This window comes from Candidatus Brachybacter algidus (assembly GCF_016707225.1).
GTDB lineage: Bacteria > Bacteroidota > Bacteroidia > Chitinophagales > Saprospiraceae > Parvibacillus > Parvibacillus algidus.
The window spans coordinates 230,687-346,029 of the sequence record NZ_JADJID010000003.1 but is presented as its reverse complement, the minus strand read 5'-3'; the positions used below and the strand labels follow the sequence as shown (position 1 = coordinate 346,029).

Annotated in this window: 91 protein-coding genes, 4 tRNA genes and 4 pseudogenes (2 of these 99 running past the window's edge); 62 read left to right on the top strand and 37 right to left on the bottom strand. The window is 36.4% G+C overall.

Going from position 1 to position 115,343, the window contains the following annotated elements:
- The 9 genes from IPI15_RS11330 to corA all read left to right on the top strand — a co-directional run.
- Window positions 1-492, top strand: partial view of a PliI family lysozyme inhibitor of I-type lysozyme gene (locus IPI15_RS11330; RefSeq protein WP_287420396.1) — the 3' portion only. 153 nt of this gene lie to the left of the window's left edge; 492 of the gene's 645 nt are visible here — the last part of the coding sequence; the start codon falls outside the window, past its left edge; the stop codon is at window positions 490-492.
- Window positions 482-1,744: a M16 family metallopeptidase gene (locus tag IPI15_RS11325; RefSeq protein ID WP_287420394.1), complete on the top strand. Its 1,263-nt coding sequence runs from the start codon at window positions 482-484 to the stop codon at window positions 1,742-1,744. The genes IPI15_RS11330 and IPI15_RS11325 overlap by 11 nt, the downstream gene beginning before the upstream one ends.
- 81 nt (window positions 1,745-1,825) lie before the next feature.
- On the top strand, window positions 1,826-2,410 hold the full coding sequence (locus tag IPI15_RS11320) for an adenylate kinase (RefSeq protein WP_287404047.1): 585 nt from the start codon (window positions 1,826-1,828) through the stop codon (window positions 2,408-2,410).
- 89 nt (window positions 2,411-2,499) lie between these two features.
- Window positions 2,500-3,384: an ATP-grasp domain-containing protein gene (locus IPI15_RS11315; RefSeq protein WP_287420392.1), complete on the top strand. Its 885-nt coding sequence runs from the start codon at window positions 2,500-2,502 to the stop codon at window positions 3,382-3,384.
- A gap of 11 nt (window positions 3,385-3,395) precedes the next feature.
- On the top strand, window positions 3,396-4,340 hold the full coding sequence (locus IPI15_RS11310; protein ID WP_287404051.1) for a succinylglutamate desuccinylase/aspartoacylase family protein: 945 nt from the start codon (window positions 3,396-3,398) through the stop codon (window positions 4,338-4,340).
- A 212-nt stretch (window positions 4,341-4,552) separates the two neighbouring features.
- Window positions 4,553-5,752 (top strand): D-alanyl-D-alanine carboxypeptidase/D-alanyl-D-alanine endopeptidase, encoded by a 1,200-nt coding sequence (gene dacB, locus IPI15_RS11305; protein WP_287420390.1) that lies wholly within the window; start codon window positions 4,553-4,555, stop codon window positions 5,750-5,752.
- Window positions 5,695-6,012: a D-alanyl-D-alanine carboxypeptidase gene (locus IPI15_RS11300; protein ID WP_287420388.1), complete on the top strand. Its 318-nt coding sequence runs from the start codon at window positions 5,695-5,697 to the stop codon at window positions 6,010-6,012. Before dacB ends, IPI15_RS11300 begins: the two co-directional genes overlap by 58 nt.
- Before the next feature lie 63 nt (window positions 6,013-6,075).
- Window positions 6,076-7,053 (top strand): mechanosensitive ion channel family protein, encoded by a 978-nt coding sequence (locus IPI15_RS11295; RefSeq protein WP_287420387.1) that lies wholly within the window; start codon window positions 6,076-6,078, stop codon window positions 7,051-7,053.
- Window positions 7,054-7,055: 2 nt separating this feature from the next.
- Complete coding sequence (gene corA / locus IPI15_RS11290; protein ID WP_287420386.1) at window positions 7,056-8,141, top strand: magnesium/cobalt transporter CorA; 1,086 nt, start codon at window positions 7,056-7,058, stop codon at window positions 8,139-8,141.
- Between the two features lies 1 nt (window position 8,142).
- Here the strand turns inward: corA and IPI15_RS11285 are convergent, their stop codons facing one another.
- Window positions 8,143-9,012: a zinc-dependent peptidase gene (locus IPI15_RS11285; protein ID WP_287420384.1), complete on the bottom strand. Its 870-nt coding sequence runs from the start codon at window positions 9,010-9,012 to the stop codon at window positions 8,143-8,145.
- A 386-nt stretch (window positions 9,013-9,398) separates the two neighbouring features.
- Here IPI15_RS11285 and IPI15_RS11280 point away from each other — a divergent pair.
- Window positions 9,399-9,471, top strand: a tRNA-Phe gene (locus IPI15_RS11280).
- A 223-nt stretch (window positions 9,472-9,694) separates the two neighbouring features.
- Here the strand turns inward: IPI15_RS11280 and IPI15_RS11275 are convergent.
- Complete coding sequence (locus IPI15_RS11275; RefSeq protein ID WP_287420382.1) at window positions 9,695-10,396, bottom strand: hypothetical protein; 702 nt, start codon at window positions 10,394-10,396, stop codon at window positions 9,695-9,697.
- A 139-nt stretch (window positions 10,397-10,535) separates the two neighbouring features.
- Between IPI15_RS11275 and IPI15_RS11270 the strand changes: the two genes are divergently transcribed.
- From IPI15_RS11270 to IPI15_RS11245, 6 genes are all read left to right on the top strand, one after another.
- Window positions 10,536-11,474, top strand: coding sequence for an NAD(P)-dependent oxidoreductase (locus IPI15_RS11270; protein WP_287420380.1), 939 nt, complete (start codon window positions 10,536-10,538; stop codon window positions 11,472-11,474).
- A 172-nt stretch (window positions 11,475-11,646) separates the two neighbouring features.
- A complete protein-coding gene (locus IPI15_RS11265; protein WP_287420378.1) occupies window positions 11,647-15,309 on the top strand; it encodes a TonB-dependent receptor in 3,663 nt (1,220 codons plus the stop codon).
- Between the two features lie 80 nt (window positions 15,310-15,389).
- Window positions 15,390-19,466, top strand: a complete 4,077-nt coding sequence (locus tag IPI15_RS11260; RefSeq protein WP_287420375.1) for a hypothetical protein — start codon at window positions 15,390-15,392, stop codon at window positions 19,464-19,466.
- A gap of 107 nt (window positions 19,467-19,573) precedes the next feature.
- Window positions 19,574-20,617, top strand: a complete 1,044-nt coding sequence (locus IPI15_RS11255) for a PorV/PorQ family protein (RefSeq protein WP_287404072.1) — start codon at window positions 19,574-19,576, stop codon at window positions 20,615-20,617.
- Between the two features lie 101 nt (window positions 20,618-20,718).
- Complete coding sequence (greA, locus tag IPI15_RS11250) at window positions 20,719-21,192, top strand: transcription elongation factor GreA (protein ID WP_287404073.1); 474 nt, start codon at window positions 20,719-20,721, stop codon at window positions 21,190-21,192.
- Between the two features lie 6 nt (window positions 21,193-21,198).
- Window positions 21,199-21,594: an HIT family protein gene (locus tag IPI15_RS11245; RefSeq protein WP_287404075.1), complete on the top strand. Its 396-nt coding sequence runs from the start codon at window positions 21,199-21,201 to the stop codon at window positions 21,592-21,594.
- A gap of 6 nt (window positions 21,595-21,600) precedes the next feature.
- Here IPI15_RS11245 and ruvC read toward each other — a convergent pair whose 3' ends face one another.
- Window positions 21,601-22,158: a crossover junction endodeoxyribonuclease RuvC gene (ruvC, locus tag IPI15_RS11240; protein WP_287404077.1), complete on the bottom strand. Its 558-nt coding sequence runs from the start codon at window positions 22,156-22,158 to the stop codon at window positions 21,601-21,603.
- Window positions 22,159-22,231: 73 nt separating this feature from the next.
- Window positions 22,232-22,972: a 3-deoxy-manno-octulosonate cytidylyltransferase gene (gene kdsB, locus IPI15_RS11235; protein ID WP_287404078.1), complete on the bottom strand. Its 741-nt coding sequence runs from the start codon at window positions 22,970-22,972 to the stop codon at window positions 22,232-22,234.
- A 165-nt stretch (window positions 22,973-23,137) separates the two neighbouring features.
- Between kdsB and IPI15_RS11230 the strand changes: the two genes are divergently transcribed.
- Together IPI15_RS11230 and uvrA are read left to right on the top strand one after the other, a co-directional pair.
- Window positions 23,138-24,100: a D-2-hydroxyacid dehydrogenase gene (locus IPI15_RS11230; RefSeq protein ID WP_287404080.1), complete on the top strand. Its 963-nt coding sequence runs from the start codon at window positions 23,138-23,140 to the stop codon at window positions 24,098-24,100.
- A 61-nt stretch (window positions 24,101-24,161) separates the two neighbouring features.
- Window positions 24,162-27,041, top strand: coding sequence for an excinuclease ABC subunit UvrA (uvrA, locus tag IPI15_RS11225; protein ID WP_287404082.1), 2,880 nt, complete (start codon window positions 24,162-24,164; stop codon window positions 27,039-27,041).
- A gap of 6 nt (window positions 27,042-27,047) precedes the next feature.
- Here the strand turns inward: uvrA and IPI15_RS11220 are convergent, their stop codons facing one another.
- Window positions 27,048-27,500, bottom strand: a complete 453-nt coding sequence (locus tag IPI15_RS11220) for a hypothetical protein (protein WP_287404084.1) — start codon at window positions 27,498-27,500, stop codon at window positions 27,048-27,050.
- A 252-nt stretch (window positions 27,501-27,752) separates the two neighbouring features.
- Between IPI15_RS11220 and IPI15_RS11215 the strand changes: the two genes are divergently transcribed.
- The 5 genes from IPI15_RS11215 (at window position 27,753) to IPI15_RS11195 (ending at window position 36,792) form a co-directional block, all read left to right on the top strand.
- The gene (locus tag IPI15_RS11215; protein ID WP_287420374.1) at window positions 27,753-29,888 is read left to right on the top strand and encodes a PKD-like domain-containing protein; all 2,136 of its coding nucleotides are present in this window, start codon (window positions 27,753-27,755) and stop codon (window positions 29,886-29,888) included.
- A complete protein-coding gene (locus tag IPI15_RS11210) occupies window positions 29,861-31,105 on the top strand; it encodes a hypothetical protein (protein WP_287420373.1) in 1,245 nt (414 codons plus the stop codon). Before IPI15_RS11215 ends, IPI15_RS11210 begins: the two co-directional genes overlap by 28 nt.
- Entirely contained in the window at window positions 31,075-32,103 is a 1,029-nt protein-coding gene (locus tag IPI15_RS11205; protein WP_287420371.1) for a T9SS type B sorting domain-containing protein, read from the top strand. The genes IPI15_RS11210 and IPI15_RS11205 overlap by 31 nt, the downstream gene beginning before the upstream one ends.
- 373 nt (window positions 32,104-32,476) lie before the next feature.
- Window positions 32,477-36,121 carry a PKD-like domain-containing protein gene (locus tag IPI15_RS11200; protein WP_287420369.1) on the top strand — a complete coding sequence of 1,215 codons (3,645 nt, stop codon included), beginning with the start codon at window positions 32,477-32,479 and terminating at the stop codon, window positions 36,119-36,121.
- Entirely contained in the window at window positions 36,118-36,792 is a 675-nt protein-coding gene (locus tag IPI15_RS11195; protein ID WP_287420368.1) for a T9SS type B sorting domain-containing protein, read from the top strand. Before IPI15_RS11200 ends, IPI15_RS11195 begins: the two co-directional genes overlap by 4 nt.
- 284 nt (window positions 36,793-37,076) lie before the next feature.
- Here the strand turns inward: IPI15_RS11195 and IPI15_RS11190 are convergent, their stop codons facing one another.
- Both IPI15_RS11190 and IPI15_RS11185 read right to left on the bottom strand, forming a co-directional pair.
- Window positions 37,077-37,781, bottom strand: coding sequence for a rhomboid family intramembrane serine protease (locus IPI15_RS11190; RefSeq protein WP_287404090.1), 705 nt, complete (start codon window positions 37,779-37,781; stop codon window positions 37,077-37,079).
- An 84-nt stretch (window positions 37,782-37,865) separates the two neighbouring features.
- Window positions 37,866-38,972, bottom strand: a complete 1,107-nt coding sequence (locus IPI15_RS11185; protein ID WP_287420367.1) for a DUF8457 domain-containing protein — start codon at window positions 38,970-38,972, stop codon at window positions 37,866-37,868.
- A 115-nt stretch (window positions 38,973-39,087) separates the two neighbouring features.
- On the opposite strand from IPI15_RS11185, the gene IPI15_RS11180 reads away from it, so the two are divergent.
- From IPI15_RS11180 to IPI15_RS11165, 4 genes are all read left to right on the top strand, one after another.
- Window positions 39,088-39,684 (top strand): thymidine kinase, encoded by a 597-nt coding sequence (locus IPI15_RS11180; RefSeq protein ID WP_287404094.1) that lies wholly within the window; start codon window positions 39,088-39,090, stop codon window positions 39,682-39,684.
- 18 nt (window positions 39,685-39,702) lie between these two features.
- Entirely contained in the window at window positions 39,703-40,179 is a 477-nt protein-coding gene (locus IPI15_RS11175; RefSeq protein WP_287404095.1) for an SRPBCC domain-containing protein, read from the top strand.
- A 151-nt stretch (window positions 40,180-40,330) separates the two neighbouring features.
- Window positions 40,331-40,404, top strand: a tRNA-Arg gene (locus IPI15_RS11170).
- A 517-nt stretch (window positions 40,405-40,921) separates the two neighbouring features.
- Window positions 40,922-44,578, top strand: a complete 3,657-nt coding sequence (locus IPI15_RS11165; protein ID WP_287420365.1) for an Ig-like domain-containing protein — start codon at window positions 40,922-40,924, stop codon at window positions 44,576-44,578.
- 61 nt (window positions 44,579-44,639) lie between these two features.
- On the opposite strand, the pseudogene IPI15_RS19850 reads toward IPI15_RS11165, so the two are convergent.
- A pseudogene (locus IPI15_RS19850) lies at window positions 44,640-44,938 on the bottom strand (DciA family protein).
- A complete protein-coding gene (recF, locus tag IPI15_RS11160) occupies window positions 44,928-46,043 on the bottom strand; it encodes a DNA replication/repair protein RecF (RefSeq protein ID WP_287404102.1) in 1,116 nt (371 codons plus the stop codon). The pseudogene IPI15_RS19850 and the gene recF overlap by 11 nt, the downstream one beginning before the upstream one ends.
- Before the next feature lie 725 nt (window positions 46,044-46,768).
- Here recF and pdhA point away from each other — a divergent pair.
- From pdhA to IPI15_RS11145, 3 genes are read left to right on the top strand one after another with little or no spacing between them, the layout of a single operon-like run.
- The gene (gene pdhA / locus IPI15_RS11155; protein ID WP_287420363.1) at window positions 46,769-47,782 is read left to right on the top strand and encodes a pyruvate dehydrogenase (acetyl-transferring) E1 component subunit alpha; all 1,014 of its coding nucleotides are present in this window, start codon (window positions 46,769-46,771) and stop codon (window positions 47,780-47,782) included.
- 58 nt (window positions 47,783-47,840) lie between these two features.
- A complete protein-coding gene (locus IPI15_RS11150; protein WP_287420361.1) occupies window positions 47,841-49,265 on the top strand; it encodes an MBOAT family O-acyltransferase in 1,425 nt (474 codons plus the stop codon).
- A complete protein-coding gene (locus tag IPI15_RS11145; RefSeq protein WP_287420359.1) occupies window positions 49,265-50,377 on the top strand; it encodes an alginate O-acetyltransferase AlgX-related protein in 1,113 nt (370 codons plus the stop codon). Before IPI15_RS11150 ends, IPI15_RS11145 begins: the two co-directional genes overlap by 1 nt.
- A gap of 170 nt (window positions 50,378-50,547) precedes the next feature.
- On the opposite strand, the gene IPI15_RS11140 is transcribed toward IPI15_RS11145, so the two are convergent.
- Complete coding sequence (locus IPI15_RS11140; protein ID WP_287420357.1) at window positions 50,548-51,351, bottom strand: ABC transporter ATP-binding protein; 804 nt, start codon at window positions 51,349-51,351, stop codon at window positions 50,548-50,550.
- A gap of 85 nt (window positions 51,352-51,436) precedes the next feature.
- On the opposite strand from IPI15_RS11140, the gene IPI15_RS11135 reads away from it, so the two are divergent.
- Window positions 51,437-51,937 carry a hypothetical protein gene (locus IPI15_RS11135; RefSeq protein ID WP_287404116.1) on the top strand — a complete coding sequence of 167 codons (501 nt, stop codon included), beginning with the start codon at window positions 51,437-51,439 and terminating at the stop codon, window positions 51,935-51,937.
- Between the two features lie 3 nt (window positions 51,938-51,940).
- Here IPI15_RS11135 and IPI15_RS11130 read toward each other — a convergent pair whose 3' ends face one another.
- Window positions 51,941-52,822 (bottom strand): hypothetical protein, encoded by an 882-nt coding sequence (locus tag IPI15_RS11130; protein ID WP_287404118.1) that lies wholly within the window; start codon window positions 52,820-52,822, stop codon window positions 51,941-51,943.
- Window positions 52,823-52,903: 81 nt separating this feature from the next.
- Here IPI15_RS11130 and IPI15_RS11125 point away from each other — a divergent pair, with 81 nt between their 5' ends.
- The gene (locus IPI15_RS11125; protein WP_287420355.1) at window positions 52,904-54,007 is read left to right on the top strand and encodes a lysylphosphatidylglycerol synthase transmembrane domain-containing protein; all 1,104 of its coding nucleotides are present in this window, start codon (window positions 52,904-52,906) and stop codon (window positions 54,005-54,007) included.
- Window positions 54,008-54,236: 229 nt separating this feature from the next.
- Here the strand turns inward: IPI15_RS11125 and IPI15_RS11120 are convergent, their stop codons facing one another.
- The 4 genes from IPI15_RS11120 to guaB form a co-directional block, all read right to left on the bottom strand.
- Window positions 54,237-54,608: a T9SS type A sorting domain-containing protein gene (locus IPI15_RS11120; protein WP_287420353.1), complete on the bottom strand. Its 372-nt coding sequence runs from the start codon at window positions 54,606-54,608 to the stop codon at window positions 54,237-54,239.
- A 132-nt stretch (window positions 54,609-54,740) separates the two neighbouring features.
- Complete coding sequence (gene thrS / locus IPI15_RS11115; protein ID WP_287420351.1) at window positions 54,741-56,666, bottom strand: threonine--tRNA ligase; 1,926 nt, start codon at window positions 56,664-56,666, stop codon at window positions 54,741-54,743.
- An 85-nt stretch (window positions 56,667-56,751) separates the two neighbouring features.
- Window positions 56,752-57,570 carry a YncE family protein gene (locus tag IPI15_RS11110; RefSeq protein WP_287420349.1) on the bottom strand — a complete coding sequence of 273 codons (819 nt, stop codon included), beginning with the start codon at window positions 57,568-57,570 and terminating at the stop codon, window positions 56,752-56,754.
- A 743-nt stretch (window positions 57,571-58,313) separates the two neighbouring features.
- Window positions 58,314-59,795: an IMP dehydrogenase gene (gene guaB / locus IPI15_RS11105; protein ID WP_287404130.1), complete on the bottom strand. Its 1,482-nt coding sequence runs from the start codon at window positions 59,793-59,795 to the stop codon at window positions 58,314-58,316.
- A gap of 230 nt (window positions 59,796-60,025) precedes the next feature.
- On the opposite strand from guaB, the gene IPI15_RS11100 reads away from it, so the two are divergent.
- Window positions 60,026-60,469 (top strand): nucleoside deaminase, encoded by a 444-nt coding sequence (locus tag IPI15_RS11100; RefSeq protein ID WP_287404132.1) that lies wholly within the window; start codon window positions 60,026-60,028, stop codon window positions 60,467-60,469.
- Window positions 60,470-60,609: 140 nt separating this feature from the next.
- A complete protein-coding gene (locus IPI15_RS11095) occupies window positions 60,610-61,173 on the top strand; it encodes a hypothetical protein (protein WP_287420347.1) in 564 nt (187 codons plus the stop codon).
- A gap of 1,092 nt (window positions 61,174-62,265) precedes the next feature.
- Here IPI15_RS11095 and IPI15_RS11090 read toward each other — a convergent pair.
- From IPI15_RS11090 to IPI15_RS11045, 10 genes are all read right to left on the bottom strand, one after another.
- Window positions 62,266-62,952, bottom strand: coding sequence for a protein-L-isoaspartate(D-aspartate) O-methyltransferase (locus tag IPI15_RS11090; RefSeq protein WP_287420346.1), 687 nt, complete (start codon window positions 62,950-62,952; stop codon window positions 62,266-62,268).
- A gap of 86 nt (window positions 62,953-63,038) precedes the next feature.
- The gene (locus IPI15_RS11085; RefSeq protein ID WP_287404138.1) at window positions 63,039-63,620 is read right to left on the bottom strand and encodes a sigma-70 family RNA polymerase sigma factor; all 582 of its coding nucleotides are present in this window, start codon (window positions 63,618-63,620) and stop codon (window positions 63,039-63,041) included.
- 291 nt (window positions 63,621-63,911) lie between these two features.
- A complete protein-coding gene (locus IPI15_RS11080; protein ID WP_287420344.1) occupies window positions 63,912-64,886 on the bottom strand; it encodes a polyprenyl synthetase family protein in 975 nt (324 codons plus the stop codon).
- 65 nt (window positions 64,887-64,951) lie between these two features.
- On the bottom strand, window positions 64,952-65,779 hold the full coding sequence (locus IPI15_RS11075) for a hypothetical protein (protein ID WP_287404142.1): 828 nt from the start codon (window positions 65,777-65,779) through the stop codon (window positions 64,952-64,954).
- Window positions 65,780-65,797: 18 nt separating this feature from the next.
- Window positions 65,798-66,244, bottom strand: coding sequence for an META domain-containing protein (locus IPI15_RS11070; protein ID WP_287404143.1), 447 nt, complete (start codon window positions 66,242-66,244; stop codon window positions 65,798-65,800).
- Window positions 66,245-66,380: 136 nt separating this feature from the next.
- Window positions 66,381-66,818 carry an META domain-containing protein gene (locus tag IPI15_RS11065; RefSeq protein ID WP_287420342.1) on the bottom strand — a complete coding sequence of 146 codons (438 nt, stop codon included), beginning with the start codon at window positions 66,816-66,818 and terminating at the stop codon, window positions 66,381-66,383.
- On the bottom strand, window positions 66,815-67,447 hold the full coding sequence (locus tag IPI15_RS11060; RefSeq protein ID WP_287420340.1) for an HAD family hydrolase: 633 nt from the start codon (window positions 67,445-67,447) through the stop codon (window positions 66,815-66,817). Before IPI15_RS11060 ends, IPI15_RS11065 begins: the two co-directional genes overlap by 4 nt.
- A 53-nt stretch (window positions 67,448-67,500) precedes the next feature.
- Window positions 67,501-67,575 (bottom strand) — tRNA-Ile (locus tag IPI15_RS11055).
- A 123-nt stretch (window positions 67,576-67,698) separates the two neighbouring features.
- On the bottom strand, window positions 67,699-68,472 hold the full coding sequence (locus IPI15_RS11050) for a (Fe-S)-binding protein (protein ID WP_287404149.1): 774 nt from the start codon (window positions 68,470-68,472) through the stop codon (window positions 67,699-67,701).
- 18 nt (window positions 68,473-68,490) lie between these two features.
- Window positions 68,491-69,825 (bottom strand): 4Fe-4S dicluster domain-containing protein, encoded by a 1,335-nt coding sequence (locus tag IPI15_RS11045; protein WP_287420338.1) that lies wholly within the window; start codon window positions 69,823-69,825, stop codon window positions 68,491-68,493.
- Window positions 69,826-69,948: 123 nt separating this feature from the next.
- On the opposite strand from IPI15_RS11045, the gene IPI15_RS11040 reads away from it, so the two are divergent.
- Complete coding sequence (locus IPI15_RS11040) at window positions 69,949-70,452, top strand: phosphoribosyltransferase family protein (RefSeq protein ID WP_287404153.1); 504 nt, start codon at window positions 69,949-69,951, stop codon at window positions 70,450-70,452.
- 3 nt (window positions 70,453-70,455) lie between these two features.
- Window positions 70,456-71,064, top strand: a complete 609-nt coding sequence (locus tag IPI15_RS11035; RefSeq protein WP_287420336.1) for a class I SAM-dependent methyltransferase — start codon at window positions 70,456-70,458, stop codon at window positions 71,062-71,064.
- Window positions 71,065-71,693: 629 nt separating this feature from the next.
- On the opposite strand, the gene IPI15_RS11030 is transcribed toward IPI15_RS11035, so the two are convergent.
- Genes IPI15_RS11030 through IPI15_RS11020 form a run of 3 tightly spaced genes read right to left on the bottom strand, consistent with a single transcriptional unit; the run spans window position 71,694 to window position 75,390 of the window.
- On the bottom strand, window positions 71,694-72,869 hold the full coding sequence (locus IPI15_RS11030; protein ID WP_287420334.1) for a DUF4407 domain-containing protein: 1,176 nt from the start codon (window positions 72,867-72,869) through the stop codon (window positions 71,694-71,696).
- A 9-nt stretch (window positions 72,870-72,878) separates the two neighbouring features.
- Window positions 72,879-75,023 (bottom strand): PspC domain-containing protein, encoded by a 2,145-nt coding sequence (locus IPI15_RS11025; RefSeq protein WP_287420332.1) that lies wholly within the window; start codon window positions 75,021-75,023, stop codon window positions 72,879-72,881.
- Window positions 75,016-75,390: a PadR family transcriptional regulator gene (locus IPI15_RS11020; RefSeq protein ID WP_287404161.1), complete on the bottom strand. Its 375-nt coding sequence runs from the start codon at window positions 75,388-75,390 to the stop codon at window positions 75,016-75,018. The genes IPI15_RS11025 and IPI15_RS11020 overlap by 8 nt, the downstream gene beginning before the upstream one ends.
- 1,005 nt (window positions 75,391-76,395) lie before the next feature.
- On the opposite strand from IPI15_RS11020, the gene IPI15_RS11015 reads away from it, so the two are divergent.
- From IPI15_RS11015 to IPI15_RS10910, 21 genes and pseudogenes are all read left to right on the top strand, one after another.
- Complete coding sequence (locus IPI15_RS11015; RefSeq protein WP_287404163.1) at window positions 76,396-76,638, top strand: YtxH domain-containing protein; 243 nt, start codon at window positions 76,396-76,398, stop codon at window positions 76,636-76,638.
- Between the two features lie 152 nt (window positions 76,639-76,790).
- Window positions 76,791-77,162, top strand: a complete 372-nt coding sequence (locus IPI15_RS11010) for a hypothetical protein (protein ID WP_287420330.1) — start codon at window positions 76,791-76,793, stop codon at window positions 77,160-77,162.
- A gap of 21 nt (window positions 77,163-77,183) precedes the next feature.
- A complete protein-coding gene (locus tag IPI15_RS11005) occupies window positions 77,184-78,254 on the top strand; it encodes a hypothetical protein (protein WP_287420328.1) in 1,071 nt (356 codons plus the stop codon).
- Between the two features lie 113 nt (window positions 78,255-78,367).
- Window positions 78,368-79,660, top strand: coding sequence for an aspartate kinase (locus tag IPI15_RS11000; protein ID WP_287420326.1), 1,293 nt, complete (start codon window positions 78,368-78,370; stop codon window positions 79,658-79,660).
- A 5-nt stretch (window positions 79,661-79,665) separates the two neighbouring features.
- A tRNA-Ala gene (locus tag IPI15_RS10995) sits at window positions 79,666-79,739 on the top strand.
- Between the two features lie 454 nt (window positions 79,740-80,193).
- Complete coding sequence (locus tag IPI15_RS10990) at window positions 80,194-80,607, top strand: hypothetical protein (RefSeq protein WP_287404172.1); 414 nt, start codon at window positions 80,194-80,196, stop codon at window positions 80,605-80,607.
- Between the two features lie 75 nt (window positions 80,608-80,682).
- Window positions 80,683-81,591, top strand: a complete 909-nt coding sequence (locus IPI15_RS10985) for a DUF3347 domain-containing protein (protein WP_287420324.1) — start codon at window positions 80,683-80,685, stop codon at window positions 81,589-81,591.
- Window positions 81,592-81,611: 20 nt separating this feature from the next.
- Complete coding sequence (locus IPI15_RS10980; RefSeq protein ID WP_287420322.1) at window positions 81,612-82,571, top strand: MbnP family protein; 960 nt, start codon at window positions 81,612-81,614, stop codon at window positions 82,569-82,571.
- A 122-nt stretch (window positions 82,572-82,693) separates the two neighbouring features.
- Window positions 82,694-83,794, top strand: a complete 1,101-nt coding sequence (locus IPI15_RS10975; RefSeq protein ID WP_287420320.1) for a cytochrome-c peroxidase — start codon at window positions 82,694-82,696, stop codon at window positions 83,792-83,794.
- A 14-nt stretch (window positions 83,795-83,808) separates the two neighbouring features.
- Complete coding sequence (locus IPI15_RS10970) at window positions 83,809-86,319, top strand: heavy metal translocating P-type ATPase (protein WP_287420318.1); 2,511 nt, start codon at window positions 83,809-83,811, stop codon at window positions 86,317-86,319.
- A gap of 3 nt (window positions 86,320-86,322) precedes the next feature.
- Window positions 86,323-88,581: a multicopper oxidase domain-containing protein gene (locus tag IPI15_RS10965; RefSeq protein ID WP_287404185.1), complete on the top strand. Its 2,259-nt coding sequence runs from the start codon at window positions 86,323-86,325 to the stop codon at window positions 88,579-88,581.
- A 97-nt stretch (window positions 88,582-88,678) separates the two neighbouring features.
- Window positions 88,679-89,023, top strand: a complete 345-nt coding sequence (locus tag IPI15_RS10960; protein WP_287420316.1) for a hypothetical protein — start codon at window positions 88,679-88,681, stop codon at window positions 89,021-89,023.
- 48 nt (window positions 89,024-89,071) lie between these two features.
- Window positions 89,072-90,121, top strand: a complete 1,050-nt coding sequence (locus tag IPI15_RS10955) for a T9SS type A sorting domain-containing protein (RefSeq protein WP_287420315.1) — start codon at window positions 89,072-89,074, stop codon at window positions 90,119-90,121.
- A gap of 144 nt (window positions 90,122-90,265) precedes the next feature.
- The gene (locus IPI15_RS10950) at window positions 90,266-90,598 is read left to right on the top strand and encodes a DUF6660 family protein (protein ID WP_287404191.1); all 333 of its coding nucleotides are present in this window, start codon (window positions 90,266-90,268) and stop codon (window positions 90,596-90,598) included.
- Window positions 90,599-90,816: 218 nt separating this feature from the next.
- A pseudogene (locus IPI15_RS19845) lies at window positions 90,817-95,165 on the top strand (CusA/CzcA family heavy metal efflux RND transporter).
- An 8-nt stretch (window positions 95,166-95,173) separates the two neighbouring features.
- Window positions 95,174-96,487, top strand: coding sequence for an efflux RND transporter periplasmic adaptor subunit (locus tag IPI15_RS10935; RefSeq protein WP_287404218.1), 1,314 nt, complete (start codon window positions 95,174-95,176; stop codon window positions 96,485-96,487).
- Window positions 96,488-96,531: 44 nt separating this feature from the next.
- Window positions 96,532-96,885, top strand: coding sequence for a heavy metal-binding domain-containing protein (locus IPI15_RS10930; RefSeq protein ID WP_287404221.1), 354 nt, complete (start codon window positions 96,532-96,534; stop codon window positions 96,883-96,885).
- 43 nt (window positions 96,886-96,928) lie between these two features.
- Window positions 96,929-97,294: a heavy-metal-associated domain-containing protein gene (locus IPI15_RS10925; RefSeq protein ID WP_287404223.1), complete on the top strand. Its 366-nt coding sequence runs from the start codon at window positions 96,929-96,931 to the stop codon at window positions 97,292-97,294.
- Between the two features lie 3 nt (window positions 97,295-97,297).
- Window positions 97,298-97,747 (top strand): annotated as a pseudogene (locus IPI15_RS19840) (class I SAM-dependent methyltransferase); the annotation flags it as partial.
- A 168-nt stretch (window positions 97,748-97,915) separates the two neighbouring features.
- Window positions 97,916-99,965, top strand: a pseudogene (locus IPI15_RS10915) (heavy metal translocating P-type ATPase).
- A 22-nt stretch (window positions 99,966-99,987) separates the two neighbouring features.
- The gene (locus tag IPI15_RS10910; RefSeq protein WP_287404231.1) at window positions 99,988-100,551 is read left to right on the top strand and encodes a hypothetical protein; all 564 of its coding nucleotides are present in this window, start codon (window positions 99,988-99,990) and stop codon (window positions 100,549-100,551) included.
- A gap of 131 nt (window positions 100,552-100,682) precedes the next feature.
- Here IPI15_RS10910 and IPI15_RS10905 read toward each other — a convergent pair whose 3' ends face one another.
- Window positions 100,683-101,102, bottom strand: a complete 420-nt coding sequence (locus IPI15_RS10905) for a hypothetical protein (protein WP_287404233.1) — start codon at window positions 101,100-101,102, stop codon at window positions 100,683-100,685.
- A gap of 151 nt (window positions 101,103-101,253) precedes the next feature.
- On the opposite strand from IPI15_RS10905, the gene IPI15_RS10900 reads away from it, so the two are divergent.
- The gene (locus IPI15_RS10900) at window positions 101,254-101,802 is read left to right on the top strand and encodes a hypothetical protein (protein WP_287420308.1); all 549 of its coding nucleotides are present in this window, start codon (window positions 101,254-101,256) and stop codon (window positions 101,800-101,802) included.
- 210 nt (window positions 101,803-102,012) lie between these two features.
- Here the strand turns inward: IPI15_RS10900 and IPI15_RS10895 are convergent, their stop codons facing one another.
- Window positions 102,013-102,807 carry a S1 family serine peptidase gene (locus IPI15_RS10895; protein ID WP_287404236.1) on the bottom strand — a complete coding sequence of 265 codons (795 nt, stop codon included), beginning with the start codon at window positions 102,805-102,807 and terminating at the stop codon, window positions 102,013-102,015.
- 176 nt (window positions 102,808-102,983) lie between these two features.
- Here IPI15_RS10895 and IPI15_RS10890 point away from each other — a divergent pair, with 176 nt between their 5' ends.
- The 3 genes from IPI15_RS10890 (at window position 102,984) to IPI15_RS10880 (ending at window position 105,817) form a co-directional block, all read left to right on the top strand.
- Window positions 102,984-103,991: a hypothetical protein gene (locus tag IPI15_RS10890; protein ID WP_287404238.1), complete on the top strand. Its 1,008-nt coding sequence runs from the start codon at window positions 102,984-102,986 to the stop codon at window positions 103,989-103,991.
- A gap of 263 nt (window positions 103,992-104,254) precedes the next feature.
- Entirely contained in the window at window positions 104,255-105,406 is a 1,152-nt protein-coding gene (locus tag IPI15_RS10885; protein ID WP_287404239.1) for an FG-GAP repeat protein, read from the top strand.
- A 165-nt stretch (window positions 105,407-105,571) separates the two neighbouring features.
- Window positions 105,572-105,817, top strand: coding sequence for a KTSC domain-containing protein (locus tag IPI15_RS10880; RefSeq protein WP_287420306.1), 246 nt, complete (start codon window positions 105,572-105,574; stop codon window positions 105,815-105,817).
- 133 nt (window positions 105,818-105,950) lie between these two features.
- Here the strand turns inward: IPI15_RS10880 and IPI15_RS10875 are convergent, their stop codons facing one another.
- Window positions 105,951-106,235: a hypothetical protein gene (locus IPI15_RS10875; protein WP_287404242.1), complete on the bottom strand. Its 285-nt coding sequence runs from the start codon at window positions 106,233-106,235 to the stop codon at window positions 105,951-105,953.
- Between the two features lie 110 nt (window positions 106,236-106,345).
- Window positions 106,346-107,035 (bottom strand): hypothetical protein, encoded by a 690-nt coding sequence (locus IPI15_RS10870; protein WP_287404244.1) that lies wholly within the window; start codon window positions 107,033-107,035, stop codon window positions 106,346-106,348.
- Between the two features lie 637 nt (window positions 107,036-107,672).
- Between IPI15_RS10870 and IPI15_RS10865 the strand changes: the two genes are divergently transcribed.
- A complete protein-coding gene (locus IPI15_RS10865) occupies window positions 107,673-110,666 on the top strand; it encodes a type ISP restriction/modification enzyme (protein ID WP_287420304.1) in 2,994 nt (997 codons plus the stop codon).
- Between the two features lie 19 nt (window positions 110,667-110,685).
- Here IPI15_RS10865 and IPI15_RS10860 read toward each other — a convergent pair whose 3' ends face one another.
- The gene (locus IPI15_RS10860) at window positions 110,686-111,573 is read right to left on the bottom strand and encodes an RES domain-containing protein (RefSeq protein WP_287420302.1); all 888 of its coding nucleotides are present in this window, start codon (window positions 111,571-111,573) and stop codon (window positions 110,686-110,688) included.
- A gap of 61 nt (window positions 111,574-111,634) precedes the next feature.
- Window positions 111,635-111,805 (bottom strand): hypothetical protein, encoded by a 171-nt coding sequence (locus IPI15_RS10855; RefSeq protein ID WP_287420300.1) that lies wholly within the window; start codon window positions 111,803-111,805, stop codon window positions 111,635-111,637.
- A gap of 56 nt (window positions 111,806-111,861) precedes the next feature.
- Window positions 111,862-113,610 (bottom strand): DUF6371 domain-containing protein, encoded by a 1,749-nt coding sequence (locus IPI15_RS10850; protein ID WP_287420298.1) that lies wholly within the window; start codon window positions 113,608-113,610, stop codon window positions 111,862-111,864.
- A gap of 56 nt (window positions 113,611-113,666) precedes the next feature.
- A complete protein-coding gene (locus IPI15_RS10845; RefSeq protein WP_287420296.1) occupies window positions 113,667-115,343 on the bottom strand; it encodes a DNA primase family protein in 1,677 nt (558 codons plus the stop codon).
- Window positions 115,340-115,343 carry the end of a helix-turn-helix domain-containing protein gene (locus IPI15_RS10840; RefSeq protein ID WP_287420294.1) on the bottom strand. It continues 353 nt past the right edge of the window, so the window shows 4 of its 357 coding nt (coding positions 354-357); its start codon lies beyond the right edge, outside the window; it ends in the stop codon at window positions 115,340-115,342. Before IPI15_RS10840 ends, IPI15_RS10845 begins: the two co-directional genes overlap by 4 nt.

Here is a 115,343-nt window from a genome sequence, read left to right as displayed (position 1 = left end):
TTTAAGAAAAATCTGAGCACTAAAGATATGAATATAAGTATCACCTCCAAAGGCGCCAATGATTTGAAGCATTTGGAACTTGCCGTCAAGAAAAATGCTTCTGATAAGTCTTATAGTAAGGCCATTCAGTATGATGGCACGATACTGGATGCAGTGACAGCAGATCTTAATAGCGATGGAAAAGATGAGGTGTATGTGTTTAATCAGTCAGCAGGCAGCGGTTCATATGGAATGCTAATTGCCTATCAGTATAATGGCAGTAAGTTAGATTCAATTAGCATGGATGAACTATCTGAAGAACTCTCCCAGAAATATTTGGGGCATGATAGCTTTGCAATAGAAAAAAAACACCTTTACCGTTTTTTTCCGCTATACAATGAAATGGATCCTAATTGCTGTCCCACCGGAGGCAGAATGAAGTTAAAATATGACCTTGTAAAAAAGCCTACAGGCTTAAAGCTGATCCTAAATTCCTTCATAAATGAACAATAACAAACCCCGCATATATTCCCCTTCGGCATTTATCATCCCAGAATATAGGATGATCCAACTGTCTAATGGACTGAAAGTATACATATTTAAAGGTGGCGAAAGTGACACTTTGAAGATTGAGTGGTGCTTCAAGGCAGGGAGAAGTACTGAGTCAAAGCAGCTCGTTAGTAAATCATGTAATAGCCTTATCAAAGAAGGAAGCAAATACAGTAGCGGATATGAAATATCAGAGTATTTTGATTATTACGGTTCGGCCTTGACCCATAATGCTGGAGTGGATTATAATAGTTATTCTTTTTATTGTCTCGGAAAGTATTTTGACCCGCTTTTGGAAAAATTTCTTGAAGTGATGCTTTATCCTTCTTTTCCGGAGGATGAGTTAATTACAATCCAGACTAATAGCATATCCAGATTAAAACAAGACATGGATGATGCAGATTTTAATTCTTACAGGATATTAACAGAGAAAATATTTGGTTCTAATCATCCATATGGTTACAATAGTACTGAACAGAATATTAGATCAGTGGGTACTCCAGATATTTTATCCCATTGGCAATTGAACTACCAGACCACTGACTCTTTTATTATTGTAGCAGGAAATGTCACTAATATTATATTGCAAAAGATAGAAGATAATTTTGGTCATATTGGATTAAAAAAAACACCAACCCGCACTGATCTAAAAGATATCGAACGGGATATGCGACCGATAAAATCTTTTAAACTAGAAAAAACACAGTCTTCAGTTAAAATAGGTATTGATTGTGTGTCGAGGCAGCATGATGATTTTGATGGAATGTTTGTATTTAATACAGTTTTGGGGGGCTACTTTAATTCAAGATTAAACAACGTGATCCGCGAAGCAAAAGGACTGACATACAACATATTCAGCACTCATGACACTTATTTGTATGGTGGTTTATTTTATATTAGTGCAGATACTTCTCAGGATCAAGTCATTAAGATGAATACAGAGATTTATACTCAGATTGATAAATTATTAGATAAACCTATCCCAAAAGCGGAATTAGAAAGAGTCAGAGGTTACCTTTTAGGCACATTGATGACTTCTTTTGATGGAGTGTATAACTGTGTGGAAACATTAAGATCTTGTCTTGTAGAGGGCGTAGACTTTGCATCTGTTCAACAGCTAATAAATAAAATCGCCACAATCGAAACGACTGAAGTTATGGAAACCGGTAGAAGAAATCTTAGCATAGATAATCTAATCGAAGTAGTGATTGGTTAAATAAATTCAATATTTTAAACCAAGAATATTTTGAATCTCTAAAGTATTTCCTATTTTCGTCGTTTATTTCAATAAAATTTAATGATAAATTTAATACTTTTTGGTCCTCCCGGGTCTGGAAAAGGTACTCAGGCAACCAAGCTTGCAGATAAGTATAAGTTGGTCCACATATCGACTGGTGACCTCTTTAGGTATGAACTGAGCAATCAAACTCCCTTAGGAATATTGGCAAAAAGTTACATGGATAAAGGTAATTTAGTGCCTGATGAAGTGACCATAAATATGCTGAAGTCAAAAATGGACAGGCATCCTGAAGCAAATGGCTTCATATTTGATGGCTTCCCAAGAACGATTCCTCAATCTGAAGCCTTGTTGAATTTATTGAGAGAAAACAATACTTCCTTGACTGCAATGATAGCACTTGAAGTGGACGAGAATGAAATAGTGAATAGGATAAAGTCCAGAAGCCAAACTTCGGGTCGTGCTGACGATAATGATGAATCTATCATCAGAAAGCGTTTTGAAGTATATAATGCTGAAACTCAACCTGTTTTTCAATATTTCGAAAAACTAGGTCTGGCCTCAGCCATCAAAGGGGTAGGGGATATTGAAGATATTTTTGCAGCCCTAATCTTAAAAATAGATAGAGCCCTCGATCGGTTTTAATACCCTACCTAAAATTAGGATCAAAAATAATATTCAGTTTCCTTTGCTATTGAACAAATAATCCTCATTTTGCGCTTGAATAGTACGAAATGAATGTAATAATTTTATCCAGAAATATAGGCCTTTACTCTACTCAGAGACTTATTCTTGAGTGTCGTAAAAAGGGCCATAGTGTGCAAGTTATTGATCCTCTGACTTGTAATCTCATTATTGACAATGATGCATCTCACATTATTGATAATTCGGGTCAAAAATTAATAGCCGATTGGGTGCTTCCGCGCATAGGCTCCACTGCTACTAATTTTGGAGCAGCAGTCATTAGACAATTTGAATTACAAGGTGTTTCTGTTATTACATCTTCTCAGGCATTATTGGATGCAAGAGACAAATTAGTTGCACTTCAATTGTTGGCGAAAGCTAAAATTGCAATTCCCAAGACTTTATTAACAAGTCCTATGGAAGTTGATGGGGTATTAATCAAAAAGGAATTTGAATTTCCTGCCATTGTTAAATTGCTTGACAGTACACATGGATTAGGTGTCATTCTTTCTGAATCGGCCCAAAATGGAATCGCAATATCAGAAGCATTCCAAAGGCTACACCATAAATTTATTATCCAAAAATTTATCAAAGAATCTGCAGGTCAGGATATTAGAGCATTTGTGGTTAATGGTGAGGTAATCGCCAGCATGTTGAGATGTGCTCCGGAAGGTGAATATAGGAGTAACATGCATAGAGGCGCTTCTGCTACTATCATAGACCTTACCGTTGAAGAAACTGAAACAGTTTTGAAATCTGCTGAAGCCGTTGGTTTAAAAGTTGCCGGCGTCGATATCATGAGAAGCAATGATGGTCCATTAATCTTGGAGGTCAACGCAAGTCCCGGACTTGAAGGAATAGAAGGAGTGACGAAAGTCAATGTGGCTGGTGCTATTATTGCCTATGGTGATAGCCTTGTGAGGGCAAAAAAGTAAAATGATGAACGTTGAATGAGGTATTTAATATTAATGGAACACTAATAGCTCCAGGCGTCAATGCTGTAGTTCGAATTCCTGTAGGAAGGCTACCTTCAGGCAATCAGATTACTATAAGTGTCAATGTATTCAGATCTTTAAAGCCAGGCCCTATACTTTTTTTGTCAGGCGGGATTCATGGTGATGAGATCAACGGTATTGAAATCATTCGTCAGGCATTAGACATGAAGTTGTTCGACAACCTTCATTGCGGGTCCGTCATAGCTATACCTCTTGTGAATGTTTTTGGATTTATCAATTTTTCAAGAGATTTAAGTGAAGGAAAAGATGTAAACAGAAGTTTTCCTGGTTCTCTCAATGGAAGCATGGCTTCAAGAGTAGCTAGAATAATTACCAGGCATATTTTACCACTCATCACCCTAGGAATTGATTTTCATACAGGAGGTCAGTCCAGGTTTAACTATCCTCAAGTAAGGTTTACTAATAGACAACCATCCAGTAAGTTACTCGCTCAGGTATTCAATGCTCCATTCACCATAGTCAAACCTACTATTTTAAGGTCATTGCGAAGGATGTCACTGGATATGGGCATTCCTATTATCGTTTACGAAGGGGGTGAAGCTCTTAGGATTGATGGGTTTGTGATACAACAAGCACTGCGCGGCATCAAAAGGGTGTTGACACATCTTGAAATGAATAATTATACGATCGAAGAACAGGATAGTGTTCTATTAACAAAAACAATTTGGGTTAGGTCTAATACACCTGGCCTTTTCTATCCTTCTGTCAATAATGGTAGCCAGATAGTTAAAGGTGAATTGTTGGGCTGGATCCACGATCCTTTTGGTCAGTCAAACTATGCCATAACTTCTAAAGTAAATGGATATGTGTTTTGCATAAATAATAAGCCGGTAGTCTATCCTGGAGATGCATTGTTCAATGTAGGAATGGTTTAATTTACACTTTCCTTACTTCAATGAACAGAAAATATTGGATGGATTAATTACATTTGCCGAAGAACACAGAGATTATTTAATGATATATTATTAGAATTCTAACCTAACCGGAATTTCTGAATTTATTTCATTCTTTGTAAACAATAGTTATTTCCCAAATTATTTATTGTTGATATTTTTTTTAATTTTTATTAGCATCACAATTTTCAATTATGATATTAATTAGAGTGGTCCACACTTTTTGGATAATTTTTTTTCTGACACCGGTCATACTTGCAGCTCAAGATTTAAATGATGCTATAATTAAGCTAGGTGGAGATCCTTCTTTAAAGAATGGTGCTATGAGTTTCACTATTTTTGACAGAAAGACAGAACAACTTATAGCCACCCACAATCCAAATGTATCATTAATACCAGCATCTTCGCTCAAAATACTTACTTGCGCTTACGGACTTAAGACTTTAGGAAAAAATTTTAAATTTAAAACGACAATTGAAACTACTGGAGAGATTGACAAAAATGGTGTTTTACATGGTGACCTGATCCTTAAAGGCTATGGTGATCCAACCCTAGGTTCAGACTTATCTAATGATTCGGGAGAATTGGATAAAGTTTTGAAAATCTTTGCAACCGAAGTGAAATCAGCGGGCATAAAGTCTATCGAGGGCCGAATCTATGGCGATGGTTCATACCTTTCAGATGAAGGGATTTATAATTCATGGTTGTGGGGTGACATTGGAAATTATTATGCTGCTGGTGTGTATGGGCTAAATATCTATGATAATCTCTTTAGATTAAAATTTAAACAATCAAAACAAGGAACTTATCCAAAAGTCATTGGAACATATCCCAATATACCAGGCCTCCAATTTGCAAGTCAAGTGTTATGTGCAGGCGCTAACACCGGCGACAATGCCTATATATTTGGTGGTCCTTTACAATATAACCGTCAGGTCAAAGGCACCATTCCTGCAGGAAACGGTATATTTGAAATAAAAGGCTCAATGCCTGATCCACCGCTTATGGCAGCATTATTACTAAAAGATGCACTGACAGAGGCAGGCATTACCTCCAATGGCGTTGGTGGGTCTTTAAAAGATGTTCAGCCTGTCGGCAAGCGAAAGGTATTGTATACTCATTCATCAAAGAGTCTTGACTTAATTGTTAATGAGACCATATTAAAAAGTATAAACATAAATGCAGAAGGAATCTTGAGATATTGCAAATCTATGGACAAAGTCGCAAGCACTACAGATGATGCAGTAAAAACTTTTGGTGCCTTTTTGCAAAAACCACCGAAGGGCAAACAGGTTTTTTTGTTTGTGACGGATCAGGGCTTTCTACCTCCAATAGTTTGCCGAGTTATGGTTTTGCTAAAGTGCTACTTCAGTTATTTAAAGACCCTTCCATAGCCGATGTAATTACTGATGCACTTCCAGTCGCAGGCATGACGGGCACGCTGAAAAATTACCTTAAAGGTTCAAAGGCTGCCGGACACATTAAAGCAAAGACTGGATCAATGGATAAAGTAAGAAGTTTTTCTGGGATCATCACGGGAGATTCTGGTAAAGAATACGTTTTTTCTCTAATTATAAATAATTATAATTGCTCATCGGCTCAGATCAAAGCAAAGATAGAATCCTTTTTTAATGACGTTTATCTTGCTATATAAACAATTATTTGGGATCGCTTCGATCATTTCCTTAACTTTGACGGAGTTTAAAATAATATCTTAATGCTGGAAAGATCTGACCTAAAACAACTACTTATATTCGTTTTAATAATAGCTGTTACCATAATAATTGCTCATTTTGCAAGTATTCTAATTAACAGAAGAGTTGCTAAGAAGAACAATGTGCTTCTCCAAGACCCTACCAGACTTAAATTTTTTGCTCATGTTAGTACAGCAATAATTTATATTATTGGATTTAGCTCCGCTATAGGCCGAATCAATTTTTTAGAACCTGTGGCTACCTCACTTTTAGCTGGAGCAGGTTTAATTACAGTAGCAGTTAGTTTTGCTTCTCAAAATGCTCTCAGTAATATTATTAGTGGCTTATTCATTGTACTTTTCAAGCCATTTGGTGTCAACGACCGATTGAAGATTAGGGATAATATAATAGGTGTAGTTGAAGACATTACCTTAAGACACACCATTCTAAGAGATGGAGAGAACAAAAGGATTATAATTCCGAACGCTCTTATGAATAATGAGGTAGTGGTCAACTTTGATTTTATCGAAGAGAATATTAAAAAATCTGTAGATATCCTTTTGCACCACGATTCAAACATTAGGAATGCCAAGATGCTGATTAGAGATATTATCACTCAGCATCCTAAATTTATCAAAAGAAGAGGCAGTGATATAAATTTAAGTCCGGAACAAGCCGTCCCAATCAATATTACTAATGTAGGTGAAAAGGGAATCAACATGCAGCTGATAATCACCGGGAGGAATATATTGGAATCAAATGAGATCGCTTTTGCTTTGTTGGAAAGGCTAATTTGTGAGATGCCTGCTGTTGATGCTTATTTTGTGCGTCAGGATTCTGTTGTTAAGGCTGTAAATAATACAGAACAAAAGTCAGAAATGGGGCAAGATGAGAAAATAGATACATTTGAGAATTTGTCAGATTCTATTGACAATGAAGTAAATTCAATCAATGTTGCCGGTGAATCTGGCACGGGTCAAAGCATTCAAAACACTGATTAATTATGAAGAATAGACCAAAACAAGCTACTCAATATGAACAAGGAAGAATTTATAAAAAGCCGGGTCTTCCACCAGGCACCCTTGTTTTTACCGGTAAGAGAAAGGTTCAGCAAACAATGCTGCATATTACAAAATTTGATGATGACGATGTAAAAAGAGAATTAATCACCAATGGTGATGTGTCGCGAATCCATCACGGCAGCAGAATGACATGGATCGACGTGATAGGGATTCATGATGTGTCGGTAATCGAACAAATTGGACTCAAATATGGGATTAGTAATCTACTACTTGAGGATATTCTCGACGTTGACCAAGTGCCTAAATATATGGATTTAGATAATGGAAACTTCCTTTCATTCCAGTCGTTTTCTTATGATAAAACAAGTCAGAATATCATTAAGGAGCAAATATCTATTTTCTTTACAGAAACTGTTATTATTTCATTTCAGGAAAATATCAACGACACTTTTCAACCTATTCACGAAAGAGTGGATAATTCAAAAAGTCGCTTTAGGTCCAGAATGCCAGATTATATGGCATATGCATTAATTGACCTAATCGTTGACAAGTACAATGAAGCTACTCAATATTTTGAAGATAAAATTGAGGAATTAGAATATAAAATAGAAACAAATCCTGATAAAGCGCTGAAACAAGATATCTTTAAATTCAGAAGAGAGTTTATCAATTTTCTTAAGACCATTACACCTATTCAGGAAGCGATCATAAAATTCAAATCTTCCACTTCAGAATCCATTAAACTTGAGACCAAAATATATCTTGCCGATCTTCTCGATCATGCGCAACATGTCAGCAGTCTGGCCGATACATACAATGAAATGATATACGCTTTATATGATCTTTTCCATGCCGAGCTAAACTATAGAGCCAATGGCGTTATAAAGACACTAACAGTTATTTCTACTATTTTTATACCACTCACTTTTATTGTTGGAGTCTATGGAATGAACTTTAATCAAATGCCTGAACTTCGCTGGAAGTATGGTTATCCTGCTGTTTGGATATTTATGGTTTTATTTACATTTGCCACCTTGATATATTTTAAATATCGAAAATGGACATAATTTATTCTTCTTCTACGTCTCCTCGGAGTAGCGGATTCAAAGGCAGATGATAAGTGTTGAAAATTGTCTGGAATGACTGATAAAGTTCCGGATATATATTGCCAAAATAGTTGCCATAAGTGAAATAGTGATGGACGGCTACTGCGAAAGGATCTACATCAGGTAGTCCTATCACACCCATGATTTCTCTGTGGCCATAACTCGCTACATCATACAGATTATACCAGAAATTTTCATTTACTTCAGGAAAAATAATGTCTTTTGAGCAAATCTTCATGATCCTGGCGTATTCATAAAGAACAATGTTGAAATATTTTTCAGGTTCCTTGAAGGAAGGCATCATATGTTTAAGAGAAAAAAGTGCGATGCCATCCATTTCAAATATCTCACTCGCATGATATCTGTCAGGTTGTTCAGGGCTAAGAAACGGATTTGGATAGACAGCTATTCTGTCGAAAGGTTCCAATAGAAAATCCTTTTGCTGCAATGTTAATCTGACAGGTTGAAAAGCGACTAATGCTTTGAGATCATATGGCATTTCTTCTTGCATGCCCATGTACAGCCATTCTTTTGCTTCAATATATAATACAACCCTTTGATCGAAGATCTTTTTCTTTTCTGGATTTAGATTACGATAGTATTCACTGTTCTTTTCAAAAATGGTTTTTATCTTTTCATCCAGATTCAGGGGAAATCTTTTATACCACCACCAGTCAAGTTGAGGTGCTAAGAGATAACCAGCTGCTGCTATTATGAGGGGAATAACCAGATAAGGTGACACAAAATTGCCATCGTGATAGTTATATTCAAATAAAACAATACCGAGACCAATAATGAAGGCCAATATATATGCAAATCCTGAAAATTTCATTCAATTCTTTTTAAAATCGATGAGCAAAGCTAATTAAACTAAATAATTATGGTTAACAATGTTATAACATTGGTAAATGAATCAGTTTCAAAATAACGATTTGAAAAGATCTTGGAGTATAATAAGCTAAAATAGTAAAGGGAGAATACGCTAAGTAACCCCCCCTCCTCTTTCCCCTTCCCCCCCTCCCTTTTTTTTTTTTCTTTTCCGTCGCGACCCCTTGAGGATTTTAAACTTGTAAACCAGACACGAACCTTCTACAAACAAATATTTGTAGATAAGTCATTGATAATAAACATCATTGCTAGCTTTTGATGATTTCCAACGAAAATTAATTACTCTTTTCTTTGCAAATTATAAGTAAGTGCTATATTTGCACCCGCTTAGGTACCTTAGCTCAGTCGGTAGAGCAATGGACTGAAAATCCATGTGTCCCTGGTTCGATTCCTGGAGGTACCACAAAATTTTCTAAAACTTTGTATTGAAAAATGCAAGGTTTTTTTTATTAAACTCAAGTCTTGGGCTTGATTTTAATCTAATATTTTATTACTTTGTCGGACTCATCCATCGGAGTTTCATTCTAACTTCTAATTTCTAATTTCTAATTTCTAATTTCCAACTTCTACCTTAACCTCCATGGTAACAATGTTTTTACAAGAACTTATTTGCTGCCAAACTTAAGTTATTTAACCAGATTGATTTTATAGGTCTTTGTAAAAAACTCATTTCGAAAGTAGAAATTCATATTTTCATTCACCGCATCTTGATTGAAGGTTCTTACCAAATAAAGGTCTACAGGTCCTGCCTCCAACATGGTAAGATTTTCAGGCTTAAGCAGAAGCCTGTTGTCAGTGGTTGGACCTTGAATAGTAGAACTGCTTGATTTTGAGCCCTTTCCGATGATCATTATAATTATAGTTTCATCTGCGCTAAGCGGCTTTCCTGCATATTCTATGGTCGTTCCTTTGCTTAAAGAGATCTCTTTTTCGGTCTTAACGCTATCTATACCTGGCAATTTGGTAGCTTGAGTAATGATTTTCCCTTGAGGATTAGCTATATTTATAGTATAATCCGAATTGTAAGGCAGATTTGTTTGTAGAGAATAGTTTTTGTTACCACTTGGCGCTACCAATTGTTTCATATCTTTTCCTCCTATGGTGATATTATAATTAGTAGTATCAGTTTCCCCAACTGCAAGAGAATCAGCAAAACTAACTTTGCAAAGACTTTTAAATTGATTCCCATCACTAAGATATCTGATATAGAAATCTACATTGCGTGGGTATTGAATTTCAGCTTCCTTTTTCTTACATCCAATCAACAAGGTCATGCACACTGCAATAAGAGCTATACTTGTTTGAATATTATTATTTCTGGTTGACATATTTTCTGATATTAAATTTGGATTGCTTTTATTTACTTGCGTACATTTATACTTGCCTCAAGAACTCGTGCAAAGCTAATATTTGAACTGAATATTGAAAATAAATCTTTCCTTTACATTATCAAAATAACATAATATTATGAAGGTACTGATTACTGATAACTGTCATGAAGATCTGGTAATTGGATTAAGTTCGCATGGTAATGAAGTGGACTACTTGCCGCATCTTTCACTAGATGAAATTGACGCAATAATAGCAGCTTATGATGGCATAATTATTAATACGCGGGTGAAGATGGATAAAGCGAGAATAGATCTTGGCCAATGTTTATCTTTCATTGGAAGGATGGGCTCGGGCCTGGACATTATTGATTTGCCTCACGCTGCACTCAAGGGAATCAAAGTGATAAGTTCACCTGAAGGAAATGCACAGGCAGTTGCAGAGCACAGCTTAGCCATGTTGTTGACTTTACTAAATAAATTGCCATTAGGTGAATCCCAGGTTAAGAATTTTGAATGGGATAGGGAAGGGGCCAGAGGTCGTGAATTATCCGGCAAAACGATCGGTATAATAGGCTATGGACATACGGGCCCTGCCTTGGCTCAGGTATTGTCTGGATTTAGGGTAAATATTAAAGTATATGATAAATATAAAGAAATCTCAGACAGTGTAAATTGCGCTGCAACCATTGTTCAATCTACTTTTGAAGATATTATTGCTCACTGTGATGTTATAAGTTTTAATATTCCGTTAACAGATGAAACAGCGTTATTGATCGACGAATCGTTACTAAGAAGAATTAAACCTGGAGCTATCTTAATTAATGCCTCAAGAGGAGGAATTGTAAAGCTTGATGATGTTTGGAATGCAATAGAGGATGGGCGATTAGGAGGCTGTTGCCTTGATGTATTCCCAAATGAAAAACCACAAACTTACAATAGTAAGGAAGCTGAAGTGATAAATAAAATGGCGAAACATCCGGCAGTAATTTTAACACCTCATGTAGCTGGTTGGACAATAGAGTCAAAACAAAAGATTGCGCAAATTTTGGTCGATAAAATTGTAAGTAATATTTAGTCTATTAACATTGCGTTAATACTTGATTATCAAAGATTTTCAAGATTTGCAAAAGGAAGATTATATGTCACATGACCATTATAACGAAATATAAATTTCATTTGGTATAATATATATCTTAAAATTTTGCTACTATTGCAACTCTTAAAACATAATTTGAAAAAAACTTGATATGAGCAGAATTATTTTACTTTTTGCTTTTCTTTTTAGTGTCATTGCTGTGAGTGAGGCCCAAACAAGCCTTAGCGGAAAAATCCTGGATAAAGAATCCGGTGAAGTTGTTATTGGTGCTACAGTCAGACTTTTAAAAGATAACGTTGAAACTGATGGTACCATTACAGATGCTTATGGTATCTTTTTCTTTAGTAATGTTACTCCGGGTATTTATAATGTCAACATTACCTATACCGGATATGCATCGAGCACCCTAAGTGGAGTTCAGGTGAATAATGGTAAAGCCAACAAAATGAGCAATATTCAAATCTCAGGCGAATCAACTCTTTTGGACGAAGCTGTTATCTATGCATACAAAAACCCTTTGATCGAGCAAGATAATACCACTCAGGGTACTACTATTACCTCAGAGCAAATAGCGAAAGCTCCTGTAAAAAGTATCGCAGGACTTGCGGCAGCTTCTGGAGGTGTATCAAGTGCAAATGGTGGTGATATTTCAATAAGAGGATCCAGAACAGCTTCCACCAACTATTATATTGATGGAATCCGGGTGAATGGTGGTTACTTACCTCCAAGTGAGATCGAGCAATTGCAGATTATCACGGGTGGACTTGAATCACAATATGGTGATGTTACTGGCGGTATCATTGTGGCGACAACAAAAGGCCCAAGTGGTAAATTTAATTTATATGTAGACGGAGAAACATCCAAATTTCTGGATGTGTACGAAAGATCTGAAATCAACGTATCTACTTCCGGTCCGATATTAAAAGATAAAAACAATAAATCAATCATAGGTTTCCGCTTAGGTGGTCGTTTTTTAAATAATAAAGATGACAATGCTCCTTTCGATCCGGTCGCTTACATGAATGAAGATCAAATCAAATTTTTAGAGGCAAATCCTGTTAGAGATATTGGAGTAGGAGGTAAATATTCTGCTGGAGAATTTGATTTGTCAAAAAACACTTCATTGTCTAAGTTTTCTAAAAATGAACAAAGAAGAGACATTGACTTGAATGGAAAATTAGATTTTAGAATTTCAAGTGCCATAGACGTTCAGTTAGGTGTTGGTTATTCAGATATTGAAAATCACTTTGCTCCATCTAGCAATGAACAAAATTATAATTATACTAGCAGACAATGGGCTTTTGCTAATTATTTAAATAATCCAATCGAAAGTACTAATAGACTTCGTGGTAATATAAGATTAAGGCACAAGCTTTCAGATGCTAAATCGGGCAATAAAGGTCTTTTGCAAAATGTTGCATACGTATTTATAGCAGGTTATGAAAAGGAAAAAAAGGGACGTAATGATCTTCGTCATGGAGATAACTTTTTTGATTATGGCTATATCGGTAAATTCAATTCCAAATTGTCTGATCCAATTTTAGGAGACTTTGTTGATCCAACTACAGGAGAACAAGTATCACAAAAATTCAGATTGGAAGAAGCGTTTCTTGGTACAATTACTAATGGTACTCAAAATCCAGCCCTTGCTAACTATAATAATGCATTGACTGAAGCCGATATCTTGTCAGAAAATTTTGTCACAACCAATGGTCAGTTTTCTGAATCAACCTTGTTCAACGAGATCTTTGGTTTATACAATAATGTCGGTAGAACATATAACACATTCAGAAAAGATGAAAAAGATACCTACACAGGTAGACTGGATATCAACTTTGATATTGTACCTGGAGGATTAGATAAAGGACGCCATTCTGTAAATTTAGGCTTTCTTTATGAGCAAAATACACAAAGAAGATATGATTTTAAACCAAGAAATATATGGACACTTGCCGACAACCTTTCAAATAATCATTTGAAAGAGCTTGACTACAATAGTCCTAAAGATTCGATTATTATCGATGGTCAGATATTTCAAACATACAATTACAAAGTATCTGAACTAACAGGTAATAAATTTTACAAATCAGTTAGAGAGCGCCTAGGCATTCCTTTGAATGAGCCATTATTTATCAATAATCTTACACCTGATCAATTATCTTTAGATATGTTTGCACCAGGCGAACTCGTGAATGCAGGTTTAGTCTCTTTTTATGGTTACGATTACTTAGGTAACAAAGTCAACAACGCAAGCTTTAACGATTTTTTCACAAAGACAACCGGATCAGAAGCTGGAGTAAGATCTATGTTGATCGCACCTTTCAAACCTATTTATCAATCATTCTATCTTCAGGACAAATTCCAGGCGAGGGATGTTATCTTCAGATTAGGTTTGAGGATAGAAAGATATGATGCAAATACTAAAGTATTAAAAGATCCTTATAGCTTATATGAGATTTCTTCAGCTCAAGAATATTATGACCAGGTTGGTAAATCAAGACCTGACAATATTGATCCAAATGCATATGTATACCTAAACACTGCGGGAAATGACGCTTCAGGTGTAAAAGCATTCAGGGTAGGAGATACCTGGTACAATTCTCAAGGAGTACAGACGCTGAATCCTGATGATATTTTTCAACAAGGTATTGTGAATCCAAGATACAAATTGGAGCCAAATGAAGTAAATAAACCAGATATTCAATTGGCTACTTATGATCCTAATCGTTCTTTCAAGGATTATGATCCTCAAGTGAGTTTCTCTCCACGTATCGCAATATCATTCCCAATATCAGAAGATGCAAACTTCTTTGGTCACTATGATGTATTGGTAGAAAGACCTACTAATAACTATGCTTCAGGATTGAATTATTTATTGTGGGAAACACAAACAGAATTTAATAATCCTGATCTTAAGCCATCTAAAAACATTGATTATGAAATCGGCTTCCAGCAGAAATTATCAAATTCTTCGGCGCTGAAACTTTCAATATACTATAAAGAAATTCGCGATCAGATTCAAAATGCCTTGATCAATTATACGAATAACGTTTCAGGTTCATTATTGAGTTTCCGAAACATTGACTTTAGTACAGTCAAAGGATTGCAATTACAATATGACCTTAGAAGAACTAGCAATTTAACGCTTCAAGCCAACTATACTTTACAGTTTGCAGATGGTACGGGTTCAGATCCTCAAACGCAAAGAAGTATCGCCAGAAATGGTCAGATTCGAGTATTGAGTCCGCTTGATTTCGACGAAAGACATGCAATTAAATTCACACTGGATTACAGATTTGATGAAGGTAAGTTATACAATGGTCCAGAATGGTTTGGACTTGATTTCTTCTCAAATACAGGAATAAACATTATTACGACAGCAGTATCAGGTAGACCATATACTAAGGCTGCTACTCCTACTGAAAGAGGTGGTTCAGGAACAATAGGCACATACAATGGACAAAGATATCCATGGAATTTCAATGCCGATCTTAGAATCGACAAGTCATTTACACTGAATAAGGATAGCAAAGACCATCCTCTTGCATTTAACATTTATCTAAGGATTACAAATGTGTTGAATACAAGAAATATTTTTGGCCTGTACAAAGCATCAGGTTCAGAATTTGATGATGGATTCTTGCCAACTACTCTTGGACAAAACTTATATTCTGCTATTGAATCAAACGAAATTGGCACAGGCTTTGGAAGAACATCTCAAGATTATGTTAACGCATACAATTGGTTAATGTATAATCCTGACTTTTTCAACGGTCCTAGAAGAATCTATCTTGGTGCCAGCTTTAATTTTTAATCATTAATTTCATTCTTAAAGATTTTATTAACCTAATTTTCGATAAAATCAATTTGACCTTAAATTTTAAAATAATACAAATGAAAAATAATATTCTTTTGTTCGTATTTCTTATGTTAACCTTCATTACAGCAGATGTAAATGCTTACCGACCTTACAAGTCAGGTACTCAACCTGGCAACAAGGAAACATTGGAATTGCGAGAGTTGTGCGCTCCTGCAACTGCCAAGATAGAGTTGAATGTTAACAACGTTAGAGCACTCTTACTTAATGGTGGTGACGTATGGTGGGATCGTGAAGATGGAAGGTATATAGTGCCTAATGTCACTTCTAAACCTGTTTCTTCCATTTTCGCAGCAGCTGTTTGGGTAGCTGGATTTAATGGGGGATCATTAAAGGGTGCCGGTAGAATGTATGGTTATGATAATAAGCATGACTGGTTTCCTGGCCCATTAAATGACAATAATGGACAAATTACAATTCAGGAATGTTCTAACTGGGATAGATTCTTTGAGGTTAGAGGCGATGAAATCGATCGTCATATTGCTTTATTCAATGCAGCAGTTTTAAATGGTACAGAATATACTGAAGATCAAATTCCTCTAAACGTAAGAGGTTGGCCGGCTAGAGGTAATCCTTATTTCAAAAGAATATTTAATTGGAATCTTCCAAGCACTACAGCAGCTCTTGCACCATTCTACGATTATGATGGTGATGGAGAATATGATCCGGCACTAGGTGATTTTCCTATCATAGAAGTTCGTGGTGTAGGTGGAGCTTGTGAGCCAACACTAGAAAATCCTGTACCTCCAACTTATGCAGATCAAATGTTTTTCTGGATATATAATGATAATGGTAATGCTCACTCAGATTTTGGTGGTCAACCTATTAATATGGAAGTGCAGGTGCAGGCTTATGCATTTAAAACGACAGATCAGTTGAATGATATGACATTCATGCGATATAAACTTGTCAATAGAGCTCCTACTGTAACTGAAGATTGTATCTTCGGATGGTGGGTAGATTCAGATCTTGGCTGTCCTGATGATGACTTGATCGGTTGTGATTCTTCCAGAAGTTTAGTTTATTATTATAACGTAGATGGTACTGATGGTAATTCAGGTCCTGATATGACATTGTGTAATGCAGGCGGTGGTTCTGTTAATACTTATGGTAGAAAAGTTCCAATTATTGGTATCGATTATTTTGAAGGACCTACCATCGATTCGACTACAACTTCAGGTAAAGATACTTTGTACGATATAGGAATGACTTCATTTACTTATTTCAACAGAGAAAGTGCTGAAGCAGGAACTACTGACCCGGGTACCCTTAGGGAATTATATAATTATATGGATGCTAAATGGAAAGATGGTACTCCATTTACATATGGTGGGTCTGGCTATAAGTCTGGAGGAGCTATTACAAGATATCCATTCGCTGATGACCCGGACAATGTAAACGGTTGGTCTATGAAAACCGTTCCGTCTCTTCCTGGGATAGATAGAAGAAGTGTACAGTCTACAGGACCGATCACTCTTGAATCTAACAAGACTAATTACATGGTTGTAGGAGTTCCATGGGTTCCGGATCAAGATTATACTGGTCCTAACAACGCTCCTTCATTGAAGGATCTTAGAGCGGCGGATGATATCTGCCAAGGTTTATTCGACAATTGTTTTAAGATTTTCGACGGTCCTGACGCTCCTGAGGTCGATGTGATTGAACTAAATCAAAAGATTATAATTGCGTTGAGCAATGATTCGACAAAGTCTAACAACTTTAATTTGGATTATGCAGGATTTAATCCTGGTATATCTCCAAATAAAGATGCTGAAGGACTTTTTAGATTCCAAGGTTATCAGATCTATCAATTGAGTAGAAATGACGTTTCATTATCAGAATTGGATGATGTCTCTAAGGCGAGACTTGTAGCACAGGTCGATCTTAAAGATACGGTGACTACTTTATATAACTGGACAGCTATTGACAACCCATCACATATACATACGGCACCTGACGGTGATGATCATTTCATTTGGACACCTACCGTTAAAGTAATAGGTGAAAACAAAGGTTTGAGAAATACATTCGAGGTTACTCAGGATCTTTTTGCTTCAGGCGATCAGAAACTATTGAACCATAAAAAATACTATTATACTGCAGTTGCTTATGCTTATAACAACTTCCAAAAAGTTACACAGGATGGTGAAGGTCAAAAGATAACTTTCGCTAGAGGTAGAAGAAACAGTAAGATATATACCGGTATTCCAAGACCAGTAGTTGATAGAGTTCTTAACTCTGACTATGGAGATGGAGCACTTATCACACGTTTGGATGGTGAGGGAAGCTATAGTTCTTTTCTTGAATTGGCTGATGGAGAAAGAGATAGATTATTTAACTTGAGTTTCACTGATGGACCAAATGCTGATAGAACTATTAAGTACAAGGAAGAAGGTGGACCAGTAGCTGTTAAAGTATACAATCCCGTAGATGTAATAGATGGTAAATTATTCCTTGCATTTACTGATGATAATGGAAACGATAATGTTTTAAATGAAAAAACTGCAGTATGGTCTCTTACAGATGTAAATGGCGATACACTGGTAAAAAATGAAAATTTTGACTTGTTTAATGAGCGCCTTATTGCTGATTATGGAATGTCTATATTCTTCTACAACAATGAACCTGGAGAAGATAAAGATGATATAAATGGTTATGTTGGTCAAAAGGGAGAATATAAGACTGCTGGTGCCACACCTTGGGTTACATTCCTTCAGGATGGACAAGATGGCTTCAGTCCTAACCTAAACGTTTCACTACTCATTTCTGAAGTATTGGATTGGATTAACTACATCATCAAAACTGATGGTAAGCCGAATGAAGATCCTAAGAATGTATACGAGAAATTAAGCTTCTGGCCAGCTGTTCTTGCTTTGAGAGATGGAGAGGATGCAGGTTTAAATCAATTCTTTACTCCAGTACCGGCTTCTACTAACATTAAATCTACTGTATTAAAGGTCAATGATCTTTCACAGTTAAATAATGTGGATATTGTATTTACCTCTGATAGATCCAAATGGTCTAAATGTATTGTTGTTGAATCTTCTAATAGCAAATATGCATTAGCCGGATTTGATTCTGAAGGCAAAGCATCAGGCTTTAGCTTAAGAAAAGGTAGGTCAATTACAAAAGAAGTTGACGCTAATGGTGATCCTGTGTTAAATGCAAATCCGGATTCAACCGGTATGTCTTGGTTCCCGGGGTATTCCATTGATGTTGAAACTGGCGTTAGATTGAATATATTCTTTGGTGAAAACTCTAGTTATGATCCACAGATCTTTAGTACATTGTTTGAAGCAGAAGGGTTAAATCCTAAGAGCGGGAGAGATATGATATGGAACCCAAGTGGAAAACTGTTGATCAATGCGAATAACAATTTATTGTCACCAGAGAATTTCTTCGGAGGAGGACAACATTATATTTATGTTACTAAGACGAAATACAATGAATGTGCTACGTTCCTCAACAACCTTAAGAATCCAAGTGATGTAAATAAGGCCAGAGTTTTATCTCAGGTAACTTATATTGCAATGCCTTTGACTAACGGTATGTTGAGCTATAAGGATGGTCTAATCCCGGAAGAATTTACCTTTAAAGCAAGGGTTAATAATGATTACAAAGTTTCATCTATTCCTGAAGGCAGGACTGGATTGAATAATGGAATGCCTAGTTATGAGATTAATATTTCAGGTAAGGCTTTTGGCCAAAGAGATAATGCTCTAGTCAATCATGCACTGGACAGTATATCTGTAGTGCCGAATCCTTACTATGCTTACTCAGGTTACGAAACCAACGAGATCAGCAACATTGTAAAGATCACGAATCTTCCTGCAAAATGTTTGGTAACTATTTATTCACTTGATGGTAAATTTATCAGACAATTCAACAGAAATGAAGTAAGAGAAGAGAAGAAAGGAGTTGGAAGGGGTGTAGTCTATGCTCAGGTCGTTCCGGACATCGAATGGGACTTAAAAAATGCAAATGGAATCACTGTGGGAAGTGGTATTTACCTTATTCACGTTAAATCTGATGAAGGTGAAAGAGTTATAAAATGGGTAGGTGCTATTAGACAGCTCGAAATCTCAGGATTCTAAAAATACAATATTAAGCGTCAGGAAATTAAAAGCCTGACGCTTTATCAAAAACTATTAATTTGCTTTTATTTTTTAAAAGTGATTGGAAAATATCAAAAGAAATTAACGTGAAAAAATACTTTACATTTTTAATGTTTTGCGGATTCATTGCCTCTTCAATGGCAGGTAATCCTGATAGACAAGGATCAGCAGGCGCAGGGGAATTGCTTATGAATCCATGGGCTAGAAGTGCGGGCTTACACACTATCAATACTGCAGGTGTGACAGGAATTGAGGCTACCAGACTCAATATCGCAGGAATGGCTAGGATCAATAGCCTGGAAATATCATATGGACACGCTCAATATCTAGTAGGAACAGATATTTCAATGAATACATTAGGTCTTGCCAAAAAAATTGGTAAAAACGGTGTATTTGGGTTGGACTTCATGTTAGTAAATGTTGGTGATATTAAAGTGACTACAGTTGCCTATCCTGAAGGAACAGGTGCTACTTTCACACCTACATTTGCAAATATTGGTATATCTTATGCTACTGTATTTGAAAATAAAGTATCTGTGGGTGCTGCAGTTCGTCTTGTGATGGAATCATTCGGTGGTATATCTGCCAGAGGAGTTGCCATCGATGCTGGTGTTCAGTATGTTAATGGACCAAAAGATAATTTCAAATTAGGTTTGTCCCTCAGAAATCTTGGAACTCCAATGAAATTCAGAGGAGAAGGTTTCACAGTAACGAAACCATCTGAAACAGGTGCAAATACTAACTTGGCTTACGATCAGAGATCCGCAAATTTTGAATTGCCGGTAGCTTTGAATATAGGTACATCTTACGATTTTTATGTCGGTGATGATATCAGAGTATCTCCAATGGTTAACTTTACATCAAACTCTTTTAGCAGAGATCAACTTGGTTTCGGCGTTGAATTGGGTATATTGGATAATATGCTTCAAGTAAGAGGTGCTTATAAAGCTGAATTACAAAAAACAACAGCTATTGTTAAGGAAGATGTTTATTCTGGTTTGGCATTGGGCGCTTCAGCGAATCTTGTGTTCAATAAAGAGAAAAAATCTAAGATCGGTTTTGACTATGCTTATAGAACTACAAATGTATTCTCAGGTACACACAACTTTGGTGTCCGAATAGATTTGTAGCCTTAAACTTTATTGCCCAATAAATGTTTAACAATATTCTAATCAGATAAAACTAAACACTTCCATATGGGAGTGTTTAGTTTTTTTATTAAAATCAATATATGTCAAATTACAACTATTTAACTCAAGAAGGATTGGATAAGCTTAATGCTGAATTGGAAGATTTTAAAACCAATGGTCGTCAGGAAGCTGCTAAGGCAATAGCTGAGGCAAGAGATAAAGGTGATTTGTCTGAAAATGCAGAATATGATGCAGCCAAAAATGCTCAAGGCATGCTGGAATTGCGGATTAATGAGCTTGAGAAAGTATTGTCTAATGCCAGACTTATTGATGCTTCACAATTAGATATCACAAAAGTGACCATTCTTTCAGTTGTAGAGTTAGAAAACATCAAAACAAAAAAGATATTTAAATATACTATTGTGTCGGAGGCTGAAGCAGACCTTAAAGCCGGAAAAATAAGTGGTAGCTCACCAATTGGTAAAGGTTTATTGGGTAAAAAAGAAGGTGAGGTGGCAGTTATAACTACCCCAGCCGGAGCACTAGAATTCAAAATTTTGAAATTATCACATTAATAAGGTATGTCTTCAATTTTTGCTAAAATAATCAATGGAGAAATTCCTTCTCATAAAGTTTATGAAGATGAGAATTTTCTTGCATTTTTAGATATACGCCCGATGGTTAAAGGGCACACACTTGTGATACCCAAGAAGGAGGTAGATTACCTATTTGATATGAATCCTGAAGAGTATACTTCCTTACTTCTCGCTGCTCAGAAAGTAGCTAAAGGAATTAAAAAAAGCGTGCCTTGTACTAAAGTAGGTATGACTGTCATTGGTCTTGAAGTTCCGCACGCACATGTGCATCTTATGCCGATAAATAATGTTGCTGATATGAGTTTTAAAAATCCGGTAGTTGAAATGACACAATCTGAAATGAACCAATTAGCCCAATTGATCAATAAAAACATAGAGTAATCTTTATTACAATTTAACTTTTCCCGGATTTTCTTTTATAAAATCAGCCCAGCCTTTAGATTTGCTTGTTCCTGACAATGTATCTCGACAAAAAGCATGACACAGCGCTACAGATAAGGCATCGGTAGCATCAAGAGAAGCATCAGACAAGTCTATCCCAAATTGTTTTTCGATCATTCTTGCTACTTGTTCCTTTGAAGCATTTCCATTCCCTGCTACAGATTGTTTTATCTTTCTTGGAGAATACTCAGCAGTAGTCAATCCGAAATACATGGCAGCTGATATAGCTACTCCTTGTGCTCTGCCTAGTTTAAGCATGGATTGGATGTTTTTACCAAAAAAAGGAGCTTCAATTGCAAATTCATTGGCATTAAATTTTTGGGTCAGCAATTCAATTTTCATAAAAATCTGATGCAGTTTCTCGTGCGGGTTTGTTATGTGTTTAAGGTTTAAAGTACCATATTCCAGTAGCTCAGGCAAGGGTTTATTAAATCTCACCAAAGCGAAACCCATTTTAATAGTACCCGGGTCGATACCAAGAATTATAGGATTGGATTTAATCATGAATCTTTTGTTTTACCTGAATATATCCGCAAGGTAAGATAATATTATAAATTTGTTTAATCTATCATTTGTTTTAGTAGACCCCGCTTTCATACAACTCCAATGCTTTTTCCAGATCTTCTGGTGTATCAATACTTATTCCCTGGGAAGGCGTTTCGGCCATTTTAATTTTCATGCCGTGCTCAAGATATTTAATGCATTCTATCATTTCTGAGGCATCAAGTGGTGTATCCGGCAGTGAAGATGCTTTGAGCAATGCTTCTTTTCTAAAACCATAGATACCAATGTGTTTGTAACATTTGTATTCAACATTCAAATTTCTTCTAAACGGAATCGGACTTCTTGAAAAATACATTGCTTCTCCAAAAATATTAGTAATTACTTTAACCACATTTGGATTGTTGATCATTTCCTCCTCTCTGATAAGCATCATTGGTGAAACAATATCGGTGGTTTTCTGGTGGTCATTTACAAAGAGGTCTAACAGCTTCGTCATGATTTCTTTGTGCACAAAAGGCTCATCTCCCTGTATATTAAAGAAAATATCATAATCGAGATTTTTTGCGATTTCAGCGATCCTTGAAGTACCATTCTCATGTGGTATACTACTCATATAAGCAGTCCCACCATTTGAGATAATTTCATTATAAATTATTTCACTATCACAGACTACTGCGACATGATCGAAGAGCTCTGTTGCTTTCATGTTTTCATAAACCCTTCTTATGATTGTTTTATTTCCAATCTCTTTCATGAGTTTTCCTGGAAACCTTGTAGAATCATATCGTGCAGGAATGAGTGCTGCTATTTTCATGAGTTTAATTTTTGCTCAAAATTAAACTTTTTTGAGTATAATCGATTTACTTCATTGAGATCTCAGTAAGTTTCACTTGCTGACTTAGTAAACATTATAATGTTTAGGCGGACATGTAATGGAATAGAAACTTTGTTTAACTTTGCGCCCAAATAAAAAAAAGAAATGATAAAGATTCTCGCGAACGATGGCATTGAGGCCGATGGTAAAATGTTATTGGAGGAAGCTGAGTATGTAGTAGAGACGAATAAGGTGGCTCAGGCAGATCTAATGAAGGTATTACCGCAATATGATGTCATAATCGTAAGAAGTGCCACACAGGTGCGAAAAGAATTGATTGACGCTTGCCCAAACCTGAAAGTGATAGCTAGAGGTGGAGTAGGTATGGATAATATAGATGTTGACTACGCTCGCAGCAAAGGCATTGCAGTGATCAACACCCCTGCAGCTTCTACCCGTTCAGTTGCTGAGTTGGCTATGTCTCACATATATGCCTTGTCAAGAAATATACACAGATCAAAAAAGGAAATGTCAACTGCTGATGCAGACTTTAAAGGATTGAAATCAGGATATTCTAAAGGTACAGAACTTGCAGGTAAAACACTTGGCATAATTGGTTTCGGAAGAATCGGACAAGAAGTAGCTAAACTAGCTATGGGTTCAAATATGAGAATTCTCCCTTATGACCCTTATGTCGAAGAGACAGAATTGAAGTTCAATATTTTTGGCAATGACAATCTTAATCTTGCAGTTAAAGTTAATACTGTGGATAAAGAATATGTAATTAAAAACAGTGATTTTATCACTTTGCATTTACCATTTGCTGATGGTAAACCAATCATTGGTGCTGAAGAAATAGCCAAAATGAAAAATGGTGTGGTGCTTATCAACACTGCAAGAGGTGGTGCTATTAATGAAGATGCGCTTATGGAAGGTCTGGCATCAGGAAAAATCTATGGAGCAGGATTGGACGTTTTTGACAACGAACCTCATCCTCGAAGAGATATCCTGGATCATCCGATGATCTCTTTGACACCACACATCGGGGGTTCAACTAAGGAAGCTCAGATGAAAATAGGCATTGAGTTGGCTGATAGCATCATTACTTATCTTGAAGCTAATCCATAGATCGAGTTAAAGACTAGTCAAAGTTTTTTTAATTTATTAAAAAATTATTATCAATATATTAATGTCGAATACATCCAAACAAAATCAGGTATTACTTGAAGAACAGGATGATTCGTTCTCTAACTCAATTGTCGTCATTGATGCTCATGAGCACAATCTAAAACATATTGATGTAAACATTCCTAGGGATAAGTTGGTAGTCATCACAGGTATCAGCGGCAGCGGAAAGTCCAGTCTTGCTTTTGATACTATTTTTGCTGAAGGTCAGAGACGTTATATCGAAACCTTTGATAATTATACCAGGATGATGATTGGCGGAATGGAACGTCCTGCTGTGGAAAAAATCAGCGGACTATCTCCGGTGATCTCTATTGAACAAAAGACTACAGGCTGGAATCCACGATCTACGCTAGGCACTGTGACAGAAGTCTATGACTTATTGAGACTTTTCTTTGCAAGAGCTTCTGAAGCTTATTCTTATATCAGTGGTAAAAAAATGGTCAAGTTTTCTGAGGAAGAGATCTTGGGTGCTATCACCGGTGATTTGGATGGAGCATCTATCATGATCTTAGCACCGATAGTAAAAGGCCGTAAAGGCCATTACAAAGAATTACTTGATCAGGTAAGAAAACAAGGATATACGAAGGTCAGGATTGATGGTGAGATAACTCCACTTTCTGTAGGCCTGCAGGTAGATAGGTATAAAGTTCATGATATTGAATTGGTCATAGATAAACTATCTGTTATTGAATCCAATCTCACCAGACTAATTACTTCTTTGCAGTTAGCCTTGAAGATGGGTGAAGGGCTTATTTATATATTTAATAACAACACGGAAGAAATAAGGCTCTTTAGTAAGCATCTCGCTGATCCTGAAAACAAATTGGCTTACGAAGAACCGAATCCCAATACCTTTTCTTTCAATTCTCCATATGGGGCTTGTGCTAGATGCAGTGGGCTAGGGGAATTATTTGAAGTGGATATTCAAAAAGTAATACCTGATTTTGCCAAGTCGATTAATGATGGTGGCATCGTTGCCCTGGGACTTCCTCGGGAGACAAATTATTACAATCAGGTACGTGAAATAGCCAAAGATTATAAATTTACCTTTGCCACTCCAATCGATAAAGTTCCAATGGCTGCATTAGATCAAATTCTCTATGGTTCTAATGGCAAAGATTGGGAGGGAAACAAGCCATATTCTTACAATGAATATACTTATGACCTGAAGACTACGGGGTTGATCAGAATCATAGAACTGTGTTACTCAGATTCCTCTTCAGAAAAGATAAGACAATGGGCAGAAGAATTTATGTCATTAGAAGTCTGTCCTGATTGCAAAGGAGATCGTCTGAAAATAGAATCCCTTCACTACAAAATTGCAGGTAAAAATATCGCTGAAATCAATAAAATGCCATTGGCTGCATTGAACGATTGGTTTCTTACTTTAAATGATAAACTTGACGAAAGACAGCAAAGCATCGGCAAAGATATTTTAAAAGAGATCAGCATGAGGGTGCATTTTTTAAACCATGTTGGCCTAGATTATTTGACTCTTGATAGAAGTGCAAGAACACTTTCCGGAGGTGAATCACAGCGTGCCAGACTCGCTAATCAAATAGGTACACAACTTTCTGGAGTGCTGTACATTTTGGACGAACCAAGTATTGGTTTACATCAGCGTGATAATAACAGGCTCATCAAGGCACTCAAAGAACTGGTGGAAATAGGAAATACGGTGCTTGTTGTCGAACATGACAAAGATATAATGTTGGCTTCCGATTACATCATTGACATTGGCCCAGGTGCAGGTATTCATGGTGGAAAAGTAACAGGATTCGGGACACCTGAAGAATTTTTAAAATTAAAAAATACAACTGCTCAATATCTCGCCGGCGAAATTAGTGTTACAATACCTAAAGAAAGAAGGAAGGGTTCAGGGAAAACCCTGAAATTGTTGGGCGCAACCGGGCATAATCTGTTGAACGTCGACTTATCTCTTCCATTAGGTATGATGATCATGGTGACAGGCGTGTCAGGCAGCGGAAAATCTTCACTTATTACTGAAACATTATATCCAATACTCAGGAAACACTTTTACAACAGTCTATCTAAACCTCTACCTTTTAAAGCAATAGAAGGGCTAGAATATTTGGACAAAGTAATTGAAATAGATCAGGCTCCGATAGGTAGGTCGCCCAGGTCTAATCCAGTCACATATATCAACGTGTTTTCAGAGATCAGAAATATTTATGCGGCTTTGCCTGAGTCTAAGATTAGAGGGTATAAAATCGGGAGATTTTCTTTCAATGTAGCAGGGGGAAGGTGTCCGATATGTGAGGGTGGTGGTATGAAAGTAATTGAAATGAACTTTTTACCCGATGTGATGGTGGAATGTGAAGGGTGTAAAGGTAAACGTTACAATAAGGAGACGCTTGAGATTCTCTATAAAGGGAAGTCTATAGGAGATGTGCTTCAAATGACTGTAAATGAAGGAGTTGAATTTTTTCAACCTATTCCAAAGATATATAGAAAGCTGAAAACACTTCAGGATGTAGGATTGGGTTACATTGCACTAGGTCAGCAATCTACCACGCTAAGTGGGGGAGAGGCTCAAAGAGTAAAACTTGCCGAAGAGCTTTCAAAAAAGGATACCGGCAATACGATGTACATATTGGATGAGCCAACTACTGGCCTTCATTTCAGCGATATACAACAGTTGCTGGTTGTTTTACAATCACTTGTTGACAAAGGTAATACTGTCCTAATTATCGAGCACAATATGGATATGATAAAATCAGCGGATTATGTCATCGATATCGGACCTGAAGGAGGTTCCGGAGGAGGCAAAATCGTAGCAGAAGGACGTCCGGAAGAAATAATAAAAAATTCTAAAAGCTTGACGGGTCATTTTTTAAAGATGGAATTAAATCCTTCTTAATGCATATTATTTTTTTCGATCTTCCCAACTATCAATTTTCCAGTTGTCTACAGTTTTCCTTTCTGGTCGTTCTTCTAAAGAAAGATCTTCATATTCAATGAATTCATTAGAAATTGATGCCTGAGTCCCAGTATTTTGATCTTTCTGGAGGTTTTCAATTTTTTTGGAAATAAGTATTTTGAACATCATTCCAACCAATGTAAAAGGTAAAAATAACAGAGATACGATTCCATTAAGGATTCCAACCAATGGGCTTAACTTGATGTTCGTCCCAATTTTTTTGAAGTAACTAAAGAGCAATTCTTTCTTCATGATCAGAATGGCGATCAATAATAATGGCGTGGCATACAAAAAGATTATGTAAAATATCTTCGCTACTGAAAATAGAAAATAGCCAAATACCAAAAGGATTATTATTCCAATGAGTGATGAGAAGTTAAATGAAATTGATTTGTTCATTGCTAAATATTTGTAATTTTTAAACAAAATAATTTGCAAAATGATTTTTTGAGCAATGGAATTTTCGATGAAATTACAAAATTAACTGTCCAAGCCTTGGTTTGATTTAACAACCAATCAGAATAATCTATTGAGAAATTATTATAGTGCGTTTTAAAATTGCAGCGTTTTGAGGTTTTTTAGCATAAATCATAGATAAAAGGGTATAATTGTTATCTTTGAACCAACTATAATCAATGTAATTTTTATTTCATGTCTAACATTTACAGCAAATTCGTTCTTTTTTCTTTATTATGTTTTTCTACTCAAATATCTTATAGTCAATGTAATCCTGCTCTTACTATTGAACCTGCTTTTAATTGTTTTACAGCAGCTAGTTCAGCAATAAATGGATCTGGTACAGGATTTGTTTGCGATCTAAATAATTTTTGTATCAGTACAGGTGCAGTCCCGCAACTAGATCCACCAATACCATTTTGTAGCACAAATTCTGTTCTGAATAATCCTATTTGGTTTTCTTTTATTGCAGATGCATCCGGCGTATTGGATGTAGAAGTGATCACAGCAGGTTGCACCGGAGGAATTCAATGGGCACTATATGATCAATGCGGAAATTATTTTAATACAATAGCATGCCAAAGTTTTCCTGTTTTACCAGCCAACACTCCATTTAACATATTTGTTAACGGTACTATACCTGGGGCGACTTATTATTTGGTGATCGATGGAGCCAATGGAGCAACTTGCAATTATGAGTTTCATGTTAATGATGGAATTAGTCCAATTTTTGTAGGAGATGCAATTGGGACGACATTAACAGGTAACACAATGATTTGTGGAGGATCTACAGTTAACTATTCATTCCCCGGTATACAATTTGGTACAGATTATCATTGGACATTACCTGACGGATCTACAATTGATTCCGAAGGTCCAAATACATCTATTTCTTTCCCTGAAGGAATGACTCCCGGACCTTACCAACTTTGTGTTACAGCATCTAATGATTGTGACCCTAATGATGATGCTGTTCCTGTTTGTTGGGACATAACAATACTTGAAGAACCGAAATACAATGTTTTTGGTGAAGTATGTCAAGGTGATACATACAATTTTCGAGGTGGAAATTATCCTCCCGGAAGTTATACATTTAATTATCAAGGTCCGAATGGAACTAGTTGTGATACAACTTATAATCTTGTTATAGTGCCACTGCCTAATACCAATGGTCCTGACCAACAGGTATATAAATGTGAAGATGATTTCTTTGCGTTTGTAGATGGGGTGCCTTTTCAATCGGGACCTGCAGCTAATATTGTGACATATGTAAATTCCAGAGGGTGCGACAGTCTTGTAAATTTTTATATAAATGATGTGCAATTGTCAGGAACGGTCCAGGCCAACCCAGCGTCATTACCTTGCGGCGGCACAGCAACTTCGACTCTCAGTTTGGCACCTGGATTTGTATTTCCTCCGGATGCGTATGGAATTAAGTGGTATAATGCATTAGATGTTGAAATTGGCATGGGAAGTAGTGTCGTAATTTCGAATCCCGGGTACTACTATGCAATTGTTACAACCTTTATGAATAATACTTCTAACCCCCTGGTTGAGCCACAGCAGATAATTTGTACGGAATATTTTCCTGTGACGATAACGGCGGAGAATTCTACGTTGGTTATGCCGGTTACGACAGGGCCGACGACTTTGTGTGCCGGGGAGAATTACACATTTGACGTGACGAATATACAGACAGGAGTATTGTCTTACACATGGAATCATGTAGATGGTACAGTGATGGGAGTAGGAAATGGATCGACGATCAACTTAAATTATGCGACAGCGGGCAATTACCAGATATGTGTGAATGCAGTAGATGGTTGTGGTCCTGGGCCTGAGACTTGTTTCCCGATCCAGGTGGTACCATCACCTACGGTAAGTTTGGCAGCTTCTTATGCTGTATGTGCGAAGGAGGATAGTTTAACAGCCACACTTGGTGGCATTCCTAATCTGACGGATCCATTGCTTCAGTATATATGGATAGCTACTGCCGGTCCTGATATCGCAGGAGTGGTATTCACACCGGCGAATGATCCAAATACAGTGGTGACAGTGGTTCAGCCGGGCACCTATACCTTCCAGTTTGGTGCTGATTACAATGGTCAGGGCTGCGGAGAGAGTAAGACAATAGATGTTAAATTTGAGGAAGCGTTGGTGCTTACTCCTAAGAATATACAGGCTTGCAACGATTTATTGCAGCCTTTGCCGAGCATGGTAGATCTGGATACATTGGTCAGCGGAAATATTGCTTATACAGGTACCTGGAAACTGGTAAGCGGACCTGGCACCCCTGGGGGACGTTGCCGATACAGGACTTTACGGGCATGACCAATACGGGCGTGTATGTGTATGAATATACCCCTAATCAGGCAGGGGTATGTGTAGTGACACCGGTGCAGGTACAGATCGATCTACAGAACTGTATTTGTCCACCATTGAGTATATCACCGAATGCGGGGACGACGTGTAATGATGTAGGCACGATAAATTTAAATAATACGATCCAGGGTGCTACGGGAGCGGGTACATGGACAGTGACAAATAAACCTGTAGGATCCACAGTAGTGATAGCAGGAGGGATTGCTAATTTTAGTTCACAGCCGGCGGGCACCTATGATTTTACTTATACATTGACAAATAGTATGGCAGGATGTCCAATGACAGCGGTAACGACGGTGACGATCATGTCGGCACCTGTAGCTACCTTGAAGACAGTTGAACAGGCATGTAACAGTAATTTTTCACCTGATTATGTGAATGAAGTAGATTTTGATACGTTGGTGGTAAGCGGCGTGACAGGAGGAGTGTGGACATATACAGGTCCGGGCGGCGATCCAGGAAGTGCATCATTTAGTCCAAAGGACTTTAATGGAGCTACTCCGGGTACGTATGAATATACATATACGATAATGGGTGATCCAAGTTGCCAGGCGGTATCGTATACGATAGATATTATAGTAGAGGACTGTAAATGTCCTTCAGTGGCGATCTCACCGGAGGAGTCATTTTGTAATACAATACCTACGATCAATTTGAATGATTATAAGGTAACGACGAAGCCTGGATCATGGTTTATCGAGAGTGGGCCGGTGGGTAGCACGGCGACGATAACGGGAGGCAATATGTTTGTAGGCACGGGGAGTCCTTATGGTCAGTACGTGTTATATTATAAGTTGGATGCAGCAGTGCCGATCGGATGTTTTGATACAGCTCAGTTGATATTGACACTGGATAGTACGGCCTTTGCCGGAGCAAATGATGTATATGACAGGTGTGCTGATTTTGGGAGCAGTGTGGATCTGGATACGGTACTAAGTCAGCAGCAGCTGGGCGGTACGTGGTTGTATACAGGCGGGCCGAATATCGGATCTGCGTTCAATGCGACGACAGGAGTACTGGATTTTAATAGTTTAGCGGAAGGGACAGGATATACGTTTAATTATACAGTAGCGAGTGCATTAGGACTATGTCCTGCGACGACTTCTACACTTACGCTGGCGAAGAATGCGCTTCCGTGGCAGATGCGGGCACTGATGGCTACATAGATTGTGTGATTGAGACGGTGAGTATAGGAGGTCCCAATACGAGCACAGGAGCGGGAATCAATTACAGTTGGACGAATACGACGAACTCAACAGCTGCGGGTAATACAGCGACGGTGAGCGGTATCGTAGATGCAGGCATCTATGAGCTTGAGGTGACCAATACACTTACGGGTTGTGTGGAGACAGATGTGGTAGAGGTCAAGAAGGACAATGCAGCGATAGTTGGGATCGGATATGAAGTGGACAGCATCAGTTGTTATAACAAAGCGGATGGTCAGGTGAGGATATTGGGTATAAATGGGGGCACTCCTTCGTTTGAGTATTCGATAGACGGAGGCAGTTATGGACCTACGGTAAATTTCACAGATCTAGGACCGGGTAATCATACTATTGAGGTACTGGATGATAACGGCTGTCATTATGCACAGACAATACTGATAGAGAATCCGAAGGAGGTTAAGGTAGAGTTGGGGACAAATAAGGTTATAGCTGAAGGAGATATAGTGACAATTAGTCCTGATATCTCGATAAATATCAAAGATGCAAACATAGTATGGAGTTCAAATCCGGAGGGTACGAGTTGCAATGACTGTCCACAGTTGACGGTAGAGCCGACGATCACGACAGTATATAATGTAGTGGTGACGAATGAAAACGGATGTGTCGCAGAGGACTCTATCGAGATCAGAGTGAAGAGTGTGATCCGGGTATTTATACCGACGGCTATCAGTCCGAACAATGATGGAATAAATGATGTATTTTATATACAGACGGATCGAAACGTAACACGGATCAATAAGTTGGTGATATTTAATAGATGGGGTGATGTACAGTTTTCGATAGAGGATACGCCACCGGATGACCCTGCCTATGGCTGGAACGGAAGATTTGGCGAACAGAAGACGAACACGCCGGCGGTCTTTGTTTACCTAGCAGTAGTCACGCTACGCGATGGTCGACAGCTTACATATAAAGGAGATATTACTGTGGTGAGGTAGAAGGGAAGAAATTGAAAATTGAAAATGGAGAATTAAAAATGAGGCGGAGCATGTGTGTGATGGCTGTTAGCTAATGGCTAATGGCTGATGGCTCATGGCATTGTTGTGGAAACGGGGTTAGTTGTTCAAAATTAGGACTTATAAAATGTTAGAATTATATCAGAGAAGGAACTCTATTTGTAATGTTGGACTTACTGACTACTGACTACTGACTACTGACTACTGATATTTCTAAGCTATCAGAATATTGTGTGGTGTTTATGTGGAAATTTAAACATTTTATTCACTAAAATTGCTTTAGGGCAAATCATTGTCCAAGATTATCGAGGAATTATTATCTTTGCCTTAATAGTCAATATTAATTAACACTTCCATGCTAAGATTTTTCTGCACAGTTTCAACAGTCATTTTTTTTAATTTTATTACTAATCAGCTTTTTTCTCAAACTCCATGTAACCTTGACTTAAACATAGTTCCCGGGCAAGGATGTAGTGTTGCTCCTTTTGTTTGTGATATGGATGGGTACTGTGCAGATATGCAGCCGGGCTCTTGGGGCGGTGACGCATCATTTTGTGGTGGTGGATTTACATTACAAAATCCAAATTGGTTTGCATTTGTTGCGAATAATAGTATCATAGACATTGATATATATTTATCAGGATGTGTAGGTGGAAATGGAACTGCCCAATGGGCCATTTATAATAGTTGTAACAACTTAAACGGCGCTTTACTTTGCAATGGTAATGGAGTTGGAAGTGGCGGTATTATTAATATATTATATAATAATGCTGTTCCAGGTACTATTTATTATATTGTGTTAGATGGTAGTTCAGGCGCCACCTGCCACTACGAAGTGACAGTTAACTCAGGGATCGGGACCACATTGGTTTCCCCTCCAGTAAATACTAATTTAAATGGCCTCACTGAAGTATGTGTAGGAGCGTCGATCAATTATAATTTTCTTGGCTTCCCATTCGCTACAGATTATGAATGGGATTTACCTACCGGTGCTACTATAAATACAGATGGCCCTATGGTAACAGTTAACTATTCAGCTGTTGCTCCGGGTGATTATCAGATTTGTGTGACAGGTACCAATGAATGTGATGATATCGGACAAAATATGTGTTGGCCTGTCACCGTATCTGCTAAACCTAATCTTAGCTTTACAGGTGAGACATGTCAGACTTCAACTTATAAATTCAGAGGAAGTAACTATCCTGTAGGTACATACAACCTAATTTCCAACGGCCCCACAGGAACGAGCTGCGACACCGCTATTACGTTGGTAGTCAGTCCTATTCCGGACACATACGGCCCTAATCAAAATGTATTTGTTTGCCCGGGAGATTTGTATGCTTTTATTGATAATGTTCCCTATTCTCCTGGCCCTCAGGCCAATATTGTTCATTATACCAACGCTAGAGGGTGCGACAGTCTTGTAAATTTTTACATTAACGAAGTTCAGGTATCAGGAACAATACAGGCCAATCCAGCCTCATTGCCTTGCGGTGGCACAGCTACCTCTACACTTTCTCTTAGCCCAGCTTGGGTATTTCCTAATATTTTATCATATGGGATAAAATGGTATAATGCACTTGATATAGAAATTGGTACAGGCCCTAATCATGTAATTTCGAATCCAGGGTACTATTATGCTATAGTCACTACCGTAATGGAGAATCCTGCCAATGTCACGCCACAGCAGATAATTTGTACGGAATATTTTCCTGTGACGATAACTGCTGAGAATTCTACGTTGGTTATGCCGGTTACGACAGGACCGACGACTTTGTGTGCCGGAGAGAATTATACATTTGACGTGACGAATATACAGACAGGAGTATTGTCTTACACATGGAATCATGTAGATGGTACAGTGATGGGAGTAGGTAATGGATCGACGATCAACTTAAATTATGCGACAGCGGGCAATTACCAGATATGTGTGAATGCAGTAGATGGTTGTGGTCCTGGGCCTGAGACTTGTTTCCCGATCCAGGTGGTACCATCACCTACGGTAAGTTTGGCAGCTTCTTATGCTGTATGTGCGAAGGAGGATAGTTTAACAGCCACACTTGGTGGCATTCCTAATCTGACGGATCCATTGCTTCAGTATATATGGATAGCTACTGCCGGTCCTGATATCGCAGGAGTGGTATTCACACCGGCGAATGATCCAAATACAGTGGTGACAGTGGTTCAGCCGGGCACCTATACCTTCCAGTTTGGTGCTGATTACAATGGTCAGGGCTGCGGAGAGAGTAAGACAATAGATGTTAAATTTGAGGAAGCGTTGGTGCTTACTCCTAAGAATATACAGGCTTGCAACGATTTATTGCAGCCTTTGCCGAGCATGGTAGATCTGGATACATTGGTCAGCGGAAATATTGCTTATACAGGTACCTGGACACTGGTAAGCGGACCTGGCACCCCTGGGGGGACGTTGCCGATACAGGACTTTACGGGCATGACCAATACGGGCGTGTATGTGTATGAATATACCCCTAATCAGGCAGGGGTATGTGTAGTGACACCGGTGCAGGTACAGATCGATCTACAGAACTGTATTTGTCCACCATTGAGTATATCACCGAATGCGGGGACGACGTGTAATGATGTAGGCACGATAAATTTAAATAATACGATCCAGGGTGCTACGGGAGCGGGTACATGGACAGTGACAAATAAACCTGTAGGATCCACAGTAGTGATAGCAGGAGGGATTGCTAATTTTAGTTCACAGCCGGCGGGCACCTATGATTTTACTTATACATTGACAAATAGTATGGCAGGATGTCCAATGACAGCGGTAACGACGGTGACGATCATGTCGGCACCTGTAGCTACCTTGAAGACAGTTGAACAGGCATGTAACAGTAATTTTTCACCTGATTATGTGAATGAAGTAGATTTTGATACGTTGGTGGTAAGCGGCGTGACAGGAGGAGTGTGGACATATACAGGTCCGGGCGGCGATCCAGGAAGTGCATCATTTAGTCCAAAGGACTTTAATGGAGCTACTCCGGGTACGTATGAATATACATATACGATAATGGGTGATCCAAGTTGCCAGGCGGTATCGTATACGATAGATATTATAGTAGAGGACTGTAAATGTCCTTCAGTGGCGATCTCACCGGAGGAGTCATTTTGTAATACAATACCTACGATCAATTTGAATGATTATAAGGTAACGACGAAGCCTGGATCATGGTTTATCGAGAGTGGGCCGGTGGGTAGCACGGCGACGATAACGGGAGGCAATATGTTTGTAGGCACGGGGAGTCCTTATGGTCAGTACGTGTTATATTATAAGTTGGATGCAGCAGTGCCGATCGGATGTTTTGATACAGCTCAGTTGATATTGACACTGGATAGTACGGCCTTTGCCGGAGCAAATGATGTATATGACAGGTGTGCTGATTTTGGGAGCAGTGTGGATCTGGATACGGTACTAAGTCAGCAGCAGCTGGGCGGTACGTGGTTGTATACAGGCGGGCCGAATATCGGATCTGCGTTCAATGCGACGACAGGAGTACTGGATTTTAATAGTTTACCGGAAGGGACAGGATATACGTTTAATTATACAGTAGCGAGTGCATTAGGACTATGTCCTGCGACGACTTCTACACTTACGCTGGCGAAGAATGCGCTTCCGGTGGCAGATGCGGGGACGGATGGTTACATAGATTGTGTGATTGAGACGGTGAGTATAGGAGGTCCCAATACGAGCACAGGAGCGGGAATCAATTACAGTTGGACGAATACGACGAACTCAACAGCTGCGGGTAATACAGCGACGGTGAGCGGTATCGTAGATGCAGGCATCTATGAGCTTGAGGTGACCAATACACTTACGGGTTGTGTGGAGACAGATGTGGTAGAGGTCAAGAAGGACAATGCAGCGATAGTTGGGATCGGATATGAAGTGGACAGCATCAGTTGTTATAACAAAGCGGATGGTCAGGTGAGGATATTGGGTATAAATGGGGCACTCCTTCGTTTGAGTATTTGATAGACGGAGGCAGTTATGGACCTACGGTAAATTTCACAGATCTAGGACCGGGTAATCATACTATTGAGGTACTGGATGATAACGGCTGTCATTATGCACAGACAATACTGATAGAGAATCCGAAGGAGGTTAAGGTAGAGTTGGGGACAAATAAGGTTATAGCTGAAGGAGATATAGTGACAATTAGTCCTGATATCTCGATAAATATCAAAGATGCAAACATAGTATGGAGTTCAAATCCGGAGGGTACGAGTTGCAATGACTGTCCACAGTTGACGGTAGAGCCGACGATCACGACAGTATATAATGTAGTGGTGACGAATGAAAACGGATGTGTCGCAGAGGACTCTATCGAGATCAGAGTGAAGAGTGTGATCCGGGTATTTATACCGACGGCTATCAGTCCGAACAATGATGGAATAAATGATGTATTTTATATACAGACGGATCGAAACGTAACACGGATCAATAAGTTGGTGATATTTAATAGATGGGGTGATGTACAGTTTTCGATAGAGGATACGCCACCGGATGACCCTGCCTATGGCTGGAACGGAAGATTTGGCGAACAGAAGACGAACACGCCGGCGGTCTTTGTTTACCTAGCAGTAGTCACGCTACGCGATGGTCGACAGCTTACATATAAAGGAGATATTACTGTGGTGAGGTAGAAGGGAAGAAATTGAAAATTGAAAATGGAGAATTAAAAATGAGGCGGAGCATGTGTGTGATGGCTGTTAGCTAATGGCTAATGGCTGATGGCTCATGGCATTGTTGTGGAAACGAGGTTAGTTGTTCAAAATTAGGACTATAAAATGTTGTAATTATATAAGAGAAGGAACTCTATTTGTAATGTTGGACTTACTGATTACTGATTACTGATTACTGATTACTGATTACTGACCATTGACCACTGACGACTGATTACTGACCACTGACTACTGACCTCTGATTATCACTGCTCAAATTTTGATTGCTCATCTAAATATCTTTGCCATTTTGTTTTGTCAAAAGTTTCTGGATGAAAATAATCCGACCTAATTTCATCCTTTGGATAAATCAACGGTGTTAGTTTGGATTTGTGATCGGCGAGTATTGTTTTTCTGAACATCCATGCTACAGTAATGCCAACGAGTGCTCCCAGCAAATGACTTTCCCATGATATATTTTTTTCAAGGATCTCAGGCGAAGGAACGATGCCCGCAAACATTCCACTATAGACCACTAATACAAGTAATGAAAGTATGATAGATGTTATATTCCTCACAAACAGACCTGCCCAAAAAATGAATGAAATTAGCGCGTAAACTACACCACTTGCTCCTATGTGATACACTTCCCTGCTGAACAGCCACACCATGATTCCAGTTAATAGATAATTCAAAAGGAAAATTGGCCAAAACTGCCTGCTATAAAAAAAATGGATTAGAAATACAGAGAAGATTAATGGCGGAAGATTGGAAAATAAATGATTTAAACTCCCATGAACCATAGGGCTGAATATTATACCCTTTAATCCACTTGTATGACGTGCCAATATTCCAAAATATGAAAAGTCTACATTTAAAACAAACTCTATAGAAAACACTATACAGGGTATTAAGCCTACAAGAAGTGCAAATTTAATACTTGATAAAATATCCGCTTTGTCCTTTTCCAAAATCCAAATTTTGAATCAAAACAAAATCTTTATCTTAAAAGTTTTATATAAGGTGATTGTAAGTAAAATAATTCCATCAAACAGTTACTTTACAAATAATCTCTTGGTCTGAACAATGAAATCGCTAGCTTTCTTAAACTTAGAGATATCATTCCAACTATACTTATGAACTACATTGTTGATTAAATAATTTTTCACCTCCTCAAAAGAAGTGAATTTGTTGATCATCTCAATTGTTTCATTAAATGCATTGAAGTCATCACCGAAAAGGTCTTTAATGACAAGCATCTTTTCGTTTAATCCCCAAGCTTTATTGATATTGTCCAAAGGGCTCAACCCAAGAAAATCTACCAAACCAGTAGGACTTTTGTCTTTGAATAATGACTCTATTGCATCACTGGGATTATGACTGCTTTGATTATTAGGGGTGTATAAAGGTTTATGCTGTTCTGTTTCGATCTGAGAAAGCATGTTGCCCTTACTTCCGTATTTTGAATCATCCTTAATGTTCGGTAGTTCTAAAATAACTTCAGGTTTTATTATGGGAGTATCTTCGATAACCTCAATATTCTTTTCAACAATATAATCATTCGTCAGGTGGATGGCGATCTCTTCCTTTTCAGCCTGGGGTATTACAGTATTTATTTCAGGAGCTTCTACAATTTCTTGCTCAGGTTCTTTAATTTTCTCCACAATTTTATGAGGTTCCTCCTCCTCAATCTTATGCACTTCCTCTTCTTCGATTATTGGAGTTACAACTTCTTGGACCTGAGGTTTTTCTATTTCCTCTGTTCGATATGTGATTTCTTCTTTTTCCGGAGTATCAATTATTTCAGGTGTTGAAATTTCTTGAGAGACCTCTTTAGACGAAGAATCTGATGGAAATCCCTCTAATACCTCTTCTTCAGTAATCTTCTCGGGGTCATTCTCCAAAATTACATCTTCAGCATTGTCTACTACAAGGTTTTCATTTGTAATCAAAGGCTGGCTATCTGGTAATGTATAAGTTATTGATTTCCTAATTTTATTGCCTTCGATTTCTAATTGTACAGGAATAGATTTTACTGAACTATAGAATATACGGATATAACCCAATAAAGTGTCTACATCAATGTCATGAGGATTAACACTTAGAGCCTCAAAGGACTCGTTTATTTTATCTAAATATTCTTGAGACTTTTTTTTGTTCATAGAATGTTTAATTTTATGTCTTTATTCAACGTAATGTATTTGCAATATGGTATGCTCACCCTTGAAAGCAAAAATACATTAAATAAAATAATTATATAATAAATTACTATTTAATATGTTTTTAGAACCTCATTATAAAGGTCAGAGAAGTGGTTGGGTAGAAGTGATATGTGGTTCAATGTTCTCCGGAAAAACCGAGGAGTTAATTAGGAGGCTTAAGCGCGCTCAATATGCTTATCAAAGTGTAATGGTTTTTAAACCTGCAAAAGATATCAGATACGACCAAAATAATGTGGTGAGTCATGACTCCAATGTCATTCTTTCCACACCTGTCAATTCAGCAGAGGATATACTATTATTAAGTGATGATTATTCAGTCATAGGCATTGATGAAGCACAATTTTTTGACATGGATCTAATAGATGTCTGTCAGCAACTTGCTTTCCGCGGTAAAAGGGTTATCATAGCAGGTCTCGATATGGATTTTGCAGGATTACCATTTGGACCTATGCCTCAACTATTGGCAGTGGCTGAATATATCACCAAGGTTCATGCTATTTGCGTGCATTGCGGCAACCTTGCTACCCATTCTTATAGACTCTCGGAAGATAATGCCCAAGTGCTTTTAGGTGCAAAAGATCTATACGAACCTCGCTGCAGAGTATGTTATCAGGATGGTAACTTAATAGATTTTAACAGACCAAATTTATAAATAATAACAGACTAAGATATGGACGAAAAACTATTCATCGAAAATGAGATTGACATTAATGCTCCAAAGGAAAAAGTATGGAATGCGTTAACTAATCCTGTCGAAACAAAGAAATATATGTTTGGCTGCGAGGTTATTTCCGACTTGACTGTAGGTAGTTCTATGACATGGCAAGGAGTGTTAGAAGGAGTTACAATGGTTTTCGTAAAAGGCAATGTCACAGAAGTAGATCCCGGTAATATGTTGGCATATTCCACTTTTGACCCTAACTCTGATGTTCCTGACATTCCCGAAAACTATCTTATTGTAAAATATATATTGACAGAGGTAGAAGGAATTACAAACCTAAAAGTTAGCCAGGGCGATTATTCCAAAGTTGCTGACGGTCAGGCCAGATACAGCCATGCTGAGGATGGGGGAGGTTGGATGGGACTTCTGATCTCCATCAAAGAATTGGTTGAAACGGGATCATTGTCCCCAGTTGAGGGTGAGTGATGTGTGATCAGGTGATGTTTGATCAGGTAATGGGTGATAAAGTGTACCCAATCAATTACAGATCAATGATTATTTGCCGATTACCCATTACCGATTACCCATTACCCATTTTAATATTTAAAAAAATAGTATACATTTGCATTTTTAAATCGGCTTCGTAGTTCAACTGGATAGAATATCAGATTTCGGCTCTGAGGGTTGGGGGTTCGAATCCTCCCGAGGTCACAATAAAAAAGGCTCATTAGACATTTCTAATGGGCTTTTTTTTGTTGTTTACCCAAATTCCTTGTCATATGTTAAGAAAATAGCCTATTATCTTTTTAATTAGATTTAATATATTTAAATATATTTTACTGTTATTGATTTTTCGTCTAATTAAATTAATAATTGTATAAATTATTGTTAATGATTTTTGTGGTTTATTAGATAATCTATAAATATATACGATTTGGTAAAATAAAGACTAATTGTTAAATTTGTTTTTGTACCCTACTAATACTAAACAAGTTTTATTAATTTTTAATTATTTTAATTCCTCTTATGTAATAAAATATTTATTTTGTAAAGTGATATTATTAACTATCAATTGAAGAATAGATAACTTAAAACGTTAATTATTGACATACAAGTATTAAATAGGATTTGTACGTAGCAAATATTATGCATTTGATCATAAATTTTATTCTATGATTAAAATGTAAATTATATGTTAATTTATTTACTAACAATTTAATACTTTATTATGCAATTAAAAATCTACAAAAATCTATTTAATTCATTATTTATCAGAAAAGTGGCCTTGCCATCACTGAAAAATACATGTATTAATCTTTCAGCAATAATAATATTGCTGTTTATTTCTCCCACGATTCAATATGGACAGGCAAGTGCCTTGGTCGACAATACGCTGACTCCCATGACTACTGATAATTTGCCTGGGGTAGTGGCTACTTCGTCTACTGTTGGAATTTTTGATGAGTTTAGTCCCAAAGACAATGTCACTGATGTCAGCCTCACCAATTCGGCCAATTTTTCCGCTCTAAGCGGAAATGCATGGATTGACGTAAAGGATGATAATGCGACAGGTGGTAATTTTTTTCCTGCCGGTTCTTATGCTGGAGTTGTGATAGAGAATGATGCATTACTTGCATTGTTTGGAAGTTTTACTGTTGAAACATATATTACCGGTACTGGTACTGCTCAGGAAAGCATTGGCAGTGCCTCCCTCATAAGTACAGGCTTGCTTTCCGGACAATCGCAAGTAGGGTTTATTACTACGAAGAATTTTGATCGAATTAGGTTTCATTATACGGCACTTGTAGCCCCTGATATTGATGTTTTCTATTTTCTTGTTCAAAAATTTGGGTCTGGTGCTGCTTTGAATTGCAATGCGATTACTTCGTTGAATAATCCATCTTTTCCATCTGCCATAAACGATAATCATACAGGTACTACAGGAGTTTCTTTATCTCAAATTGTTAATCCATACAACGTAATAAGTCCAAGTACCTCAGACGCGGCAGTTCTTACACCCGGAATTTTGGGTGTTTTAACGACAACCAGCTTAGCAGTTCAAAGTCAGATAGGTGATTATTCCGGTATTAAGCTTGCAGGATTTGAATTCGAAAACACTTCATTATTAGGCGCTAATTTGCTGCAATACATAACTATTAATACCTATTTAGATGGCACTAATACTCCTGTCCAGACTGCAACAGGAGATAATTTACTATTGTCAGCTGCATTATTGCAGGGATCAGGTAGGCAAAAAGTTTCATTATTAACTACTTTACCTTTCGATGAGATTCAAATACAATTTAGCATACCCGCAGGTGTAGATCTTCAAACTACGAGCATATACAACGCTTTTATAGAAAATTTCTGCGCAAGAACCTTACCATTTACATGCAATACTCTAACCTCACTGGTTGCTGCAGACAATCCTATATATATTAACAATGAAAATACAGCTATAGGCGGTACAGTTTGTACAGTTTGTAAATTCTTTGATTTTGATAATGTAATGGATGGTAATTTGGCCACATATGCTACGCTTGATTTGACAGCAGCTGTTGGAAGTATAGCTTCACTCAGTGTACGAAATGCATTAGAGGATTATCCTGCGAATACATTTGCCGGATACGATATTGAAATCAATGAATTATTAGGTGTAAATGTTGCAACAGGTATAGATCTTAATTTTTATAACGAAGGATCGCTAGTCCATACAGCTTCTAATCCATATTTACTAGCTGGAGTAGGTACAGATCTCTCAACTGGCAGAATTCGAAATAAAGTCGGTGTGATCTGCCCGGTTGCATTCGATGAAGTTCAGATATCTTTTGAAAATGTCGTTGGAGTTAGCTTAGGAGAAGTAAGGATCTATGATCTTTTTGTTCAAACTAATTGTGCTAAAGATATGGATTGCGGAACGACATATAGCCTGACAGCACCTGACTTTCCACTATTTATTGATTTTGAAAAAACAGGAGTTACAGGAGCTGCATGCGTCGTATGTGAAGTCGAAAATCCATGGAATCTAATAGATGATGACCTAACCAATTATTCACGCATCAACACTGTCGCGGGTGCACTTGCAGAATCGGGCATTGCTATCCTTGATCCGGTTGATACCTATTATCCAGGTACAAGAGTAGGATTTACTGTCAGAAATATTGGCTTTCCTTTGGCAGCTGATGTTTTACCATATGTCACCATCCAAACTTTTAATAATGGTGTATTAAGAGAATCTAAGAACGCTGGTACTCTTTTAGATCTTACTGCAATTGTGCTTCTTATAAACCCACCACCAGGAGGATTTTACAACATTGGATTTGAAGCTACTTTGCCATTTGATGAGGTAAAAATTATTTATGGAGGGTTAGCAGTAGTCAATTCTTTTATTGAAATCTACGGTGCATTTATTGATAATTCTAATGCAGATTTTATTGGAGGTGCCAATCCTACAATATGTTTTAAAACCAATCCGGATTTTAATGTTGGAACTGTCAATCTAACTATCAATGGTGATGTATCTACAAATGACATTATTGATGATTCACCTGGTGAATATTCAAATCCTGTAGAAGGTAGTAGCAACCCCTTAGGAGGTGTTTTAATGCTGAATTCAGATGGGAGCTATACTTTTACTTCACCAAATCCAGGTGTTTACATTTATACAATTACCGTATGTGGTGCTGGAGAGACTACAAATTGCAGAACTGAACAGTTAACCATTACAATAAAGGATGAGTTGCCTAGTTCGAATCCGCCAACTGCCAATACAGATATTGCTACTGTAACTGGTGATGATACCAACCCAGGTACTGTAATAATTCCCGTTTTGAATAATGATGAAATAGGAAATGTCGGAGGTACTTTAGGTGATCCTACTATAATAAATCAACCTGATCATGGAACTGTCGTGGTCAATATGGATGGGACTATTTCATATATTCCTGACGATGGATACTACGGTGTGGATGTATTTACTTATGAAGTGTGTGAATCACCTGGTGGGTTATGTACCGAGGCTACTGTTGTAGTTACAGTGTTGCCAACAGATATGGGCAATACTACTGCAGCTGCTGATGATTTTGTTGAAACTCCATATGGTATTTCAACTTCAGGCAATGTTTCATCAAATGATACAGATCCTGAAGGTAATTCCCATAGCGTAAATCCACAGAACGTAACACTTCCGGAAGGTATTTTTATTTTGATGGCCGATGGTAGTTATACCTTTGAACCTGCATCTGGATTTTTTGGGTCTGTGGATGTAGTTTATGTTACATGTGATAATGGAACGCCTTCAGCTTGTGTGTCGGCTACATTGCATATACTTGTACTAGAAGCAATTCCTCTTCCAACGGTCTTAGTATCTTTTGATGCCAAATTGATAAATTGTAAAACACAATTAAATTGGAAGACATTAGCTGAGGACAATCTCAAAAACTATGAGTTGGAAATGAGTACTGATGGGATTAATTATGATTTGTTAACTACTGTCGAAGCCAAAGGAGTCAATGGCAAAGGTAGCAACTACAGCTATTCATATACTGCCAAAAACGGTACAACATACTATAGACTTAAATCTGTAGATTTGAATAGCAGTTATGCATTCAGTAATGTTGCCAAAGTAACTAAAGACTGTGGTAAAGTATCCGTTAATGTATATCCTAATCCTTCAAGTGAAATGATATCTATAGATATTAACAACTTTGCAGATAACGATATGATGATGGGTGTATTGTACAATCTCTCTGGTGCAGAGGTGTCTAGATATTACTTGAATAATGCTAATACACAGATCAGGGTATCTGATTTTACTAGCGGTGTTTATTACTTAAAAGTATCAGGCAAGGAATTAAATGATACAATTGAAGTCGTGATTAAATAGCGCTTAGTCTTATCAATAAATAAAAAGGCACTTTCGGTATTCCCTGGAGTGCCTTTTGTTTTTATGATACAATAATATCCTCGATCAGATTTTCACCTAAAAATTCATTCAACATATCGATGATCTTGATTTTGTTCAATAATAATTCCTGACGGAGTGGGGCAGAGGTTACTTGATGGTTAGCACACCTTTTCTTAAAGTCATGCCTTTAGTGTATTTAAGAACCATTGGTCCCATATTAGTGCTCCAGGCTTCCTTTAATTGTACCTTGATATACTGCTTCCGAATACCCGGAGTTTTTACCCATTCCGAAAGTATATCTTTGAGAGTACGTTCATTTGATCCAAATTTATTTTCCATGAGCAGCTACCTTTCCTTCATTAATAGTGAACGAATTCGATTTCTTTTTAAGTTCAGGCAATATATTGTTCACCCGTTCCGAATAAGTATCAGTTATAAATACTTGCCCATATTCATCGCTGTCAATGATCTTAAGTAAATTGGTCACCCGATGATGGTCCAGCTTGTCAAAAATATCGTCAAGTAATAGAATTGGTTTTGTACCTATGATTTTCTTCAACCAATGATACTGTGCGAGCTTTGCAGCAAAGATTGTTGACTTTATCTGACCCTGAGAGCCAATTCTTTTTACAGGTAAAGCGCTAATAATAAATTCCAGATCATCTTTATGGATTCCTTTGGTAGTTCTTTCAAGGATCAAATCTTTTTTATAAGAGGCTCGATAGGCTTCAATAAAATCTGCTTTTTGTCCCTGACAATCTGGGAGATAAAGGCAGTTAACATCTTCCTTTCCTGAAGCGATTTGCTCATATATTTCATTATAAATAATATTAATCTCATCTGTAAAGATCCTTCTGGAATTCATTATAAACTCAGAAATTATTGCCATTTCTTCATTATAATAATCAATTAGTTCTTGCTGACTTCTACCGTCGCGATTGATCTGTTTGAGTAATGAATTCCGCTGCTTTAATATTTTATTGTACTTATTTAAAGCCTCAAGGTATTCTCTGTTACCCTGGCAAATAGAAATATCTATAAATTTCCTCCGTTCCTCACTACCTTCTTCTATGAGCTGAATGTCACCAGGGGCAATCATAACCGCCGGAAGCTTTCCAATAAAGTGGGAAAACTTCCGCACTTCCTTGTCGTTTACAATGAAAGACTTATTATTTGGAAGCTTATACTTACATACCACATTTATTATTTCATCATTCAGGTGAAAATTCCCATCAACTCTGAAAAAATCCTTGTCAAATTTTATTAAATTCTTTTCAGAATACTGGAAATAGGACTTTGTCATGCATAATAAATATATGGCATCAAGCAGATTCGTTTTACCCTGTCCATTATTTCCGGTAATAATATTGAAATCCCTTGCAAACTGAACATCAGCAGCACTATAATTTTTAAAATTCGTTAATATGACTTTCTCTAAATACAAGGCAGCTTGTTATAAGTATATTATGTATTGAAACATCCAAGCAAATATAGAATATTGATTGGAGAATTTATTTTCGCTTTCAAATTTTCGACTCAAACGATAACGTCAAATCGATAAAAGTCATCGAAGCCGTCAGATGTCTTGAAGCCATCAGACGACTATGGCATATTTCCCAATGACATCAGCCGACTTAATTACGGCTGCTGGCATTCTACCTATTCTGATTCTAAGTTTAAACGGCATGAAACTTACTCCTTAATTCCTCTAAATTCCTTAATGTTTTAATTTAAGGCCTAACCCTTTTAAGTAGCTTATTGCACAGGTAGTCAACGTTACAAAGTTGAGTGAAATCTAATTTAGATATAAATTTAGTTGCTTCGAAACTTCAGATTTTAAATATCCGTCAGATGTTTTTAAGCCACCAGACTGCTCTCCGTAGCTTCTCTTGTTCACGCCATCCGACGTATTTAGTTCCGTCGCATTTACCGCTCAGAAATCATGAAATTTTATATTTATTGCTCGTCGGATGTTTTGTCCTGCACAAGTAACACAGGATAAACTAAACTGTCAGATGTCTTGAAGCCATCAGACGACACTTCGTAAATCGTTTGCTGACCTCTTTTATATTTAACTTTTAATTTATCCAAGTGTTAAGACAAGTATTACATAGCTATGTTCGGATATTTTTTTACTTTTACTTTTTAGATTACAAAATTTATATTTTAATGCAAAAGACTGCTGAAAAGAAAAAAGCGAAATATTCAGAAGCAACCTATGAGCTTTGGTATGAAACGATGCTCAGGATTAGGAAATTTGAAGAGAAGACCTTATTGATGTATTCTCAACAGAAAATCAGAGGTTTTTGTCACGTTTATATTGGTCAGGAAGCTATCGCTGCAGGTATAAAGTCTGCCTTAAAGCCTGAAGACTGTTTAGTTACAGGATACAGACAACATGGGCTTGCGCTCATGAAAGGTCTCAGTGCAAGATCTTGTATGGCTGAATTATTCGGTAAACAAACTGGCTGCGTCAAAGGCAAAGGTGGTTCAATGCACTTCTTTTCAAAAGAACATAAATTTTTTGGGGGAAATGGAATCGTTGGTGCTCAGATCCCCATTGGAGCTGGAATTGCATTTGCAGAAAAATATAAAAAAACTGATAACCTATGTGTCACCATGTTTGGTGATGGTGCTGCTCGGCAGGGTGCCTTGCATGAAGCTTTCAATATGGCTATGACATGGAAGCTACCTGTTTTGTTTATTTGCGAGAATAATCAGTATGCTATGGGTACATCCGTTACCAGAACCAGCAATGTCACTGATATGTACAAAATAGGTCTAGGCTACGAGATGCCAAGTGAGCCGGTTGATGGGATGAATCCTGAAGCTGTTCATGAAGCTATTGCTAAAGCAGCAGCTCACATTCGTTCGGGGAAAGGTCCATATTATCTTGAGATCAAAACCTATAGATACAGAGGTCACAGCGTAAGTGATCCGGGTCATTACCGCTCAAAAGATGAATTGGAGCACTACAAAACATTAGATCCTATAGGTATGTTGGAGCATTTTTTCAAAGAGGAAGGTGTACTAAGTGAAACCAAAATCTTAGAAATCCAGCAAAAGATACATGAAGAGGTAGAAGATGCTGTAGCATTTGCTGAAGAATCACCATGGCCGGAAGCATCAGGCCTTTATACTGACAATTATGTCGAAGATGATTATCCGTATATGAAAGACTAGAATCTTTGCAGATTTCTTCTAATAAATTTAATAAGAGCAACCTTATAGATCATGATAAATGGTATTTAGTAGTATAGTATTTCTATTATATTTTTTACCACTTTTTCTGATCACCTATTTTCTTGTTGACAAAAAATACAAAAACTTAGTAATACTTTTTTTTAGTATTGCATTTTATAGCTGGGGGGCTCCAAAGTTTATTTTCGTAATTCTGGGAACGACTTTTATTGATTTCCATTTGGTCAAATGGATGTCGGCCACTGAAAGTGAGAACAGGAGGAAAGTATTACTAGCATTATCTGTGAGTGTCAATTTGGGATTACTTTTATACTTTAAATACTCGAATTTCTTTATAGATAATGTAAATTCCTTGTTAGGTCTTCTCGGCGGAGGAGAAATCAAATGGACCAAGCTCCTGCTGCCTATTGGAATATCCTTTTATACTTTCGAAACCATCACTTATGTAGTTGATGTCTACAGGAAAATACACAAACCCTTAAAGAACTTTTGGGATTATCAGCTTTACATCATCTTATTTCCAAAGCTAATAGCCGGACCAATAGTGAGATATCATGATCTGGCAGATCAGATCACCGACAGGTCCCATAATGAAAATAATGAAAACAGACTGACTGGCTTCTACAGATTTGTGATTGGACTTTCTAAAAAAGTGATAATTGCCAATCATATGGGATTACTGGCAGATACCATCTTTGTCCAGGATTATGCCACGATGGACAGCTATACTGCTTGGATTGGTATTCTTGCATATACTTTTCAGATTTATTTTGACTTCTCAGGATATTCAGATATGGCTATAGGTCTAGCTAAAATGATTGGTTTTAAATTTCCTGAAAACTTCAATAATCCATACACATCAAGGAGTATTACCGAATTCTGGAGGCGCTGGCATATCACTCTCGGTGCATGGATGAGGAATTATTTATATATTCCTTTGGGGGGAAACAGAGTGGATTCAAATCTCAGAAAATACGCCAATCTTTGGATCGTGTTCTTGGCATCAGGATTATGGCATGGTGCTTCATGGAATTTTGTGATTTGGGGAGCTTATCATGGTTTTTTTCTGGTTATTGAACGTATGTTTTTGAGTAAATTTTATGGGAAGTTGGGTGCGTTTTTACCTATGATTATTACTTTTTTTGTTGTGGTGATCGGTTGGGTATTTTTCAGGATCGAACATTTTAACGATGCATTAATTTATATTAAAACCTTATTTTCATTTAGGAATATGGCATCTATTCCAATTGACAGTGAATTTTATACTTATTTTGTATTGGCTATTTTCTTTTCATTTTTTACTGTTTTAAAAAGAGGAGATATAATACAAAAGCAGGTTTATGAAATGCCATACAATAACTTTAAGCATATAATACTGTCCTTTGCAGTGACGGTTCTTTTCATCCTTTCTGTTAGTTCAATCACTACCTTTAGTTTTAATCCTTTCATATATTTTAGATTCTAATGATGAAAGACAATGGAATTCTAAGACGAATATTGTTGGCCATACTCTTATGTTTGCTGATATTGCCTTACACTCAAGAGAAGCTACTTTTATTCAAAGAAACGCCATTAAACGGAGCGATCACGACCGTTGATAAACCTTTGTTCTCTGTGAGTGAATGGCTTGAAGGGACATTCCAGGAAAAGACAGAAAGTTTTTTGAATCAGAATTTTGGCTTTCGAACAGGCTTGGTTCGCTTTAATAATCAAATTCTTTATAGCATTTTTAATAAAGCAAAGGCTAAAGATGTCATCGTTGGCAAGGAAAGTTACTTGTATGAGTCAGGATATATCGATGCAATCAACGGCATCAATTATTTGGGAGATGAAATATTTGCTGAAAAAATCAGAAAAATTCGACTGCTTTCAGATACTTTGTCTAAAATGAATAAGAGTCTCATTATAGCAATTGCTCCCAGCAAGGCAAGGTTTTATACAGAATATATTCCGGATAACCTGCTTCATATCTCAAATCAAACAAACTACAATGGCTTCGTTAAAGCTGCAAAGGATGCCAGCTTGGATATTATAGACTTTGGTGACTATTTTATAAAAAGTAAAGACACCTCTAAATACCTCTTGTTTCCCAAATTAGGTACACATTGGAGTGTTTATGGAGCATGTCTTGCAGAGGATTCCCTGATTCATTATATAGAGCGTGAACGCCACATCGATCTAAGGGAACTCCAATGGTCTATGGATGGGGTAAAGCGAGCCTATGGTACAGATTATGATATAGCTGATGGAATGAATCTATTATATCGGATTCGAGGTCCGGAACTTGCTTATCCCACTTTAACTTATGAGAAAGATAGCAGCAAGATCCAGTTAAAGGTGGTCTCTATTGCAGATAGTTTTTATTGGATGTTTATGTATAATCAGATAGGAGAGATTTTTGAAAAGCATCAATATTGGTATTATTTCAACGATATATGGCCCAAATCAAACGACTGTCAAAGAGAAAATAGGGTAGTGGCAGATTTAGATCTCAGGGCCGAAATAGATAAAAACGATGTTTTTATCATATTAAACACGGAATCAACTGTTGGCGGATATGGCTTTGGTTTTATTTAGGCTGCTTACGATTTTTATTATCCGGTGGTAAAATAAATCAGGATGCTTCCGGCATATTCTTTCTTCTTTGACCTGATACTGTCTTAATAAATATTTCATTGAGGGAAGGCAATATTTCCTGCATACCCATCAACATGTTGTTTTTGCTGACTTGTTGGGTTATGAATTGATTAAGAATACTTAAGACTTGGTGTCTTCAGCCAAATTTCATTTTCCTTTTGGTTAGTTATTTCAATACCCTCTATCAAGTCCGAGATAGGATCAATCATTCTTTCAAATATGACATGGAACAGGTCATCTTTCCATAATTGTTTCATTGTAGAAACTTCATTTTCCAGCACGTTTTCACCCTTACTTATCAGCACTATTCTGTCACAGATCTCCTCTACTTGTTCCATTCTGTGCGTAGAGAACATAAGAGTTGTTCCCTGTCTATTCAGATTTAATATCTCTTCTTTTAATAATTCAGTATTTACAGGATCGAGACCAGAGAATGGCTCATCGAGGATAAGGAAGCTTGGATTGTGCATGACTGTTGCAATAAATTGGATCTTCTGTTGCATCCCTTTTGAAAGCTCTTCTACTTTTTTGTAAGCCCAATCGCTGATGTTCATTTTATCCAGCCAATAGCCGATCCTTTCCTTTCCTTCCTTCTTAGTCAGACCCCTCAAGGCTGCAAAATATTCAAGTTGCTCCGAAATTTTCATTTTTTTATAAAGACCACGCTCCTCTGGCATATAACCAATAGTACCTCTTTGCAGGTCCTTTGTATTAACTCCGTTGAGCATAATACTTCCTTTATCCGCCTGTGTGATATTGGTAATGATCCTTATAAGGGAAGTCTTTCCAGCCCCATTTGGTCCTAATAAACCAAAGACAGATCCTTTTGGTACTTCAAAACTTACATCATTCAAAGCCGTGTAATCACCGTAGACTTTTGTTACATTTTTTATACTTAGAATACTTTCACTCATTTGAACTTGTTTTGTGCGAAATTAAAAAAATATTGACGACATTCTTTAGCTTTGAATTAATATTATTAAAAGTATAGTTCAAATTTTGAAAAAATTTACGTCTATCTTCTTGATTATCATTTGTTGCCTGGCCAGCCATAACCTGATGGCGCAGAGTGAAATTGATTCTGTAAATATTTCGCCATCAAAAGATACTGCTATAATCATTAAGGCAATGCTTATGAAATTGTTTGATATCAATGGAATTCCGGCAGTCCATTCAAGAAAGAGCTGCAATTGCGGTTGTGATATCAAAAAGGAAGCATATGTGGTTTCGAAGTCAGTATCCTTCGCTGCTTATGATTTTTGTGATAGTCAGGTATTCGAATGGAATGGGAGAGATGATGATGCATTTGGATTTCTAAAGAATATTCAGTTGCAATTAACTCAAGTAGGTTATTTACATCTGAATGGTATTATAAAAGAAAAGCAGAAATTTAGAATAAAGAAATTTTATGTTGAGACTGATGATCTACTTACATTTTTAGAAGTCTCAAGTATGAAAGATGGATCACTTAAGCTCAAGTTGAGTGTTGCGACACCATAGATCTTACTTAGAATGTTTTCTGACCTTAACTCGCCTGAGTAAAGGCCTCAGAAACAAAGTTTTTTCTGCCGCCAATAGCACATGTGTATCATCCTGATAATCAATTGATTCATATTGCCTTGTGATAAACCATGTTGGAACAATCATGCTGCCTTTTGATTTTGAAAAAATAGTATCTCCATTATTTGATACATCATAAAAGAAAATTTTGGAATCGGCATCCGGCAGAAAACCAAACACATATTTATACCTGTAAGCACATATCGCAAGTGTTTTCATATCGGGACTAAGGGCTGCTCCTGTAAATACGAATCCTTTTAAGTCAATCGACTCTATATATTGGGCAGTACTGTTGAGCTTGCTCGGATTTAATATGTAGTGATGACTTTTAAAATACTTTCTTTTTGTAATTCCTTTTGTGAAAATATGGAGTTTGCCATTCATCCAAACGATAGATTCTGAATCAAAGCTATTGTCTATTTCCCCTGGCGGATTCATGTATGTAAAAACGAATGAATCTTGTAAACTAAGACCTTTGTTTAATTTATAAATAGTAAGATATTTATTATCCAATGCATTATTCCCAATATCAGCGATATATAAATTACCCGCTTCGTCGAGAGTCAGATCTTCCCAATCATTATTTTTTATATTTAATTTATGGTGTAGCAGATTGTTCCCTTTATAATCCGACTGGATGATTTCAGCCGGATTATTACTGTCATTGATCCAAAAACATGTATCCTTTGAGATAAAAACTAATCCGGAATTCTCATTGAGAGAAGTAGGTAACTTGACTCTTCTCTGAGATTGTAAGTTAGTGGAAATGAGTATTATGAATATTGAAATAATTATTTTAGTATAATTTTCTAAACCTTTATTCATACAGTTGCTTTCTAAAAAGATATAAAATAAGCTGATTGTGAAAATAACTGAATATATTGTCATTCTAAAAATAAAATATCATTGAAAGAATCGACTACCGAAGATTTAAATACATCAGATAAAAAGGCAATTCAATCTATTAAGATTTCAAGAGCGATCTGGCCCATTCTGATTGGCGTTGGCGTAGTAGGTTATCTATTTTGGAAGCAATTCGATATCAATGAATTTAATAAAATTAACTGGACCACAGGTGCATTTATCTCAATTGGTCTTGCATTTTTCATTATGGGACTCAAACATTTGTCCTATGCTACGAGACTTTATATCCTTTCAGAAAAACAATTCAGTTTTCTAAAGTGTATTCAACTTATTTTTATCTGGGAATTTAGCAGCGCCATTGCTCCGACAGCCGTGGGAGGCAGTGCTGTGGCACTGTTCGCTCTTGCTCAAGAAAACCTTTCTGCCGGCAAAACAACGGTAATTGTTATCTATACAGCTATACTCGATTCTTATTTTTTTGTGATCACATTGCCAATCTTGTTTTTGATATTCGGACCTGAAATGATAAGACCCGGCATGACAGCTCTTAATTTCCAGACAGTTGTTGGCAGCGCCCTTCTCATTGCTTATATCATAAAGGTTGGATACAGCACACTTTTTCTCTATGGCCTTTTCATCAGTCCCACTAAGATTAGAAGACTTCTTTCCGCACTTACTTCAATTCCATTCCTCAATAGATGGCATCAAAAGGCATTAGTATTAGGGGATGATATAGTTCTGGCATCTCAGGAAATAAAGGGCAAGCCATTTAAATACCATTTTTCAGCTATCATGATGACGATCTCAGCCTGGGTATTGAGGTTTTTGATACTTGAAGTACTTATCTTAGGTATTATTGGAGGGCTGGATAAGGGTTGGTATATCATAATGGAATTGTATGCGCGCATTGAAACTATGTTTATGGTTATCATGTTCAGTCCATCACCAGGTGGCTCCGGTATAATAGAAGGTGTATTCGGGGACTTTCTGCATGATTATATACCAATTGGTGTTGCTTTGATCATCGCTCTTTTATGGCGTTTGATCTCCTATTATTTCTATTTGTTCGCCGGAGTAATTATTGTACCCAACTGGTTAAATAAGATACTAAAGAAAAGGCATTTGGCTTCAGCAATAAAAAAGTAATGGAGGTAATGAGAATATGGTGTGGAAAGCCGTTTGCTTGCTTCGAGATAACTGAGGTTTTGAAATCAAAAAGCATTAAAGAGTAGCAAGTACTATTCATATAATTGAATGTATTTACTGAATGTAACCATCGAAGTATTATTCTGATTTCTAACTTCTAATTTAGGATTTCACAACCGAAGTTCTTATTACTACCTAAACTTGATTCACATAAAATAAGCAGAATGGATTAGTTCTTTTTGTACAATTTGATTGTCTTAATGACCTGATTGTTAGAATCCATGAATCTTAAGATGTAAATACCGCCTGGGACATCTGTTAACTGATAATTATTATCCGCAGATACACGATAAGTCTTTAAAGGTTTTCCAATAATATTAAATAACTGAATCTTACTGTAATTAATGTTCGACGTAACTGCGAAATAATCATTCGCCGGGTTAGGAGAGACCCGTATATCTATGTCATCTTGAAATGGTATTGAAACTCTTAAAGTAGAAGAATTAGATTTTACAGGCATGACATCAACAGAAGACGCAGCAGCAGTAGCCACTCCAAATCCGAATATCAGTAAAAAAGCCCAAGTAAAAATTCTATTCATTTATCTCTTAATAAATTTTCAACTCAAATATAACGTTATCCCAATAATAATTTCTTAAATATCTCTAAAACTTTTTAGAAATACTGTTAAAGTTTAAAAGATGTATATAATTAAAATAAATATATACCAGATTTACTCACCAAGTTCATTTTTAAAATATGCAATAAAATCTTCCAATGACATTGCTCCCTGGTCTCCCTCGCCTTGTTTTCTTACTGCCACCATACCTTCTTCGGCTTCTTTTTCACCCACGATCAGCATGTAAGGTATTTTCTTCATTTCAGTATCTCTGATTTTTCTTCCTATGGTCTCATTTCTGTCATCAATCACCCCTCTGATATCATGAGACGACAACTTAATCTGAAGCTCTTTACAATAATCTACAAAACGCTCACTGATCGGAAGTATTGCAAATTGCTCAGGTGCTAACCACAAAGGAAACTTGCCGGCAGTATGTTCTGTCAATACACCGATGAATCTTTCCATCGAACCAAATGGTGCTCTATGGATCATGACTGGTCTATGCGCAGCATTATCAGCTCCTATATACTCGAGATTAAATCTTTCCGGCAAATTATAATCGACTTGTATTGTACCCAACTGCCATCTTCTGCCTAAAGCATCTTTGATCATGAAATCTAGTTTCGGACCATAGAAAGCTGCTTCTCCAAGTTCAGTAGTTGTTTCCAGACCAGCTTCTGCAACTGCATCAATGATGGCATTTTCAGCTTTTTCCCATACCTCATCACTACCGATGTATTTATCCTTATTCTCAGGATCCCTAAGTGAGATTTGTGCAGTAAAATTATCAAATCCAAGTTTTTTGATAACAAACATCGTCAGGTCCAGTACATTTAGAAACTCTGATTTAAGCTGCTCCGGAGTGCAGAAGATATGTGCATCATCCTGAGTAAAACCACGTACTCTTGTCAGTCCATGCAATTCTCCACTTTGCTCATAACGGTATACTGTTCCGAATTCTGCAAAACGAATTGGAAGTTCTTTGTACGACCTTGGTTTGTGGCCATATATTTCGCAGTGGTGCGGGCAATTCATTGGCTTAAGCATGAATACTTCATCTTCCTTTGGAGTCAGAATTGGCTGGAAGGAATCTGCACCATATTTAGCCCAGTGACCGGAAGTAATATAAAGCTCTTTCTTTCCAATATGTGGAGTTATTACTTGCTGGTAGCCTCTTTTTATTTGCTCGCTTTTTAAAAAATCTTCAAGTCTGCTTCTTAATGCAGCACCTTTGGGCAGCCAGATTGGCAATCCTGCTCCCACCAAATCCGAAAACATAAATAATTCAAGTTCGGCTCCAAGCTTTCTATGATCGCGCTTTTTAGCTTCTTCGATCATGGTAATATATTCCTGAAGTTCTTTTTGTTTCGGAAAACTGACACCATAGATTCTAGTCATCATGGTATTTTTTTCGTCTCCTCTCCAATAGGCACCAGCTACATTGGTCAGTTTAATTGCTTTGATTTTACCGGTATCTGTAATGTGGGGCCCTCTGCATAGATCTGTAAAACCACCTTGAGTATAAAAAGTAATTTGTCCATCCTGAAGGTCCTGTATCAATTCAAGTTTGTATTGATCTCCTTTTTCGGTAAAATAATTGAGTGCATCAGCTTTAGAAACATCCTTTCTTGAATACACATTTTTCTGTGATGCAAGTTCAGCCATTTTCTTCTCAATAGTTTCTAATTCAGCCAGACCTATGGATTTTTCTCCGGTATCGATATCATAATAAAACCCTGTTTCTATGGCAGGACCTATTCCAAGTTTCACTCCTGGATATAATGCTTCCAGCGCTTCTGCCATTAAGTGAGCAGATGAATGCCAAAAAGTTGATTTGCCTTCTTTATCATTCCAGGTCAGTAATTGCACTGATGAATCGTCATTAATCGGTCTGGAAGCATCCCATACTTCACCGTTGACCTTAGCAGCCAGGACATTTTGTGCGAGTCCCATACTGATGGACTGGGCAATCTCCATAGAGGTAGTTCCTTTATGAAATTGTTTGATTGAACCATCAGGCAATGTAATATTGATCATAGTATTCTGAGTTAAAATGGGTGCAAAATTGTAAAAACTAACTGATATTAAGGAAATAAAGATGTAAAATTTATTGATTTAACGTCTATTTAGATTTTTTAGGATCAAAATATATAATTTGATTCTCTTTATTTAAACCATAAAATTTATTCTTGACCACATCATAGGTAATACTTTTTGTCTCATTGATGGGAATTGTTCTTAGCTCTGCTCCTATATTAATGATATCAATAGGATATTCAAGAATATTAGTTCCATCATCGTAGTAAAGATTATTTCCTATATAAACTACTGACTTGAAATTTTCAAGATCAATGGATTTTACCCATTTCCCAAATATGTCAAAGACCTGTACTTTTTGCCCTTCCTGACTGATATAAACATAGTTTGATTTTTGTTGGATAAAAATAGGCTTGTCTGCAAGTATATTAAAACCAAAATATGGAATTCCCTGTACTTTCTTTTCTCCTGCTGTACTTACCTTATACACTTTCCTATTTCCCTCATCTAACACCCATATATTATTGTCATCACTTATTCCTGCAGTCCTAATACTCCCAAAACCAATCGAGTTAAAGTTTAATCTCCCAGTCTCAGCAAGATTATTATCTAAGAGAACAAGGATTTGATACTGAGGATAGAAAACTAGCACCTGAAAGGGGTTTGACACGTCCAGATTACCGATTATTCCGAGTCGATTGTTTTCGTATCGATTCCAAAAAGTACCATCAGGCTTATATTTGAGGATCTGCATCTCTTCTGTCAAAAAATATCGATTTGACAGTGGATCGATTCGAATACTTTTTGGCTCAAAATCCACCTGTATAGAATCACTGACCCATCCTTGAGCTAACGCTTGCTGTAAGGACATCCACAAGAAAAGAAGGAGTGTTATATTTTTCAAATTATGGTTTAATGTTGCCAAATGTTTTGTTTGAAAATAGGTTTCGTAATTTACTATTTTAAAAAACCTTCCATACTCTCAAATAGTTTGATGCCCTTTAATGTTACTCTTCATAAATATGTCACCACCTTCAGGGTTCTGAACGAGTTGTAAACAACTATTCTATAATAATGTCAATTTTGAAGGTTTTTAAATTACAATACAAAGGAAAAGTTATCTCGCTTCCTTCAAAAGCCATAGGCCATCAGCCAACCCCAATTCGACACTGCCTATTATTCGCCCCATTTTCAATTTTCAATTTTCAATTTTCAATTCTCCATTCTCCATTTCCAACTACCACATTTCTTTCGAAGAATAATCACCTCACTTCCACATAAAAGCTATCAGCCATCAGCTATCAACCAACCCATATTCGACACTGCCTATTCTTCGCCCCATTTTCAATTTTTAATTTTCAATTCTCCATTCTCCATTTCCAACTACCACATTTCTTTCGAAGAATAATCACTTCACTTCCACATAAAAGCTATCAGCCATCAGCCATTAGCTATCAGCCAACCCCAATTCAATACCTCCCATTCTTCGCCCCATTTTCCATTACCACTTTTAATACGAAGAATAATCACCTCACTTCCACTTAAAAGCCATCAGCCATCAGCCATAGGCCATCAGCCAACCCCAATGCGACACTGCCTATTCCTCGCCCCATTTTCAATTTTCAATTTTCCTTTTTCAATTTCAAACTACCTCCTGCTATAATTGGGAGATTCTTTTGTTATATTAATGTTGTGTGGATGACTTTCTGTTACACCTGCAGATGAAATTTGAACGAACTGAGCTCTCTTTAACGCTTCAATATTTGCTGAACCGCAATATCCCATTCCTGCTCTCAGTCCTCCGATGTATTGATATATGACTTCAGATAATGAACCTTTATAAGGTACCATTCCTTCAATGCCCTCCGGAACTAATTTTTTAATATCATCTTCGACATCCTGGAAATATCTGTCTTTAGAGCCAAGTTGCATAGCACCGAGAGAACCCATACCTCTATAAGTCTTAAACTTTCTGCCATCAAGGATTATTGTTTCTCCAGGGGATTCTTCTACTCCTGCGAACAAAGATCCCAACATAACAGTATCGGCTCCAGCTGCAATCGCCTTTACGATATCTCCGGTATACCTGATTCCACCATCACCAATGACCGGGATTCCACTTCCTTCCAATGCTCTACTTACGTTATAAATAGCTGTCAACTGAGGTACGCCCACTCCCGTTACAATTCTAGTGGTACAAATACTACCCGGTCCGATACCAACTTTTATACCATTGATTCCTACTGAAGCTAATGCCTTTGCTCCTTCTCCAGTAGCCACATTACCAGCGATTATCTGGATATTTGGAAATTTATTTCTGATAAGTTTGATTGTATTTATCACACCTTGGGAATGTCCATGCGCCGTATCAATCACGATAACATCAACATCCATAGATATTAAGGCGTTTATCCTGTCTTCGGTATCAGCAGAAACCCCCACTGCAGCTCCTACCAGCAACCTTCCAAATGAATCCTTGCTTGAAGAAGGAAAATCTTTTAACTTCAAAATGTCTCTGTAAGTAATAAGACCAGCCAAACGCCCGTCCTCATCTACTACTGGCAGCTTTTCAATCTTATGGGTTTGAAGAATATTTCTTGCTGATGTAAGATCTGTACCCACAGGCGCAATGATCAGTCTTTCCTTTGTCATCAATTCTGTCACAGGACGATCACCTGAAGTTTCAAAACGTAAATCTCTATTTGTAAGAATGCCTTTTAATTTTTGATTGGCATCAATAATAGGAATTCCTCCAATTTTATTTTGTTCCATTAATTGCAAAGCATCTGCTATTGTAGCCGTTTCTGGAAGTGTTACTGGATCTATAATCATGCCACTTTCAGATCTTTTGACGCTGCGCACTTGAGCTGCTTGCGACTCTATGGACATGTTTTTATGAATGATACCTATCCCACCTTGTCTTGCCATAGAGATAGCAAGCGCCTTTTCAGTGACAGTATCCATGGCAGCTGAGATAATGGGTACATTGATGGTAATTGTTTCTGTAAGTTTAGTACTTGTGTTCACATCACGTGGCAGTACTTCAGAATGTGCAGGGAGGAGAAGCACGTCGTCAAAGGTTAGTCCTTTTTCAACAAATTTTTCTTTAAAACTATTTATTCTATCCATTTGCAAAGATAATGGTAATAGATTAAATCAAATATAATTATTTTATCGTTTAATGAAATTTCACATCTAGTAATGCACCATTTAACAAAAAATAAATTATATATGTAAAACTATAAATGTTGATATGGCTTGATTAGCGAACGTAAAATCCCTTTAAGTAACCAACTTAAAATACATTGACAAATTATTTCCATTGACAATTTCCTTAGCTTTGTATTTAATTTGAATCAATGGACGATCTTTATACTGACACATATTTTATGAAAATTGCTATGCGCGAAGCCCAAATGGCATTTGATGAGGGCGAAGTGCCTATAGGTGCGGTCATCGTGGCGCGCAATCAAGTAATTTCAAAAGCCCACAATCAAGTCGAGATGTTGAACGATGTCACTGCGCATGCAGAGATACTTGCTATTACATCTGCATCACAAAGTTATGGCTCAAAATATCTAACTGATTGTACACTTTATGTTACGATAGAGCCTTGTGTCATGTGCGCCGGTGCTTTGAGATGGTCACAGATCGAACGAGTGGTATATGGTGCTGATGATGAAAAATATGGTTTCATGAAATTTGGAAAAGAAATGCTGCACCCTTCCACTAAGCTGGCTTGCGGAGTTTGTAAAGATGATAGCATCAAAATGATGCAGGATTTTTTTGCTGATAAAAGATAATCGGCTTGTTTAGTTTGGTTAAAAGTTAGTTAAACATCAAGTTAAATATAGTTAACAAGGATATACAGCCCCATTTATTGTCGTTAATTTATATGACAAACAAGTAAAGTCAATTCAAGCAAAATCTAAATCCATTAAACATGAAGTTTCCATCTTATTTTTTATCTATATTTTCTTTTTCAATAGTACTATCCTTTGGAATTTCCAGCTGCAAACCTGTCCCACAAAAGAGCGTCTTCACTCAAAAGCTCTATAAAGATTCAGGTCTTTCAAAGGATGATCTTCAAAGAGTCCAATTTTTTATCGATCGGGATATTGTTATTTATAGAGTATTAAATTCAAGTGACAGCAGGGTAGAAGGAGGTAAAATAACAATTCGAGGTGGTGAAAATGTTGAAGAAATAGTTATTAAACGAGGCACTAAAGGTGCGCTTGTATATATGCCAAAAGATGACAGACTTGGAATTAGTTTCGACGCAACTTCCGATGACAAATATTTGATGTTTGGTCCAAACCCAAAAAATTATAATAGGTATTCACTTTTAGCCACTGAATGGCAGAATGGGATTGGCACAGTTACTTATGGTGATGCCAAATGGAAAACTATTAGTGGTAATGCTTATGCTGCATTGTTGGTGGACCTTTCCAACTATCGGAAGACAGAAGTAAATACTCAGGTGCCTAAGGGTAGAGAGGTTAGGTAAAATTTGAAGTTAGAATTTCGAAATTAGTTGATCTGTATTGCTGTGCTTCCAAAATCAAAAAGATAGCTTGAAAAAATAGAACGCAAATGACGCAGATTTTGCTGATATTCAGGATCAATTATAATAGAGATTGTCGATGTACAAATTTCCCCCTTTGGAGGGCTAAGGCTTAAACACCTCTTTTTTTATTTTTCAAAGTAAACTTTGGTGACACAACGAGCATTCAGTTCTATTTTATTGTTATATGTAAAAAGCTGTTTATGAAGAGTAACAATGAAAGATGAAATAAAGTCGCAACTTCCCCTCTGGCAGAGGGGTGGCGGTAGCCGGGGTGTCGAATGTCGATTAAACACATAGAGTTTGGCAGGAAATCAAAAATAATTTATCAATGAGTTATATATTAAAGTTTTAGAGAACTAAATGACCCTAGCTCTGGAGAGGGGTAGGCAATGTCATTAAGTTAAGGCCATATGTTTTGTCAAAATATCTCGGTGCACTGCACCTTGGAGCAGCCTTATTACGAATTCTATAAATATTGTGGTGCGCTGCACCTGGAAAAAAAGCAAAGGTGCAGCGCACAGAAATATTGTCTGTGATAGATTATTAATTTTAATTGCTTAACTTAATAAAATTGAACCTAGAGCCAAGGGGGAGTCTTTGAAAGCAGACCATATTTGTATGATTAACTGCACATTAATATTAGTTATATACCATAAATTAGAAATCTGGAATCAGAAGCCTACCTTCAAGTATGTATTGATGTTGGAGAAGCTTCGGTGGTTATACCTTGCAATATAACAGGTAAGTAGTTTTTCTAACTTATAAAACTATTCAAACTACTTGTTATTTACCTAAAGTTTCTTAGTTGCCTATTATATTGATTATCAATAATATAAATAGAGAATAATTTGTCAAGATAATTAACTGAATTGCTGTAAATCAATTAGTTATTAAGTTTCATATATTTATTAAAATGATATTATTTGCGGGATTCTATCATCGAAGTTTCATTCTAACTTTTGACTTCTAATTTCTACCTTAAAATGATTAGTAGAATTCGTTTTAAAGTTTTTTATACCCCCAAAACTTCAGTTAATAATTGCTGTCAGATTGATGATTAGCAATTCCACTCAGCATCGGAACAAAAAGAGCACTTTCCTTTTCTTCTATTTTGTATGAAGTCTCAGAAGTCTTGGTTAATAGAAGCATCTTTTGGACCTGCAGGTTTCCTTTGGGTAGCACCATGATACCGCCGATTTTTAATTGATCTATTAAGTCGTAAGGTAATTCGTCAGGTGCCGCTGTAATGAGGATTTTATCAAAAGGCGCAAAAACGGGTAGTCCTTTAAATCCATCTTTCAGGTAGGTCTTTACGGCCCCGAATCCAAGTTTCTCCAAGAGTATATTTGTCTTATGATATAATCCCTCTTGACGTTCAATTGTATAAACTCTGGCTCCAAGATGAGATAGTATACAGGATTGAAAACCAGATCCTGTGCCTATTTCTAGGATCTTATCACGTTTCTTAACATCTAATAATTGTGTTTGATAGGCTACAGTATATGGCTGCGATATAGTCTGACTGAAACCAATAGGGAAAGGTTGATCCTTATATGCCATTTCCTCAAAAGCTTTATCCAGAAAGAAATGCCTTGGTACATGTTGAAAAGCATTTAAAATGGCTTCATTTCTGATGCCTTTGCTTTTGAGTGTTTCAATCAGCTTTTTTCTGAGGCCCTTATGCCTGTAATCATCAACGAAAATTGAGTTCTTATACATATAAGGACAAATCTACATATGTAAAACGAAAAAAGCTAATTTATTATGAAATAAATTAGCTTTTTATATTTTGAATTGATTTTAGATCAGATAGCCATGGCTTCTTTCTGAGTCAAGTTGCGTCTGATATTGATGAGCGCATATCTCATTCTCCCCAATGCAGTATTAATACTTACCCTTGTCACCTGACTTATTTCCTTGAAACTCATATCAGCATAGTGTCTGAGAATGATTACTTCCCTTTGTTCAGGAGGTAACGCATCTATCAATGCTTTAATTTTTTCGTGGCTTTGACTTTTTATGATGACATCTTCGTGACTATCTTCAGAATTTGAAAGCACATCAAAAATATCAAAATTCTCAGTGGTACTGATTATAGAACGTCTTTTTGATCTTCTGAAATTATCTACGCAAAGATTGTAAGCTATACGGACAGCCCATTGAACGAATTTACCTTCATGGTTGTATTTACCTTTTCTAAGAGTATCAATAATTTTTATGAAAACTTCCTGGAATATATCCTCAGCCTGATGCTCATCTTTTACGAAAAGATAGATCGTAGTAAAAATCTTGTTTTTATGACGGAATAATAATTCTTCGAAAGCTCTTTCGTTACCTTCTAAATACTGAAGAATAAGATCCTGGTCGCAGATTGTTTTTAATTGCATAACTTCTACTTTTAATTTATTAAGGATAATGAATTGTTGAAAAGTAAAGATTATGCTTATAGGCTGGTTAGAATATTTTTTTTAAAATGTGTAAATGTATTAGATTAAATTTCTGATTCAAAGATATATTATATTTTTTAAAACAAAATACTTTAACACATTTTTAACGGAATAAATTTTGTAAAATTTCTTAGGATCTAATGTTTTCAATGCTTTTGAGGAATAAATTATATTAATAAAATTTTGAATACATTTATTCTTTAAATATTCAATATTGTATTTTAACTTAATTTAACTTTTTCTATCGCGTATCATTTGTGTTATAGTATGAAGCAATTCATTTCTTGTAGCATTTAAATTTAGTGATTTTAATATACTATTTGCATTATCAAAGTAGCTATCAATCTCAGATTGAACGATTTTAAAAAGATCGATCTTTTCAAAAATTGATGTTATTCCTTCGACTTTGTCAATTGGATTCATATCAACATCAGACATAAAGTGATCAAGTTCTGATCTTTGTGTTTGATCGGCTAATTCATGCGCTTTGCAAACCAAAAAGGTTTTCTTGTTCCGTATGAGATCACCACCTTTGACTTTTCCTACCTTATCTTGGTCACCTATTAAGTCAAGTAGGTCATCTTGAATCTGAAAGGCTATTCCAAGGCTTTGACCATATTCAAACATTGATTGGGCCTCATCAGAGGAAGCACCTCCTATACGAGCACCTATCTGCAATGCCATTCCCAGGAATACAGCTGTTTTAAGGCGGATCATTTCTATATATTGTTCAGACTCTACAGATGCACATTTTTCAAATTCCATGTCCATCTGCTGGCCAACACAGATATCAAGTGATGTTTTGTTGAAAATATTAAGAACTTCTCTTAGGTGCTCATCATTACAGTTTTTCATTATATAATCATATGCCATAATGGACATAGCATCACCTGAAATAATTGCCTCGTTAATACCGTATCTAATATGAGTAGCAGGCATACCTCTTCTCAATGAAGCTTCATCCATGATATCATCATGCATTAGCGTAAAATTGTGGAAGATCTCAATTCCGAAGGCGGCATCGAGAACTCTTGTCACATCTGTCCCATAACAACTGTAGCCAACGAGGACCAATAAGGGTCTGATTCTCTTGCTTTTAAGTCCCATTATATAACTAACAGGATTCATAAGTTGAGTCCTCTGCTCTTGATATTGTATATCAGTTTCGAACCGTTCGTATATTTGTACTAGTTGATTAACATCCATAAGCCTGAAAATAAAAAAGGTCGAATTTAAGCAAATCCGACCTTTTTTTTATTATTTTAAAGAGATCAAAAACATTCAGAAACACCACTTACGGCCGGTATAATATCACCTGTACCTACAGTTATTAATTTCTTATCTTCATTCTTAACCCCGTTCAAATTGAACATTAGGTAATTACCGGGCTCTATACCTCTTTCCTTAAAAGTCTTACCCAGCGAACCGTTTTTGTCTTCAAGGCTATATTCGATACCGTCATAGCAAGAAGTAAATGTAAACTTGTCTGCATTCTTATAAACCTTACCTTTATAAGGAGGTATTTTTAAGAATTGTGTTGAAATATTAGTTTCAATACCCTTTAATTCAGCTTCTTTTCCCGGAATTAGATCCGCTTTTTTCCATTCTAATGTTCCTTTTGATTGATCATCACGACCAACAATTTTCCCAATCAATATATCAGTGATTTTGTCACCGTTATAGTAATATTTATAGAATATTGTTTCAGTGCTTTGGACTTCCTTAGATTCAGCATAAATTAGGGCACCATCTTTTCTGTAAAAGCTATAATTACTTGAAGAAGGGGAAGTAGTATTGACTGATGATCTAATTAAACCATTAGATTTTCCACCGAGAATAAGTTTTTTTGATATACCTCCTTCATTAGATTCTCTCATGTCATTTCTTAACCCTTTATTGGCTGTGAATACATAAGCATCAATTGACTTAATATTTCCAGGTAGGACTAATGCATCTTGCATAGTATCTAAACTGCCGACCCTGTTAAAGTTACTATAATCCTTTCCATCTCCATTTTCTACATTTTTCTTGCTTGAATTGCACGAAATTGCAAAAAGAGCTGAGACAAGAAGGACTGAAAAATTAATTTTAAAATTCATTGTTAAACTGACTTATTATTATTTTACAATATTGACTCCTTCCAAAGTAAGAGATAATTCTCCACCTGAATAGAGTTTCAGGATATTTCCTGATAATTCATAAGAATTTACTGAGTTCAAAGCATTGAAAAACTTTTGTTCTTGCTTGTCCTCTCCACACATCATTTTAGTAGCTGCTATATTTGTAAATTGTATTTTCTTAGTACCTTTTTCACTTGTATATCCGCCATTGAAGAGATTGCAACCTCCATTGCCCGAAATAGTACCGGTGCCTTTTTTGTCAGGTAAGGTGAGTTCAAGAGTCCTGCTATTCATCGAACCTGTAGACATGACGTCCTGGATCTTTAGTACAGTCCATTTAGTGCCTGTTAGAAATAGTCCTGTTGAGGATGATTTCGCTTTCTTACTACCGCCGCAAGAAGCTAACAATAGTATTACTGATAAGAAGAAGAATGTGTTTTTCATTTAATTCAATTTTAATTTTTGAAATAAAACGCAAAAATGCTAACTTTTTTTGGGATCAAGGTTATAAACATGAGCTTTTTTTATAATTTGTTAGTCAAGCAGACCATGTTAGATATTTTTAACTATTAAATCATATTCACTTTTTATCTAATTTTCTGAAAATCAGAATTAATTTCTCTCCGGAATATAACTTCAAAAGGTTGTTTTCCAGTTTGTAATTGCTTACCATTTGAAGTTTATCAAAAAATAAGTTATCCATCTGCTGATTTCCTTTATCGCACATCATGTCCTGGGTGATTAATTCTGCTAACTCAAGCGTTCCTTTTGATGCATTTATCTTATAATCTCCGCCATAATAAGTGCAGAAGGAGTCCCCGCTCAAATTTCTTTCCTTATTATTATTCATTGGTTTAAAAGAAAGAGTAACGGGATAAGTCAAGATAATAGTATCTGAACCTAATTTTGTGAGTTGCCATTCAATTCCGGTAAGTTTAAGTTTGGATTCCTTTACCTGGCTGAATGCGCACAAGTTGGTCACCAGAATTAATAGAAAAATGTTTAGTTTACGATTCACTTCAAATAGTTTTGTAGGGTACTCTCCAAATCCTGACTCTTTCTATCAAAATGTATTGCGTTTATTCCTAACGTTATAGCGGATTCGATATTCTCCAACGTATCATCTATAAATAAAGTTTCTGATGCTATCAATCCTTCATTATTCAGCACATATTCAAAACAGTATCTATCAGGTTTGCGAAGACCTATCTCGTGAGAATAGAAACATTTTTTGAATAATTCATTGTACCATTCTTCTTTTGAAAAATGCTTTTGAAGATAATGATCGAACCACTGTATGTGCGTCTCGTTGGTATTACTCAATATGTAACAATTATATTGGGTAGATATGGATCTTAGAAAAGACCATGTGGATGGTTGTATTTCTAATAACATGGCATTCCAGGCAGGCAGCATATCATTGATTAGCGCTGTCTTGACAGAAATCTTAGTTAAATAATTGAAGAATACAACATAAGGGATCTTGCCTGTTTCAAACTTATTAAATGTTTCCCCATGATCCATCAATGACCTATTTATATCCAAGCCGGTGACTTCAGAAAGTCTTTTTGCCGTCAGTGAATAATCGATATCCAGCAGTACATTGCCAAGATCGAAAATGATATTTTTAATACGATTGCTTTTCATAGAATTAGAAAAAGGGTTTTGATTTATAAAGATCAAAACCCTTTGAATGGGGGTGGGCCCACCAGGACTTGAACCTGGGACCCCCTGATTATGAGTCAGGTGCTACTAACCAACTGAGCTATAGGCCCTCAATCCGTAAATTGTGGTGCAAATGTAAAAGTTAAATTGTAATTTTTATAATTTTTTGAGTTATAGACAAGATTAAATGTCTAATCAATAAATAACTACCTAGTAATCAATTTAATATATCTTTACATTGACTTTAATATCATTTCTGATATATCGTAAATAACTACATCATCCTGTTTTTCTTTAGCGTTTATGCCATCCGAGATCATTGTACTGCAAAATGGACAGTTGAGCGCCACAATGGATGCATTCGTGTCAATAATTTCTTCACTACGTTCAATATTGATACGTTCCCTTCCTGGTTCATCTTCCTTAAACATTTGCGCTCCTCCCGCTCCACAACAAAGACCGTTTTTACGGCTCCTTTTCATTTCTACCAAATCTACGTCCAATGCTTCCATTAATTCCCTAGGAGCTTCATATTCTCCATTGATCCTACCCATATAACAAGAATCATGGTAGGTTATTTTTTGTCCTTTGAATGTACCTCCTTGGATTTTAAGTTTCCCTTCCTTTAAAAGTTCATTCAGGTATTGGGTGTGATGCACCACTTCATAATTACCCCCTAGATCGGGATACTCATTTTTTAAAGTATTGAAACAATGTGGACAGGTAGCTACTATTTTTTTAATGCCATAACCGTTCAAGGTCTGAACATTTTGATTGGCCAGCATTTGAAAAATGAACTCATTGCCGGCACGTCTGGCAGGATCGCCGGTGCACACTTCCTCTTGTCCAAGTATGGCAAATGATATTTCCAGCTTTGTCAGGATTTTTGCAAAAGCTGCTGAAACCTTCTGAGCGCGAGCATCATAGCTTCCTGCGCAACCAACCCAAAAAAGGATTTCAGGTGTCTTTCCTTCAGCGACCATTTCGGCCATCGTAGGTATTGTCATTTCTTTCTTATTTGTTTGTTATATTTCTTTAATCCAAGCATCGCGCTCAGAACTCATTTGCCATGGAGATCCACCGTTTTCAAGTGCTGTATACATTGGTACCCAATCTGACGGGCCAGAGCTTTGTGTTAATACTTCGTATCTTCTTAATTGCAGAATGATGTCCAAAGGATTGATTAGAACAGGGCATGATTCTACGCAGGCATTACAAGTGGTGCAAGCACGTATCTCTTCTTTATCGATGTAAGAAAATAAGTCTCTGCCATCATTGTAAGAAATTGGGTTGTCTATTTCGCCACTTTGAGATGTAAATGCTGGATTGTCAAGGTTTTTACCAACTTCTTGCATTCTGTCCCGCACATCCATCATGATTTTTCGAGGAGACAATTTTTTGCCTGTTATATTTGCAGGACAAACGCTAGTGCACCGACCACATTCAGTGCATGTATAGGCTTCTAATAGATTCTTTTGTGTCAATTGGAATATATCATGTGATCCAAAATCTGCAATAGTTTCTTCAACTACCGGGTCAGGTGGAAGTCCTAACATTCCTTTTACTTCTGCTTCTATAGATTCAATATTGGTCATTCTGCCTCTAGGGTCATTCTGAGTGAGATATGTGTTTGGGAAGGCAAGAAGAATATGCAAGTGTTTAGACGTTGGCAGATAGAGTATAAACCCAAATACTACGAAAATGTGCAGCCACCAGCCAAATCCGCTGATCACGTGCAGAAAGTATTCAGGCATATGTCCGAACAACATAGGTCCCAGCCAGCTATTAATGGCAAAAAAGCCTGTTGCATGATATTTCTCAGGGTAATTCATCTCAAGTGCTTTGTCAGCTCCATTGAGGCAGAATATGCCTGTGATGAGTAAGATTTCTCCAAGCAGGATCAAATTGGCGTCCGTTTTTGCCCATCCTTTTAGTTCTTTGCTGTTTAATCGAGGGATCCTTAAAAGGTTTCTTCTCGCAAGAAAAATTATTGTGGCAATAAAAGCAAGGACAGAAAGAACTTCAATGAAACTTATCATAAAAGGATAGAACCAACCTACCCAGGTAGATAAAACTCTGTGACTGCCGGTAAGTCCATCAATAATCTGTTCCATCAGGTCAAACTGTGTGATGACAAAAGCTACATAAATAAATAAATGAAGGACTGCCGGAATAGGCCTTTTGAACATTTTTTGCTGACCAAAGGCTATCAATACCATATTTCTCAAGCCGTCCTTATTCTTAAATGGCTTTACAGGCCGGCCCAGGTTAATATTTCTGTATATTTTGCTATAACTTTTATAAGCCTTACTGAAGACGAAGACGAGAAGTAAAGAAAAAAGTATTTGAGAAATAATCATCTGCTCTATATTCTTTTATAATTTAGCCCTTCTTTACAGTGTGAAATCAAAGCTACGTTAGCTTGAATTGATTGTAGATAGAGCATTGAATAAAAATAGATTTTCTAATGAAAAGTAAATATAATGCAAATACTTAATACCAGCAAAATGATTCAAAAGATCAAAAGGATATCTATCGAGATCCTGGAGCGGAATCTTGGTGAGGAAGAAATATATTTTCTAGGTATTAATAATAGTGGTTATGCCTTAGCAAATATTTTGGCAAAAGATCTTTCTGAATTGAATATCAACACTTTAAAAACTCATGTTGTAAGAATTAAAGTAAATGCCTCTCATCCGACATCTGATGAGATATTACTTGAAAACGTTGAGTTAAGCCATTTAGAAAATAAAAATATCATTCTGGTCGATGATGTTGCCAATACCGGTAGAACATTATTTTATGCTTTCGCACCATTAATGAATATTATTCCAAAGAAATTGGAAGTAGCTGTAATGGTCGATAGGGAGCATAAACTTTTTCCGGTTAAAGTGAATTATGTTGGCTTATCACTCGCTACTACATTGATGGAAAATATTCAAGTAGATCTTTCTGACGTTTCTACGATGAATGCAATATTGGTATAGGTTATGTTTATAGCTGAATTAAGTTGGTACAAAAAATTATCACGTCTTAGATCGCTTTCGCTGGCGAAAAAAGTCGGAAAATATATTAAAAATAATACGCTGTTGCTTGACTTCGGCTGCGGAAATATGTTTACTGCAAAGGAGTTGGTCAGTTTAAATCCTACATTGAAAATAGTTGGATTGGATATTGTTGCGGACCAGAACCTCAATCTTTCCAACAATAATAATCAGTTGAGTTTTGTGCAGAGTGGCAGTCAAATATTGCCATTTGAAGATAACTACTTTGATCACGTCTTAGCATTGGCATGTCTGCATCATACTGAGTACCCTGAGAAATACGTCGAAGAACTGAAAAGAGTTATTAAGCAGAATGGCACAATTATCATTGCTGAAGAAATGTATATCAATCAATTGGATAAATTATACATATCCGGAAGTGATTTTATCCTCAATAAGTTAAAAGAGGACATTCCTGTTCCATTAAATTTCAGATCGAATAAACATTATGAACAGGTATTTAAGAATTTGGGGTTGCAAGTTAAGCACAAAAGCAGCTTAAGATTATTTCCAAACTTCATGCATCATTATATTTATGTGCTGAGTAGGAACTGAATTTTCAGAGGAATTCGATAAATGTAAAGCTCTTGATATCAATAAAATTAGAAATTAGAAATCAGAAATCAGAATGAAACTCCGATTGCTATTCAGTGCGGGTGAAACCTTTAAGTTAAAATGAAAAGATTTAAAATTTAAATAGACTATTTGGTATCGGGGTGTTTATAACAATTTGCACAAAGGGAAAAAGAAAAGACTTAGCGAATAAAGATTCCTCGCTTCGCTCGGAAAGACTTTATGTCGATGGGATTGGGTATAAAATGGGGTGGCGCAGCCACCCCATTTTATACCCCCTCAAAACAAATGTTTTGTCATTCCGACTGAAGGGAGGAATCTGCCAAAATAATGGATGAGCCATCAAAGCTTGATCTTAATTAATTGCATGACTTCTACGAAATGGAATTATATAATTGGTCTTGTTTATATTTGCGTTTCGTATTAATTGATATTATAATGCAGGTATGTTTAAAATAAAATGGAGATTCTGTAGGGACAGGTCGCGACCTGTCCCTACAGAATCTCCATTTTATTTTATGGTAATATGCGTTTTAATCCTTCTGCTACACAAACATAATTATACTCAATCTTGTGCACTAATTGTTTCAGTGGTTAATGGTAGCTAAAAACTACGTATGCTTCCCAAGCACAGTCTTTTTCATATGAGCTAATAATCCATTGACAGTGGCCGGGCCGCGATTGTGCAATTCGTAATCGTTCATTGGCTTTTTATCTATATCATCTTTCAGCTCATTGGTTTGATCAAAGATTTTATTGATGGATTCCAAATTAGATTGATGCATAGCATCTGCATATTTTTTTGCTTCGCTGTATTTCTTTTCAAAAACTTCTCTGTCTAAATTTAATAAATATCCTTCTTCGAGGACCAATCTTTGATTATAAACAGTAGTATTTAGCAATAGCTTACTCAATATTGGAGCCAGTTCGATTAACATTATAATGGAAAGCAGGAGGAAGTACCTCCACCTCAACGCCACATTTGCTTCGATTAAGTGCTGTAATGCCTCTATTCTCGCTAAAAATCCATCACCAGCTTGTTTGTCAAAAGCTGCGATTTTATTATTCTGGATTTTTGTGAGCGTATCCAACTCAGTATTGATCTTATTAAGTAGTGGGGTAGAAGAGGACTTAAATAGGGTGGATTGCTGCAATGCAAGATCATATTCAGTTTTTTTTGCTTTTGCAATGGCTGCTATACCTACCTTTCCTGTTCCTCCGGATCCATCCGTTTCAGCCAGAAAGGAAGACCTTAATTTTAGTGTTTGCGTGTCAAGCGCATTCTGAATACCGGCCAAAGAGTCACGTTGGGCCAATAAAGGAGCCATTTGAGGTAATAATGAACGCTTTACTTCTGCCACTGTCTGCTGCTTCTTTACTTCCTGATCAAAAGTCAACTGTACATCAATGTCTTTCTTAAAAAGATACAATAGAGCTGGTTGAGCCATAAATGCTCCTAAACACAAAGCTAGGGCAACTCTAAATATGATGGGTCCAGTTTTTTTATTCTGTCCCGTACCCTGCATTCCTGCGATCAAAACTCTGTCAATAGTAAGTACAATTCCTCCCATGAGGAGTCCTCCAAGTAAGACAATCAATACATTATCAACCACAGTGCTAAAGAAATATGCCCAAACAGCAGTTGCAAAGATCCATGTAAATAATATTGAAAGACCTATCAAACTAAATTTTCTTTGTTCCGATCTGTTTCCGTCTAATAGTTCAGCGTCAGCTGAAGAAAGCCACCACAGAATTTTATCTGTGGTGGTGTGTTTTTGTTCGTCCATTTATAGATTTTAGTTACAGTTGATACATTTTAGTCCCTTTGGACCCATGAGTAGCAACTCATTTTTTACAAAACGCCAATTACCTGGTATTTCGTCTCTATCGTACTTTATTTGTGAATCAAAACCATTAACATTATCATCAAACCTGATTTTTGCTCCTACAGGCAACAATAAAGTTACTTCCATTGAAGGATTTATTGCTTTGAGATCTCTATTAATAAATGCTGCGTTCGAAAATATAAATTCATTGCCACTTTGCTTGAAAGCATAGTATTGGTCGAAATTTTCACTGGAAACATTACGTGTTCCATAGAATTTTAATTTTTTCAAAATATGAATCATGGAATCACTGCTTTGGTCAACATTAAAATCAATCTTTTCAAATTTCATTTTATCTCCACCTGCACCTATGATCTTATCAAAACTTATTAATAATTCACGATTTTTGTCAAAGTTGATATCTGCCTTATTGTCAATGCTTTGTAACAAAGCATCTTGTGGAATATCTTCATTTGAAATGTAGTCCTCATAACTTTCCTGTTCTACCATAGATCTAAGCTCAGACTCAGTGCAGTTGGCACATTGAAGGCCGGCAGCTGTCATTCTGTATTGTTTACCTTCTATATATTTCCAACCGTCTTTCATTTGGTTTTTGTCATACGCAATGCTTCCAAGTTTCCACTCCAGCTCTCTTGATATAGTAATAATTTTGCCTATCGGAACGAAAAGGTCCACTTCTACTTGTTGAAATCTATATTTACAATCTTTGTCAATTGTATAAAAACTAGGTATTTCCAATTCGTGATCGTTCAAAGGAACAATTACATATTCTACACAGTCTGCATTGATCTTAGCCTGTTTACTGTTACTGCCTCGTGATTTAATTCTTTTGGTCACAGACCATTGCTGAGACTCAGCAGGAAATATATTCAATTTGAGTTCATGGTTGATCTGCAGTTTGTCATCATTGGCTATTTTAAGATCGCCAAATTGGATGTGCGCATTATCATCATTTCCATCTATCGTTTTGAGGGCAACGATCTCACTTTTCAAACCTCCCAAATCTTGCTTAACTTCCTGCGTGTCAGCATTGCTGTATTCCTTGAAAGTAGTGGCTCCTAATATTACGAAACAAACCAGATTCGATAACCAGAAAACCAACAAGCTTTGCTTTAGATTCCTGCTAATGCGTGTTTTGAAAACCAATTTAAGTGCTGAAAAAACTATGAAAGCAAGTGGTACTCCCAGAATTATAAAGCTGTTGACGCTAGCAATGAAATTAACGACAGGTGAGGAGGAGCTGATAAATTGTAGAATTGGCGAAGCTAAAACAAATCCAACAATCATTGAGATCCATACTCCTGCAAAAATCAACAATAATAAAGCGCCTATTATAACTACTAATGGTCTAAAAAAACCAACAATTTTGGCAGCACCAATTTTGATATTTCGTTCCAGATCAATATTTGGACCTGCGGCCCTGAAAGACTTTTTTCCGCTACCCCCCAATCTTTCAGAGATATCATCAGTAAACTCAGTTAAATTTGAAGAAAAATTGTTGATCTCTTTTTCAAGATATTCTGCAATATTACTCACAGTGATTTTTTCACCTTTCATAGCAAGATAATCTGCTGATGTCTTAGCTTCCGGAATAAATATCCACATGATAATGTATAATGGCACGGCAAATCCTCCTGTCACAGTAAATGCTATAAAAGCAAGCCTTACCCACATCACGTTTTGTATGCCGAAGTAAGCAGCTATTCCTGCACATACACCTCCAATTTTTTTCTCGGCAATATTTCTGTAAAGTTTTCTGGTCGAGCTTGTTTTTCGTCCGGATTGTTTACTTTGATTACTTGTATCGAAATCTTCACCAGGGAGATCTATGGATTCCGCACCAAATTCTTCAGGTCTACCCATTGTTTTTATGGCAAATTCTACATCAGCAGTCGTAACTATGGATTTTGTTTCAGTTTTTTCCTGCAATAATTCACCCAACCTTATTTCGATATCAGTAATGATCTCCTGATAACTATCTGAGTATGCAAAATGATTTTTGATAGAAGAAATATAACGTTCTAGTAGGTCGAATGCCATTTCGTCCATTGTAAATGGGAAGCCTCCGAGATTAATATTTATGGTCTTATTCATGATCTTTAATGTTTTTTGTAGTTTGAGAGACGACTTTTACTAATTGATTCCAGCTTTCGAGTAATTCTGTCAGAAGTGTTTCACCTGCAGCAGTGATTTTATAATATTTTCTTGGTGGCCCACTATTGCTTTCCTTCCATGAATATTCTAGTAATCCTCCATTTTTGAGTCTAGTAAGAAGTGGATATACCGTTCCTTCAACTACAAGCAGTTCATTTTCTTTGAGTTTATTGATAATATCGGTGGTGTATAATTCCTCTCCCGAAATTATTCCTAAGATACACATCTCTAATACGCCCTTGCGCATTTGAGCCTTTGTGTTCTCGACTTTTAAAGTTTCTTTTTCATGCATTTCATTGGTACTCATATCATGATTTTTGATTTTGTTGTTTAATATTAAATATCACCTTAAATCTTGCTTAATTTAATTTCTTATCCGTGATGGTACAAAGATAATACAAAGATATAGTATTATGTATTACTTAGTACTATCTTTACGATAATATATTGTAAAAAACAGATGTATGCAATGGATTGTCCGATGAAAACATAGAGTGATGGGATGATCAGTAATCAGTAATCAGTAATCAGTGATCAGTGATCAGTGATCAGTGATCATCAGTGTCAGTTCGTAATCAGCAATAAGAAATCAGAATCGAATCAGAATCAACCATTGAGTGCTGAATAAGACTATATGTGCCTTGTTACCGCATATAAATCTGTGCCATCCGTGTAATCTCTATAATCCGTGATTCAGAAATAAGTAATCAGCAGCGTACACAGGGTAATCAGAAGAATGAATCGAAATCAACCATTGAGTGCTGAATAAGACTATATGTGCCTAGTCATATAAATCTGTGCCATCCGTGTAATCCTAATAATCCGTGCCAATAAGAAATAGTGAATCAGTAATCATCAGTGATCAGTAATCAGAATCAGAACTGAGTGCTGAATTAAAACCATAGTTGCCTAGTTCCCGCATATAAATCTGTGCCATCCGTGTAATCTTAATAATCCGTGATTCAGAAATCAGAATCATCAATCCATGGGCCTTTACCGAACAAATCTGCTCCGATAATCCTATAATGCCGTGATTCAGAAATTCTCACCTTCTCACCTTCTCACCCTTTCACTTTCCCACCTTCTCACTTTCTCACCTCCTCACCAATTCCATAAAAGCAAAACCAATATTTTAATCATAATATGATGTTAAGTTTAAATAGAATTTTAAAATTTGGAACTTTAATATAATTTAGAACATTTAAGAAGTATGTAACATTTATGTTTGTATGCACTGCAATAATTAAATAATCAATCCGTTTAATTTGGCATTGCATATAGATCAAATTATAAAATCAAATAAATTATTATCATGAGTAACGACAATGGAAAAACAGTTTTGGCACTTTTTGCAGGAATAGCAGCAGGAGTTGCCTTGGGAGTTTTGCTTGCACCTGAAAAAGGGGAAGAAACCCGCACTAAAATTACGGATTCTGCAAACAAGATTTCTAATGACTTAAGAGAAAAAGTTTTAGAAGGAATTAATAAAATTCGTGCAAAGAAAGATGAATATGCTCAGTCAACATCTGATCTTGCTGACGAAATCCTATCTTAAGTTTAGAATCCAACTAAAAAGATAATAAGTATCGGAAATAATTTTTTCCGGTACTTTTTATGTTTTTATATAAGCTAAATATTTACTTTAAATAATCCAGTTGAAAAACTTGTCACCCAACAGTTTATAATCCTTACTTTAATATTTTTAATATGAATTCTACACTTGTGTTAAAACCGGAAGAATCTGCAGAAAAGCAAAAGAATGATATAGATGTAATTGCCATTGCAGTTGATGTATTAGTGCCATTTGTTCTTGATAACTTTTTGTTCAAAGGCACCAAAGGCCGTCTTATGAAGCTGGTTGGAACTGTTGCTGCCCAGCAATTAATCAAAATGCTGGCTAAATCGAAAACAGTAGACGATATCCTTGATCAATTAGAAGCCTGGTTGCAGCATCCTTCTAAAAAACCAGCTAAACCTTTTCCAGCTATTGGTGATGCTGTTCGTCAAAATAGCAAGAAGTATAGAACACGTTCTAAACCTGAAGACTACTATGACCCAGAAAGAGAGATGTTCTATTAACTGGTTGATTGATTGATTATTATGTGCAAGACCTTTTTTCTCACTGTTTCAGTGATATTAATTTGTGTAAGCGCTCTTAGTGCAGAGACACAATTTTTTTGGGGTGCTTTTCAGTTCAAATTAGTTGAAACAGGTACAGACAATTATACTGCTTTTGCAGATATCAGGTTATCTGAAGCAAGAAATCTTGGAAAAATCGAATTCCAGTTGTTCGAAAAGGATAAACAGTTGGGATCATTATCTGAAAGGCATTTATTCTTAAGAAAAGGTGAAGATAATTTCACTAGAGATTTTGCCTATCAAAAACATCACGATCGCCTTACTGATACTGAATTCATCAACATTGCTTCTAACCTGGCAGCCAGGGACAAACTAATTTGCTATTTAAAGACTTCCAACAATAAAATGTATAGTCTCATTCTGACGATTAAAGCGGATGCACCTGCTTATCGACCACCTGTCGTGGTGCCATCATTTAGCAAAATCACACATTTTAAATATCAATTGGTAACGAAAGGTGATGGAAACCAAGTGCTTAAGTTGGATACAACATTGGCGGAAAATAAATCTATACTTAACGCTTATCGTAATATATCCAAAGTTAAGATCTCGCACATACCTAAATATCAGACCTCAACGAATTTTATAGAAGAATTGGATTCTGTTATATTTTTAGGGAAAAGGAATCTTTTTATACATCCAGTTAATAAACCAAAATACGAATATCTCGCAGCTGCAATAGAGCCTATTGAGCTTACCGAGACTATTAATCCATCGATCAATTGGAATAAAATGATCGCTCAGCCAGACAGTCCGGTATTTTCAATGGAATATTTGAAAGGCATTTTAGAGCATAAAATATCTTATTTTGATGGTCCAAAGAAGTATGATATTGTATGCATGAGGTTTACCTATTTTGATGGTAAAAAATTAAATAAATCTTATTATTGGGATGAGACAAGTGAATACCCATTTGAAGAAATTAAGGATCGGATAGAACCTTTTTCTATGATCATTGATAAAATTATTATAAAAGACACTAAGCAACATACTGTTTATATACCTCAATCTTTCTTATTCAACTTCGAATAAAGCTTCCGGAAATTTGACTTTTCAAAATTTATTTATTGACTTCTTACAATAAGTTGATATTATTTCAGTTTTTTGCACTTTATTCCGTGTAAAAACACAGAGCTTTTCGGATAATGAAAAAACAAACCAACGTATTTAAGTTCGGTGGAGCGTCTATAAAAGACGTCGATGGCATCAAAAATGTTGCCGGTATTTTGGCTTCACGTCAGGAAGAACGAATAGTCATCGTCATTTCTGCTTCAGGCAAGACGACCAACCATCTGGAAGATGTAATGAATGCTTATTTCAACAAACAGGCTGATGTCCGTGAGAAGATCGAAGTGGTCAGAAGACATCATTTCGGTTTGATAGATGGATTATTCGAACCTGGAGATGAGGTGTATGCGCTTGTCAACGACCTTTTTGTGGAGATCGACTGGATTGTCGAAGAAGAGCCCAAGCATGACTATGATTACATCTATGATCAAATGGTCAGTGTCGGAGAGTTGCTTTCCACTAGAATCGTTGCCTCCTATCTTAATAAAATAGGAATTCCAACAGCATGGGTTGACGCGCGAGATATCATCAGGACTGACGCCACGTATCGTGAATCTCAAATTTTGTGGGAAGACACAGAAAGATTGGTAGAAACTACGCTAACTCCTTTATTGGATGCAGGAAAGTTTGTCATCACGCAAGGATTTATTGGATCTACGGATGATAACCAGACTACAACCTTGGGTAGGGAAGGGTCAGATTTTACTGCGGCCATTCTTTCTTATTGCCTTGATGCAGTGAAGATGATCATCTGGAAAGATGTGGAAGGTGTGTTGACTGCTGATCCTCGCTTATTTAAAAATGTCCAGAAATTATCCAGGCTATCCTATAAGGAAGCCATTGAAATGACTTACTATGGTGCATCGGTCATCCACCCGAAGACTATCAAGCCATTGCAGAATAAGAATATTCCACTTTACGTTCAAAGTTTTATTGATCCGACTATCGAAGGAACATACATCGGTCCTGACGTGGATGATCACTATCCTCCCATTGTTGTATTGGAAAGAAACCAGACATTATTGCACATAGCCACACGCGATTTTTCATTTGTAGTAGAGCATCACATGGCATATTTGTTCAAGACATTTGCTGAATTGAGGATATTCATCAACATGATGCGGAATACGGCCATCAGTTTTACGGTATGTGTTCCAGACCTTCCGGAAAAGATCGAAAAACTTAAAGCCATACTTGACAAAGAATATTCTGTCACTGTAGAAAATGACATGGAACTCATTACTATTCGCCATTATCAGGAGGAAGTACTGAAGAGTTTGACGAAGGGTAAAATTGTCTTATTGGAAGAAAGATTAAGAAATACCGTTCAAATGGTCGTAAAAAACATACCTTTAATCGAACGTATATAATACGAGGGGGATTAGCTCAGTTGGCTAGAGCGCTTGCCTGGCAGGCAAGAGGTCACCGGTTCGAGCCCGGTATTCTCCACTACTCTCACAAGGGTTTTGAGGTTTTTGTCTTGAAACCCTTTTTTATTTGCATATTTTTTGCATACAAAATCAGTTTTAATTTTGAAATCGAAAAGAAATATAAAATATTTACAAATTGATTTCAATGTGGGTCTCTTATAAAAATATTTTTAACTCCCTGCTTCCAAGGTTTGATTTTATTTATAATTGCAGGGTTGTTATGTGAATGATTAAGGTGTTAAATTATTTAGGTCTATCCAAAAAATAATTTTCAATATTAACTTGGGGGGGGTAGGAAAAAAACAGCCCCCCGTTGTTCATAAGGCCGGTTGTGGTTATTGATGTTTGAGTATTATCTAAATTATTTTTCATTTTTAATTTGCCATTTTTGCAACCAACCAGAGGTCTACTCCATCATTATTGAACTTTAATTCTTGTTTACACTTTAATAGAATTGACTATCTTTGCAAAACATGTCTAAAAACTGCTACATTCTCTTGCTAATATTAAATCTGGTGCTATCACCGGGTGTGATTTCTGCATGTGGTTCCGGACACAATACTGAAGAAAAATCATGTTCAGTCAGTGAAAAAGAAGGATCAAAATCCTGTTGCAGTAAAAAGAAAGTAAAATCAGATTCCAATTCATGTTGTGGCGAAAAAAATAAAGGATGCTGCTCCGATACCTCCGGTTGCAATGGCAAATGCAAAAATTCCTCCTGTAAGTGTCCTAATTTTTCTGCGCCATTTACACTTCCAGCAATACAAGAAGTTGATCTCGGCCTGGCTAAAGTGGACTTTTTAAAACTTAACTTTTATTGCCCGGATATTCATCTTTCCGCTGGATTCCTCTCCAGTTGGTTACCTCCTAAGATAAGCCTGCTCTAATCTTGACAGCCACAGGTCTGTCCTTTTAAGTATGTAGTCACCTTTCATACAATTTTTTCACATTAAATAATTATAATGAAATCAATAGGTAATCTATTGATAGCAATGTCAATATTGCTATCCCTTAATGCATGTAATGCACAAATAAATAACTCTAAAACTGAATCAGTCAAAATATACGGCAATTGCGGAATGTGTGAAACCACAATCGAGAAAGCCGGAAATGTTAAAAAAATAGCCAAAGTTGATTGGGATGAATCGACCCAAATAGCTACTTTGACTTACGATTCCGAAAAAACAACCAGGAGCGAAATTTTAAAAAGAATCGCTTTGGCCGGTTACGACAACGATGAATTCCTCGCCCCGGATGATGTTTATACCTCACTTCATGGATGTTGTCAATACGACAGGGTTAAAAAAGTAGAATCTGAAGAGAAATCTTCTGCACCTGAAAAACATGACGTCCATATGAACCACATTGAAATGGAATCCGGGAAAATGGAAGAGAAACCGAAAGCAAAAATAACTGAGCAAGTTCCGCAACAATTATCGGATGGTGGATTGAAAGCGGTATTTACACATTATTTTGAAGTTAAAGATGCTTTGGTTGCTACTAATAAAGCAAATACTGCAGCTCACGCGAAAGAACTCATGTCGGCTTTAAATAAAGTAGAAATGAATCAGCTTTCTGAGGAAGTACATATGGTATGGATGAAAACTATGAAAGATCTTCAGATTGATGCTCAAAATATTTCTTCTGCAAAAAGCATTGATAAACAAAGAGACGCTTTCCAAAGGCTATCATCCAATATGTATAAGTTGATCAAAGTCTCTGATCCCGAATCTCCGGTGTATTATCAGCATTGCCCAATGTTTAACGATGGAAAAGGTGCCAATTGGTTGAGTAAGGAAAATGCAATCAAAAACCCGTATTACGGCTCTCAGATGATGACATGCGGTAAAACAGTGGAAACAATAAAGTAAATAATCAAAACAAAAAAAACATGAAAAACATATATAAAATACTTTTTATATTACTTGCAATGACAGGTAGTTCTTATGGTCAGAAAAATACTTACCTCAAAATAAATCACTTTCTCGGAGATGAACAATTTGCTATAGGTAAGAATGCAGGCAATAATCTGGGAAATCAATTTAACTTTTCAAGATTAGATTATTTTATTTCCGGCATAAAGTTACATCATGATGGGGGTGAAATTCACGATCTTTCAGATGTCTATATTTTAGTTACTAAAGGGGAAGATGTTGACGTACTTCTAGGCAATCTACACATAGAAACCCTTGATTCAATCTCATTTTACATTGGAGTTGACAGTGCTAATAATCATGCAGACCCGTCTCTCTGGCCTTCCAGTCATGCACTAGCGCCTAAGTTTCCAGAGATGCACTGGGGCTGGGCATCAGGATACAGGTTTGTTGCTATAGAAGGTAAATCCGGCTCAAACTTACAGTTTGACTATCAGATCCATGGTTTAGGTGACAATCTTTATAAAAGTACTACAATAGTGACAGGAGGAAATGATGACAACGGAGTTCTGATCATTGAACTTGACGCGGATTACACACAGGGATTGAAGGATATTAATATAAACAAAAACCTCATAGTGCATGGATCGACGAAAGAGGCTATACCTTTATTATTTAATTTCAACAATAATGTATTTACCGCAACTCAATCCAGCGCCTCGCGTAAAGACTTAAGCATTGGTAAGTTGGTAGTTACTCCTAATCCTATGGTGAATGGGAGCACTATTGTAAAATTGAATTCAGATCAAATGATCAATTCGAAGATAAGGGTATTTGACTCTTCCGGTAAAATGGCACTTGAGATAAACAAACCCGGCTTGAACAATGATCTGAACCTGCAAATGCGGGGGCTGTATTTTATAGAGCTGATACAAAATGGAAAAGTAAGTTACAGGTCAACTGTTATTAATCCATAACCTGATTTTGTCGACAATAATATTTAACCGGTGTAAATAAATACTCCGGTTAAATAAGTTTTTGACAATAACCCGAACATTTGGGTCAAATAAAATTATTTCAAATTAATATTTTATTTAATATGAACAAAATATTTAAGTACTCTAAACTAAAAATTTCAGTTTGGATATTTATTTTAATAACAATTACTTTTTACAATTGTGGGAGCGATGAATTGACGGTAAAATATGATCCGGTCCCTTATGTAATAGAATATCCTGACAATTTTGATGCGCCGGTTTTGCCTGGTGATAATGCCTTAACTATCGAAGGTGTTAAATTGGGGAAGATGCTTTTTTATGATAAATTATTAGCAAAAGATGGCAGCATCTCTTGTGCTAGTTGCCATGTTCAAGCAAACGGAGTTTCAGATGAAAATCAATTCTCCAAAGGTGTAGAAGGATTATTTGGTAACAGGCAGGCAATGCCGATTTTTAATCTTGCCTGGCACAATAATGGCTTCTTTTGGGATGGCAGGGCTGCTACCCTCAGAGCTCAGTCATTAATGCCCATTCAGGATCCATTGGAGATGAATGAGTCGCTGGAAAATATGGTGAAAAAACTTTCCAATTCGAAGCAATACACAGACCAGTTTATTAGAGCTTTTGGTACCTCTGAAATATCAAGCCACAAGGTTAGTTTAGCGTTGGAGCAATTTATGATGACAATCGTGTCCTTTGACTCAAAATTCGATCAATTTCAAAAAGGTCTCGTACAACTTTCTGAAAGCGAGGAAAGAGGTAGAAAATTATTTTTCACAGAATTTAATCCATTCTTTCCGGAATTATCCGGAGCTGATTGTCAACATTGTCATAGTGGTCCAAATTTTGAAAATGGGGAATTTATGAATAACGGCTTAGATTCAGATGAACAATTTATGGATTTTGGCAGAGAAAAAGTTACTCTATCAGCAGCAGACCGGGCTACATTTAAGGATCCATCACTGAGAAATGTAGCCTTAACAGCTCCGTATATGCATGATGGTAGATTTAAAACTTTGGAGGAAGTAATTGATCATTATAACACAGGGGTCAAAATGTCTTCTACTGTGTCACCATTAATAGTGCCAACAATCACAAATGGTTTAATGCTTTCGCCACAAGAGAAATCGGATTTAATTGATTTTTTAAAGACCTTAAATGATCCTTCTTATTTAAATAACAAGGCATACGCTGAGTTTTAAAAATTAAAGTATAAATGAAACATAAATATATTATTACCGGAATGACCTGTTCCGGTTGCGAAGCGAAAGTAAAGTCCTCTCTTTTAAATGTAGATCACATCACTGAAGTAATAGTGTCAAAAGACGAAAATTCAGGAATTATTACAATGGACTCACATGTACCGTTAGCCATTATGCAGGAAGCTCTGGGTGGAAAGGAAAGCAAATATCAAATAAATGAGGAAGGTTTTGTTCCGGTTGACAAATTAACAGAAGGCACTCCGGTGTCCTCTCCTAAATCAAAGCCTGTGCCATCAAGTTCCGGTGGTAAATATTATTGCCCCATGCATTGCGAAGGTGATAAAACTTATGATGTACCGGGTGACTGTCCGATCTGTGGTATGGATCTGGTTCAGGCGCCTGTCGTTGCCCAAATTCAACAGTATACCTGCCCTATGCATCCCGAAATAGTGCAGGATGGTCCCGGCTCCTGTCCCATCTGTGGCATGAATCTTGTTCCAATGAAACCTGAAGAAAATGCAGACAATCAAACTTATCAAAGACTGCTAAAAAAGATGAAAGTTGCAGTGGTATTTACACTTCCTGTTTTCATTATTGCCATGATGGAGATGTTGCCTGATAGCCCTTTGCTTAAAATCATGCATATGCAGGGTTGGAATTGGGTTCAGTTTATCCTTACAATACCTGTAGTATTTTATGCATGCAATATGTTTTTTATGAAGGCCTGGAGATCAATAATTACCTGGAACCTAAACATGTTTACGTTAATTGGCATTGGCACAGGAGTTGCGTTTTTGTTCAGCCTGGCAGGTTTATTTTTCAGTGATATTTTTCCGGCTGAATTCAGATCGCATCATGGCACTGTGGCACTGTATTTTGAAGCAACGTCAGTCATTTTGACCCTGGCCTTACTTGGGCAGTTGCTTGAAGCAAAAGCTCATAGCCGGACCAGCGGTGCTTTAAGAGAACTAATAAAACTGGCTCCCACAGAAGCTACTTTAGTACAAGATGGCCGGGATACGATCATATCCATTCATGATATTAAAGCCGGGGATATGTTGAGAGTAAAGCCGGGGGATAAGATTCCCGTCGATGGTAAAATCCATTCGGGTCACAGCAGCATTGATGAATCAATGATAACCGGAGAACCGATCCCTGTCGAAAAACAAATTGGTGATCCTGTTAATTCCGGCACGATCAATGGTACAGGTTCTTTTATTATGCAATCTGAAAAAGTCGGGTCAGACACTTTACTGGCCCAGATCATTCAAATGGTGAGTGATGCCAGCAAATCAAGAGCACCTATCCAGAATCTGGCTGACCGTATTTCAAAATATTTTGTCCCGGCAGTAGTATTAATTGCTGTTGCTACTTACTTTATCTGGTATTATTATGGCCCTCCTCCTTCTATGGTGTACGGCTTCATCAATGCAGTGGCAGTATTAATTATAGCCTGCCCTTGCGCATTGGGGCTTGCAACACCGATGTCTGTAATGGTAGGTGTGGGCAAGGGTGCTCAATCCGGAATTTTAATTAAAAGTGCAGAAGCCTTGGAAAAAATGGACAAATTGGATGTTTTGATTATCGACAAGACGGGAACAATCACTGCCGGAAAGCCGTCTGTAGATAAGATAGTATCCTTTGATCAGGATGAAAACTCCATGCTGGCAAGTATAGCTTCCCTAAGTCAGAATAGTGAACATCCATTAGCTCTTTCATTCCTGGAATATTCTAAAAGTAAAAATATTACATTGTCAGAAGTAGCAGACTTTAATTCAATATCAGGTAAAGGTGTCACTGGTGTTGTGGATCGAGTTAATGTTGCATTTGGGAATAAAAAATTAATGGATCAATTTAATATAAATAGTCCTGAAGATGCTGAGAATAGAATTAAAGAGGAACAAAAATTGGGTAAAACGGTATCTTATATTTCGATGAATGGCATGTTAAAAGGTTATATATCTATAATGGATCCAATTAAAAAAACAAGTAAAAAGAGTATTCAGGATTTAATGGATCAGGGAATAGAAGTAATAATGTTAACCGGAGATAATGAAAATACAGCTGCTGCTGTAGCCGGGGAATTAAATCTGACTTCCTTTAAGGCAGGATGTCTCCCTGCTGATAAGTTGAATGAAATTAAACAATTGCAGGAACAAGGGAAGGTAGTTGCAATGGCAGGTGACGGAATTAACGATGCTCCTGCCCTGGCTCAGGCTGATATCGGTATAGCAATGGGCACAGGTACTGATGTCGCAATAGAAAGCGCCAAGATTACGCTGATCAAAGGAGATCTGCAAGGTATAGTCAAGGCTAAATTATTGAGTCACGGTGTAATGAAAAATATCAGACAAAATTTGTTTTTTGCCTTTGCATACAATGCCCTCGGAATCCCGGTAGCAGCCGGCTTGCTCTATCCTTATTTTGGAATTTTGTTATCACCTATGTTAGCGGCATTGGCAATGAGTCTCAGTTCTGTATCTGTCATCGGCAATTCACTTCGATTAAGAACAATAAAAATCTAATGGATGTACTTCTTACTAAACAATTTCAATAAGGTCTTTGCCGGTATTATTTTGATTCTGTCAGGTGATATAATTTATGCTCAAAAAGTAGTCAGATATGAGTTGACACTGGCTGATACAATTGTCAATTTTACCGGTAAAAGCAGACGTGCTATAGCATCTAACGGACAGATCCCTATGCCCACACTTACATTTACTGAAGGTGATACTGCAGAAATCGTGGTGCATAATAAACTGAAAGAAAATACTTCAATACATTGGCACGGACTTTTCTTGCCTAATAAGGAGGATGGTGTTCCTTATTTAACTCAGAAACCCATCAAGCCGGGTGAAACCTTTATATACCGTTTTGCAATAATTCAAAATGGAACACATTGGTATCACAGCCATACAGGGTTTCAGGAACAAATTGGAATGTATGGATCCTTAGTTCTTAAAAAAAGAGATGATGATTCAAGGTTTAGAAAGGGAATTGATGACCTTCCTGTTATTCCACTCATCTTGAGTGAGTGGACCGACTACGACCCTGATAATGTCCACAGGATGTTACACAATGCCACCGATTGGTTTGCTATTAAAAAGGGGACGACTCAGTCTTATGCTGAAGCTATAAGTGCAGGACATTTTAAAACTAAAGTTACCAATGAGTGGAAGCGTATGTTGGCTATGGATGTCAGTGATGTATATTATGATAAGTTTTTAATAAATGGATTCAATGAATCATCTGATAAAACTTTGAAAAATCTGAAAGCCGGGGACAAAGTAAGACTTCGTATAGCCAATGCCGGTGCATCATCCTACTTTTGGATTAAGTATGCGGGAGGTAAAATTACCGTAGTGGCAAGTGACGGCCTTGATGTTGAACCTGTGGAAGTTGATAGGTTGATCATTGGTGTTTCAGAAACATATGATATTGTAGTATCAATACCTCAGGATAAAACTTCTTATGAGTTGCTTGTGACACCTGAAGACAGAACTAAATCTGCTTCAATTTATATTGGAAACGGGATTAAACAACTTATTTCACCGATGCCTAAACTGAAATATTTTGAGGGCATGAAGATGATGAATGATATGATGCGCTTGAACGGCGATATGGATGACATGGGTATGAACATGTCTCTCCAGCAGATGGATATGAATACTGTCATGTATCCAGAGGTTTCCGGGGATATGGACATGAATAAAAAAGCAAAGGAAGGATCAGATATGGATCATTCATCCATGGACCATGAAATGAAAAGTGATATTGTCACTTTAAATTACGCGATGTTAAAAGCGCCATATAAGACATCTCTTCCCAAAAATGCTCCGATAAGAGAATTGCAATTCGAACTTACAGGAAATATGAACCGGTATGTATGGAGTCTAGACAATAAGGTGCTTGCTGAATCAGACAAGATCATGATAAAACAAGGTGAAGTAGTCCGGATCATCATGTTTAACAACAGTATGATGAGACATCCCATGCATTTGCATGGTCATGATTTCCGGGTTATAAATGGACAGGGAGCTTATGCACCATTAAAAAATATCATTGATATTATGCCTATGGAAACTGATACTATAGAGTTCGAAGCTAATGCAGATGGTGACTGGTTCTTCCATTGTCATATATTATATCATATGATGGCAGGGATGAATCGTGCATTTAGCTATGAAAACTCTGCGCCAAATCCTTATTTGCCTAATAAAAAAAGAGCTTACAATAAGTTACAAAGAGAAAGTAATAAGGTACATTTTATGGTCGAAAATGATTTTGCAACAAATGGCAATGACGGAATGATCATGTTTCAAAATACCAGGTGGGCTTTGGGAACAGAATGGAGACTTGGGCATCATGACGATCACGGTTATGAAACAGAAACACATTTAGGGCGGTATATTGGCAGGAATCAATGGTTCATGCCTTTCATAGGATTTGACTGGCGCTACAGAAAATTAGAAGAAGGTGAAACAGAAACAACGCTTTTTGGACAGACAAATACCAAAGACAATAGGGCGATGATAAGTGCAGGATTTGAATATACGCTTCCCATGTTATTAATATTTCAAGCAGAGGTTTATCAAGACGGAAATGTAAGAATCCAATTAATGAGAGAGGATATTCCTGTTTCTAAAAGGTTTAGAGCAAGTTTTATGATCAATTCGGACAAAGAATATATGGGTGGATTAAAATATATTGTTGGCAGAAACTTTGGGGTCAGAGCACATTACGATAGCGATATGGGTTTTGGAATTGGATTAACGGTTAATTATTAATTCTTTGTATGTCAGGTACATATTTTTCAGATATAAAAAACAAGTCACTACTTTTATTAAATAATTGATTATCAATATAATTCAAAAATAAATCAGCATGAATAAAATTTTCTACTTTCTAATAATGTGCCTATTTGCAGTTTATTCCGGGCAGGCACAAATTACATGGAATAATGAAATGGATGTTGCGGCGAGCCATTTTGATAATCAACATCCAAGAATTGCATTGGACAGGTCCGGAAATTCTATGGTGATCTGGAGTAAAAATGAAGCACTGTATTTTGCCAAATCAAACGGCATAGCTTTTAGTGCTCCATTACAGCTAAACCCCGAATGGATGACTATAGCTGGCGCAAGTTGGATGGGCCCTGATATAGCTTCACACGGTGATACAGTTTATATAGTTGTGAAACGTACACCAGAGTCCGGAAGCTACACATAGGATTTTTGTTTTACCTCATACGATGCTGGTCTTAACTTTGAGAATCCTGTGGAAATTGCTATAATTGGTGATAGCCTATCTCGTTTTCCAACCATCGAGGCAGATAAACAGGGCCACCCTATTGTAGGTTATATGAAGTTTAATTCAGCATTTCAGGAGTCCCGATGGGTTGTAACAAGGTCTAATGATTTTGGGAAGACATTTACAACTGATGTTAAAGCGAGTGGTTGGGGAAGTTCTGATGCTGTATGCGATTGCTGCCCGGGTGCAGTAGTGTCTTACAATGACAAAACGGCAATGATTTACAGGGATAACAACAATAATCTGAGAGATATCTGGACTGGATGGTCAGAAGATAATGCATCAACCTTTAAAGAAGGAAGTGCAGTTGATAATAATAACTGGCAATTAATGAGTTGCCCTGCAAGTGGCCCGGATGGAGTCATTGTGAATGATACATTATATTCTACCTTCATGAGTGGGTCCGGAGGAAAGACAAGGACTTATCTGAGTAAGACTTCTCTACCAACTCACGAGTTAGTATCTGTAAAAACTTTAACCGGAAATCTTTCAGGTTTAAATCAGCAGAATTATCCGCGCTTAGCTACCGATGGAAAAGCAATAGCTATCGTCTGGCTACAAAACAGGAGCGGCGGGGATCAATTGCCAATACTTTTTACTGACGATATAAATAAGGGATTTCCTTTAGCATTTGACACCGTTGCATTGGCGGACATCGTGAATGCAGATGTTGCTATTGGAAATAATAAAGTATTTGTGGTCTGGGAAGATCCTAATTCCGGTACGGTAAAATTCAGATCAGGTGATTACGGTAATGAGACATCAGCAACATATCCGGAGCCATTAAATGTATTGAATATTTATCCCAATTTGGTACATTCCAATTTATATTATACTATTAATTCTTCTTCAGTAAAGAATTGCGTTATTAAAATCATTGATATCAATGGAAAATTAATTCATGATCAGAAACCCACGACGGAAAGTATCGATGTTTCTAATTTGAAAAATGGAATATATTTTGTTAAAATTTTCTTAGACAACCATTTATATATTAAGAAATTTATAAAAATATAAAAATATTTTAGACCTGGTTTTCAGAAATATTTATTTGAATTACTATCAATTAGCCGAATTCATTTTGTAATTGGGTAATAATTAGTTCAGACAATTCGTATTATCTGGGGTAGAACACAAATTTAATCCGTATCATTGCACTTCATGAAATTATTTACATTCATATTCTCATTTTATCTGATGGCACTGGCTATGATTCCATGCCACGATATCTACAATGAATGTAATGACAAGGATAAAAGCGAGGTAGCCGCAAATCACGATCACCAAAGCGATGAAAATGACTTCTGCAGCCCATTCTGTACCTGCAGTTGCTGCAATACAGCTATCACTGATGTGATAAGTTTTTATGTTTTATCCCATTCCATAGCACCCAAATTGAATGAGACCTCCACGGTTTCTATTTATGAGTTCTCCTACTTTTCCAGCTTTAATGGAAAGATCTGGCAACCGCCGAAGAGTGGTGTTGATTGTTAGTGGCTGACAGGAGATTTTAATAAGTTAGAAATAAGAAGGTAGAAGTTAGAATGAGGCTTCAATGGTAGATTGTATCATATTGATACTTTACCTAGTAAATAATAATGTTCCCTGAATTTTAATTGATTTCCTGTTGTCATTGATGCTTCATGCATTGTGCTACCCGGTTATTGACCGGTCGGCTTACAATGCTATTGTTCACATTAACAGACAATACCTTGTTAGATAAAATAATAAAATTTAGCATTAAGAACAAACTCATCATAGGAATGATGACCTTGTTCCTCATCCTTTGGGGTATCTGGAGTGTTTCCAGACTTCCGATTGATGCCCTTCCTGATATAACAAATAATCAGGTGCAGATACTTACAACATCTCCTACACTTGCCGCTCAGGAAGTTGAAACATTTATAACCTATCCTATTGAACAGGCGGTCAAATCAATACCCAGAGTAGTTGAACTCAGATCCATAAGCCGTTTCGGTCTTTCCAATATCACGGTAGTTTTCGATGAAGAAGTAGATATTTACTGGGCACGTGCTCAGATCTCCGAACGGCTTGCAGAGGCAAAGGAAAATATTCCGGATGGCCTGGGTACGCCGGAGATGGCTCCCATCAGTACAGGCCTTGGTGAAATTTATCAATACACGGTTTCTGCAAAACCCGGATTTGAAGATCAATACCACGCCATGGAACTTCGGACGGTTCAGGATTGGATCATCAAACCTCAGATCCTGGGGCTGGCAGGGGTGGCTGAGGTCAATACACTTGGCGGGCAACTCAAACAGTATGAGATCGCGGTCAAACCGGATAAACTCCGGAGCATGAATACTACTATCGTGGAAATATTCGATGCGCTGCGAAAGAATAATGAAAATACCGGCGGAGCCTACATTGACAAAATTCCAAATGCGTATTTCATCCGCGGAATTGGCATGGTAAGCTCGATCGACGATATAAAAAAGATCGTCATAAAAAATCAGAATGGCATTCCGATATTGATCAGGGATGTGGCCGAAGTGGATTTTGGTGGAGCGATCAGATATGGTGCCACGACCAAAAATGGCAAAGGAGAAGCCGTCAATGGTATGGTGCTCATGCTCAAAGGTGAAAACAGCGCAGACGTCGTCACCAGGGTGAAAGGGCGAATGGAGCAGATTATTAAAACTCTTCCGGAAGGAGTAATTGTAGAGCCTTATCTTGATCGGACGAGGCTTGTAGATAACGCAATTTCAACTGTGGAAAAGAATTTGCTTGAGGGAGCATTGATCGTCATTTTTATACTTGTTCTTCTGATCGGTAACTGGCGGGCCGGACTCATCGTCGCATCCGTCATACCTTTGGCTTTATTATTCGCTGTGAGTATGATGAAGCTCTTTGGTGTCAGTGGCAACCTGATGAGCCTTGGGGCAATTGATTTTGGCTTAATTGTCGACGGTGCAGTCATCATTGTGGAGGCGATAGTGCACCGCCTGCAGACCGGAAAAAAAGGGGACCTGACCGCGGATCAAATGGACGAAGCGGTGTATCAGGCTTCTTCAAAGATCAGAAATAGTGCGGCATTTGGGGAGATCATCATTCTTATTGTTTACCTTCCTATCTTGGCTTTGGTTGGCATAGAAGGTAAGATGTTCAAGCCCATGGCGCAGACAGTAGGCTTTGCAATTCTTGGTGCATTTATTTTATCCCTTACTTATGTGCCGATGGTAAGTGCACTTTTTCTGAGTAAAAAGACGGGCCATGAACCAAATTTTTCAGACAGGATCATTAATTTTTGCTACAGAATTTACCGGCCAATTCTGGAGGGTGCTATGCAGATGAAAACTCTGGTAGTCAGTTCTGCAATAATTTTATTTGTACTGTCTTTGATGATATTCAATGGTCTTGGAGGCGAGTTTATCCCAACTTTGGAAGAAGGCGACATAGCTACACACATCATTCTACCACCGGGTAGTTCGCTTTCACAGGAAATATTAACAACGACAAAAGCGGAGCAGATATTAAAATCAAAATTCCCGGAAGTCGTTCAGGTAATTTCAAAGATAGGTAGTGCTGAGATCCCGACTGATCCAATGCCGATGGAAGTAGCCGATGTAATGATCATACTCAAAGATAAATCCGAATGGACTTCAGCTAAAACAAAGGAAGAAATGATGGAAAAAATGGAACATGCGCTGGATGATCTGCCCGGGGTCACGACAGAATTTACACAACCTATCCAGATGCGATTCAATGAACTGATGACAGGAGTGAGAAGTGATGTGGCTATCAAGATTTTTGGTGAAGATATAGATCTTTTAGCAGGATTTGGAGATGAAGTGGTTTCAATGATCCAGGAATAAATGGAGTAGAAGATGCGCGTGCTGAAGTTGTATCAGGACTTCCTCAGATCACTGTAAAATACAATAAAGATAAACTTGCCTTTGTATGGATTGAATGTCGGTGAATTAAATCAGGTCATCAGGACGGGATTTGCCGGGGAAAAGGCGGGTGTAGTCTATGAGGGCGAAAAAGGTTTGACCTGGTGGTACGCCTGCAAGGGGATGAACGTCAGGATATTTCCAACCTCAAATCGTTGTACATTTCTTTGCCTTCAGGAAGTCAGATCCCGTTGGAACAAGTTGCTGACATCGCTGTGGAAAGAGGTTTCTCACAAATCAGCAGGGAAGAAGGGAAGCGCAGAATAGTTATTGGTTTTAATGTCAGAGGACGGGATGTGCAGACCATTGTTTCTGAAATAGAGGACAAATTGGATAAAAATTTGAAGATGCCTGCCGGATACTATACGACCTATGGTGGTCAGTTTCAAAATCTCGTGGAAGCGAATAAGAGATTGTCTGTAGCATTGCCAATTGCATTAGGATTAATATTCATGTTGTTGTTTTTCACATTTAGAAGCGTGAAACAATCCATCCTCATATTTACAGCTATCCCACTTTCTGCCATAGGGGGAATTTTTGCATTATGGTTGAGGGGCATGCCTTTCAGTATTTCCGCGGGAATCGGTTTTATAGCACTTTTTGGTGTCGCTGTGCTCAATGGAATTGTATTGATTGGGTATTTTAATCAACTTAAAAAAGAAGGTATGAAAGATGTTTGGGAGCGGATTCAGGAAGGAACAAAAGTAAGGTTGAGACCGGTCATAATGACGGCTGCAGTGGCTTCACTTGGCTTCCTGCCGATGGCATTGAGCTCAGGCGCAGGTGCAGAAGTACAAAAACCATTGGCAACTGTAGTCATAGGAGGACTAATCACGGCTACGTTACTTACACTGATCGTATTGCCAATTTTGTATTTCTTCTTTGAGAAGAATTTCAAGAGAAATAAAAAAAAGGTCATTTCACTGGTACCGGTTATATTAATGCTTTGTGCAATTAATTCCAATATCAGTGCGCAGACTTATTCTTTACCTCAGCTGTTGGAATTGGCTCAGAAAAAAAATCCTCAGATTTCTTCAGATCAGCTGAATATACTTGCTGAGCAATCATTGCGGGGGGCTTCAGGCATCATACCAAAAACTGCATTGAAGGTTCAAATGGGTCAAAATAATTCCAGGTTATTCGATGAGAATATTTCAATAACTCAGGATATTCCAAATCCTGGTTTTATACGGGCAAAGAAAAATCTGTCAGATCAGCGGATCAGATATAGCGAAATAGGCATGGCCATGACCAGACAGGAATTGAATTATCTGGTAAGGCAAAGCTGGTACAAGGTTATTCAATTGAGGGAACTGAATGATGTTTTACAACAAGAAGACAGCTTACTTGCACAATTCGTCAAGACTGCAAACCTGAAGTATAAAACCGGTGAAAGTAATTTGCTTGAAAAAACAAGTGCTGAAAATAAAAGGCAGGCTTTGCTTCAAGAGATTAATCTAAATAATGTCGGGATCAGTACTGAAATGAGCGTTATTCAACTACTTGTAAATCTTACCTCCCCTTTTGATTTGCAGAGAGATCCGATTAAAGCATTGGAATTAATCAATTTAAAAGATTCAATCTTATTGAAAAATAATCCCGCATGGCAACAAACACTTCAAGCTATATCTATAGCAGAGGCGGAGCAGCGATTGAAGAAAGCGGAAAAGATGCCTGATTTTTCTTTGGGTTATTTTGTTCAGTCAATTGCGGGGATTCAGGATATTAATGGACAGCAAAGGGAATACAATAATATACCCAGATTTCAAGGTTTTCAAATTGGGATTAATGTTCCGATATTCTCAGGAAGGGCTTATAAATCATCAATACAGGCCTCTAATTACAATAGGGAAATGAGAAAAACAGAGAGTGAATATTACTTTCAACAAATTGAAAGCCAATTAAGTCAATTATCTAAAAAATACGTATTTTATAAAGACCACTTAGAGTATTTTACACTTAAAGCTATTCCCAACGCGGAATCCATTCTTAAAAATTCTACTAGGGCTTATCAGAGTGGCGACATTGGTTATATAGAATATATGTATGCTATACAGACCAATTTAGATACCAGAAAATCTTATTTACAGGCATTGAATGACCTCAATCAAACGGTTATTTCCATCCAGTATCTCACCAATCAATAAATAATCCAATGAATAATAAAAAATTAATTTTCATAATATCGACAGTAATTCTTGTCGCGGTAATTTCATATTTCGCTTTTTTTAGACACAGTGCCAATGATGGTCACGATCATGAAGCTGAAAACGGCAAAGAAGCAAATATTGAAGTCAAACATGATGAAGAAGAAACTCATGCTAATGAAAAAATGGTTCACCTGAATGAGGTTCAGTACAAGAACTCAGGAATTGACACCGCGTGGTTTGAATTAAAAAATCTGAGTGAGGTAATCAATGCCAATGGTTATACCAAACTTCCTCCTCAGAATCAAGCATCTGTCAGCGTGCAATTTGCTGGTAATATCAGCACTATAAAAGTGATCGAAGGCCAATATGTAAAAAAGGGCCAGGTGCTTGCTACTATGCAGAGTATGGCTTACAATAATCTCAGGCTTGAAAAATCTAAACTCAATGAACAATTGCAGACTTCAAAGGCCACACTGGAATATCTGAAACTGGACTTTGCCCGTCAGAAGGAGCTTTCAGATGAAAATGTCAATGCAAAGAAAGTTTTCCAAAAAGTAAGTTCAGAATTAAAACTGGAAGAAGCTAAAATTGCTGCATTACAAAGCCAGATTGCTATTTTGAGTCAGAATATTCAAATTGGAGGTACATCATCTTCACCTTTCATTAATATTACCGCCCCTATAAGTGGTAACGTTTCAGAAGTTTATGTAACCATTGGATCAGCAGCGGAAATTGGGAAACCTCTATTTAACATAATTGATAATTCGAAAATGCATGTGGATCTCTTGGTCTATGAAAAAGATCTGTTTAGAGTGAAACCCGGACAGAAAGTTCGATTCATACTGACAAACCAGGGCAATCAGGAGATTGGTGGAAAGATCTTCAGTGTAGGTAAGTCTTTTGAAAATGATACCAAATCAGTAGCCGTCCATGCTGATATTGTCAATGAAAAACAGTTATTAATTCCCGGAATGTATGTCAACGCCCTGATTGATATTGGGGTCAATAAAGTTCCTTCACTTCCTGTGGATGCAGTTATCAAGGCAGAAGGACGTGAGTTTATATTTGTGTGGGAAAAGGAAAATATGGAAACACAAGAGGAACATGCTGAAGGGGAAAAACATGAGGAAGGAGAAGCGCATGAAAAGGAAATCTCTTTTGCACGTATTGAAGTTAAAACCGGAACTGCACAATTAGGTTTTGTTCAGGTAACACCTTTAGTCAATATTCATCATGGAGATAAAATTGTAGTAAAAGGTGCCTATTATCTCCAGGCGCATCTTCAAAAATCAGAGGGTGGCGGCGGCCATGCCCACTAAAATTTAGTTAGCAAAATCATTATTAATCTTTAAATAATTTAAACATGTTTAGATCAATTTTTTTTATAACATTATCAGTAATTATATCCTTAACGCTTCCATCTTGTGGAAAAAAGGATAAGTCTGAACAAAACACTGAAAATAACATTCAAAGTTCAGAAGACAAAGCAGATAACTCAGACACGGTAGATCAATCTGAAGTGGTTCACGAAGACAGGTATATTTGTCCGATGGATTGTGAAAAAGGAAAGACCTATGCTGAAAAAGGAAAATGTCCGGTTTGTAAGATGGACCTGGCATTAAAGGAAACTGAGCATAAAGACCATGAGGGGCATGAGGATGAATTGGACCATGAAGGTCACAAAGATGAAAAAGATCATGAAGGACATGATCATTAATAAAACTAATTTTAATAAATCATATAACATAAAATTTAAAAACATGAAAAGTACTATTTTAAGAAATTCCATTTTTTCATTCCTGGTTGTTATATTTTCTTTGACTGCAGGATTGTCACAAACAGGGGCTAAAACTGAAAAGGCCGTTATTAAAACATCTATCGCCTGCAGTCATTGCCAGCAATGCGGATCATGTGGCAAGATGCTAAATAAGAATCTTAAATCGACAGCAGGTGTTAAGAAATTTACCCTAGATGAAAAAGCTGAAACATTCACAATAGTATATGATCCTGCAGTGACAGATATTAAAAAATTAAGAACAGCTGTTTCTAAACTGGGTTTTGATGCGGATGGTGTTAAAGCGGATCCGGCAGCATACGATCAACTTGATGAATGCTGTAAAAAGTAGTATATGGAAAATGTCAAAGACCATTGGGAAAAAGTCTTCTCCACAAAACAATCACATGAAGTTAGCTGGACACAGGCTTATCCGCATGCGTCATTGAACTACATAAAATTATTGCAGTTGCCGTTGACCGCCAGCATCATTGATGTTGGCGGCGGCGACAGCAATCTTGTTGTCCATTTATTGGACCTGGGCTTTACGGATCTCACTGTTTTGGATATTTCTGAAAAAGCATTGGAACGAGCAAAAAGTAAAATGGGTGAAAGTGCATCTATGATCAATTGGATCAATGATGATATCAATGACTTTCATTCCCATAGACGATATGATTTCTGGCACGACCGGGCTGTGTTTCACTTCCTTACAGATGATGCACATATCAGCAAATATATTAAGCTGGTCAACAATTTTGTTGAACCCGGCGGGTATTTTTTTCTTGGTACTTTTTCAGAAAAAGGACCTTTAAAATGCAGCGGACTTGAAATTAAACAATATTCAGAAGGCTCTATGGTAGGTACATTTATTGACCACTTCATGGTTGTTAAATGTTTTACAGAAGATCACTTTACCCCGTTTAACACAATTCAAAATTTCCAGTATTGCGGCTTCAAAAAAATAATTAATATGACACATCAACACATTTTTGACAAACAGGGAAAACAGGTTTGTTGTACTCAGGAAGAAAAGATCAATAAGTTTGCCGATGATGCAGTTAAAGCAAAATCAAAAAGAGTCGATTGTTGTGAGGTTGATTCGGCAATGAAGAATGACCATGAAGAGGATAATCATGTAGAAGAAAATAAAAGTTTATTTCAGATGTTTTTACCGGCGGTAATTTCATTGATACTATTGCTCACAGGAATTATATTGGATTATAATTTCGACCAGACGTGGTTTAAGGGTTGGATAAGAGTGGGATTATATATTGTTGCATATATCCCCGTTGGTTTTCCTGTTTTAAAAGAGGCGTTTCTTAGTATAAAAGAGAGGGAAGTTTTCTCAGAATTTCTTTTAATGAGTATTGCCACAATTGGCGCTTTTGCAATAGGTGAGTACCCTGAAGGAGTTGCAGTAATGCTTTTTTTACACTATTGGGGAAGTATTTCAAAATCTTGCTGTTGCAAGAGCTAAAACAAACATCAAGTCCTTATTGGACCAAAGACCTGATGAAGTAACTTTGATTGTGGATAATAAATCAAAAGTGGTCAAGGCTACAACTGTCAATATAGGGGATATTATTCAACTTAAAGCAGGCGAAAAACTAGGTTTGGATGGAATATTGATCTCTGAAAGTTCATCATTTAATACTGCAGCTTTAACAGGAGAAAGCAAACCTGACACAAAATCAAAGGGTGATGTTGTCTTAGCCGGAATGATCAATATGAATACAGTATCTAGAATTGAAGTAAATACTGCTTATTCAGACAGCAAGTTATCTAAGATCCTGGAGTTAGTCCAAAACGCCACAGCTCAAAAAGCACCTACTGAACTATTCATTAGAAAATTTGCAAAGATCTATACGCCAATAATTGTTGCTTTGGCAGTAATCATTTGTTTTCTTCCATATTTTTTTGTTGAACCATATGTTTTCAATCAATGGCTTTACAGGGCATTAATTTTCCTTGTCATTTCATGTCCGTGTGCTTTAGTTATAAGTATTCCATTGGGATATTTTGGAGGAATAGGGGCAGCAAGTAGAAATGGCATACTCTTCAAAGGAAGTAATTTTTTGGACTTATTAGCTAGTGTGAAAAATGTGGTCATGGATAAAACAGGAACTATGACAGAAGGGGTATTTGAAGTTAAAGATATTTACTTCAATGATGATTCAAGAAAAGATGAAGTTTTGAAACTTGTCAATGCTCTGGAACATAAAAGTACTCACCCTATTGCTACAGCAATTCATAAATATGTAGGTGAAGTTAATTCTAAGATTGAATTTTCCAATGTTGAAGAAATTGCCGGAAAAGGCCTGAAAGGTGAAATAAATGGTAAAACATTACTGGCCGGTAATTTTAAATTACTCGATCAATTCAATATAAAATATGATTCGAAAGTCGAAAATGAAGTTAATACTTTGCTTGCTATTGCATTCGACAATCAGTATGTAGGTTACCTGACAATTGCGGATAAGATTAAAGAAGATGCACAAATAACAGTTGATCTTCTGAAATCAATGAAGATCGAAATAACGATGCTCAGTGGTGATAAGGCAAATGTTGTAAAAAATGCTGCTGCTCAGCCCGGTATTAGTACCTCTTTTGGAGATCTTTTGCCCGACGATAAAGTCAATAAAATCAAAGAAATTAAGGCTAAAGGAAATATTGTTGCATTTGTAGGCGATGGTGTGAACGATGCTCCTGTCGTCGCATTGAGTGATATAGGCATTGCTATGGGTGGATTAGGAAGTGATGCAACGATCGAGACGGCAGATGTAGTAATACAAGACGATATGCCCTCTAAAATTCCTAGGGCAATTAACATTGGTAAACAAACAAAAAAGATCGTTTGGCAAAACATCATTTTAGCATTTACGGTGAAAGCTATTGTGTTGACTTTAGGAGCCGGAGGTCTTGCCACAATGTGGGAAGCCGTATTTGCTGATGTTGGCGTTGCATTGTTAGCAATATTAAATGCAATCAGGATCCAAAAGATGAGTTTTAAGTCCTCGTAATAATATAAAAAATGATTTTTAAATGAAAAGTAAGTTATTAACCAAAATAACAGCAACCTTCTTTTCACTTTCAGTTATCTATCTGGGTTACATCATGTTAGGTTTAATACCAATGATTTTGTTTGCATTTGGCTTTTTAGGAGGTTTGATTTTATGGTTAATATTTCCGTCTGCCTTTGAATTCAAGTCTGTCAGAATTCCATATTTTTTAACCTTAGGATTGTTTATTGTCCATAAAGTAGAGGAAAAATATATGGATTTTTTCCCAAAGTTATCTGAAATAACAAATGTTCCGGTACCCGAAGTTAACTCACTCAAAGTATATCTCTTATATACTTTCGCTGGAGCTTGGTTGTTAATTCCTATATTAGTGAATAGAAAATCTCACTTTGGATATTATCTTACCTGGACATTCTTCACAACAATGGGAATAACAGAATTAGCACATTTCATTTTACCATTTTTTACAAATAATGCATATGGATATTTTCCGGGAATGTGGAGTGTAATTTTTCTAGCACCTGTGGCATGGTGGGGATTATATCGGCTATTGAGTTTTAATATAAATTATAAACTGTCCAAATAAAATTCAAAAAAAACATTTATAGTTATTATTGCATTATTTGGTATCAAACTTAATTATTGCTTAGTCACTTCAAAAAACCGATTATGACATCGATTTATCATTATGAATGTCTGTTAAACCCATGATAAAACTTACTCCAGAAGTTCGTCAATCATGACTGTCCGTATTTTCAATTCAAATTTCGTGGCAAGTGATATAAGCGCTCTCGTCACTGCATCATCTTTGCTTAGAAATGCAATGAGGTGACTGCAATAATCCACTACTTGTTGATTGCGGATTGTGCCGGCATTGATCCAATATCTTTCACCATATTCATTTTCTCCAATTTCTGAAATGGGTTTTCCGTCAATGTCATCCCTTAATGTGGGTATAGACTTGAACCGAATATTATTTGCTTCTGCATACCATAAAGCCATTTCCTCCGTACCTGGATCATCGCCACTTACGATCTCCTTCAAACCAGTCAAATTCTTTAAGATCGCATCAACTTTTTGTTTAAATATTTCTTCGTTATAGAAATCAACACTTCCGGCTATTGCTATTCTTGACATTTTAATGAATTAAAAAATCCCGGTACCTGAGAAGATACCGGGACTCAATTATGAAAACTTCAAATCACCCTAACAAATGTAATAGATTTTTAAAGTATATTTTTACTTTTATATTGGAAAAATTTAATGACCTTCAAAAATCCCTTGATAAATGAAAGAAATCATCTTTATTGGTTCAGTACATGATGAAATAGGTGCAAGCAATTCAACAGAATTATTTAAAATCTTTGAAAGTATATCTCCTGATGTCATATTCATAGAGTTTGATACGGAACATTATAATGGAATGATTAGTGGTCAATATCTAGATAAGTTAGAAACTAGTGCAATCAAACTTTATTTAGCAAAAAAGAAAGTTAGAGTAGTTCCTGTTGATTTAAATTGGTACCCTATAATGGAGCCAATAATGGAAGATGGTTTCCGCGAAATGACTAAAACGTTTTATCAAAATGCAAAATTTATAAGATCAATTTCTTATTTTAGTGAACATTCAGAAATGGTGGGATTCAAATTTCTGAATAGTCAGGACTGTTTAGAAGTTCTTGATTACAAACAAAATATTGAAAGAGAAATATTAGATAAATATGGCAATGATCATTTCAACAACTTATATACTCGATACCGGCAGATGCATCATGATAGGGAAATGGAGATGCTAAAAATACTTACAATTTTAGCACGCAGAACCAATACAGAATAGCTATATTTCTTGGGGAACAGAACACAAAAGATCCATCATTGATAAAGTCCAGGTCTTTGAGGACAAGTATGATATGAAAATTAAATGGAATTTCAATTTCTTCAATTTGTAAATTTAGTATTCGAAGTCATTAAAATAATGTGGTCTAGCTTTAATTTATTCGGATTTAATACTTTTACTTTTACTTGGACATTTGACAATACAAAGATATTAAAATGTAATACTGTCAAGAACTTTACCTTCAATTATCTCTTCAATTACTTCTTTCTTCCATACAATACCAAGTTGGGCATCCAAGGCGCTCTTTCCTTGAATTCTACCGGAATATACCCCTGCAAAACCACATATCGTATCTAATCTAGTTTTATCATCTAAAACATTATTGATTATATGGGGTCCCGGTCTTTTAAAGATCACTGGAGATCCTGACATGCCGGATCTACTTGCTGTATCAATTAAAAACTTTGGTAAATTGTCCATTGGTAGCGTAGGTTCTGAAGCAACACTCCCTTTTTTCCAAATAGGAAAAAACGCCCCACCGTCTAAATTATATGGAAATCCTAAAATAAAAACATCATCAGCAATCTCCAATTCGTAATTATCAAAGGAAAATCTGTTTATAGCAGAGACCCTAACATTTTCATCGAAATGTATTGGTATTGCAACGACATCTACTTTTTCTGCATATTCTGGGTGTACAAACCAAGTTGCTTTATTATCAAGGAATAAATATCTGTATACATAAAGATGACTTAATGGCTGTTCATTTTTTTGCATTGTTATTCTAAATACATCAGGCCTACCTCCATGGTCACTTAAGGGTTCCATGTTTGCAGGATTTAATCCTGTGACATTATGCCAATTGGTAATTAAGAAGAATTCATCTTCATATCTGTAAATAAAGCAGGTGCCTGAAGCTAATTGAACTTTTGTTTGATCTAGAAACATTGCCAGAGGCAAGGATGTATCAGATAGATAGTGTTGTTTTATAAAAGCTTTTTTCATGATGGTTTAGATTGAAATCAAGATAAAAATTATTATTGAGATTATATCCATCTTAATATTTTAGACAATGGGTCAATAAGGCCAATATTTTTTATTTAAACTGCTATATTACACCTGATTAAATAAATATGACTTTTTAGATTCATAGAGCATTGACTTAACCTAAATTTAATGAAATGGATTATGTTAAAGATGGTAGCAGACTATTAACTTCAGTTTTTGATGAATATGATTTTGATGAAATCAAAGATCTGAAAGTCCTAGATAAATTTTTAGCTCGTCTACTTGAAGTTACAAATGGCATGTTAATAGTGGATTTCTTAGATTCGGGTAACTGGGATCATTTTGGGAGCTATTCAATTGATTATGAAAATGAAATAGTGTTTGTAAACTGGCACCCTTATATTGGTAGTCCAAAAATAGAAGATTATATAAATTCTTTAGATTATAAACCTGACATCTACTCTATCATGTTTAAATTTCAGGACCTAAAGTTTTATAAGTCAAAGAGTTTTCCATTTATTACTATAAGAGGATATGCTTTGGGGCAAAAGGAAGTTATGACTTACTTAAAACAATTTGATCAAAGTGTCATTCAAGATAAGCTTAGTTCAACTAATTTCTGTGCCATTTATAGATTAGACAGGGGATTATATACAGAACGATGTTACTGTTTACATACTCCTTTGTATTCCGTGCTATTAAATCCCAAAGATACTGCTGGAAGCACTGTTTTTTCCATGAAAGCCCTTTTTCTTTTTAATTATATTTCGTGCACAGAAAGAATCCAGAAAATAATCAGTTCGAAGGATTTGCCTAGTACTGATACTGATGTGTTAAGCGAAAAAGCAAATACAGTGAGACGTATATTTGAGTTTGCACTGAAAATAGAATGTTCATACCATTTGCATTTAAATATAAGCCTTATGTCTAGTACTGGATATAATGCAAACAATTTTATGTTAAAAAATAGTTATGGAAATACACTATTGGGTGATCTCATAAATAAGGTGAAGAAGTTGAAATCCGCAGATGAATTATTTAACCTGAATAGAATTGTTGTGTTATCAAATGAGTTTTCACATGATTCAGGAAAAAAAGGTACTCAAGAAAATCTAGATGAACTTATAAAGTTAGCTGTTGAATATATTCGTGGATTGATCAAAATGGTAAAATCACCTTAATCCTTTTTGCTTAACGGAAATATTAACCTTGATTTCATATATTTGAGGAGATTATTAAAATACAAAGGCGTTAGCGTCTTTCTTTAGGGTAGAAACTGGCAAAATTTCACAATCTAAGGAAGAATGACTTTACGTCCACGTCTTGCGTGGGCTTTAGTGTATTCTTGATTGTGGGCATGCCAGTGCCTTACCCTTGGAAAAGCTATTGACCCACGCTTTTTCCTTAAACTTCCTGCCAGGGTCTACAGGGCTAATTCACTTTTATGAAAAAGGTCTTTCTTGGTTTCCTTGCAATATTAACATTCTTATTAGTAGCACTCTCTTCATGTAGTTCAAAAGATAATGAAGAAAATACAGATCCGGAACCCCCACAAAAATTTGAAAATGATATTTTAACTGTCTTCCCTGACAATCAAGCTAATATTCATGGTGAAGTTACAATTGCTGGTAACAGCGACCAACTTTTAGTTTGTAGAGGATACTTTGGTGGATATGTGAGAGCGTATAATATCGAAGGGAGAGAAATAACTAAAAACCTTGATTTCAAATTGGAAAATCAAGATTTGAGTTCCGTATATAAAGTTGTAGCTTTAAATGATAAAGATCTGGTTGTTGACACTTGGGACAAAAGAAAATTTTTTGAAAACAATAATGGAAATTGGAAATCTATTCCCTATGAATCTAACCTCCCAAACATTATTCAGAATAGTCCAAATACCAACCTTCGTATATTTGGTAAACATGAAGCTCTAGATGGAAATTTCTTTGTAGAAGGACTGCCGAAACATTACATTACAAGCTTAGAAGAAGGAGTTGTTATAATAAATGAGAAAATTGCAGGAAAATGGAAGTTCAAAGAATACATACAAGCTCCTGATGGTAATTCCCAGGATTATTTTGGATCGTATGTTGCAATTAAAGGCAAATCACTATTAATAGGCGCACCTGGTCGAGATAAAAATGGTGAAGATGCTGGTGCAGCATATTATTATGAGTTAGATAATAATACTTGGATACTGAAGAAAACATTATTTGGAGCTACAGGTAATAGGAGTTTCGGTACTTCTGTTGCAATTGGATCTGATTACCTATATGTTGGATCTTCTGGTAACGCACCTTCTGTTAAAGTTTATGACAAAGTTACATTTAGTCCAATTTACTCAAGGACTGATACAGATAATTTCAATTTTGCAGATTATATGACCTGTTTTAATGATTTTTTATACGTTAAAGATGATGAGAGGTTAAATGTTTATAAAACCAATTCTGACCTTTCAAGGATTGTTAGGTATTTACCAACTAAATATCAGTACGATAATAGTGGATACGCTTTTGGTGATCAAGTCGCCGTATTTCCCAATATGGTCATCACTTCAGGCTCTAATGGTGGGAAATGTTTTATATATTATAAATAGTTATCTATGAAATATTTTATGTTATTGATCTTGGTTATTCTGCTATCATGCAGGCAAACTACCTAAGTTGAAGATGCCCCAGAAAGCTTTGGGACATATAAAGAAAACAAACCCGAATTAAGCTGTGAAACAATACCGGACAAATTTAAGTCCTATAAAGAGGCAGTGGAATTTATTCATAATGTAGATTTCGCTTATGAAGATCATTCAGACACTGATGATAGTGAATGGATTCATGGAGCTGATTATTATAGTTGCGATGAAGTGACAGGTTTTTTTATTGTTGTATTCGGTGATAAATCTTATATTTTTGAAGATGTTCCGGTTGAGATCTGGGAAGGTTTTTTAGATGCTCTGGATTATGGAAAATACTATCATGAGCACATCAAGGAAAATACCGAATGGAGCTAAGTGAATGATTAATATTCAATTGTAATAAACTTAATTAATATAGTTATTCTATAAAGGATACATAAATACCTCAATCTGGCTAAAAGTAATATCGGTTCAAAGTAAATATTAATTTTGGTGAAGATTTTTATAACTAATTCAAATTTGAGCGCTCCCTTTTCTGTCGCTCCATCTGAGCCTTAACTTGCTCTATTGTAGGCGGTTTAGATTGTGCCAAGAATTTCTTGTTCTTTTCTCGTTGCTCCCAGTATGGAGCGAAGTCGTGAATTTTCTTCTGATCTTCTGTCATTCTTTTGGTTAAATTATTTTTGACCGGCCTTTCTGCCTTAGCAACCTGAGCTAAGAAATAAACAAAGGATATATTTATTAGTGCGCCTAATTGCTTTGACATAATTGCCTCTTCTCTTAAACCTTCCATATGACTCGCCTTTTTTATGTTTAATCTTAACCTTAGCTTGGGGATTAATTTAGCGAAGCTAAAATTAAATCACCCATTAGTTTTTTGATTGGTTATAGATTATATTGCATTCAAATTGACAAAACCTTCAATTCAAACCCACCTATTGGAAGTTTAGACTTACATCTTTTAATCCATTCTTGAGCTTCTATGTTTGATTGAAAAATACCTAATATAACATAGTATTTCCCATTAAATGAAGCATAAATAGCTTTTGTAAACCCAATAATTCTCAATCGACCTGCACCATCTTCGACCTGAGCGAAAGTAGGATTGTTTGTAAGGTCCCACCATACAACATATCCTTTGTCACCGGACTGATACTGATTGAGTACTGAATTGAGTTTTCTAATATTTATATCTGGGTCGTTTTCTATGGCTTCAGCTTCAAGTGCTTTATCTAATGCTGTAAAATCCATAGGTTTTATTTTCAAATCTGGAGAATTAGCCATTTGGGTGATATAGTTGTTGTTACTTGAGCCATCTACAGTAACTGCATTCTTTTTATATAGGTTATCCAATTCTGAACTCTTAATCCTATATTCAGCATTGCCATACTTATCTAACTTAATGTATTCTCCATTCTCATATTTGGTTCGTCCCATATTACTTCCATCCATTGAGTAGAAGTTATAACCCCCTTCATTGTTTTTCTCGAAATACCCGGTATTTCTATTGTCTTTGTCTTTGATGTAAGCTCTTTGAGCCAGGGCACTAAAAGTAATGGAGATAAAAATTAAAAGAAATGTTAGGTTTTTCATATTACATTTTTAACCTGTAGACCCAACCAGGATATGTGAAATGAAAAAGCGTGGGTCTTAACTTTCCGTTCTGAGGCTCTGACAAGCCTGTACACAAATAAGATCAACCCACGCCGGAACGTGAGCGAAAACTTATTTTCTTCGTGTACTTATAGAAATTGTCAGATTTCAGAACAAGAAAATAGCTAACGCCAATATGTTATTACAGAGCAAATATAAGAAACGATTCATTTCGAGGAAATGATTTTAATACAAAACTTTAGATTGAATGTATAACTTCAGCAAAATGGAAATGATGGGTATTTGGCTTTATACACCTAAACGGATTTATTTTAACTTGCAAAATCAATATATTACTATAATGTAATGCCTTTAAATAACTTTGGATGTACCAAATTTATTTAAAGGAATAAATATTAATTTTACTTTGTAAAATAAGCTATGTGTATTTAGGTTGTATATAATAAGGATTAACTGAGTCCTTGTTTATGTTTTTTGATTAGTCAAGCTTATAAAATATTATTACTCCTAAATAATTTAATATTCAATGACTAAAGTTATTTAAAATCATTTGGAATTTTCCTCATTATATTATTCATGATAAATTTCTAACTTCGACTTCCTAATTTATTTTTTCATGACAATATCACAGTACATTGAGAACATTGCAAATCGTTATAAGCATGGCAATGCTACCGAACACACTTACAGAGGAGATCTGCAGCAACTGATTGAGAGTATCGTTCCGGATGTCAGAGCAACTAATGAACCAAAGAGGCAATTATGTGGGGCCCCTGATTACATACTAACTAAGAAAGAAATACCGGTAGGATTCATCGAGGCAAAGGATATTGGAGATAAGGATCTTTCAGGTTTAAAGAAGACTGGAAATAAGGAGCAGTTTGACAGGTACAAAGCTTCACTCAACAATCTCATATTTACTGATTATCTTGACTACCACTTGTATATTGATGGGGTGTTTGTAACAAAGGTTACTATTGGGGAAATAACCGACAAAGGCATTAAACCTCTTTCTGAGAACTTTCAGTCTTTTGAAAACTTAATCAAAGACTTTAGTGGTCATATTGGGCAGACAATTAAAAGTAGTAAAAAACTAGCTGAAATGATGGCCGGCAAAGCCAGGTTGTTATCTGATGTTATTGAAAAAGCTTTGACAAGTGATGAAGATAATAATGAGAACAGTACTTTAAAGGAGCAAATGCAGGCTTTTAAAGAAATCCTCATACATGATATCACACCTAAAGGATTTGCAGATGTTTATGCTCAAACTATTTCCTACGGACTATTTGCAGCTAGGCTTCATGATCCAACCTTACCGACATTTAGCAGGCAGGAAGCTGCAGAACTCATGCCTAAGTCTAATCCATTCTTAAGAAAGCTTTTTGGGTATATTGCAGGCCCAGACCTAGATGATCGTATAAAATGGATCGTGGATAGCTTGATTGACATTTTCCTAGCATGTAATGTTGAAGAGATCCTTAAAAATTACGGAAAGTCAACAAAGATGGAGGATCCGATCATTCACTTTTATGAAACTTTTTTAAGTGAATATGATCCAAAGTTGCGAAAAGCCAGGGGAGTATGGTACACTCCTGCTCCAGTAGTTAACTTCATAGTTAGGGCAGTTGACGATATTCTAAAGTCGGAGTTTGGACTGAGTGAAGGTTTGTCTGATACCAGTAAAACAAAGATAAAAGTAGAATCATTCGGAAAAAGGGTAGAGCAGGAAGTACATAAAGTTCAGATATTGGACCCTGCCACCGGAACTGGTACCTTCCTGGCAGAGGTAGTGAAACACATCCACAAGGATTTCGAAGGGCAACAAGGAATCTGGAGTAACTATGTTGAAAAACATTTGATTCCCCGGCTAAACGGGTTTGAACTTCTAATGGCTAGTTACGCTATGGCTCATTTGAAACTTGATCTGCTTCTTACTGAAACAGGTTATAAGCCTACGACTAATCAAAGGTTCAAAATATATCTAACTAATAGCTTAGAAGAGCATCATCCGGATACTGGTACATTGTTTGCTAACTGGCTAAGTACTGAAGCAAATGAGGCGAATTATGTGAAAAGAGATACACCGGTTATGTGTGTGATCGGTAATCCACCATATAGTGTAAGTAGCATCAATAAGGGACCTTGGATTGAAAATCTGATTACAGATTATAAAAAAAATTTACAGGAAAAAAGTTACAATTCATTATCAGATGATTATGTAAAGTTTATTAGATACGGTCAACATTTTATTGAAAAGAATGAGAATGGGATATTAGCATTCATATCAAATAATAGTTTCATAGATGGGTTGGTTTTTAGACAAATGAGAAAAAATTTATTAGAATGCTTTGATAAAATTTATATTCTTGATCTCCATGGAAATTCGAAGAAAAAAGAAACGAGTGCTGATGGTACAAAGGACCAAAATGTATTCGATATTATGCAAGGGGTTTCAATCTCTATTTTTATTAAAAAGAATGCAACTAAAAAAACCAATAAATGCGAAATATTTCATTGTGATTTATTTGGTATGAGAGAAGTCAAGTATAGGTTCTTACTGAACCAAAGCCTTAACAATATAGAATGGAAAACTCTAATCCCATCAGAACCAAATTACTATTTCATAAATAAGGACTATGTTAATATTGAAACCTATGAAAAAGGATTTAAAGTCGACAATTTATTTCTGATATATTCAAGTGGGATCAAGACACATGATGATGCGAATTTAATAAGTTTTGAAAAATACAATGAAAAGAATGAGGTTTACTACTTTAGACCATTTGATATTAGAAACATTCATTATGATCTTAAAAAGGTTCAACGACATAGGTTTTCAGTAATGAAGAATATGCTAGAAGATAATATTGCAATTCTTTTACCGCGGCAAGCTATAACAGAGAAATTTGGCTTCTTTTTAAGTAAAGGGTTAACCGATATAAATTATACGGGTACTGCGGGTCAATTTGGAGCAGGAATGACATTCCCCTTGTATGTTTATGCAAATGATAATGAAATTAATTTTGATAAGAGTTTAGGAAGAAAACCGAATCTTAACTTATTAATTGTTGATGAAATTAGTAAAAGAATTGAGTTGCAATTTAATCTTCAAAGTTCAGAACAAATAGATTTTTTTACCCCACTGGACCTATTAGATTATATATATTCAGTTTTGAATTCGCCTTCCTACCTTAAAAAGTATAAAGAGTTCCTGAAAATTGATTTTCCTAGGATTCCTTTTCCAAAAGATGTTAAGTCTTTTAGGCAATTTGTAAAATTAGGGGGTGAGTTAAGAAAAGTACATTTTTTAGAAAGCGATGTTATCAGAAAACCTTTTACTAAATATCCAATAAATGGAAACAATCTAGTGACCAAGCCTGTATTCTTGAACAATTCAGTTTATATTAATGATACCCAACATTTTCAAGGAGTGTCACAATCTGTTTGGGAGTTTTACATTGGTGGCTATCAACCTGCCCAAAAGTGGTTAAAAGATCGAAAGGGTAGGGTGCTCGAGTTTGAAGACATTCAACACTATCAGAAAATTATTGTTGCGCTGTCGGAGTCGATCAGGATAATGGAGGAGATTGATAAGATTGAGATAGAGTAAAGTATTTAATGAGCACCGACTATCTTATTCCTGACCATCCTTTAATAATCTCGAAATTAACATCATCAATTGGTTCCCATTTAATTTTGCCTTCATTGATTCTTCCAAATTTTAAAGGGTCCATTCCTATTTTATTTTCTTCGTTCGGCGTTTTTCTAAATTCCATGATGGAGTCTAATTTTAAAGTATTTGCAAAAGTCGGACTAAAAACAAAATTGGATCCCAAACCTTGACTTTCGTAACTTGGATAAACAATAAAATCATGATTTCTTTCATAAAGTAATTTATGGGAAATCCATGAACTCAAAACATAGGGAGTTGGTTCTTCTCCAAATATCTCATAAAGAAACTGTTGGAGATATTCTAGGTGTTCGATATGGATCTCATTTGATTTCCCCATTTGATTAATCATTTCTGAATGGATTTTTTGACCTAAGCCAAACAAAAGATTCTCACTTCTCACTGATCTTGGAATTATTACACTCGCTTTAAAAGATGTGATATCTTTTGAGATTTTCCATTTCCCACAGTATCCAATACTCTCATCTGGCATTTTTGATTCTCTAATCGCAACAGCAGGATTGTGCGAACAGTAAAATACAGGATGGCCTTTAATATTACCTCTGCCAAAGGGTGTATTTTCAATTGGTGGCATTGAAAAAGTTAAAGGATTACTTATATCTTCATGGTCCCCGACGTTAGTTCTAACCCTGAATGGTGTAAAATTTCTAAAGTCGTTTTTTTCATAAATCGCAGTGTTACCTGGAAAAATAATAGCATTTTTGAAATAGTATTTTTCAATTTCAACTAGATTGTTTTCAAGATGACTTATATTTTTTAGGTTTTGAAGATTTGATTTATATTTCTCAAAGCTGGGTAGTTCATCCAATTCGTTAATTCTTTGCATTTATTTAATTTATGCCTAATATACAGAAATAGTAGCTGCATGATTATAATGAGTAGGTTATTTATTTTTTATAACCTCCTACAGTTTCAAATAATGATTTGAGATCCGGACTAGTTCTCAATCTTGGCATTGTTTGTTTTGCTTTTTCGATTTCAGAAAACACCCATTTTTTTAAATGGCTATCGGTGATGGTCTGGGATGCCCTAGCCTCTAAGGCAATTAAATCTTCCATATTGAAGTATTGTTTTTCTAGCGGTTGCGGTGGAATATTCCCATTCTCCTCAATCCCTATTTTCTCGACTTTAATTGTTTCAATTGTCGATGAACTTTGATTAATAAAAATGTGTTGTTGGATTCTTCACTTTTTTCACATTCTTCACAACTCATACTAATTGTAGTGAGAGCTTTTTTCCTTTTACCATGACTCCTGAAGGAACGCCAATCCATTTGGATCAGGTAATCCGCAATGTCGAAGCCTTCCAGTCTGTCCTCAGCTGGAGCCCATTTTTCCAAAAGCTTAGAGAAAATGAAACGAGTGCCTGACATTTTGATTTTCATTTTTTTGATCTTTTGTTGCCATTCAATAAAAGTACTCCCATCTCTCGAGAGATCCGGAAAGATTAAAACTTCCCTACCTTTCAAAACTTTGAGTTTATCATACTTGATACTACTTTTGTTATAAACTGCTAACCAAATTAGATCTTCAGGGCTTTCCGGAAATCCATAATATAAAGTTCCATAAATCGCTGTCTTGGGAGCCTCCACGATAGCCACCGGGTTATTTGGATATTTAGATAAAAGGTGTTCACCGAACAAACAGGATATAACTTTCTCATTTTTATCATACTTGAGTAACCAAGAGGGATAGGCTTCATTACTCTTATTATATCCTTTTTTTAATAGAGAATGTAAATAATCAGTTGCAATTGTGTGGTTAGATTTGTCAAACTTTTTGACTTGTACGGCTCTGATCTTATTGGACCCATCAATGAATGGAAAGGTTGCAGCGCCCACCATATATTGGTCCAGAAAAGTACCCAGGTAATATTGCGATATCACTTTTTCAATATCTTTAGTTTCAAGGGGGAATTTTACATTTGAAAGTAAATTTTGAATAAAATGGTTCTGGTTATAATATTCACTTTTTAATGTATCATTTAGTACTTCATAAGGAATATAGGATCTTTTCGATTTTATCTGTTCGATTGAAATGGTGCGAAATTCTTTGTTTATGTGTCTAACAGTATCTTGCTCAGCCAGGTATCTTATTTGCCTAAACTTGCCCTGCTGGTTGTCAAGCTTTATAAGAATACTTGTATACTTATATACATATTGTTCGATCTTTCTATAGATGGCATAAGCATATTTTAAATGCCTTTCCTTTTCATTATGTGTTATTGTGCCTAGCTGAGGGACATATAGCAGCCCGGCTATTCCTTTGCCACTATTAGACTTCCAGCTCAAGAGAGATATCTCCATTAAAATTTGGAAGACAGAATCATTAACTGCCTTATTAAGTAAAGTTTGATTTTCATTTTCTTTGACATCAAGGTCAAAGAATAATAGTGGTATCGGATTAATACAGAATTCACCGCTGGTGCCTTCTCTATATACCCCCTTAAGTATAGCAGGGTTGGTGTGTTTATTGTTTTCTGCTTTTCTAAATTTGTTTAGTCTATCTGTCAAACCAAATATTGAATAGTAGTTGATTGGCAATCCTGTTCTACCATCGGGAAAAGTTTCAATTTCAGTGAACATAACTTGTTTGCAATCCAGCTTAGATGGACCTTCAAATGTTATTTGAATATCGATGTCAGGGGTTCGTAATTTTGAGAATACATTCGTTTTTTCTCCTTCAAATCCGGTTGTATAGGGATTTATGTGATATGAGCAGTTTGCTTCACGGTCACAGCGCCCATACATTTCTGGCAGATACTCTTTTGCATTAATATTAATGTACCTCACAAATCTCTTTTTATTACAAGACGGGCAGACGTGCTTTTTACTTGTTGGTTCGAGAATATATTTGTAACTCATATCCTAAAATGTGAAAGATGTGAAAAATGTGAAGGTTTAGAGAAAATATTTAATACTTAAAAATTTTGGGGGACCCGGGTTAAATAAGCAATATTTTTTCCCGTACCGCCCTCCCTGCCCTGTTGTATCCCTGAGGCTCTGAGTTGCTTTGTGAAATTTATCCTTTTAAAGTATAGGAGCCCACTCTCAATGCAAAAGTATTTGTACTCATCATACAAGTCTTTTACGAGTCGAGAATTTTTGGGATCTGGCTCATATTCGTGTTCTTTTAAAAATAGTTTAACGCTATTACTCTCAAGCTTATATTGTTCCAATGCCTTATGAGCTGCATCGCAATAAGTAAACTTTTTTTGTAATAATAATCTCCTTAGACCTTCCAATGCCCAGTTGAAAACTCCAGAAAGCTCATTTCCTATGATTTTTGTATGTAAGCTTTTATCCTGCTCCGCCTCTGGAATAGTTACGTCAAAAGGTATAATCAGGAATCTTCTAAAGTATGCGGCCGTATGCTCAACATCTTTCGGCAATTCATTACAATTAAATATCAATTTTGCATATTGAGTTAACATAAAAGGTTGTCCATATGGCAGACGAGCTTCTACTGGTTCCCCAGATACTAACTGTTTGAAAATAGATGTTTCTAAGTTCCCATTTATCTCACTAGCGTAGTTGACCAGTACATTTGCTAATTTTGCCCTGTAATATCCCTCCCTGGCAGTAAGGCTTTGTAGTGAATATGAACTAACATTTTCACTGCCTAACATTGCATTAATAATTTCGAAGAAGACCGATTTACCATTGGCCCCTGAACCATACAATATCAATGCCTTTTCTTCTTTTAGTGAATTACTGCCATGTTTTACAAATAAGTACCCTATAAATTCAGCAAGGACATCTTGACTGGCTTTATCCGGAAGCACATGATTAAGATAATGCTCATAAAGGGGTGCTTTTGATTCAGAATCATATTTGAAAGGTAACTGATATGTAATAAAGTCGGCTTGATTAAAGTGTCTTAATTGAGTTTGTTTATTACTTATTTCAAAGGTACCATTAAGCATGTTAATCATAACTAAATCATTATTACATTCAGGAGCTGGCAAATGAGCTGTAGCAAGAAATTGTTTATAAAGTAGATCTTTAAATTGAAAGTAACGTGCATCATATTTATTGACCCCCATAGCCTCTGCAGCTTCACCAATAAACTTCTGTAAAATATCCTTATCTAGATTTGACCAATATGCTCCATTGAATAAATAAATAAATGATTGGTTCTTACATAGTCCCCATTTATTGTCTCCAGCAATCTCTAGGATATTTTCAATTGATAGAATTATATAATGAGGAGGGCCGAGCTTTATTTTTTCTAATTGTTTATTAATAGTATTCAGTAAACTTCTATCTTTTTCGAAGTTGTCAGTTGCATTTGGCATGCCATCAGAATTGATAAGCTTTTCCTCCAATTCAGCTTTTTGCTTTCTTAGGTCATGAACGACGGGAAATGCAAGTGCCTCAAAATCCAATGGCTCAATTTGGCTAATCAGTTGCTCCAAGATTTTGTTATGCGGTATTGTGTTTCCAGGGACAAATAATTCTTCAATTTCATTTATAAATGGTTCCGGATTATTTAAATCAATAAAAACGGGTTCAATCTTAATTAACTCCGTGCTATTTTCATTAAATTTGCCTTGTTCTTCGCCAGAAGATATTAAGGCTTGATCGTGTTTACTCAT

Bases quoted from the DNA above. Each gene is read 5' to 3' on its own strand.
- IPI15_RS11285 (WP_287420384.1), bottom strand. From the start codon at position 9,012: ATGAAATTTTCAGGATTTGCATATATATTGGCCTTCATTATTGGTCTC.
- IPI15_RS11070 (WP_287404143.1), bottom strand. From the start codon at position 66,244: ATGAAAAACACATTCTTCTTCTTATCAGTAATACTATTGTTAGCTTCT.
- IPI15_RS11085 (WP_287404138.1), bottom strand. From the start codon at position 63,620: ATGCAATTAAAAACAATCTGCGACCAGGATCTTATTCTTCAGTATTTA.
- IPI15_RS11050 (WP_287404149.1), bottom strand. From the start codon at position 68,472: ATGACAATACCTACGATGGCCGAAATGGTCGCTGAAGGAAAGACACCT.
- IPI15_RS11120 (WP_287420353.1), bottom strand. From the start codon at position 54,608: ATGAATAGAATTTTTACTTGGGCTTTTTTACTGATATTCGGATTTGGA.
- IPI15_RS10860 (WP_287420302.1), bottom strand. From the start codon at position 111,573: ATGCAAAGAATTAACGAATTGGATGAACTACCCAGCTTTGAGAAATAT.
- IPI15_RS10890 (WP_287404238.1), top strand. From the start codon at position 102,984: ATGGATTATGTTAAAGATGGTAGCAGACTATTAACTTCAGTTTTTGAT.
- IPI15_RS10985 (WP_287420324.1), top strand. From the start codon at position 80,683: ATGAAATCAATAGGTAATCTATTGATAGCAATGTCAATATTGCTATCC.
- pdhA (WP_287420363.1), top strand. From the start codon at position 46,769: ATGCAAAAGACTGCTGAAAAGAAAAAAGCGAAATATTCAGAAGCAACC.
- IPI15_RS11145 (WP_287420359.1), top strand. From the start codon at position 49,265: ATGATGAAAGACAATGGAATTCTAAGACGAATATTGTTGGCCATACTC.
- IPI15_RS11185 (WP_287420367.1), bottom strand. From the start codon at position 38,972: ATGAACAAAAAAAAGTCTCAAGAATATTTAGATAAAATAAACGAGTCC.
- IPI15_RS10990 (WP_287404172.1), top strand. From the start codon at position 80,194: ATGTCTAAAAACTGCTACATTCTCTTGCTAATATTAAATCTGGTGCTA.
- IPI15_RS11080 (WP_287420344.1), bottom strand. From the start codon at position 64,886: ATGGATGTTAATCAACTAGTACAAATATACGAACGGTTCGAAACTGAT.
- kdsB (WP_287404078.1), bottom strand. From the start codon at position 22,972: ATGAAAATAGCAGCACTCATTCCTGCACGATATGATTCTACAAGGTTT.
- IPI15_RS10925 (WP_287404223.1), top strand. From the start codon at position 96,929: ATGAAAAGTACTATTTTAAGAAATTCCATTTTTTCATTCCTGGTTGTT.
- IPI15_RS11060 (WP_287420340.1), bottom strand. From the start codon at position 67,447: ATGAAAAGCAATCGTATTAAAAATATCATTTTCGATCTTGGCAATGTA.
- IPI15_RS11035 (WP_287420336.1), top strand. From the start codon at position 70,456: ATGTTTATAGCTGAATTAAGTTGGTACAAAAAATTATCACGTCTTAGA.
- IPI15_RS11265 (WP_287420378.1), top strand. From the start codon at position 11,647: ATGAGCAGAATTATTTTACTTTTTGCTTTTCTTTTTAGTGTCATTGCT.
- IPI15_RS10845 (WP_287420296.1), bottom strand. From the start codon at position 115,343: ATGAGTAAACACGATCAAGCCTTAATATCTTCTGGCGAAGAACAAGGC.
- IPI15_RS10895 (WP_287404236.1), bottom strand. From the start codon at position 102,807: ATGAAAAAAGCTTTTATAAAACAACACTATCTATCTGATACATCCTTG.
- IPI15_RS11245 (WP_287404075.1), top strand. From the start codon at position 21,199: ATGTCTTCAATTTTTGCTAAAATAATCAATGGAGAAATTCCTTCTCAT.
- IPI15_RS11165 (WP_287420365.1), top strand. From the start codon at position 40,922: ATGCAATTAAAAATCTACAAAAATCTATTTAATTCATTATTTATCAGA.
- IPI15_RS10865 (WP_287420304.1), top strand. From the start codon at position 107,673: ATGACAATATCACAGTACATTGAGAACATTGCAAATCGTTATAAGCAT.
- IPI15_RS11295 (WP_287420387.1), top strand. From the start codon at position 6,076: ATGCTGGAAAGATCTGACCTAAAACAACTACTTATATTCGTTTTAATA.
- IPI15_RS11045 (WP_287420338.1), bottom strand. From the start codon at position 69,825: ATGATTATTTCTCAAATACTTTTTTCTTTACTTCTCGTCTTCGTCTTC.
- guaB (WP_287404130.1), bottom strand. From the start codon at position 59,795: ATGGATAGAATAAATAGTTTTAAAGAAAAATTTGTTGAAAAAGGACTA.
- IPI15_RS11325 (WP_287420394.1), top strand. From the start codon at position 482: ATGAACAATAACAAACCCCGCATATATTCCCCTTCGGCATTTATCATC.
- IPI15_RS10965 (WP_287404185.1), top strand. From the start codon at position 86,323: ATGTACTTCTTACTAAACAATTTCAATAAGGTCTTTGCCGGTATTATT.
- IPI15_RS11005 (WP_287420328.1), top strand. From the start codon at position 77,184: ATGTGCAAGACCTTTTTTCTCACTGTTTCAGTGATATTAATTTGTGTA.
- IPI15_RS11260 (WP_287420375.1), top strand. From the start codon at position 15,390: ATGAAAAATAATATTCTTTTGTTCGTATTTCTTATGTTAACCTTCATT.
- IPI15_RS10900 (WP_287420308.1), top strand. From the start codon at position 101,254: ATGAAAGAAATCATCTTTATTGGTTCAGTACATGATGAAATAGGTGCA.
- IPI15_RS10850 (WP_287420298.1), bottom strand. From the start codon at position 113,610: ATGAGTTACAAATATATTCTCGAACCAACAAGTAAAAAGCACGTCTGC.
- IPI15_RS11020 (WP_287404161.1), bottom strand. From the start codon at position 75,390: ATGAGTACCAATGAAATGCATGAAAAAGAAACTTTAAAAGTCGAGAAC.
- IPI15_RS10980 (WP_287420322.1), top strand. From the start codon at position 81,612: ATGAAAAACATATATAAAATACTTTTTATATTACTTGCAATGACAGGT.
- IPI15_RS11180 (WP_287404094.1), top strand. From the start codon at position 39,088: ATGTTTTTAGAACCTCATTATAAAGGTCAGAGAAGTGGTTGGGTAGAA.
- IPI15_RS11200 (WP_287420369.1), top strand. From the start codon at position 32,477: ATGCTAAGATTTTTCTGCACAGTTTCAACAGTCATTTTTTTTAATTTT.
- IPI15_RS11230 (WP_287404080.1), top strand. From the start codon at position 23,138: ATGATAAAGATTCTCGCGAACGATGGCATTGAGGCCGATGGTAAAATG.
- corA (WP_287420386.1), top strand. From the start codon at position 7,056: ATGAAGAATAGACCAAAACAAGCTACTCAATATGAACAAGGAAGAATT.
- IPI15_RS11220 (WP_287404084.1), bottom strand. From the start codon at position 27,500: ATGAACAAATCAATTTCATTTAACTTCTCATCACTCATTGGAATAATA.
- IPI15_RS10910 (WP_287404231.1), top strand. From the start codon at position 99,988: ATGAAAAGTAAGTTATTAACCAAAATAACAGCAACCTTCTTTTCACTT.
- uvrA (WP_287404082.1), top strand. From the start codon at position 24,162: ATGTCGAATACATCCAAACAAAATCAGGTATTACTTGAAGAACAGGAT.
- IPI15_RS10905 (WP_287404233.1), bottom strand. From the start codon at position 101,102: ATGTCAAGAATAGCAATAGCCGGAAGTGTTGATTTCTATAACGAAGAA.
- IPI15_RS10935 (WP_287404218.1), top strand. From the start codon at position 95,174: ATGAATAATAAAAAATTAATTTTCATAATATCGACAGTAATTCTTGTC.
- IPI15_RS11000 (WP_287420326.1), top strand. From the start codon at position 78,368: ATGAAAAAACAAACCAACGTATTTAAGTTCGGTGGAGCGTCTATAAAA.
- greA (WP_287404073.1), top strand. From the start codon at position 20,719: ATGTCAAATTACAACTATTTAACTCAAGAAGGATTGGATAAGCTTAAT.
- IPI15_RS11010 (WP_287420330.1), top strand. From the start codon at position 76,791: ATGAATTCTACACTTGTGTTAAAACCGGAAGAATCTGCAGAAAAGCAA.
- IPI15_RS11030 (WP_287420334.1), bottom strand. From the start codon at position 72,869: ATGGACGAACAAAAACACACCACCACAGATAAAATTCTGTGGTGGCTT.
- IPI15_RS10870 (WP_287404244.1), bottom strand. From the start codon at position 107,035: ATGAAAAACCTAACATTTCTTTTAATTTTTATCTCCATTACTTTTAGT.
- IPI15_RS11100 (WP_287404132.1), top strand. From the start codon at position 60,026: ATGGACGATCTTTATACTGACACATATTTTATGAAAATTGCTATGCGC.
- IPI15_RS11025 (WP_287420332.1), bottom strand. From the start codon at position 75,023: ATGAATAAGACCATAAATATTAATCTCGGAGGCTTCCCATTTACAATG.
- IPI15_RS10930 (WP_287404221.1), top strand. From the start codon at position 96,532: ATGTTTAGATCAATTTTTTTTATAACATTATCAGTAATTATATCCTTA.
- IPI15_RS11015 (WP_287404163.1), top strand. From the start codon at position 76,396: ATGAGTAACGACAATGGAAAAACAGTTTTGGCACTTTTTGCAGGAATA.
- IPI15_RS11150 (WP_287420361.1), top strand. From the start codon at position 47,841: ATGGTATTTAGTAGTATAGTATTTCTATTATATTTTTTACCACTTTTT.
- IPI15_RS11315 (WP_287420392.1), top strand. From the start codon at position 2,500: ATGAATGTAATAATTTTATCCAGAAATATAGGCCTTTACTCTACTCAG.
- IPI15_RS11320 (WP_287404047.1), top strand. From the start codon at position 1,826: ATGATAAATTTAATACTTTTTGGTCCTCCCGGGTCTGGAAAAGGTACT.
- IPI15_RS11175 (WP_287404095.1), top strand. From the start codon at position 39,703: ATGGACGAAAAACTATTCATCGAAAATGAGATTGACATTAATGCTCCA.
- IPI15_RS10970 (WP_287420318.1), top strand. From the start codon at position 83,809: ATGAAACATAAATATATTATTACCGGAATGACCTGTTCCGGTTGCGAA.
- IPI15_RS11275 (WP_287420382.1), bottom strand. From the start codon at position 10,396: ATGTCAACCAGAAATAATAATATTCAAACAAGTATAGCTCTTATTGCA.
- IPI15_RS11130 (WP_287404118.1), bottom strand. From the start codon at position 52,822: ATGAATAAAGGTTTAGAAAATTATACTAAAATAATTATTTCAATATTC.
- ruvC (WP_287404077.1), bottom strand. From the start codon at position 22,158: ATGATTAAATCCAATCCTATAATTCTTGGTATCGACCCGGGTACTATT.
- IPI15_RS10960 (WP_287420316.1), top strand. From the start codon at position 88,679: ATGAATAAAATTTTCTACTTTCTAATAATGTGCCTATTTGCAGTTTAT.
- IPI15_RS11075 (WP_287404142.1), bottom strand. From the start codon at position 65,779: ATGAATTTTAAAATTAATTTTTCAGTCCTTCTTGTCTCAGCTCTTTTT.
- thrS (WP_287420351.1), bottom strand. From the start codon at position 56,666: ATGATCAATATTACATTGCCTGATGGTTCAATCAAACAATTTCATAAA.
- IPI15_RS10875 (WP_287404242.1), bottom strand. From the start codon at position 106,235: ATGGAAGGTTTAAGAGAAGAGGCAATTATGTCAAAGCAATTAGGCGCA.
- IPI15_RS10885 (WP_287404239.1), top strand. From the start codon at position 104,255: ATGAAAAAGGTCTTTCTTGGTTTCCTTGCAATATTAACATTCTTATTA.
- IPI15_RS10975 (WP_287420320.1), top strand. From the start codon at position 82,694: ATGAACAAAATATTTAAGTACTCTAAACTAAAAATTTCAGTTTGGATA.
- IPI15_RS10950 (WP_287404191.1), top strand. From the start codon at position 90,266: ATGAAATTATTTACATTCATATTCTCATTTTATCTGATGGCACTGGCT.
- IPI15_RS11090 (WP_287420346.1), bottom strand. From the start codon at position 62,952: ATGTATAAGAACTCAATTTTCGTTGATGATTACAGGCATAAGGGCCTC.
- IPI15_RS10855 (WP_287420300.1), bottom strand. From the start codon at position 111,805: ATGGAAGATTTAATTGCCTTAGAGGCTAGGGCATCCCAGACCATCACC.
- IPI15_RS11215 (WP_287420374.1), top strand. From the start codon at position 27,753: ATGTCTAACATTTACAGCAAATTCGTTCTTTTTTCTTTATTATGTTTT.
- IPI15_RS11095 (WP_287420347.1), top strand. From the start codon at position 60,610: ATGAAGTTTCCATCTTATTTTTTATCTATATTTTCTTTTTCAATAGTA.
- IPI15_RS11140 (WP_287420357.1), bottom strand. From the start codon at position 51,351: ATGAGTGAAAGTATTCTAAGTATAAAAAATGTAACAAAAGTCTACGGT.
- IPI15_RS11040 (WP_287404153.1), top strand. From the start codon at position 69,949: ATGCAAATACTTAATACCAGCAAAATGATTCAAAAGATCAAAAGGATA.
- IPI15_RS11270 (WP_287420380.1), top strand. From the start codon at position 10,536: ATGAAGGTACTGATTACTGATAACTGTCATGAAGATCTGGTAATTGGA.
- dacB (WP_287420390.1), top strand. From the start codon at position 4,553: ATGATATTAATTAGAGTGGTCCACACTTTTTGGATAATTTTTTTTCTG.